Source organism: Lysinibacillus sp. C5.1 (assembly GCF_016350185.1).
Classification (GTDB): Bacteria; Bacillota; Bacilli; order Bacillales_A; family Planococcaceae; genus Lysinibacillus; species Lysinibacillus sphaericus.
Genome location: NZ_CP066226.1, coordinates 2,200,900 through 2,316,242, shown reverse-complemented (window position 1 = coordinate 2,316,242; position 115,343 = coordinate 2,200,900). Strand labels below are relative to the sequence as shown.

123 protein-coding genes, 2 pseudogenes and 2 riboswitches (1 of these 127 running past the window's edge) are annotated in these 115,343 nt (G+C 35.6%); of the genes and pseudogenes, 30 read left to right on the top strand and 95 right to left on the bottom strand.

The window, feature by feature from the left end:
- Positions 1-251 precede the first annotated feature (251 nt).
- On the top strand, positions 252-800 hold the full coding sequence (locus I5435_RS11210) for a GNAT family N-acetyltransferase (RefSeq protein ID WP_024361631.1): 549 nt from the start codon (positions 252-254) through the stop codon (positions 798-800).
- A gap of 54 nt (positions 801-854) precedes the next feature.
- Here the strand turns inward: I5435_RS11210 and I5435_RS11205 are convergent, their stop codons facing one another.
- Positions 855-1,931, bottom strand: a complete 1,077-nt coding sequence (locus I5435_RS11205) for an undecaprenyldiphospho-muramoylpentapeptide beta-N-acetylglucosaminyltransferase (RefSeq protein ID WP_337983832.1) — start codon at positions 1,929-1,931, stop codon at positions 855-857.
- A 172-nt stretch (positions 1,932-2,103) separates the two neighbouring features.
- On the opposite strand from I5435_RS11205, the gene I5435_RS11200 reads away from it, so the two are divergent.
- Positions 2,104-3,450, top strand: coding sequence for an MATE family efflux transporter (locus I5435_RS11200; RefSeq protein ID WP_337983831.1), 1,347 nt, complete (start codon positions 2,104-2,106; stop codon positions 3,448-3,450).
- Positions 3,451-3,528: 78 nt separating this feature from the next.
- On the opposite strand, the gene I5435_RS11195 is transcribed toward I5435_RS11200, so the two are convergent.
- The 7 genes from I5435_RS11195 to I5435_RS11165 form a co-directional block, all read right to left on the bottom strand.
- Positions 3,529-4,608 carry a Ger(x)C family spore germination protein gene (locus I5435_RS11195; RefSeq protein WP_337983830.1) on the bottom strand — a complete coding sequence of 360 codons (1,080 nt, stop codon included), beginning with the start codon at positions 4,606-4,608 and terminating at the stop codon, positions 3,529-3,531.
- Positions 4,590-5,627 carry a GerAB/ArcD/ProY family transporter gene (locus I5435_RS11190; protein WP_024361627.1) on the bottom strand — a complete coding sequence of 346 codons (1,038 nt, stop codon included), beginning with the start codon at positions 5,625-5,627 and terminating at the stop codon, positions 4,590-4,592. Before I5435_RS11190 ends, I5435_RS11195 begins: the two co-directional genes overlap by 19 nt.
- A complete protein-coding gene (locus I5435_RS11185) occupies positions 5,624-7,057 on the bottom strand; it encodes a spore germination protein (RefSeq protein WP_337983829.1) in 1,434 nt (477 codons plus the stop codon). Before I5435_RS11185 ends, I5435_RS11190 begins: the two co-directional genes overlap by 4 nt.
- A gap of 190 nt (positions 7,058-7,247) precedes the next feature.
- Positions 7,248-7,919, bottom strand: a complete 672-nt coding sequence (locus tag I5435_RS11180; RefSeq protein WP_024361625.1) for a CAP domain-containing protein — start codon at positions 7,917-7,919, stop codon at positions 7,248-7,250.
- Between the two features lie 394 nt (positions 7,920-8,313).
- Positions 8,314-9,216 carry a CobW family GTP-binding protein gene (locus I5435_RS11175; protein ID WP_024361624.1) on the bottom strand — a complete coding sequence of 301 codons (903 nt, stop codon included), beginning with the start codon at positions 9,214-9,216 and terminating at the stop codon, positions 8,314-8,316.
- Between the two features lie 68 nt (positions 9,217-9,284).
- The gene (locus I5435_RS11170) at positions 9,285-10,802 is read right to left on the bottom strand and encodes a lmo1851 family serine protease (RefSeq protein ID WP_024361623.1); all 1,518 of its coding nucleotides are present in this window, start codon (positions 10,800-10,802) and stop codon (positions 9,285-9,287) included.
- Between the two features lie 364 nt (positions 10,803-11,166).
- Positions 11,167-11,907 (bottom strand): N-acetylmuramoyl-L-alanine amidase, encoded by a 741-nt coding sequence (locus tag I5435_RS11165; RefSeq protein ID WP_024361622.1) that lies wholly within the window; start codon positions 11,905-11,907, stop codon positions 11,167-11,169.
- Between the two features lie 855 nt (positions 11,908-12,762).
- Between I5435_RS11165 and I5435_RS11160 the strand changes: the two genes are divergently transcribed.
- Together I5435_RS11160 and I5435_RS11155 are read left to right on the top strand one after the other, a co-directional pair.
- Positions 12,763-13,056: a hypothetical protein gene (locus tag I5435_RS11160; RefSeq protein WP_024361620.1), complete on the top strand. Its 294-nt coding sequence runs from the start codon at positions 12,763-12,765 to the stop codon at positions 13,054-13,056.
- 466 nt (positions 13,057-13,522) lie between these two features.
- Complete coding sequence (locus I5435_RS11155; protein ID WP_337983828.1) at positions 13,523-14,704, top strand: M20 metallopeptidase family protein; 1,182 nt, start codon at positions 13,523-13,525, stop codon at positions 14,702-14,704.
- Between the two features lie 137 nt (positions 14,705-14,841).
- On the opposite strand, the gene opp4C is transcribed toward I5435_RS11155, so the two are convergent.
- The 21 genes from opp4C to I5435_RS11050 form a co-directional block, all read right to left on the bottom strand.
- The gene (gene opp4C, locus I5435_RS11150; protein WP_108030298.1) at positions 14,842-15,765 is read right to left on the bottom strand and encodes an oligopeptide ABC transporter permease; all 924 of its coding nucleotides are present in this window, start codon (positions 15,763-15,765) and stop codon (positions 14,842-14,844) included.
- Positions 15,762-16,736: an ABC transporter permease gene (locus I5435_RS11145; protein ID WP_229386717.1), complete on the bottom strand. Its 975-nt coding sequence runs from the start codon at positions 16,734-16,736 to the stop codon at positions 15,762-15,764. The genes opp4C and I5435_RS11145 overlap by 4 nt, the downstream gene beginning before the upstream one ends.
- Positions 16,733-17,584, bottom strand: a complete 852-nt coding sequence (locus I5435_RS11140) for an ABC transporter ATP-binding protein (protein ID WP_024361614.1) — start codon at positions 17,582-17,584, stop codon at positions 16,733-16,735. The genes I5435_RS11145 and I5435_RS11140 overlap by 4 nt, the downstream gene beginning before the upstream one ends.
- Positions 17,568-18,572, bottom strand: a complete 1,005-nt coding sequence (locus I5435_RS11135) for an ABC transporter ATP-binding protein (RefSeq protein WP_337983827.1) — start codon at positions 18,570-18,572, stop codon at positions 17,568-17,570. The genes I5435_RS11140 and I5435_RS11135 overlap by 17 nt, the downstream gene beginning before the upstream one ends.
- A gap of 21 nt (positions 18,573-18,593) precedes the next feature.
- A complete protein-coding gene (locus I5435_RS11130) occupies positions 18,594-20,204 on the bottom strand; it encodes an ABC transporter substrate-binding protein (protein ID WP_337983826.1) in 1,611 nt (536 codons plus the stop codon).
- Between the two features lie 36 nt (positions 20,205-20,240).
- Positions 20,241-21,026, bottom strand: coding sequence for a DUF1684 domain-containing protein (locus I5435_RS11125; RefSeq protein WP_337983825.1), 786 nt, complete (start codon positions 21,024-21,026; stop codon positions 20,241-20,243).
- Between the two features lie 7 nt (positions 21,027-21,033).
- A complete protein-coding gene (locus I5435_RS11120) occupies positions 21,034-21,891 on the bottom strand; it encodes an alpha/beta fold hydrolase (RefSeq protein WP_337983824.1) in 858 nt (285 codons plus the stop codon).
- A 641-nt stretch (positions 21,892-22,532) separates the two neighbouring features.
- Entirely contained in the window at positions 22,533-22,943 is a 411-nt protein-coding gene (locus tag I5435_RS11115; RefSeq protein WP_025219573.1) for a cupin domain-containing protein, read from the bottom strand.
- Between the two features lie 47 nt (positions 22,944-22,990).
- Positions 22,991-23,926: a carbamate kinase gene (gene arcC, locus I5435_RS11110; protein WP_024364808.1), complete on the bottom strand. Its 936-nt coding sequence runs from the start codon at positions 23,924-23,926 to the stop codon at positions 22,991-22,993.
- Positions 23,919-25,352, bottom strand: coding sequence for a YlbE family protein (locus I5435_RS11105; protein ID WP_337983823.1), 1,434 nt, complete (start codon positions 25,350-25,352; stop codon positions 23,919-23,921). Before I5435_RS11105 ends, arcC begins: the two co-directional genes overlap by 8 nt.
- A 1-nt stretch (position 25,353) precedes the next feature.
- Complete coding sequence (fdrA, locus tag I5435_RS11100; protein WP_337983822.1) at positions 25,354-26,907, bottom strand: acyl-CoA synthetase FdrA; 1,554 nt, start codon at positions 26,905-26,907, stop codon at positions 25,354-25,356.
- Between the two features lie 2 nt (positions 26,908-26,909).
- Positions 26,910-27,839: an oxamate carbamoyltransferase subunit AllH family protein gene (locus I5435_RS11095; RefSeq protein ID WP_337983821.1), complete on the bottom strand. Its 930-nt coding sequence runs from the start codon at positions 27,837-27,839 to the stop codon at positions 26,910-26,912.
- A gap of 141 nt (positions 27,840-27,980) precedes the next feature.
- Positions 27,981-28,658, bottom strand: a complete 678-nt coding sequence (locus I5435_RS11090; protein ID WP_025219576.1) for a cysteine hydrolase family protein — start codon at positions 28,656-28,658, stop codon at positions 27,981-27,983.
- A gap of 191 nt (positions 28,659-28,849) precedes the next feature.
- Positions 28,850-29,011 (bottom strand): XapX domain-containing protein, encoded by a 162-nt coding sequence (locus tag I5435_RS11085; protein ID WP_024364803.1) that lies wholly within the window; start codon positions 29,009-29,011, stop codon positions 28,850-28,852.
- Positions 29,012-29,082: 71 nt separating this feature from the next.
- A complete protein-coding gene (locus I5435_RS11080) occupies positions 29,083-29,268 on the bottom strand; it encodes a XapX domain-containing protein (RefSeq protein ID WP_024364802.1) in 186 nt (61 codons plus the stop codon).
- A gap of 260 nt (positions 29,269-29,528) precedes the next feature.
- The gene (locus I5435_RS11075; protein ID WP_337983820.1) at positions 29,529-31,157 is read right to left on the bottom strand and encodes a PucR family transcriptional regulator; all 1,629 of its coding nucleotides are present in this window, start codon (positions 31,155-31,157) and stop codon (positions 29,529-29,531) included.
- A 422-nt stretch (positions 31,158-31,579) separates the two neighbouring features.
- A complete protein-coding gene (locus I5435_RS11070) occupies positions 31,580-31,993 on the bottom strand; it encodes a magnesium transporter (protein WP_337983819.1) in 414 nt (137 codons plus the stop codon).
- 99 nt (positions 31,994-32,092) lie between these two features.
- Positions 32,093-32,359 carry a CPCC family cysteine-rich protein gene (locus I5435_RS11065; protein ID WP_108030294.1) on the bottom strand — a complete coding sequence of 89 codons (267 nt, stop codon included), beginning with the start codon at positions 32,357-32,359 and terminating at the stop codon, positions 32,093-32,095.
- Between the two features lie 26 nt (positions 32,360-32,385).
- Positions 32,386-33,399: a S66 family peptidase gene (locus I5435_RS11060; RefSeq protein WP_337983818.1), complete on the bottom strand. Its 1,014-nt coding sequence runs from the start codon at positions 33,397-33,399 to the stop codon at positions 32,386-32,388.
- 179 nt (positions 33,400-33,578) lie between these two features.
- Positions 33,579-33,971, bottom strand: coding sequence for a YidH family protein (locus I5435_RS11055; RefSeq protein WP_337983817.1), 393 nt, complete (start codon positions 33,969-33,971; stop codon positions 33,579-33,581).
- Positions 33,972-34,514: 543 nt separating this feature from the next.
- Positions 34,515-34,973, bottom strand: coding sequence for a DUF2231 domain-containing protein (locus I5435_RS11050; protein WP_024364154.1), 459 nt, complete (start codon positions 34,971-34,973; stop codon positions 34,515-34,517).
- A gap of 492 nt (positions 34,974-35,465) precedes the next feature.
- On the opposite strand from I5435_RS11050, the gene I5435_RS11045 reads away from it, so the two are divergent.
- Together I5435_RS11045 and I5435_RS11040 are read left to right on the top strand one after the other, a co-directional pair.
- Positions 35,466-35,735 carry a hypothetical protein gene (locus I5435_RS11045; RefSeq protein ID WP_024364153.1) on the top strand — a complete coding sequence of 90 codons (270 nt, stop codon included), beginning with the start codon at positions 35,466-35,468 and terminating at the stop codon, positions 35,733-35,735.
- 53 nt (positions 35,736-35,788) lie between these two features.
- Entirely contained in the window at positions 35,789-36,211 is a 423-nt protein-coding gene (locus I5435_RS11040; protein WP_024364152.1) for a ferritin family protein, read from the top strand.
- A 312-nt stretch (positions 36,212-36,523) separates the two neighbouring features.
- On the opposite strand, the gene I5435_RS11035 is transcribed toward I5435_RS11040, so the two are convergent.
- The 11 genes from I5435_RS11035 to I5435_RS10985 form a co-directional block, all read right to left on the bottom strand.
- A complete protein-coding gene (locus I5435_RS11035) occupies positions 36,524-37,591 on the bottom strand; it encodes a DUF4085 family protein (RefSeq protein WP_337983816.1) in 1,068 nt (355 codons plus the stop codon).
- A gap of 298 nt (positions 37,592-37,889) precedes the next feature.
- Positions 37,890-38,120, bottom strand: a complete 231-nt coding sequence (locus tag I5435_RS11030; RefSeq protein ID WP_108030291.1) for a hypothetical protein — start codon at positions 38,118-38,120, stop codon at positions 37,890-37,892.
- A gap of 310 nt (positions 38,121-38,430) precedes the next feature.
- Positions 38,431-39,417 (bottom strand): sensor histidine kinase, encoded by a 987-nt coding sequence (locus I5435_RS11025; protein WP_108030290.1) that lies wholly within the window; start codon positions 39,415-39,417, stop codon positions 38,431-38,433.
- Positions 39,417-40,082 carry a response regulator transcription factor gene (locus I5435_RS11020; protein WP_337983864.1) on the bottom strand — a complete coding sequence of 222 codons (666 nt, stop codon included), beginning with the start codon at positions 40,080-40,082 and terminating at the stop codon, positions 39,417-39,419. The genes I5435_RS11025 and I5435_RS11020 overlap by 1 nt, the downstream gene beginning before the upstream one ends.
- Positions 40,083-40,098: 16 nt before the next feature.
- Complete coding sequence (locus tag I5435_RS11015) at positions 40,099-41,070, bottom strand: alpha/beta fold hydrolase (protein ID WP_337983815.1); 972 nt, start codon at positions 41,068-41,070, stop codon at positions 40,099-40,101.
- Between the two features lie 253 nt (positions 41,071-41,323).
- A complete protein-coding gene (locus tag I5435_RS11010) occupies positions 41,324-41,533 on the bottom strand; it encodes a DUF3955 domain-containing protein (RefSeq protein WP_024364146.1) in 210 nt (69 codons plus the stop codon).
- A gap of 20 nt (positions 41,534-41,553) precedes the next feature.
- The gene (locus tag I5435_RS11005) at positions 41,554-41,769 is read right to left on the bottom strand and encodes a DUF3955 domain-containing protein (RefSeq protein WP_025219586.1); all 216 of its coding nucleotides are present in this window, start codon (positions 41,767-41,769) and stop codon (positions 41,554-41,556) included.
- Positions 41,770-41,775: 6 nt separating this feature from the next.
- Positions 41,776-41,988 (bottom strand): helix-turn-helix domain-containing protein, encoded by a 213-nt coding sequence (locus tag I5435_RS11000; RefSeq protein ID WP_024364144.1) that lies wholly within the window; start codon positions 41,986-41,988, stop codon positions 41,776-41,778.
- A gap of 10 nt (positions 41,989-41,998) precedes the next feature.
- Positions 41,999-42,442, bottom strand: a complete 444-nt coding sequence (locus tag I5435_RS10995; protein ID WP_024364143.1) for a DUF2975 domain-containing protein — start codon at positions 42,440-42,442, stop codon at positions 41,999-42,001.
- A gap of 14 nt (positions 42,443-42,456) precedes the next feature.
- Complete coding sequence (locus I5435_RS10990; protein ID WP_337983814.1) at positions 42,457-43,233, bottom strand: ABC transporter permease; 777 nt, start codon at positions 43,231-43,233, stop codon at positions 42,457-42,459.
- Entirely contained in the window at positions 43,230-44,129 is a 900-nt protein-coding gene (locus I5435_RS10985; RefSeq protein ID WP_025219588.1) for an ABC transporter ATP-binding protein, read from the bottom strand. Before I5435_RS10985 ends, I5435_RS10990 begins: the two co-directional genes overlap by 4 nt.
- Before the next feature lie 276 nt (positions 44,130-44,405).
- Here I5435_RS10985 and I5435_RS10980 point away from each other — a divergent pair, with 276 nt between their 5' ends.
- The gene (locus I5435_RS10980; RefSeq protein WP_024364140.1) at positions 44,406-45,293 is read left to right on the top strand and encodes a multicopper oxidase family protein; all 888 of its coding nucleotides are present in this window, start codon (positions 44,406-44,408) and stop codon (positions 45,291-45,293) included.
- Between the two features lie 413 nt (positions 45,294-45,706).
- Positions 45,707-46,666, top strand: coding sequence for a hypothetical protein (locus I5435_RS10975; RefSeq protein WP_024364139.1), 960 nt, complete (start codon positions 45,707-45,709; stop codon positions 46,664-46,666).
- Between the two features lie 357 nt (positions 46,667-47,023).
- On the opposite strand, the gene I5435_RS10970 is transcribed toward I5435_RS10975, so the two are convergent.
- From I5435_RS10970 to I5435_RS10960, 3 genes are all read right to left on the bottom strand, one after another.
- Entirely contained in the window at positions 47,024-47,950 is a 927-nt protein-coding gene (locus tag I5435_RS10970) for a DNA/RNA non-specific endonuclease (RefSeq protein ID WP_337983813.1), read from the bottom strand.
- 297 nt (positions 47,951-48,247) lie between these two features.
- Positions 48,248-49,021 (bottom strand): hypothetical protein, encoded by a 774-nt coding sequence (locus tag I5435_RS10965; protein WP_337983812.1) that lies wholly within the window; start codon positions 49,019-49,021, stop codon positions 48,248-48,250.
- Between the two features lie 358 nt (positions 49,022-49,379).
- Entirely contained in the window at positions 49,380-49,835 is a 456-nt protein-coding gene (locus I5435_RS10960; protein WP_337983811.1) for a GNAT family N-acetyltransferase, read from the bottom strand.
- Between the two features lie 495 nt (positions 49,836-50,330).
- Here I5435_RS10960 and I5435_RS10955 point away from each other — a divergent pair, with 495 nt between their 5' ends.
- The gene (locus I5435_RS10955; protein WP_025219591.1) at positions 50,331-50,585 is read left to right on the top strand and encodes a hypothetical protein; all 255 of its coding nucleotides are present in this window, start codon (positions 50,331-50,333) and stop codon (positions 50,583-50,585) included.
- A gap of 922 nt (positions 50,586-51,507) precedes the next feature.
- On the opposite strand, the gene I5435_RS10950 is transcribed toward I5435_RS10955, so the two are convergent.
- Complete coding sequence (locus I5435_RS10950) at positions 51,508-52,056, bottom strand: hypothetical protein (protein ID WP_337983810.1); 549 nt, start codon at positions 52,054-52,056, stop codon at positions 51,508-51,510.
- A gap of 207 nt (positions 52,057-52,263) precedes the next feature.
- Here I5435_RS10950 and I5435_RS10945 point away from each other — a divergent pair, with 207 nt between their 5' ends.
- Positions 52,264-52,458, top strand: coding sequence for a hypothetical protein (locus I5435_RS10945; protein ID WP_024364133.1), 195 nt, complete (start codon positions 52,264-52,266; stop codon positions 52,456-52,458).
- 279 nt (positions 52,459-52,737) lie between these two features.
- Here I5435_RS10945 and I5435_RS10940 read toward each other — a convergent pair whose 3' ends face one another.
- From I5435_RS10940 to I5435_RS10920, 5 genes are all read right to left on the bottom strand, one after another.
- A complete protein-coding gene (locus I5435_RS10940) occupies positions 52,738-53,790 on the bottom strand; it encodes an HNH endonuclease domain-containing protein (protein ID WP_024364132.1) in 1,053 nt (350 codons plus the stop codon).
- A gap of 23 nt (positions 53,791-53,813) precedes the next feature.
- Positions 53,814-54,140, bottom strand: coding sequence for a pyrophosphohydrolase domain-containing protein (locus tag I5435_RS10935; protein WP_337983809.1), 327 nt, complete (start codon positions 54,138-54,140; stop codon positions 53,814-53,816).
- Positions 54,141-54,991: 851 nt separating this feature from the next.
- Positions 54,992-55,375, bottom strand: coding sequence for a YkvA family protein (locus tag I5435_RS10930; RefSeq protein ID WP_443136947.1), 384 nt, complete (start codon positions 55,373-55,375; stop codon positions 54,992-54,994).
- 1,086 nt (positions 55,376-56,461) lie between these two features.
- Positions 56,462-57,223 carry a hypothetical protein gene (locus tag I5435_RS10925; protein ID WP_337983808.1) on the bottom strand — a complete coding sequence of 254 codons (762 nt, stop codon included), beginning with the start codon at positions 57,221-57,223 and terminating at the stop codon, positions 56,462-56,464.
- 236 nt (positions 57,224-57,459) lie between these two features.
- Entirely contained in the window at positions 57,460-57,996 is a 537-nt protein-coding gene (locus tag I5435_RS10920; protein WP_337983807.1) for a helix-turn-helix domain-containing protein, read from the bottom strand.
- Between the two features lie 72 nt (positions 57,997-58,068).
- On the opposite strand from I5435_RS10920, the gene I5435_RS10915 reads away from it, so the two are divergent.
- Complete coding sequence (locus I5435_RS10915) at positions 58,069-58,308, top strand: MerR family transcriptional regulator (protein WP_024364127.1); 240 nt, start codon at positions 58,069-58,071, stop codon at positions 58,306-58,308.
- Positions 58,309-58,614: 306 nt separating this feature from the next.
- Here the strand turns inward: I5435_RS10915 and I5435_RS10910 are convergent, their stop codons facing one another.
- A complete protein-coding gene (locus I5435_RS10910) occupies positions 58,615-58,770 on the bottom strand; it encodes a hypothetical protein (RefSeq protein WP_229386743.1) in 156 nt (51 codons plus the stop codon).
- A 279-nt stretch (positions 58,771-59,049) separates the two neighbouring features.
- Here I5435_RS10910 and I5435_RS10905 point away from each other — a divergent pair, with 279 nt between their 5' ends.
- Positions 59,050-59,349: a hypothetical protein gene (locus tag I5435_RS10905; RefSeq protein WP_337983806.1), complete on the top strand. Its 300-nt coding sequence runs from the start codon at positions 59,050-59,052 to the stop codon at positions 59,347-59,349.
- 35 nt (positions 59,350-59,384) lie between these two features.
- Positions 59,385-60,215: a tyrosine-type recombinase/integrase gene (locus I5435_RS10900; protein ID WP_337983805.1), complete on the top strand. Its 831-nt coding sequence runs from the start codon at positions 59,385-59,387 to the stop codon at positions 60,213-60,215.
- A 70-nt stretch (positions 60,216-60,285) separates the two neighbouring features.
- Here I5435_RS10900 and deoD read toward each other — a convergent pair whose 3' ends face one another.
- Together deoD and I5435_RS10890 are read right to left on the bottom strand one after the other, a co-directional pair.
- Positions 60,286-60,993 carry a purine-nucleoside phosphorylase gene (gene deoD, locus I5435_RS10895; RefSeq protein WP_024364125.1) on the bottom strand — a complete coding sequence of 236 codons (708 nt, stop codon included), beginning with the start codon at positions 60,991-60,993 and terminating at the stop codon, positions 60,286-60,288.
- 118 nt (positions 60,994-61,111) lie between these two features.
- Positions 61,112-61,333: a YozE family protein gene (locus I5435_RS10890; RefSeq protein WP_024364124.1), complete on the bottom strand. Its 222-nt coding sequence runs from the start codon at positions 61,331-61,333 to the stop codon at positions 61,112-61,114.
- 266 nt (positions 61,334-61,599) lie between these two features.
- Between I5435_RS10890 and I5435_RS10885 the strand changes: the two genes are divergently transcribed.
- On the top strand, positions 61,600-63,447 hold the full coding sequence (locus I5435_RS10885; RefSeq protein WP_420798347.1) for a methyl-accepting chemotaxis protein: 1,848 nt from the start codon (positions 61,600-61,602) through the stop codon (positions 63,445-63,447).
- A gap of 151 nt (positions 63,448-63,598) precedes the next feature.
- Here I5435_RS10885 and msrB read toward each other — a convergent pair whose 3' ends face one another.
- The 5 genes from msrB to I5435_RS10860 all read right to left on the bottom strand — a co-directional run bounded on the left by msrB (position 63,599) and on the right by I5435_RS10860 (position 67,113).
- Positions 63,599-64,027 carry a peptide-methionine (R)-S-oxide reductase MsrB gene (msrB, locus tag I5435_RS10880; protein ID WP_025219593.1) on the bottom strand — a complete coding sequence of 143 codons (429 nt, stop codon included), beginning with the start codon at positions 64,025-64,027 and terminating at the stop codon, positions 63,599-63,601.
- The gene (gene msrA, locus I5435_RS10875) at positions 64,024-64,554 is read right to left on the bottom strand and encodes a peptide-methionine (S)-S-oxide reductase MsrA (protein WP_024364121.1); all 531 of its coding nucleotides are present in this window, start codon (positions 64,552-64,554) and stop codon (positions 64,024-64,026) included. The genes msrB and msrA overlap by 4 nt, the downstream gene beginning before the upstream one ends.
- Before the next feature lie 13 nt (positions 64,555-64,567).
- Positions 64,568-65,149 (bottom strand): YpmS family protein, encoded by a 582-nt coding sequence (locus I5435_RS10870; protein WP_024364120.1) that lies wholly within the window; start codon positions 65,147-65,149, stop codon positions 64,568-64,570.
- A gap of 4 nt (positions 65,150-65,153) precedes the next feature.
- The gene (locus tag I5435_RS10865; RefSeq protein ID WP_229386789.1) at positions 65,154-66,083 is read right to left on the bottom strand and encodes a GDSL-type esterase/lipase family protein; all 930 of its coding nucleotides are present in this window, start codon (positions 66,081-66,083) and stop codon (positions 65,154-65,156) included.
- 187 nt (positions 66,084-66,270) lie between these two features.
- On the bottom strand, positions 66,271-67,113 hold the full coding sequence (locus tag I5435_RS10860; RefSeq protein ID WP_025219595.1) for a DegV family protein: 843 nt from the start codon (positions 67,111-67,113) through the stop codon (positions 66,271-66,273).
- Between the two features lie 265 nt (positions 67,114-67,378).
- Here I5435_RS10860 and trhA point away from each other — a divergent pair, with 265 nt between their 5' ends.
- The gene (gene trhA / locus I5435_RS10855; RefSeq protein ID WP_024364117.1) at positions 67,379-68,014 is read left to right on the top strand and encodes a PAQR family membrane homeostasis protein TrhA; all 636 of its coding nucleotides are present in this window, start codon (positions 67,379-67,381) and stop codon (positions 68,012-68,014) included.
- Positions 68,015-68,291: 277 nt separating this feature from the next.
- The gene (locus I5435_RS10850; protein WP_337983804.1) at positions 68,292-68,438 is read left to right on the top strand and encodes a MerR family transcriptional regulator; all 147 of its coding nucleotides are present in this window, start codon (positions 68,292-68,294) and stop codon (positions 68,436-68,438) included.
- A 665-nt stretch (positions 68,439-69,103) separates the two neighbouring features.
- On the opposite strand, the gene I5435_RS10845 is transcribed toward I5435_RS10850, so the two are convergent.
- A complete protein-coding gene (locus I5435_RS10845; protein WP_337983803.1) occupies positions 69,104-69,847 on the bottom strand; it encodes a YwqG family protein in 744 nt (247 codons plus the stop codon).
- Positions 69,848-70,361: 514 nt separating this feature from the next.
- Positions 70,362-70,841 (bottom strand): dihydrofolate reductase, encoded by a 480-nt coding sequence (locus I5435_RS10840; protein WP_337983802.1) that lies wholly within the window; start codon positions 70,839-70,841, stop codon positions 70,362-70,364.
- 173 nt (positions 70,842-71,014) lie between these two features.
- Between I5435_RS10840 and I5435_RS10835 the strand changes: the two genes are divergently transcribed.
- Both I5435_RS10835 and I5435_RS10830 read left to right on the top strand, forming a co-directional pair.
- Positions 71,015-71,932, top strand: a complete 918-nt coding sequence (locus I5435_RS10835; protein WP_337983801.1) for an alpha/beta hydrolase — start codon at positions 71,015-71,017, stop codon at positions 71,930-71,932.
- Between the two features lie 62 nt (positions 71,933-71,994).
- Positions 71,995-73,191, top strand: coding sequence for a class I SAM-dependent rRNA methyltransferase (locus I5435_RS10830; protein ID WP_108030284.1), 1,197 nt, complete (start codon positions 71,995-71,997; stop codon positions 73,189-73,191).
- A gap of 337 nt (positions 73,192-73,528) precedes the next feature.
- Here the strand turns inward: I5435_RS10830 and I5435_RS10825 are convergent, their stop codons facing one another.
- From I5435_RS10825 to I5435_RS10805, 5 genes are all read right to left on the bottom strand, one after another.
- Complete coding sequence (locus I5435_RS10825; RefSeq protein ID WP_025219604.1) at positions 73,529-74,344, bottom strand: cytochrome c oxidase assembly protein; 816 nt, start codon at positions 74,342-74,344, stop codon at positions 73,529-73,531.
- Between the two features lie 22 nt (positions 74,345-74,366).
- Positions 74,367-74,882 carry a DUF2243 domain-containing protein gene (locus I5435_RS10820; protein ID WP_337983862.1) on the bottom strand — a complete coding sequence of 172 codons (516 nt, stop codon included), beginning with the start codon at positions 74,880-74,882 and terminating at the stop codon, positions 74,367-74,369.
- 546 nt (positions 74,883-75,428) lie between these two features.
- A complete protein-coding gene (locus I5435_RS10815) occupies positions 75,429-75,632 on the bottom strand; it encodes a hypothetical protein (RefSeq protein WP_024364109.1) in 204 nt (67 codons plus the stop codon).
- A gap of 236 nt (positions 75,633-75,868) precedes the next feature.
- A complete protein-coding gene (locus tag I5435_RS10810; RefSeq protein ID WP_337983800.1) occupies positions 75,869-76,543 on the bottom strand; it encodes a precorrin-3B methylase in 675 nt (224 codons plus the stop codon).
- A gap of 50 nt (positions 76,544-76,593) precedes the next feature.
- Positions 76,594-77,589: an ABC transporter substrate-binding protein gene (locus I5435_RS10805; protein WP_025219607.1), complete on the bottom strand. Its 996-nt coding sequence runs from the start codon at positions 77,587-77,589 to the stop codon at positions 76,594-76,596.
- A 163-nt stretch (positions 77,590-77,752) separates the two neighbouring features.
- A riboswitch (cobalamin riboswitch) is annotated at positions 77,753-77,938 on the bottom strand.
- A gap of 178 nt (positions 77,939-78,116) precedes the next feature.
- Here I5435_RS10805 and I5435_RS10800 point away from each other — a divergent pair.
- Positions 78,117-80,054, top strand: coding sequence for a GTP-binding protein (locus I5435_RS10800; protein ID WP_337983799.1), 1,938 nt, complete (start codon positions 78,117-78,119; stop codon positions 80,052-80,054).
- An 85-nt stretch (positions 80,055-80,139) separates the two neighbouring features.
- Here I5435_RS10800 and I5435_RS10795 read toward each other — a convergent pair whose 3' ends face one another.
- The 6 genes from I5435_RS10795 to I5435_RS10770 form a co-directional block, all read right to left on the bottom strand.
- Entirely contained in the window at positions 80,140-80,913 is a 774-nt protein-coding gene (locus I5435_RS10795; protein WP_337983798.1) for a hypothetical protein, read from the bottom strand.
- 272 nt (positions 80,914-81,185) lie between these two features.
- Positions 81,186-81,373: riboswitch (cobalamin riboswitch) on the bottom strand.
- A 147-nt stretch (positions 81,374-81,520) separates the two neighbouring features.
- On the bottom strand, positions 81,521-82,765 hold the full coding sequence (locus I5435_RS10790) for a methyl-accepting chemotaxis protein (RefSeq protein ID WP_337983797.1): 1,245 nt from the start codon (positions 82,763-82,765) through the stop codon (positions 81,521-81,523).
- Positions 82,766-83,206: 441 nt separating this feature from the next.
- A complete protein-coding gene (aspA, locus tag I5435_RS10785; protein ID WP_024364103.1) occupies positions 83,207-84,625 on the bottom strand; it encodes an aspartate ammonia-lyase in 1,419 nt (472 codons plus the stop codon).
- A gap of 152 nt (positions 84,626-84,777) precedes the next feature.
- Positions 84,778-85,407: an NAD(P)-dependent oxidoreductase gene (locus I5435_RS10780; protein ID WP_337983796.1), complete on the bottom strand. Its 630-nt coding sequence runs from the start codon at positions 85,405-85,407 to the stop codon at positions 84,778-84,780.
- A gap of 74 nt (positions 85,408-85,481) precedes the next feature.
- Entirely contained in the window at positions 85,482-85,892 is a 411-nt protein-coding gene (locus I5435_RS10775) for an Rrf2 family transcriptional regulator (protein ID WP_337983795.1), read from the bottom strand.
- 110 nt (positions 85,893-86,002) lie between these two features.
- Positions 86,003-86,209 (bottom strand): hypothetical protein, encoded by a 207-nt coding sequence (locus I5435_RS10770; RefSeq protein WP_025219612.1) that lies wholly within the window; start codon positions 86,207-86,209, stop codon positions 86,003-86,005.
- A 180-nt stretch (positions 86,210-86,389) separates the two neighbouring features.
- Between I5435_RS10770 and I5435_RS10765 the strand changes: the two genes are divergently transcribed.
- Positions 86,390-86,926, top strand: a complete 537-nt coding sequence (locus I5435_RS10765; RefSeq protein ID WP_337983794.1) for a hypothetical protein — start codon at positions 86,390-86,392, stop codon at positions 86,924-86,926.
- A 37-nt stretch (positions 86,927-86,963) separates the two neighbouring features.
- On the opposite strand, the gene I5435_RS10760 is transcribed toward I5435_RS10765, so the two are convergent.
- From I5435_RS10760 to I5435_RS10750, 3 genes are all read right to left on the bottom strand, one after another.
- Positions 86,964-87,158, bottom strand: coding sequence for a hypothetical protein (locus tag I5435_RS10760; protein ID WP_337983793.1), 195 nt, complete (start codon positions 87,156-87,158; stop codon positions 86,964-86,966).
- 176 nt (positions 87,159-87,334) lie between these two features.
- Positions 87,335-88,348 (bottom strand): thymidylate synthase, encoded by a 1,014-nt coding sequence (locus tag I5435_RS10755; protein ID WP_337983792.1) that lies wholly within the window; start codon positions 88,346-88,348, stop codon positions 87,335-87,337.
- Between the two features lie 99 nt (positions 88,349-88,447).
- Complete coding sequence (locus I5435_RS10750) at positions 88,448-89,371, bottom strand: hypothetical protein (RefSeq protein ID WP_024364096.1); 924 nt, start codon at positions 89,369-89,371, stop codon at positions 88,448-88,450.
- Between the two features lie 214 nt (positions 89,372-89,585).
- Between I5435_RS10750 and I5435_RS10745 the strand changes: the two genes are divergently transcribed.
- The 3 genes from I5435_RS10745 to I5435_RS10735 all read left to right on the top strand — a co-directional run bounded on the left by I5435_RS10745 (position 89,586) and on the right by I5435_RS10735 (position 92,991).
- Complete coding sequence (locus I5435_RS10745; RefSeq protein ID WP_337983791.1) at positions 89,586-91,781, top strand: sensor histidine kinase; 2,196 nt, start codon at positions 89,586-89,588, stop codon at positions 91,779-91,781.
- Positions 91,778-92,404 (top strand): response regulator transcription factor, encoded by a 627-nt coding sequence (locus tag I5435_RS10740; RefSeq protein ID WP_024364094.1) that lies wholly within the window; start codon positions 91,778-91,780, stop codon positions 92,402-92,404. The genes I5435_RS10745 and I5435_RS10740 overlap by 4 nt, the downstream gene beginning before the upstream one ends.
- Before the next feature lie 386 nt (positions 92,405-92,790).
- The gene (locus tag I5435_RS10735; protein ID WP_010859201.1) at positions 92,791-92,991 is read left to right on the top strand and encodes a cold-shock protein; all 201 of its coding nucleotides are present in this window, start codon (positions 92,791-92,793) and stop codon (positions 92,989-92,991) included.
- 74 nt (positions 92,992-93,065) lie between these two features.
- Here the strand turns inward: I5435_RS10735 and ccsB are convergent, their stop codons facing one another.
- From ccsB to I5435_RS10720, 3 genes and pseudogenes are all read right to left on the bottom strand, one after another.
- Complete coding sequence (gene ccsB / locus I5435_RS10730) at positions 93,066-94,235, bottom strand: c-type cytochrome biogenesis protein CcsB (RefSeq protein ID WP_229386815.1); 1,170 nt, start codon at positions 94,233-94,235, stop codon at positions 93,066-93,068.
- A 199-nt stretch (positions 94,236-94,434) separates the two neighbouring features.
- Positions 94,435-94,857, bottom strand: coding sequence for a GNAT family N-acetyltransferase (locus I5435_RS10725; protein WP_231784431.1), 423 nt, complete (start codon positions 94,855-94,857; stop codon positions 94,435-94,437).
- 11 nt (positions 94,858-94,868) lie between these two features.
- Positions 94,869-95,347: pseudogene (locus I5435_RS10720) on the bottom strand (GNAT family N-acetyltransferase).
- A gap of 275 nt (positions 95,348-95,622) precedes the next feature.
- On the opposite strand from I5435_RS10720, the gene I5435_RS10715 reads away from it, so the two are divergent.
- From I5435_RS10715 to I5435_RS10705, 3 genes are all read left to right on the top strand, one after another.
- Complete coding sequence (locus I5435_RS10715; RefSeq protein WP_024364090.1) at positions 95,623-96,177, top strand: GNAT family N-acetyltransferase; 555 nt, start codon at positions 95,623-95,625, stop codon at positions 96,175-96,177.
- A gap of 542 nt (positions 96,178-96,719) precedes the next feature.
- Positions 96,720-96,884, top strand: coding sequence for an aspartyl-phosphate phosphatase Spo0E family protein (locus I5435_RS10710; protein WP_024364089.1), 165 nt, complete (start codon positions 96,720-96,722; stop codon positions 96,882-96,884).
- Between the two features lie 219 nt (positions 96,885-97,103).
- Complete coding sequence (locus I5435_RS10705) at positions 97,104-97,586, top strand: hypothetical protein (protein WP_337983790.1); 483 nt, start codon at positions 97,104-97,106, stop codon at positions 97,584-97,586.
- Positions 97,587-97,771: 185 nt separating this feature from the next.
- On the opposite strand, the gene thrS is transcribed toward I5435_RS10705, so the two are convergent.
- The 6 genes from thrS to I5435_RS10675 all read right to left on the bottom strand — a co-directional run bounded on the left by thrS (position 97,772) and on the right by I5435_RS10675 (position 102,696).
- Positions 97,772-99,694: a threonine--tRNA ligase gene (gene thrS, locus I5435_RS10700; protein ID WP_337983789.1), complete on the bottom strand. Its 1,923-nt coding sequence runs from the start codon at positions 99,692-99,694 to the stop codon at positions 97,772-97,774.
- Between the two features lie 493 nt (positions 99,695-100,187).
- A complete protein-coding gene (locus tag I5435_RS10695; protein ID WP_024364086.1) occupies positions 100,188-100,697 on the bottom strand; it encodes a hypothetical protein in 510 nt (169 codons plus the stop codon).
- A 183-nt stretch (positions 100,698-100,880) separates the two neighbouring features.
- Positions 100,881-101,345 carry a hypothetical protein gene (locus I5435_RS10690; RefSeq protein WP_337983788.1) on the bottom strand — a complete coding sequence of 155 codons (465 nt, stop codon included), beginning with the start codon at positions 101,343-101,345 and terminating at the stop codon, positions 100,881-100,883.
- A 104-nt stretch (positions 101,346-101,449) separates the two neighbouring features.
- Positions 101,450-101,935 carry a GNAT family N-acetyltransferase gene (locus I5435_RS10685; RefSeq protein WP_108030275.1) on the bottom strand — a complete coding sequence of 162 codons (486 nt, stop codon included), beginning with the start codon at positions 101,933-101,935 and terminating at the stop codon, positions 101,450-101,452.
- A gap of 15 nt (positions 101,936-101,950) precedes the next feature.
- Positions 101,951-102,298: a DUF3147 family protein gene (locus I5435_RS10680; protein ID WP_024364083.1), complete on the bottom strand. Its 348-nt coding sequence runs from the start codon at positions 102,296-102,298 to the stop codon at positions 101,951-101,953.
- The gene (locus I5435_RS10675) at positions 102,298-102,696 is read right to left on the bottom strand and encodes a MarR family winged helix-turn-helix transcriptional regulator (RefSeq protein ID WP_024364082.1); all 399 of its coding nucleotides are present in this window, start codon (positions 102,694-102,696) and stop codon (positions 102,298-102,300) included. The genes I5435_RS10680 and I5435_RS10675 overlap by 1 nt, the downstream gene beginning before the upstream one ends.
- Positions 102,697-103,187: 491 nt before the next feature.
- Between I5435_RS10675 and I5435_RS10670 the strand changes: the two genes are divergently transcribed.
- Complete coding sequence (locus tag I5435_RS10670; RefSeq protein WP_337983787.1) at positions 103,188-103,484, top strand: hypothetical protein; 297 nt, start codon at positions 103,188-103,190, stop codon at positions 103,482-103,484.
- 308 nt (positions 103,485-103,792) lie between these two features.
- Positions 103,793-104,440 (top strand): FusB/FusC family EF-G-binding protein, encoded by a 648-nt coding sequence (locus I5435_RS10665; RefSeq protein WP_025219626.1) that lies wholly within the window; start codon positions 103,793-103,795, stop codon positions 104,438-104,440.
- A 118-nt stretch (positions 104,441-104,558) separates the two neighbouring features.
- Here I5435_RS10665 and I5435_RS10660 read toward each other — a convergent pair whose 3' ends face one another.
- The 10 genes and pseudogenes from I5435_RS10660 to I5435_RS10615 all read right to left on the bottom strand — a co-directional run bounded on the left by I5435_RS10660 (position 104,559) and on the right by I5435_RS10615 (position 112,967).
- Complete coding sequence (locus I5435_RS10660) at positions 104,559-105,839, bottom strand: oligosaccharide repeat unit polymerase (RefSeq protein WP_337983786.1); 1,281 nt, start codon at positions 105,837-105,839, stop codon at positions 104,559-104,561.
- Positions 105,840-106,053: 214 nt separating this feature from the next.
- Positions 106,054-108,369, bottom strand: coding sequence for an InlB B-repeat-containing protein (locus I5435_RS10655; protein ID WP_337983785.1), 2,316 nt, complete (start codon positions 108,367-108,369; stop codon positions 106,054-106,056).
- 288 nt (positions 108,370-108,657) lie between these two features.
- Positions 108,658-109,106: pseudogene (locus I5435_RS10650) on the bottom strand (SDR family NAD(P)-dependent oxidoreductase); the annotation flags it as partial.
- A 157-nt stretch (positions 109,107-109,263) separates the two neighbouring features.
- Complete coding sequence (locus I5435_RS10645; protein WP_025219630.1) at positions 109,264-110,028, bottom strand: hypothetical protein; 765 nt, start codon at positions 110,026-110,028, stop codon at positions 109,264-109,266.
- Between the two features lie 722 nt (positions 110,029-110,750).
- Positions 110,751-111,092 (bottom strand): type II toxin-antitoxin system HicB family antitoxin, encoded by a 342-nt coding sequence (locus tag I5435_RS10640; protein ID WP_337983784.1) that lies wholly within the window; start codon positions 111,090-111,092, stop codon positions 110,751-110,753.
- A 41-nt stretch (positions 111,093-111,133) separates the two neighbouring features.
- Complete coding sequence (locus tag I5435_RS10635) at positions 111,134-111,292, bottom strand: type II toxin-antitoxin system HicA family toxin (protein WP_231786321.1); 159 nt, start codon at positions 111,290-111,292, stop codon at positions 111,134-111,136.
- Between the two features lie 137 nt (positions 111,293-111,429).
- Positions 111,430-111,651: a hypothetical protein gene (locus tag I5435_RS10630; protein WP_024364074.1), complete on the bottom strand. Its 222-nt coding sequence runs from the start codon at positions 111,649-111,651 to the stop codon at positions 111,430-111,432.
- Between the two features lie 113 nt (positions 111,652-111,764).
- Entirely contained in the window at positions 111,765-111,953 is a 189-nt protein-coding gene (locus tag I5435_RS10625) for a hypothetical protein (protein ID WP_024364073.1), read from the bottom strand.
- Positions 111,954-112,039: 86 nt separating this feature from the next.
- Positions 112,040-112,261, bottom strand: a complete 222-nt coding sequence (locus tag I5435_RS10620; protein WP_025219632.1) for a hypothetical protein — start codon at positions 112,259-112,261, stop codon at positions 112,040-112,042.
- A 391-nt stretch (positions 112,262-112,652) separates the two neighbouring features.
- Positions 112,653-112,967, bottom strand: a complete 315-nt coding sequence (locus I5435_RS10615) for a hypothetical protein (RefSeq protein WP_038509687.1) — start codon at positions 112,965-112,967, stop codon at positions 112,653-112,655.
- Between the two features lie 164 nt (positions 112,968-113,131).
- On the opposite strand from I5435_RS10615, the gene I5435_RS10610 reads away from it, so the two are divergent.
- Together I5435_RS10610 and I5435_RS10605 are read left to right on the top strand one after the other, a co-directional pair.
- Complete coding sequence (locus tag I5435_RS10610; protein ID WP_337983783.1) at positions 113,132-113,455, top strand: hypothetical protein; 324 nt, start codon at positions 113,132-113,134, stop codon at positions 113,453-113,455.
- A gap of 484 nt (positions 113,456-113,939) precedes the next feature.
- Positions 113,940-114,269, top strand: a complete 330-nt coding sequence (locus I5435_RS10605) for a hypothetical protein (RefSeq protein ID WP_024364069.1) — start codon at positions 113,940-113,942, stop codon at positions 114,267-114,269.
- Between the two features lie 101 nt (positions 114,270-114,370).
- On the opposite strand, the gene I5435_RS10600 is transcribed toward I5435_RS10605, so the two are convergent.
- The 3 genes from I5435_RS10600 to I5435_RS10590 all read right to left on the bottom strand — a co-directional run.
- Positions 114,371-114,562 carry a hypothetical protein gene (locus I5435_RS10600; RefSeq protein ID WP_025219635.1) on the bottom strand — a complete coding sequence of 64 codons (192 nt, stop codon included), beginning with the start codon at positions 114,560-114,562 and terminating at the stop codon, positions 114,371-114,373.
- Between the two features lie 77 nt (positions 114,563-114,639).
- The gene (locus I5435_RS10595) at positions 114,640-114,912 is read right to left on the bottom strand and encodes a hypothetical protein (RefSeq protein ID WP_108030268.1); all 273 of its coding nucleotides are present in this window, start codon (positions 114,910-114,912) and stop codon (positions 114,640-114,642) included.
- Positions 114,913-115,120: 208 nt separating this feature from the next.
- Positions 115,121-115,343: the end of an IS1182 family transposase gene (locus I5435_RS10590; RefSeq protein ID WP_337983782.1), read on the bottom strand. Its footprint extends 1,067 nt past the window's final position; only the last 223 of its 1,290 coding nucleotides appear in the window; its start codon lies beyond the right edge, outside the window; the stop codon is at positions 115,121-115,123.

The following is a 115,343-nucleotide window of genomic DNA, read 5'->3' as shown; positions in this document are numbered from 1 at the left end:
ACTGACAATTAAACTTAATTTTCGTTTAAAAGAGCAAAAAGATTGCACCAAGCAGTAGACTTGTTATATTATATTAATAAAACTAGCCATTTTTCGGTATGGTCGCAAAATCAGTAAGACAGCGGGAGATTATGGATTTCATAGTTATAACGTCTAGTTCTTTGGGTTTTTAATTCCAGTACGAATTTTAGTTTTATTCTTTATGCTTTAACGGAATTGTTTTAACTACCCTTGCAAAGGAGGCGTTTCGTATGCTTAAACATCGAGACCTACATGAATGTACAGAGCTTTATGAGCTATTATCGCATCCATCTGTTTTTCCCTTCGTTCGCCAAAAGGCACAATCTGCGGACGAATACTGGTTTATGACCAAGCAACTAATCGAAGAAGAAGCGAGAGGGCTCGCTATCTCCAGGACAATAACTGATGATTGGGGTCAACCGATTGGCACCATTAGCATTCATGATGTGGAAGACGGTGCTGGCTTCCTCGGAACGTGGATAGGACTCCCCTATCAAGGGCAAGGTTACAACCAAAAAGCAAAAATGCTCTTCTTAAATGAATTATTTTTTGATTATAATTTCCATACGGTTTTCCTCCGTATACGAGTAGAAAATAGTAAATCACAGCGTGCCGCTTTAAAGTTGCCTTATGTTGTAAGTGCAAATGATAGTCACCCAACATTACTAGCACAAGTTAACAGCGGAGAAGCACAATTTAATCTATATAAAATACCACGTGACTTGTTCTATCTAACAACTGCCAATCAAACGCAAGAAGGCGAAGAACAAGCAATGTAATAACCAACAAAAAAAGCTATGTGCACTGTTTATTATAACAGTACACATAGCTTTTTATTTTTTATATTGCAATATTAACCTCGCCATTTCGTTTGGCGTTTTAGGTCTTTGCGTCTTTTCCATTGCTGGCATGATTTCTGATTTACGCGCTGTTAACGTATAAACTGATTTCATAAATGTTTCTTTTGTTAGTTCTTCCTCTTGTAAAACTTCAGCGTACCCTTGCTTTTTAAATAACTTTGCATTTAAAATTTGATCGCCACGACTTTTTTGTGCAGATAGAGGAATTAATAGCATTGGCTTATGCAGGGCTAAAAATTCAAATATAGAGTTAGACCCTGCACGAGAAACAACAAAATCTGCTGCATGCAGTAAATCCGGTAATTCCGTCGTAACATAGTCAAACTGTTTATAGCCTTTCATTGACTCTAAGCTGTCGTCTTTATTTCCTTTTCCACATAGATGTATTACTTGAAATGTTTGAAGTAGTTCAGGTAAATTATGGCGTAATGCATCATTTAACACAACCGAACCAAGACTTCCCCCCATCACTAAAAGAACAGGTTTTGACGCCGTAAAGCCACAGAAAGCAAGGCCTTTTGCTTTATTCCCATTAAATAATTCTTGACGAATAATGGAACCTGTACAAGTAGCCTTTTCCTTTGGCAAGTGCTGAAGCGTCTCTTCAAAAATAGTGAAGATATGCGAAGCAAATGGAAGTGCAATTTTATTAGCTAATCCGGGCGTTACATCGGATTCATGTATGACAACCGGTACGCCTGCCACTTTTGCTGCCATCACGACAGGTACAGAGACAAAACCACCTTTTGAAAAAATAACCTCTGGCTTTACTTTCTTTATAATGCGAAATGCTTGCATAATGCCAGCAAGTACTTTAAAAGGATCCGTAAAGTTTTTCATAGAGAAATAACGACGCAATTTCCCGCTAGCAATCCCATAGAACGGGACGTCAGGAAATGCCTCGCCAATTAATTCTTTTTCAATACCTTGCTCTGAACCAATATAGTGGACATCGTAACCTAGTTCAAGTAAAGAAGGTAATATCGCTTGATTAAGTGATACATGGCCTGCTGTCCCACCACCGGTTAAAATGATTGTTTGTTGTTTCACGTAAATTCTCCTATTCCTTAAAAGCCATTGTAGCAAACGCCACTTTTGTTTACAGTCTTTTATTTTACTATATGCGAAAGAAAAGATATAGATGAAGCTTTAATTTTTCATCATATGATGTTTACTATATGCTATACTAATTCATCATGCTTATAAAAGGAAGTTACTCACTATGTATAAAACGACAACGTTAAAGCAAAAGTATTCACTCATTTTAAAAATCATTGTACCTATTCTAATTACCCAAGTAGCCATTTATCTCATTTCTTTTTTCGACATTTTAATGTCTAGCCGCTACGGTACTTCTGATTTGGCAGGAGTCTCCATTGGGTCATCCATTTGGATGCCTATCTATACTGGGCTTTCAGGTATATTATTAGCAATAACACCGATTGTCTCCCAGCTTGTTGGCGCAAAGAAAGAACAATTAGCAAAACAAGCAGTGCAGCAAGGCTTATATGTCGCACTTGTACTTTCTGCATGTATTTTTATCATATTATTTATCGGGCTCGATTGGATACTGGGAAATATGCAATTAGACGCCGCTGTACATAACATTGCTAAATCTTATATTCATGCAATGTGCGCTGGTCTTATTCCACTCTTTTTATTTTTTGTTCTACGTTGTTTTATCGATGCGTTAGGTCAAACACGAGTAACCATGATTATTACACTGCTAGGAGCACCTATTAATATTTTCTTAAATTATATTTTCATTTTCGGAAAGTTCGGTGCACCTGAGCTTGGTGGTGTTGGTGCAGGTGTTGCAACAGCCATTACATATTGGCTAATTTTCTTTATTACGGTTTGGATTATTGCTAAACGCGTGCCTTTTGAACACTTTACTATTTTCCGTGAATGGCCAAAGTTACAATGGCTTAGCTGGAAAGAAATCTTAGTTATTGGTGTGCCAATCGGTATTTCCTTATTTGCGGAAACGAGTATTTTTTCTGCCGTCACAATGATGATGAGTAGCTTTAGCACAGAAATCATCGCTGCCCATCAAATCGCCATTAACTTTACGTCGTTGTTATATATGGTTCCTCTAAGTATTTCAATGGGTGTAACGATTTTAGTAGGTTTTGAAATTGGTGCGGGACGTTTACGTGATGCAAAAATCTATAGCTATTTATGCGTAGGTACAGCAATACTATTTAGTTTTTTCTCAGCTTGCATTCTCTACTTACTTCGCGAACAAATCGCTACAATGTATTCAAGCGATGAGCTAGTTTTAAAAAATGCGCAAGTCTTTTTAGTGTATGCTGCCATTTTCCAACTATCTGATTCTATTCAAGCACCTGTGCAAGGCGCATTACGAGGATACAAGGATGTGACCATCACATTTATCATGGCTATTATCTCGTATTGGATTATTGGATTGCCTACAGGTTATGTACTAGCTAACTATACTGATTTGGGTCCAGTTGGTTATTGGTTAGGGCTTGTAGCTGGTCTATCTGCAGGCGCTATTACCTTATTAATCCGTTTATTACGCGTACAAAGAAAATTTGCCCTATAATGAAAAAAGCGCAAAAATGGTGATTCAACATCAACATTTTTGCGTTTTGTTAGTTAAACAATAGATGCAAGCTCCTTATTAACGGAGTATGCCTGTACGAATAATCGTTACTTTCACTTTTGGTTCAATCGTAAGTGAAGCATATTGCTCGCGCCAGTCTTCCTCGAAGAATTTGGGATGATAGGCGCGAATATAACGTCCTATCCCTAACGTGTCGGACTTCTGTTCTTGCAGTATTTTTATTACTTCCTCAAAATCAGCTTGTATTCTTTGTTGGAACATCTCCTCTATCGTTTTAAACGTCTCCTCTTTATACAAATGATCTTTTGAAAACTCTTCTATTTCTACGTCAATTTTAAAATCCATTGTTATTTTTTTCATTTCTTCATTGATGATCCATTTTCTTTTTAAATGGATTACCTCCCCAGTGACAGGTACATCCTCGTTATTGAGCTTGAGCATATATTGTATACGTGCATGTTGACTCGCTTTATCCATTAATAAAAGCATATAAAAGGATTGCTTAGGATCCAAAATTTTCCCAGTAAACACTTGCCCAGAAAACAATGCCACTCCTGCAGCTTCCGCGCTATGTTCTTCTTCATCCATTTTAATATAAGGGATGGCAATATCTTTGGCATTATCAAACAATGTCGATCCGATCATTTGTAAATTCAGTTTAGGGTAAATTGTATTTTTTTCTGTACTTTCAATAAAGCGTTGATAATAACCTCCTGCATTATCCGTTACTTCTTTTGTTAACTCAACAAAAGGTTTTACACTCCCCTCAGTCAATGCCACTTTAATAGAAATTGGATTTTGAGGATCACGAAAATAAATATCTAATAGGTCATATAAAGGTTCTTTTACCGTTTCAATTGAAATAAGCAATGTTGAAAGTTCAGACAAGTCAAGTGTTTGTTCAACCTTCAAATCGGCATTATTTCGTACATCACGTGGAGAAATACCTTTTGCTTCAATTAACATAATCTGACTTTGCTTATTAATTGTTTTCGGATAAGCATAATATCCTTTATATTCGCCCATTGTCCCTTCTATACCAGCAAGGGATACGACTGATGAATTTTTATATAAGCGTTCGTCCCAACAACCCGCAAGTAGTACAACTGACAGAACGATTATTGCTTTTCGATACACGTTTTCCCCCTCCATTTATTCCATAAAATGATGAGAATCGGTAAGAGAAAAGTGAAAATTAATATTATATAATGGAAGGAATTTTTCATTAATTCAATCACCTTAAACTTAACTAAAAAAATTGGCACAATCGCAAGCAATAGATGATAAAAAACGGTTGTCTTTTTAGTTCCTTTCTTACCTATTCCAAAATGGACGACCCTTATCGTTAAATTAAAAATTAATACTGTGATGATGGACCAGGATAACCAAATATAAACAAAGAAAATATCTAGTCGCTTTACAAATGTAACTTCTTGAGATTTTAAAATATAGATAATTGGCTCTGGCACTAACTTAATCTCTTCGATAGTAAAAAACATTTGGGAAAACATAACGGAAATCAAATAAAAGACAAAAATGATGAGCTGATACATCAATATTTGCTTGCTTTTTAAAGTCAATTCCTTTTGTAAAAAAGGACGATAAATCAGATACATTTCCGCTCCCATAAATGCAAAAACACTATGAATAATGCCTTGAATTATTTCCTTATAATTATTAAATTCGAGCGGTAATAAGTTTGTCCATGTAAGATCTGGAACCGCAAGCATTAAAAAAATGATAAAAATAAATATAAGCGGAATAAACATAACACCAATATTAATAACGGTTTCTGGTCGACTTACATTACCGTATAACGACAGTGCTACAATGAAAACGATGATTATCCACTCGGGCGTTTGAGGCAAAACCCATGATGCTAAAACATACACCATATAGGCTAAAAATGTCGCTATCATTAAAAACCAATACACCTTATACACCCATTGAAAAAATGTATTCAAGTAAAAATATCGATAATACCGCTCAAAAAATAGTAATACTAAATAATGTAATGTGGTTGCTACGATAAATAGCACCCAGGCCTTATTTTTACTTTCGCTTATTAAAGGCGTCTGAAAGGAAATATAAATAATTCCTGTTTCAATGAAAAACATTAGTAAAAAAAATTGCCCTTTGGATAAGGAAAAATTCAAGGTGTATCACCATTCTTTACACTGTCATCTTTCGGTGAACTAAAAGATGTCACTTGGACAGTAGGTTTAAAGAACGGTCCTCGCACGAACACTTTATAGATTTCTTTTGGTTGGAACGGCACAATTGGAGCAAAGTATGGCTGTTTTAAAGAGCTTAAATTAATAAGGTGAATTAACAATACCACTACACCAATAACTATGCCGAAAAAGCCAAATAGTGAGGCTAGTACCATAAATGGAAATCGTAATATACGGATAGAGGTGTTAAGCTCTACTGACGGTACAACATAGCTAGAAATTGCAGTTAAAGCGACGACAATTACCATTAAGTTCGACACTAATCCAGCACTTACTATGGCATCACCTATAACTAATCCTCCGACAATCCCTATGGTCTGCCCCACTGATTGAGGCAATCGAATACTAGATTCCCGTATAAGCTCCATAATAATTTCTAATATTAGCGCCTCTATTAATGGCCGATAAGGGATTTCATTCACATCATTTTTCACCTGATTACTCAACTCTAATGGCAATACTTCAAAATGAAAACTGATAATTGCAATGTAAAATGCCGGCAAAAAAACAGCAGCAAAAAATGAAAATAACCGCACCATGCGATAAAAAGAACCTACCAATACTCGACCATTATAATCGTCAGGCGATTGATAAAAAGAAAAAAACGTAACAGGTGCAATCAATGCTGTTGGAGAGATATTCGTTATCAACACCACTTTACCTTCAACTAAATTAGCAACAACCCGGTCAGGACGCTCCGTATTAAGCAATTGAGGAAAAGGCGACCATACGGAATCTTCTAACTCATCACTTAGTTGACCAACACTATAAAAATAATCGATGTTAATGCCATCGATACGCTTTTCAATTTCAGCTAACGTTTCTGCTTTAATGACTCCGTCAATGTAAAGATAATAAGCTTTTGTATTTGTCTCTTTGCCAATTGAAAAGGATTTTACGACCAGCGAAGGATTATGAATTCGTTTGCGTAATAAGGCTAAATTGGTTTCAACGCTTTCTACTAGTCCTTCATGTGATCCGCGCAGAACATGTTCATTATTCGGCTCTTCAGGATTGCGGTGTACTTGATTGACAATCGTAAGTGAAAGCATTTCACCTGTATCAGGAATAATGATTAGCGTTTCACCATTACAAATATGTTCGATGGCTTGTGGTAACGAAAATGGCTTCAGAGTCGTCATTATCGTTTCACTCCAGAACGGCTTGTTTGTATCTAAACGTGCATAAATTGTATCGAGTAATTTTTGCGCTTCTTTTGCATCTACAAGCGAGGAATAAAAGCATAAAATAGCAGACGTTCCTTCTCGCCAGTCTACTTGTCTTACTGTAAAATCGGATGATTGATTAAATGCTTTTTGTAAGCTTTTCATCATTAATTCCACTTTATTCATAAAACGCCTCCTATACTTGGAAGTATAGGCAAAAATGGCTTATTTCAAACGGCAATGCCTTTGGATTATCCTGTTTTCTTCATTGTTTATAATTTTTTTACCTTAAAAAATAAAAAGACATCCAAATAAGCCTTGAAGACTTATTGGACATCCTATTTAAATACGTTGTTTCTATTAAATTTTCACAATATTACTTTTGGATAAACTGTTGCGTCCAGTAGTTACCTGACTTCACATACCCTACACCAATATGTGTATAATTAGCATTTAAAATATTGGCACGGTGACCCGGTGAATCCATCCAAGCTTGTACAACTTCTTGTGGAGAACGTTGACCTTGGGCGATATTTTCACCCGCACTCTTATAAGTGATGCCTAGCGCTTTCATACGATCAAATGGTGAACCAAATGTTGGGCTCGTATGTGAAAAATATTTCTTTGATTGCATGTCTTGAGATTTTTCTCGTGCTGCAGCCATCAGTTTATCATCTGTTTGTAGAGCCTTTAATCCTGCTTTCGTACGCTCAGCATTCGTTAATTTCACTACCTCTTGTTCAAAAGCATTCACATCCGATGTTGTTGTAGTCGGATTAGATGTAGTTGGTGGTGTTGTCGTTGTCGTATTTTGTTGATTTGTTGGTTTATTTGTTTGTTGATTTGTTTGCGTATCTTTTGACGGTGCAGTTGTATTTGGTTTAGTTACAACCCACTTGTGATTTGACCAATTATTATAATAGTAAACTTTACAGTTCGTTGTCTGATTTGCTGTGTTCCCTTCTGTAGTATTAGAAGCAGCAGAAGCCAATTGAATTGGAGCTGCTAAAAGAAATGTTGCACAAATTGCAGTAAGTGTTTTTTTCATTTTGCAATTCCTCCTATCTGCAACCTATCGTAAAGTATGATTCTATAAAAAATCTTCCCAACATCTGCTAGCATGTCCAATAGAAAAGTAGTTTCCGTTAAACAGGGGTTTTTTTGTTATATTTTTTAGCAAGTTTCACCAACCTATGAAATACTTACGTTTTAAATAGGGTTGACAGTATTCAATTTTTGTTCGTATTTTGACTACGATTTTAATAGAATAGCACACTGGCCAATCACTAAAATTGCCTGTCGAAAATAAAAAGTGAGCAAAATCATTTTTTGGCTATGCCTATAAAAAAATCTGCTCGGCTCCACTGAATGACTTAAATCTTCAGAAAGAACACGGGCAGATGAAGTTTATTCTCTAAAGTAAAGCATGGTACACTAATTGTTTAATCAATACCTATGACATGAACATGACCAATGTTTTCACCTATTAAAACAAGCTTTGCAGGCATTTTAATGAATTCTGGCAGCCATTGTACCATTCCATAGGCATACTGAAACAGCATTGGATTTTTAACGCCTTCTATTGGAACGTAGCCTTTCATTCGGTACACCGTATCTGGTAAACCACGTACCCACTCTTCAATTTGCTCTTGTGTAAAGTGAACACCTTCAAATTCAACTAAACGAGAGCCTAAATGCATGGAGGCTATCGGGGCTTTCACAATATGTTGCTTATCGATTTTAACGGTGGCAGATAAATTTTCTAGTAAATGGTACGGTACACGCCCATTTGTTGTTTGCAAAATAAATGCCTGGGGATTAAAACCTTGTAGCTCATAAACGACTTGCGCTTGCTCCGCCTCTGTTAATAAATCGGTTTTATTGGCTAGTAATAAATGCGCGTGACGAATTTGTTCCATAAACAATGTACGCACTTGCGGTGTTAATGTATCACGATGTAACCAAAGCTTCGAGTCCGCAACTGTAACAATCCCCTTGACATTTAACTGCTCAGCAAAGATAGGGGAATAGACAGCATCCAATGCTTCTACAGGGTGAGCCGCTCCAGTTGTTTCAATAATTAGAACGTCAAATTCACTATCTAATAGAAGAGACTGAATTTGAGCTTCTGTTTTTTCAGCTCCTGAACAACAAATACAGCCTTCTAGCATCTCTTTGAGCGGCACGTCCTCTTCTACAGCTTGAGAATCAAATGGTAGCTTGCCAAGTTCATTCATAATTACAGCCGGCTTTAACCCTTTTTCTTTTAGTTGTCGTATAACATCAGTCAGCATAGATGTCTTACCACTTCCAAGAAATCCACTAAATAAATATACATCCTTCACAATTCATTCCTCCTAAAGAAAAAGCTGTCGCATTGCCGTACGAGACGACTTCTGCGACAGCTACAGTGTTAGTTTGTTGTTCCCTCTGTTTGTTCTTTTACACCAGAGACAAGCTCTTTTGCTTTTAACAGTTGCGGATCTTCTGATTTCATTTTTTCACGTAACGCATCCATCAATGCGTAAGTTGTTTCGTTCGTTATAATGCCTGTTTCTTCAAGCTTATTATCAGCTTGCAATTTTTTCACAGCTCGTTCTGTATATTGGTCAAAGATACCGTCAGCTTTTCCAGGTTCATAACCTAGCACTTCTAACATTTCTTCAGCCACTTTGACAGAGTCTGACTGCAAGCCCTCTTTCATTTCAATCGTCGGGTCTAAAATTGGTAAAGAAGCATAAGCTGGATACGCTACTTTTACATCCGGTTCAATGCCTTTTTCATTAATCCAGTTACCATTTGGTGTTAACCATTTACCAGTTGTGAATTTTAAATTAGAACCATCCTTTAAAGGTGTAACATTTTGTACAGTTCCTTTACCGAACGATGTTTCACCAACAATTTTAGCACCTACAGATTCTTTTAAAGCACCTGCTAAAATTTCCGATGCCGATGCACTGCCATTATCCACTAGAACGGTTACAGGTACATTATATTTTTTCCCTGCGACAGCTTTTGTAATAACTGGCTCCTCGTCTTTTTGCTGCACTTGTACAATCGCTTTACCTTCTGGTACAAATAAATTTGAAATTTCAACCGCAGCATCTAAGTATCCACCTGGATTTTGGCGTAAATCAAGGACAATCCCTTTCATGCCTTTTCCTTCGTACTCAACAAGGATTTTCTCTAGCTCTTTTGCTGTTTCTTCATTAAATGATGTAATTTGGATATGTGCAATATCTCCATCTAGCATTTCACCATAAACCGTTTCAACAGGAATTTCATCGCGAATAATCGTCATTTGAATAGGTTCAGCATTTTCGCCACGTTTCACTGTAAGCTTTACAGGTGTACCCTTTTCGCCACGAATAAGTGCTACTGCTTCTGAAGCGCTAAAACCTTGAATGCTTTTACCATCTACTGTTAAAATAATATCTTTTGGTAATAACCCTGCTTTTTCAGCGGGTGAATTTTTAATAGGTGACACAACAGTAATAAAACCATTACGTTCTTGAATTTCAGCACCGATACCCTGGAAGCTTGAAGATAATCCCGAGTTAAATTTTTCTGCTTCATCCCTTACCATAAAATCAGAATAAGGATCTCCTAATGCATCAAACATGCCGTTAATGGCGCCATCCACTACTTTTTCATCATCGATATCTTTGTAATACTTGCCTTTAAGCATATCAAATGCTTCGTATAGTTTTGTAAATTCCGCACGTTCAATTGGGACTTTTACTTCTACCACTTTCTTTTCACCGAAAGTTAACGCAAAAATGGTTAAGCCCGCGGTAATTAAGATTGTAAAGAACATCAGCATAATAAACTTAAACGGCTTCATCTGAATAAATTGGCCTGCAGGTTTTACCTCTACTTGTTGTATTTGCTCTTGCTGTTGTTCCAAACCATCTTTTTTCTGTTCATCCATCTTGATTGTCACCACTCTCATATACACTAACTTGTTGTCACACTATTACCATCTTAACAGGTTATAGAGGAGACGAAAAGAAAAAGAGTGTCAAAATTTCATGACAGCTCTTGTCCCCCCTACTAACTTCATAAAATTGTACATTAATAAGCTACTTTTTTAGATTCCATACGCTCGCTATTAATAGCACAATGGTCTAAAAAACTTCCTATTTTACAATTTTCCATGAAAATGTGCCTCAGATACCTTCTGAGGCACTGCCCTTAGCTGCTAAGTTTCAAGTATATAATAGTACTGCCTTTCTATTTTACTCATTTCCTAAAAGCAGTCAACTAAAATACTCATATTATTAGCTGATGAGCCATTATGCATCGATAATGTATGTCAGTTGCGCTAATTTAGCAGCCTTTATTTTATTTTCTGCACTTTTAGCAGCACTAATGCCTGTAAAAGTCCCTGTTTTCACTCGAAACTTAGACCCTTCCTGCTCAATATAAGCAACCCAGCCAAAACGTTTTCTCATCACATCTAACACGCTTATTGCTGCGTTTCGTGTACTATATGTTCCTGTAATAATTCGATACTTCGATAACTCGGTAGGTGGTTTTTCAGGCTTTGGCGTATCATTGCTTGTTACCATTTGCAAAAAATTAGTCCATGAGATTTTCCCTGCACGCATATTTCTAGGACAGTTTTTGCCACTAAAATAATGGTGTTGCACGACATTTTCGATAGCTATATTTTCATCATTCATTATTTTTGCTATTAAACTCGCCGCATTTTTTACTGCCTTATTATAATCTCCATCGCTATTAACACATATTTCAACTTGAATGCCTTGTGTATTGCCTATATACGTTCCAGCTCCCCAGCATTCCCAATAATGTTCAAAAGATTGTATGGCCTCTTGATCATCGACTTGCCAATGCCAACTAGCATTTCTACTATTACCGTTTATTTGGAGTCGAGCATGGGCATCTGCATCTGCACCAACGCTTGTATTGTCTGTTTCATGAACAACAATATATTTTTTTGCATTGTTTTTGCCATTTGTAATTTTTGCAGCTTGAGTCGCAGCGACTAATTTTTGACGTATTGATACCACGCGATTTCCCCCTTCCAAAAGTAGATTCGTTTTCGCTTTCTAAAATGACGTATTTATTGTAGTGTTACTTTCCTTAAATAGAGTGTATAGACTATCGTGCTTTCTTTTATAGTATGTGTTCGCACTCATTTTGTTTGTGTTTTTATATACTCTCATTTACAAAACTACAAGACTTTCGTTATGCTAATTGGAGTGATTATGTGCTTCAATAAAAATATTAGTAGATTGTGGAGAAAGCTTAAAATAGTAGATTTAATTTTCGGTTGCCAAAGAATGCAAAGGACAAGGACAGCATCCACATTGGCAATCCAATTCAAAAAACTTATATTAGTATTTAGTGGAGACGCGTGAAATATTTGAAACCATTTACATAACGTATATACAACAAAATGGATTGGAGGAGGACAAAGTGGAGACTTGGTCTATCTGACGTGGGGAAACGTAAAGTCCAATGCCATCATATGGACACTATCACATAAAATCACACTAATAGATTTAGCTAAAGTTTGAAAAAGTGAAAAAGAAATGATTTGGAGGGAATCACATTGTTAAAAATATTTCGTATATTATTTTCAATAGTGGGCATATGTTTGGCATTGTATGGCTTCATTACAAACTATAAGTTTCAAGCATTTTACAGGTTGGTTATTAATCATCATATGTCTTTTTTCTTTTTTTGTAGCTATTCAAAGTTTTACTTTACTTTGATAACCGTTTTTTATAAAAAGATATTGTCACTATATAATATGAAGTCGTTTTCATTAGCCTCCTGTTTTTAACCATTAACTACCAATAAAAACGGTGCTATGTTACAATTATTTGAAAATAATTGCTAGCAAAGGAGGTGAAATTGGTATGGCTTATCTAAACGATTTACAATATTATTTAGATAGTAGTTCTATTGGTTTGTTATTAGAACTTATTTTAGTTACTACTTGCATTTCCACAATTATTTTCTTCACCACGAAAAACAAATATATTTCCTATTTAGCATCGGCACCTATATTTTATTTTATGTCACAATGGTTTTATCAAAATACCCATTTATTATTCATCATCATAGCAATGACGGTACAAGCCTTTGTTATTGTATGTATTCAGAAGAAGCAAATTAGTCAGGATGCAAGTTTAAAGAGCGAAACACTTTAATTATGATTCTACGAATTAGGACTTATGCCATTTACATTAAGTGTAATCGGCTAAGTCCTTTTGTTTAAGCATCAAAACAGTAGAATAGTGATTGGAGGTATATAAGTGATTTTGAAAATGCTGAACTCTATTATTGGAATATTGATAATATTTATTGGGTCTATTTTCATAAATATAACCGTCTATAATGAAACAATGAAAACAATGACTTATAAAGGTTTTGGCTTTTTCATGATGATTGTTGGTATTTTATATCTCAAAAACTTCGCAAAAATGGGAAAGCAATAAATAACTCAAAAGGATTGCACTAATGGTCATTTACACACACCAGATAAATGCATTTAATTTTCAGAATTTTTTCCGTGCCTGTCACTCCCAGTTTCCCAGGTTAAATCTTTATATCATACTTGACAACTTGGTTTAATAACCGTATTATCAACTTCATATATTAGTTAGAGGTGATCTGGTGAATTTTCAAAATCAAGTAGCACAATTACATACACTTTTCGATGAAATTGTAGCAAATCGTCGTTATATGCATATGCATCCTGAATTATCATTTGAAGAAGACAATACAGCCATTTTTATTGCCGATACTTTAAAAGCATATGGTATCTCATTCCGCGAACGAGTTGGTAAAAAAGGAATCGTCGCTAGCATTGATGGCGCATTACCAGGAAAAACAATCGCGTTCCGTGCCGATTTCGATGCTCTTCCAATCAATGATGAAAAGGACGTGCCCTATAAATCCACTGTACCTGGCGTTATGCACGCATGTGGACATGATGGACACACCGCTGCACTACTTGCATTCGCTAAAATCGTGCAACAAAATAAAGAGCAATTAAAGGGCTCTATTCGTTTAATTTTCCAACCTGCGGAAGAAAAACCACCAGGTGGCGCAAAATTTATGATAGAGGATGGCGCACTTGATGGTGTGGATTATGTATTTGGCGCTCATTTAGCGTCGGACTTACCTTTAGGAAAACTTTCAACTGCCGCTGGTCCAATTATGGCCTCTGTTGACGCATTTACGATTAAATTATTCGGGAAAGGTGGACATGGAGCCTATCCACATACAACGAAGGACTCAATCATCGCAGCGACTCAGCTTATTCAAAACTTCCAGCAAATTGTTAGCCGCCGAGTAAATCCAACTGAGGCTGCAGTTGTCACTGTTGGTAGTTTACACGCAGGAAATGCATTTAATGTTATTGCAGATACTGCTACATTAGAAGGTACTGTTCGTACATTAAATCAAAATGTACGTGACCAGATTGAAAAAGAGATTTTCGCTATTTTAGAAGGCTTAAAAGTTTCAAATTATGTAGACTATGAAATCGATTATTTAAAAGGCTATCCAGTGTTAATTAATACAGAAGAAGAATCTGTAGTAGTGGAACAATTAATAAAAGAGCACTTTACAGCAGAAGCGTTTGAAATGAAAACACCCGTATTAGGAGCGGAAGATTTCGCCTATTACTTACAACATGTACCTGGAAACTTTATTCACGTCGGCTCTGCGAATGAACAGGCAACTACACAATTCCCTCACCACCATCCGAAATTCGATTTTGATGAGCGGGCATTGTTAAATATCGCGACAATATTCTTAAAAATTGTTGATTATTACGGTAAAGTCGAATAAAAAACGAAACGGATTTGAAGAATTAAATTTTCAAATCCGTTTTTTCGTTTGCAGAGGGGAAAAATGTAAGCGGAAAATGCTAAATGCAAAAAGGGACAAATCCGAAAACTAATGACTTTTACGGATTTGTCCCTTTACTACTTTGAATTATGTGGGTCCAGTGCATCTCGCAATGCATCCCCGATATAGTTAATGGCTAACACTGTCAATAATATGAAAGTACCTGGTGGAATCCAAAGCCACGGTTGATCCGTTAAAATCGAAATCGACTGGGCATTAGACAGCATATTTCCCCAGCTTGCATCTGGTGGCTGTACACCTAAGCCTAGAAAGCTTAATGCTGCTTCATCTAATATTGCCCCTGCAACGCCAGATGTTGCATAAATCAAAATTGGTGCAACCGTATTCGGTAAAATATGCTTAAACAAAATACGTGGCGTACTATATCCTAATGCAATACTCGCTTTCACATAGTCTGATTGCTTAATCGCTAAGACATTTCCGCGCACAAGTCGAGCAATACCAGGCCAACCTAATACCCCTAAAATTAAAATGATATTCGTTAACCCAGGCCCTACAATACTTGCTACAACTAAAATAAACAAAATATATGGAAATGACATAAACATATCTGTAATACGCATTACAACCCCATCTATCATGCCACCAAAATACCCAGAAATTAAACCTAACACCGTACCGATAATCGCAGAAATTGCCACAGCTCCGATACCTACAGCTAGCGAAACACGTGCTGCATAAATAACTCGACTCAACACGTCTCGTCCCACTTGATCAGTTCCTAGTAAGTGCTGCAAAGAAGGTGGTGCACTAAATTCACCAGTAATTTCAGCAGGGTCAAATGGAGCAAAAATCGGCGCAAGAATGGCTGCCATCGTTACAATCGCTAAAAACCAAAGTCCCATTACAGCTAATTTGTGCCGTTTGAATCGTTTCCAAAACATGCCCTTCGTATTCGATATAGCAGAATCTTCACGCCAAGTGACCGTTTGCTCTGTATCATATTGTTTTTTATTAAAATATCGCTTAAATATACTCATCGTTTGCCACCCCCAACATAGCTTTTACGAATACGTGGGTCGACAAATGCGTATACAATATCCGTTAAAATATTGGCAGCTATTACGACGAAAGCTGCAACGAGGTTTAATCCCATAATCGTTGAGTAATCTCGACTCATAATGGATGAAAGTGTAAGCTGACCAATTCCTGGCCAAGAGAAAATTTGTTCGATGACAACTGCCCCACCAAATAAAATCGAAACCTCTAAACCGACAATTGTGACAATTGGAATTAAAGCATTTCGCAACGCATGTTTATTCACGACAAAAAATTCCTTCACACCTTTTGCACGAGCCGTACGCAAAAAGTCTTGTCCCATAATTTCAAGCATACCCGAGCGCACATAACGAATGTTCCGCCCAGCAACGTTTGCGACAAGCACCGTCACTGGTAAAATCATATGCCATATAAGTGAGCCAAGGCTTCCTTCAGAACCTAATTCTTTCATACCGCCTGAAGGCAACCAGTTTAATTGAATCGAGAAAATATAAACTAATAATAAAGCGAAAAAGAAATTTGGTATGGAAATCCCTAAAAATGAACCCGTTACAAATGTATAATCAAGCTTTGAATATTGCTTCGTCGCACTATAAATGCCAATTGGAATCGCAATCATTAACCCTAATACTAAAGCTGTTCCCATTAAAATAACGGTCGGACCCATGCGGCTGGCAATTAACTCTGTTACGGGCTCATACGTAATCATCGAATAGCCTAAATCGCCATTTAACACTAAGTTTTTTAACCAATGCCAATATTGAATGTAGGCTGGGTCATTAAGCCCTAATTCTATCATTTTAGCCTCTCTTGCCGCATCTGGTAGCTTGGGGCTTACAAGCATATCAACAGGATTACCTGGTGCCATTCGCATAATGATGAAGTTAATAACCGATACACCAAATAGCACGGGGATGGCGATTAATAATCGTCTTAAAATATAGCCTATCATGCATCTATCCCCTTTTCACGCTGAATAATACTTCGTTTCGTCGGATCTGGCTTTGGATAAGCACTTAATAATTTTTTTGTATAGTCATGTTGTGGGTTTAAGAAAATTTGCTCTGTCGTACCCATCTCCACAATTTTGCCTGCATACATTACAGCTATTCGATCACTAATATATTTCATTGCACCTAAACCGTGCGCAATAAATAAATACGTTAAGCCCAATTCATCTTGAAGCTGTTTAAACAAATTTAAAATTTGCGCTTGAATCGATACATCTAATGCAGATACAGGTTCATCACAAATTAATAATCTAGGTCTTACAGCTAATGCCCGAGCAATGCCGACACGTTGGCGTTGACCACCAGAAAACTCATGTGGGTACCGTCCCTTGGTCGTCGCTGGAAGCCCCACTAACGCAAGTAATCGCTCTACTTCCTGTTGTATTTCATGCGTGGGGACAATTTTATGTACGCGTAGCGGTTCTGCAAGTAATGATCCGATTGTTTGTCTTGGATTTAGTGAAGAATAGGGATCTTGGAAAACAATCTGAATTTGTTGACTTAGACTTACGCGACCTGTTCGATAATCCATTTGTTGACCATCAAATAAAATTCGGCCACCTGTTTTCGGTTCTAGGCCAATAATTGTTCGCCCTAATGTTGATTTTCCACAGCCTGATTCTCCTACAAGCCCAACTGTTTCACCTTCATAGATTTCGAATGAAACACCATCTACTGCTTTTACATAATCGGTTTTTAAATTCATAAACCCCGTTTTATATGGATAGTAAGTTTTAACATCTTCTAATACAAGTAACGGAGAGTTATTTCGTTCAGCTTTGATTGTCATGACTACTCTCCTCCTTGTGCAATACCTTTTGCCATTCGAAGCATCTCGTTTTATGGCCACTATCGACTTCAATTAATGGTGGTTGTTGTTTTTTACATTGCGCTGTTGCAAAAGCGCAACGATTTGCAAAACGACAACCTACAATATTTTGGTACCGTCCCGGTATCGTCCCTGGTATTGCCTTCAATTGTTTACCGTCAAAATCCATGGATGGAATAGAATCCATTAGGCCCAGTGTATACGGGTGTAATGGTCGCTCAAATAATGTAAAAACATCAGCTTCTTCAACAACTTGCCCTGCATACATAACGATGACACGATCTGCCATTTCTGCAACAACACCTAAATCATGGGTAATAAGTAAGACAGCTGTTTGTAACTCCGTACATAAATCATTCATTACGCGCATAATTTGCGCTTGTACCGTGACATCAAGTGCTGTTGTTGGTTCATCCGCAATTAATAGTTTTGGTTTACATACTAAGGCGATGGCAATCATGACACGTTGACGCATTCCACCTGATAATGAAAATGGGAATTGCTTCATCACACGTGTAGCATTAGGAATACCCACTTTATCTAACATATTTTGCGCAATTGCTTTTGCTTCCTTTTTATCGACATCTGTATGGAGTAAGATGGTCTCTACTAGCTGATGACCAATTGTAAAAACAGGATTTAAGGCGGTCATTGGCTCTTGGAAAATCATTGAAACTTCATTCCCACGTAACGGTTGAAATTCTTTATCAGAAAGTGCTGTTAAGTTTTTACCTTCTAAATTCATTTCACCTTGCACAATTGAACCGCGCTTCCCTAATAGACGCATAATAGAAAGTGCCGTTACGCTCTTCCCGCTTCCCGACTCTCCTACAATCGCCAATGTTTCGCCTTTTTTCACATCAAAGCTTACATCGTCGACACTGACTACTTTTCCATATTCAGTTTCGAAAGCCGTTTTCAGCTGTTTTACGCTCAGCAAACTCTCCATATAAACACGTCCTATCTCTCTCTATTTAACAGTCCACTCATGTACGTTAATAAACATACCGAAGTCGCTTGGTGTAGCGCCTTTAACACGTTTATTTACTGCTCCTAATGCTGTTGTTGCATAAATGGAAGGCATTGGTACTTCTTGTTGTGTTATTTCTTGTAATTCACCATACAACGCTTTTATTTTCACTTCATCTACTTCAGTCGCTAATGCAGCTAAAATTTCATTCACACGTGCATTGTGATAAGCGTTTGGATTGCCTTCCCCTAAGAAGTAAGAAATATCAGGAAGTGGATTAATCGGTGTAATAGATACTGTTAAAATCGCTAAATCATATTTCTGACTTACAATTTCATCAATAATCGTTCCGAAATCCATCATTTGGATTTCAGCTGTAATACCTGCTTCACGTAAGTTTTCTACGATGATGTTTGCAGCCTGCTCTAATGTTGCATCACCTGATAACACAGCTAATTTCAACTTTTTGCTTGAATCCCATCCAGACTCCGCTAATAATTGTTTGGCTTTTTCTAAATCATACTTAACGGGTTTAACATCTTCATTTAAGTATGGGCTGTTGCTTGGGAAGAAGCCATCTGTTACTTCACCCGCACCTTTTAATAGATTATCAATAATTAATTGACGGTTCATCGCATATGAAATGGCTTGACGTTGCTTGGCATCCGCTACAACATTTTCATTAATATACATATATTGTGTAGCTAATGGTTCACCATAAGCCGTTGTTAATGTATTTAAACCTTGCACATTTGCATAATCTGATACCGGAATAACACCTGCAGACGGTATGTTCATATCAATTTCACCGCTTTTTAATTGAGCAGCAATTTGATTTCCTTGTAATACCTTAAAGTTTAATTGATCTAAAGAAGAAGCACCTTTGAAGTAATTTTTATTGGGTACCATTTCTACATAATGTGAACGATCCATTTTTGAAATGATGAATGGACCAGATGTAACGGTTGGATTTTGCATAAAATCACTTGCATTTAGCTCTTCCACTGCAATTTTTTCAAGTTGTGCCTTTGGTAATGTTAATAAATAACGCCCTACTGTATCTTGGAAAATCGATAACGTTGTTGGTTTTTTTGTTTTAATTTGAATTGTATCTCCATCTACTTTTGTCACGCCAGAAATAGAACTCGAACCTTGTGGTAAATAACCGCTATCATCTAAACCTTCCACAATAGCAAACATGTACGCATAATTTGACGCTACGACAGGGTTTGCCATTAATTGCAATGTGTAAATTACGTCATCTGTTGTAATATCTGTACCATCTGTCCATTTTGCTTCTTTGTTTAAGTTAATTGTAAATGTTTGATTATCTTGTGTTGTAATGGAATCAGCTAACATTGGCTGATAGTTTAATTTTGAATCTAAATCAACTAATGGTAAAAATAATAGATTTGAAACATAAGTAGAAACTAATCCACTTGGTTGTAATGGATTAATGTTACTAGCTGGGTACGTAACACCGATATTGACAACATTTTTATCACTGCTTTTTCCCTTAGAAGAAGGTTCATCGTTACCACATGCTGCTAAAACCACTAGTACTGCCATTGTTAATAACGCTAACATAAAATTTTTCGAGTTTTTGAACATTGTTATTTCTCCTATTTCTCTAAATTAGGTGCATCATTATGAATGTAATGAAATGATTTGCTTTTCGCCCGCTTCAATCTTACTTTGTATACGATTACTTAAAGGAGGCATCGGACAGTTAAAAGAAGATGAAAATGCGCATGGCGGTAAAAAGGCTTTATTAAAATCAAGAAGTACCGTATCATCGTCTAATTGTTCGATGATTAACATACGACCCATACTATATGTTTCGTTACCGCTTGTTGCATCTCGGAAAATAATAATTGAATATCGCCCAGATTGAAATGGTCGAAGCCTATAATGTACTCCGCCAATTTCCACTTCAATGACCCCTGTTGATACATGACTACGCGCTGCATGATGAGCATCACCCGTATGAGAAAATTCAATCATCGCATCATCTTTTATAAGCTTTCCGTTATAAATTGCTTGTTTGTTCATTTCGTATGCAGCAATATGGCTAAACGTTTGCAGTGCAGGGCTGTTTTCATCCCAAATGGCTAATAAATGCATAGAGCCAGGCTGACTAGTTGCCATTGCAGAGATGCCATTCCGCGTTTGCACGATTGTTTCATCCGCAATTATATGCACCTCACCTTCCACTAGCACGCCGTTAATGAATAATTGGTCTTCAGCAGTTGCCGTTAATGTAAGCCCTAGTTCGGATGGACTAGTCGGCTTCCAGCTTCCAGCAATTTGTTTCACTGTTGTTTCACTTTCACTCGTTAACTCATGCATTGCGATTAAAGTTAAATCACCTTGTGCACCCGTCACGTCTATATGGCGTTGCTTATGCCAGGCTTGTAATTGTTCGGTATACATATTTGCCTCAGTCCTTTAATAAAAATTCACGTACAACGTTTAAGAAGTCTTTATGCTCTTCGATAAATGGCATATGACCACTCTTTTCAAATACAGCCAACCGTGAATTTTTAATTAATGAATGCATTACTTCTGACTGTGTTAATGGCGTAATCCAATCGTGACGACCTGCTACAATCAAAGTAGGTATTTCAAGATTAGCAATTTGTGCGCGCACATCGTATTGTGGCATTAAATATTTGAATGTATAATTTGTAATTTCTAAAGATCCAATTGGACGGCTTCCTGTATCACCACCTAGTTCTTCTTGATAATCGTACCAATATAAATCCCAGCAAATATCCCACCATTGGATTAAATGATTGTCATCACGAATGTTTCCTTCAAATAACTCTGGAATAGTTTGAACTTGTTGTTCCGTTCCAATACGTTGCGCAAACGCTTTAGCTTCTTTATAGAAATCATAGCTTGGTGCAGTGTTAACTAGTAATAACTTACTTACCGATTGTGGGTAGCGCGTAGCATATACTTGGGCAATCATTCCACCAAAAGAATGTCCTAGTACAGCAATTTTATCTAAGCCTAAATAATTACGTAACGCTTCAATATCATCCGCTAACTGTTCGAATGTTGCTGTCGTCACATCGATACGCTCTGATTGACCGTTGCATCGTTGATCTAAATAAACAATCTGGTAGTATTCGGCTAGTGGCGTTAACCACGGCTTAAAATCGGAGTGATCACTCCCTGGACCACCATGTACTGCAATAAGTACCGGTTTTTTTACCATCTTTGGTCCTAGTGGAATATACCCTGAACCTTCTACATCAAAATAAATTTTCGTTCCATTAATCGCTGCAAACATTATGTTCCTCACTTTATCAGATTAATTTTATTTATATAATAATTAAAACTACTTAGTTATTATCTTAATTCCTATTTGTTTAGTCAAGTTTTTTCGCAATAGAATTACTAGAGTGAAAGTTGAGTAAAATTATATTATAAAGTTATTTTTTCATAAATAAATACTGTTTTCGCGCAAATAACATTTTTTACACTAAAATTAGTCCTTCAGTGTGAAAAACAGCAATTTCTAGTATATTGGGTCAATTAATCCGGACATAACTAAGTTCTTTGTTTTTCTAATATTACAAAAATTAGAATTAAGTAGGACTCCATGGACAACCATAACACTATCAATCCCATGGAATGAACATCGCTAAAAAAACAGCTTGCCATGTACAATCTATTATTGTATTTCGCACAATACCAAAAACTGCTTAAAAGCAAAAATTCTTTAAATAGGGCTTCAACTATTTCTCCTCTAAATCAAATATTTAAACTATAAACTACTTGCTATGATTTATCAATTTCTTTTATTGTGTTGCGAGAGTGCTAAACAATTTAATTTTCCGTTTAGCGTTCCCCCTTCATGCTTCATGCCCGTCACAATAAAAAGAGCAATCCGTTCATATTTCGGATTGCTCTTTCGTATTTATTCACATGCTACTCTGCGTCCACCATATGGGATGCAAAATTTTCGTTATGGATTTCTTCATGAACAGGGATGAAGATGCTAACCTGCTCAGTAGGTTCGACATCGTCATTGGCAACCGAGTGAACGACCCCTTTTGGTACAAGGAAAGTGTCCCCTTCTTGATAGGATTTCCACTCCCCATTTTGCAGAAGTTTTACTTTTCCTTTTGTAATATGAATTACTTCTGCCACGTCGTGATAATGGGGCAATACGGCTCCACCTACTTCTATGCGTTCTCTTAAGACCGAACTAACACTGACGCCGAGTTCATTTGCCTCTTTGGCACTTAGAAGTTCGCGGTGATAGACTTTACGGTGCTCTGTAAATACATTCCACTTTAATGCTTCGCCAATTTTTACTTTCGTTTTGTTTTCGTTCATTTCCAATTCTCCTTACTATACATTTTCATTTACTTGTAACAGCTGATTCAGTTGAAAATAACGGTGCCTGTCTTACCAAGAATGGCATCCTTTGCTTTCTCTAGCGAAGTGATGATTGATTTGCGACCTTGCTTCCCCTTGACGAATGATATGGCTGCCTGAATTTTTGGAAGCATACTGCCTGGTGCAAAATGCCCTTCTTTCATCAACCTTTCTGCCTCTTCGATCGATAACTGATTCAGGTTTTGCTGATTTGGTTTCCCAAAGTTAATTGCGACTTTTTCGACAGCTGTCAATATGAACAGAAAATCTACATTCAACTCATCCGCTAAACATTTACTTGCTAAATCTTTGTCAATAACCGCTTCTACGCCGATTAAAGCATGATTCTTTTCCTCCACTACAGGTATACCCCCACCACCAACAGCGATGACAATACGCCCTGCATTGACTAAGTCTTGGATAATATCTTTTTCAACGACTTTAACCGGAGCAGGCGATGGAATAACCCGACGGTAGCCACGTCCTGAATCTTCTATATAATGGTCACCCGTTTCAGCCATTAATCTTTCAGCCTCTTCTTTTGAATAAAAAGGACCAATTGGCTTTGTTGGATTTTGAAAGGCGTGATCGTTCTTATCAACTACTACCTGACTGACAACTGTTGCAACTGATTTGTTAATTGAGCGTTTTAACAGTTCCTCATGGAGTGCATTTTGCAAATGGTAGCCAATATACCCTTGGCTCATTGCCCCACATTCAGCAAATGGCATACTAGGAATATTTGCATGTTCCTTTGAGCCCTTTTCGAATGCCAAATTGATAGAACCGACTTGCGGCCCGTTACCATGGGCAATCACTACTTCATGACCTTGTTCAATTAAATCAACAATTGGCTTGGCTGAATCGTGTACTAATTGTAGTTGCTCTTCAGGAGTAGAACCGAGTGCATTTCCTCCAAGCGCTATTAATATTCTACTCATTTGCCTCTTCCTCTCCATATAGTTTATAGAAACGAAGCAATCCTTTTTCGAAGCATTCCTTTGGAGGATGGACAATGCCTGCGCCAATCTGCCCGATTCCTGCTACTTTATGTGCCATGCCGGTATTAATAACAGGAAGAATGCTTGTTTCAATTACTTTTCGAACATCAATTCCAAAGGCAGCTCCGCGGAAATTTAGCGTTGGTATAGCATAATTGCTATTTTCACTTACTGTAATGTCATACATTTGTTCGCTATATTGAATAGCATCTTCTACCTCTCCTCCAACAAATTGAACAATTGCAGGCGAACCGCCCATCGCAAACCCACCAATTCCCATTGTTTCCGTAATGGCACTATCACCTAAATCCCTAGTTGCATCCTGCTCTGAATAGCCTGGGAAATATAAGCCTTTAATAAAGTTTGCCGGTGCAGTAAACCATTCCTTGTCACCTAGCCCGCTAATGCGAATACCAAATTCAACCCCATTCCTCGCCATTGTCGTAACAACCGTGGAATATGGAACGCCGTGTCCTGCATCAAGCGAAGCTTTACATGCTGGCATGGACAGGTTCAAGAAATAGTGTTCATTGTTTTGAATAAAGCGCAAGACCTCTCGCAATGTGTCCGTCTTGCAATCTGTTTGCATAAAATAGTCAGTCATTTCCCTATAGAAAAGGCTTGTTGCTGCCTTATTGCGGTTGTGGCACTCATCTCCCATATGAAGAGCCTGCGCGATGATGGCTTTTAAATCTATGCCATCTGTTAGGACAAGTGCCTTTTTCAAAGCCGGAGCAAAAACATCGCGCAGCCACTTTAGCCGATCAATTACATCGCTAGAAAAAGCTCCAAAACGTAGCACTTTGCCTAGACCTTCATTAATCGTACAATAAGCACGGTTTCCATGTGTTCGATTTTCGATGATATGCACTGGCATGGAAGGAGAGACGATGCCCGCCATTGGTCCCACTGTTGAATGCTCATTGCATGAGCCAAATTCAATTGCTCCAGCCTCAATCAATGCTCTTGCTTGTTCCTCATCCGCTGCCATCCCTTCAAAAATAAGTGCGCCAATCACTGCCCCCTGCATCGGACCCGCCATGTTTTCCCATGCAATAGGAGGGCCAGCATGTAGTATTTTTTTGCTGTGCATTCCAGGTATGACATCAATAGCTAGTCCAATATCAATTAAAAAAGGATGTGCATCTTTTATGCGTTGTATCGATTCTTGATTCGCCTTTTCCACTTTTTCATTTTCCTGAAAGAAATCTAATGCTTCGAGCAATTGTAGATTGCCCCCTGCAGGCGGTTGCCAGTCCACTTGGATGGTTTCAACGCCTTGCAGCTCCAAATCTTCTTTAAATTTGGATGTGCCGATATTAATTACTTGTAATGGCTGATTAAAAAGCTCATTCGCTGTACTCAATTTAATTGACCTCCTTTTGTACAAGCATCGCGGCAATTCTTGTTGCCATTTCATTGCTATCAGCAACAAAAGCGCCTATAGATTGAAGTTTCTTTAGTTGCTGCTGATAATCTTGTTTATCTTTAGAAGTGCCGCAAATATAAGTAACGATTGGCAAGTGCCTTCCTGCCTGTGTAGCCTCGTCTCTTGCTAATTGAAGCGTCTCTAGTGTTACACCTACCGGATCTTCATGGGCACCATATCCCAATTCAAAGTCTAATAACAGAACAGCAGTTTGAGGGTCTCGTGCTTCTTGAAGAATCCGCTCATTTCTAAGTGAAGGCTCTATCATCGGATGTGGTTTACCTTTTGTAAATTCATCATCGCCCATATCAAGCAACGTATGACCTACACTCTGAGTAATGTCGTTAAGTTTCTCTTCCTCTTTTTTAGCGACATTACTTTTGACGCTTTTTCCTGAAGAACGGAGAATGGATAATGCTTCTGCTGTCAGCGTACCACCGCAGAATAATCCACGAATGTCTTGCTGAACATCTGCTAATTTTGCTTTTTCTTCAGCAATCCATCGTTGAACGCTCTTTGCAATGTCCGTTTCGATTACGGCTTGCGTATCAAGTAATTGAACAGATTTGCGGGCAGCATCAATTAATGTAGGAGAAAAGTTAGCTCCTGCTGCCTCAACTGCTTTTGCATCACCATCTAAAAAGCAGACTACAACGGGTTTTCGGCATTTTTTCACTTCTGCAAGAATTTTGTCCTGAACATTTCGCGCAGGGGGTTTAGAAATTAATGTGATGACCTTTGTATTGTCATCGTTCTCCAATGCTTGAAGCCCTTGAAGCATCATAATTCCGCCAATTGATTCATGGAGATCGCGACCTCCCGTACCAATTGCCTGTGTAATACCGTAACCAAGTCGATCAATTTGTACCGTCACTTCCTGTAGCCCTGTTCCGGAGGCTGCCACTAGTCCAATGCCTCCTTCGCTTACTTTATTGGCAAAGCACAGTCCACTGCGATTGATAATTGCTGTCCCGCAGTCTGGCCCCATTACGAATAAACCGTTGTCTCTCCCTATTTCCTTCAAAACTTTTTCATCTTCCATACTTACATTGTCACTGAACAGCATAACGTGCATGCCTTTTTTTAAAGCTTGACTCGCTTCGCGCGCTGCATATTTCCCTGGAACAGAGATAATCGCCATATTAGCATTCGGTAAGAGATGCAATGCAGAAGTCAGCGTTTTCGCTGTATGATAATTGTCTTTTCCTTTCTTTACCTTTTTGGAAGTTAATTCTGTGTGGATAAGTGTTATCACTTCCTCTGCTCGCTCATCTGTATCTGTAATCAAGGCAATAATTAAATCATTTCCCGTAGCTACTTTCGCCTCATCCGTTAGCAGACCAATGTTTTCTAGCAACTCTTTGTTCATTTCGGTTGCCATCGAAACAACGGCCTGCTCGACGCCATCCATACGATTTATTTTGCTTGATAGTGACATTAATGTTACCGAGTCATGATAGGCGTTACTTTCTATCAATACTTTAGATGTCATAATTATTTTTCCTCCTTTAGGTCGATAAGCTGTTGATATGCTACGCTAACACCAGTCAGCATATCTGTCCCAGAGGTCGATCCCATTTCTAAAATACGCTGTAAATGAGGGATTGGATTACCATCTATGTTGTCCAATACATTAAGTAAAGCTTCGTTGACCTGTCCCTCCAGGCATTGCTTTAGCATAAAATAGCTTACCGTAGTCGTTCTACCTTTCAATCTCTGCAACCATTTTGCGCTACAGCTTTCCATTTTTTTATATAGTGGGGATTCAAAATACTGCCAGGTAGCTAATAACCCTGTTAGAAAATCATCGCCAGACGGTGTTAACCCCATGCCAAGTCCCGCAAAGTTATCAAAAAACCTGTCAAACTTATCTGCCTTCATATCATCTTTTAGCTGCTCTAACCCTTCAAGAAACGGGGAGAAATAGATATTTTTTCGTGTAGCCATAGGAACTTCCCAGTCTGGATACGTGAAGCTTTTCCACGCCGCGTAGATTCCTCCTGTTGCTCCGTGTTGTAGGATAAAATTGTTTAATAGCCGCAAGCGGGATACAGTTGGCTTTAGCTTTGCTTGACAGTGCGGCTTAATATTCCTATTCCAAATGGCCGCATTTGAAAAATCCCATTGCCAATCGTTGATTTTCAATAAATTATAATCAATTAAACAAATAGATTTAGTCAACATTATGGTCGAACACATCTTAGAAAAATAGTCATTCTGACAGGTTTTCATCATGCTAGGTGATTGAATCACCTCGTTCTTTGCTAAAGAAAAGAGCATTGTACCGTCATCAGTTGTGAAATTTACTACATTATCGAAAACACTGTGGACTACTCCAATTGGTTCACCAATTGATTGTTGGCGCATCCATTCAAGTAGACGACCGTCCATCTGATTGATTTTACATGTATATGTTGGAATCATAGATATCACCATATTCTCATGATAGCTAGTAGAATTACGGATACGGGCATGCATTGGACATGTGAATGTAGCATGCCCTCAACTGTTTATTCTCTTAAATGAAAACGCTTTAGTAAATACTTCGTGCAAATGCTTTCTTCGTTAATCTTCAAGTGCAACAAGCAAATTTTTCGATGGAGCTGTCCACCCAAAGATGCCACCTTGCTGGTTAATCATGTGAATGGAGTCTTCATGGTCTTTTGGATCAAATGCTGCTGAGCAATCTTCAAGTAGTAAACAGTCAAATCCACGGTCATTCGCTTCACGAATTGTCGTTTGAACACAGACATGAGTCGTTACCCCTGCAACAAGCAAATGTGTAATACCTTTATTGTTTAAAATCACTTCAAGATCTGTTTGATAAAAAGAACCTTTTCCAGGTTTATCAATAATAACTTCGCCTTCAACAGGCTTTAGCTCGTCCACAATATCATGACCATACTCACCGCGGATAAGAATTCTTCCCATTGGACCTTCATCACCAATGCCTGCTCCTTGCTTGCTGCCGCGTTTTAATTTACTTGGCGGGCAATCTGATAAATCTAGGCGATGCCCTTCACGAGTGTAAATAACCATCATGCCCTTTTCACGTGCAACTTCCAAAACCGTCTTAATAGTAGGAATAATAGAGCGTGTTAACGTAATATCATTCCCTAGCTTTTCACCAAAGCCACCCGGTGCACAAAAGTCACGCTGCATATCAATAATAATTAACGCTGTTGTTTCTAACTCAAATTCAAAACTATAAGGTTTCGCTTCTATTGTATATACTTGATTCATGTAAATCTCCCTCTCGAATGGTATTCAAAACATCTAGCTTTAGAAAACTGACCGCAATGATTTTTTTGATGAAACGGAAAATAATACAGGAAAAACTTGAGTCCATTATATGGAGATAGGCAACTTAACTCAAACGTTTATAATCCGACGTTATAAGTTAGCCTAATGAAGGAAGAAGATTTTATGTCTTTTTAGAAAAGACGCAGGACAGCGTTTACTAGCTCAGCACCTAGAAAGATTCCTACTACCCCAACAATACCAATAAGAGGGGGAGCCGGCACTGGCAGCTTGATGAATTTGAATAAAATGCCTACAAGTAAACCTCCTATGAATGACAAGATAATCTGCAACATCTTACATTCTCCTTTTTTAGTGGGATGTATTCATTAAAAACCGCATAACCAAACATTTTCTGGTGGTTCGTTTACGTACTCACATTTCTCTTTTCTTTGAGAGAATTGAAAAGAGAATCCATTAGTACACCTCCTAAAAATATACCTACCATTCCAAATATACCTACCAAAGGAGGGGCAGGTAACGGTAACTTAACTAAAGAAAATAATATCCCTACAATCAAACCACCGGCTAAAGACAAAAGATAGTCACGCATTTCCAACACTCCTTGTATTCCAAAGTGTAATTCAGAAACTAAATACCTAAATCGTCTATGATGACTGCTGTTTATTGAAACCTCCCTCCTTCAATACCTACATGATAGCATTTGAAAGCGTTTTAATCATTGTAAGAAGTTGATATTTATTTCACTTTTAATTGGCAACTTTCTACAAAGCATAACGCCTTTTTTACAAAAAAAAGACATTGTCGAGAAGACAATGTCCAACGTAAAGTCGTCGCTAGGGTTCTTCACCCTCACCCTTTTTTCAGTTGTAAGTATTGATGCAATTGGTAGGCTAATGAAATTTCTGTTAATTCGAAGCCGTCCTCACCGTCGATGCCAAGTTCTTTCAGCTTATTGATTCGGTAACGCATCGTATTATAATGAACAAACATATCCTCTGCCGTTTTTTGCACATTTGTATTATTTTTAATGTAGTACTTAAGCGTTTCTAAAAGATTTGTATTTTTCTTTTTATCATATTCGAACACTTTCCCTAATTTTTCGGTTACGAAATCTTCCAGCATGTAAAGATTATCAACATAATGAAAAAGTCGGAACAAGCCGATATCGCCATAAAAATGAACGTAGGACTGTTTTTGTAAAAGTTCTTTATAAACTTGAAACACTAATGTTGAATTGTCATAGTACTCTTTCATTTGGTTAAAATGATGGACTGTATCGGATATACTAACCCCAAGATGCCCATTTTTCTCAAACAGCGTGACTATCGTGTCCCCTAGATTTTGGAGTTTTTTCCGAACATTCTTTTCAGACACCAGACTAATAAAACATACTAAAGAGTCATTAATATAAAGAACTTTGCAATTTTCTATCGGAACATCCACCATTTTAGAAGCCGAGCCCTCAATTAGACCTGAATCAAGCATTTTGTGAAATATCGCCAATTTTTTTTCGCTATCTTTCTCATTTGTTTTGATGCTTACTAGAACAAGCGGAAATTGCAAGTTCCATCTAAACACTTTCGCTTTTTCAATCATTTCCGTTTGGGAAGTATATTGATTATGAAAAATGTCTCGGACAAAACTGCTTAAATGATTTCTTTCTTTTTGAAGCAATGTTTGCTCTGTTTGAAATAAAAAAGCGATTATAAAGGAGGCTTGTTCAATAGCAATAATTAAATCCTCTGTTAGATTTTTTTCTTTTTCTAACAATATGACCAAAAAGCCATAGTCATTGCCTCCTGCAAAAATGCACTGAATAAACAAATCATTTTTGTCATAAACGGTATCATCGACTTGCACAGAAAATGTGCTTTTGCTCGCATCTGAATTGTACGCCTTGTGTTGGATTGAAATTTTATGTTCGTTGTGAAGTGAAGACCCGACATATTCAAAATCATTGTTAAGAAGCAAGACTGGGGCATTAACAAGACTAGCAATCGAATGAACGAACTTGTTGACATCTGTGCCCTCCAATAATAACTCCAGTAATTGCTGATGCATCTTATTTCGAAATTCCAACAGCGATGTCTTTACGTCTAAAAACTTTGTCAGTACTTGGTTAGTCAGTGTAGATAAGTTTGCACCATCTGGTAGCTTCATTAGCGGAATACCAAGTTCATTTGCTTGCTCCACCATAATGGTTGGAATTTCAGCGACATATCTTCCTGGCTTAATGGCAATTCCTGCAAGATTCAATTCAGCTAATTTTGGAATTAGTGTTTCAATATGCTCTGGTTTATCAGCAACAGGATACAAGGTAGTGAGTAGCAATCCGTTTTGATCGATATATGCGTAAATATCCGGAACTTCCATAAAATAGACATTTTCAACTCTACGGCTCAATCCAGTCTCTCCTGCAAGGACTTCTACATCTTCAAATCCCTCCATGTTCAAAACATCACTTATTGTAATAAACATATTATCACTCCAGACGAGAAAAAAAGTTCCCTTATTTTCGTTTATTAGACCGCATGCATTATTACGTGACAGCTTCATTATGAAAGGTTGTGGTGTTACCAAAGAAAAAACACACCGACAACCCATTTACTTTCAATGGATACTTCGTCAAACAAGATGTTTTTATTATAACACGAATAGCGACCACCCTTTGGTCCTCGACAATCAAAAGACAGTATTTTTATTCAAACATATGTATTTTCATAAAAAGAGAATAGTGGAAATAAAAAAGACTAAGCTACCAGCAATAAGCTTTCTTAGTCACGGATGATGCTGTTCATTTTGTTGCAACGTCATGAAGCAGTCGCACTATTTTTCACCCTTTTTTTGTAATATTCATTAATTTATCTTTCCATTACTATACAATATTGTTCTTTAAATTTTTAATGGTTCGGATTGTACATTTGTACGAGATTATCGAGGGATAGCTCTTCGTAATTAACGCTAACATACGGTATATGTAGGTCATTCTCGTCATGACCAATCCACACCCTCCATAATTCCACTATTTGCTCTTCTCTAATATTTTCCTTTAGGTACGCCAGTAATTGCTTTGCCCTCAATTCCGAATACATAAAAGTAACTTCATAAATGAATGAATAACTTGTATATCCACTGACATCATAGTAAGCATCCTTTTTAATGACCAACTCATTTAAGTCCTCTTTATTTTCAACTACTACTATTTGGGCACTAGGGTCCATCTTCTCCCAAGGTACCAACTCATGTGGTTTGATTGCTAATTCCATAGCTTCCCTAACAGTAATCGTCTTCGCTTTTGTTTCCACTTCTGGCATTACATAATTTGTTGCGATAAATGAACAATAACTCAGTTCAACTTCCTCCTAAATTCGACCCTTATTAAACAATCGCTATATTAGCACATTAACTCTCTTCTAAATTAACTGTTTCCAATTAAGATCTTTTTCATCTTTATCATTTGGTTTTCTGACAAACTCCATACACCTTTCTTCACAAGCCCCAAATACCATAAAGTTTATTTGTGCTTGCCTTAAAGATGGAAGATTAGCTCCTCCTTCACAATCAGGGTCATCAAATTGAACGCCATCATCTTCCCAAAAACAAATTGTACATATGTCATAAGTTCCTGGGGGTTCTTCGTCTAATGTTTTATATCCACAACAAGGACAAGTATATTTCATAGCATCTCGCCTCCCTTTCTCTGACTTTACTTAAAGATTTGCAAAACAATTCCTTTGCCCTCTACTACCTCTACTTCAGCATAAGCACCATTGATAAAAGTTATTTGTGGAGGAACATGACCACAATCTACATCATAAATAATAGGTATCCCAAGCTCATCTGACAGCTCTTTATAAACATCTTCCACTGTGTAATTATTTACAGGCGTATTCGCATCACTTCGACCGAACATAATCCCTGCACATTGCTCAAACCAACCAGCAAGCTTCATTTGAACTAATGACCTTTTTAAATCTGGTGTGTTTAATTCACAATTCTCTAAATACCATAACACAGGCTCCCCACTGATATGTTGTTTTCTAAAGGTTTGGACATCACCATAAGCTGTCCCAATCAAATGTCTAATCACGTCTATACATCCGCCAAGTAAACGGCCTTGTATCTGTACTTGTTGATTGGACACAGTTTTCCAATAAGTTTGTTCTGTTAAATGAAAAACACATGGCGTGGGAGCATTGTGTTGCCATTCCTTTTGATATTTAGATGATGAATATTGTAGGATAGATTCCCCACCATTAGTCGATAATACAGCCTGCCACATGGCAGTAGTGTCATCTGAATATTCGCCTCTTAAATCTACAAGATTAGTACCATGAGCAGTAGCTATACCTGTTTTTAATGTAATTGCTAATAATAATGCACTGATATCTGAATATCCTACTACCCATTTGTTTTTTATCTGTTCAAAATCAATTTTATCTAGTATTTCAATTAACAGTTCCCCACCCCATGGAGGAATGATGATATTTATATGATCGGCACTCATCATTTCATTAAACTCATCCGCCCGTTTTTCGGCAGAAGCTGATTTAGCTTTTTCTTGAGTCCAAACCGTATCACCACAAATAATATGAAAACCTTTCGATTTCAGACGCTCACAGGATTGTTTAAACATCTCATGTAGCCCCTCCGGAACCCCTGATGAAGGTGCCGTGACTCCGATTGTTGCATCTTTTTCTAAGCGCGGGTATTTAATCATATTTATCTCTCCTGATTTTTTTCATTATTTTACCAAATAGCTGTAAAACGAACAATGACTAAATTGGTTAATACATACCAAAAAGCCACAAAACGTTAATTGAATAACATTTGTGGCTTTTTTATGTGTTTTCAAACCTATAAGGTCAGGTTTGGTGAAAAAAGAGGATAGACTTTGATCTACGATAAACTAATCATCAAAAAGTAAATAATCACCAATAATATTAAGATAATTAAAAAATAAGAAATCCACATGATATGTCTATTTGATGGAACAAATTCTTCATTCACTATCTGTTTTCTTTTTGCAGAATAATTAAATGTAGCTGTAAAGATAATTAAAACCCCAAATAAACAAGCTAACAAGCCAATTATTGCTGATAAAAAATCTACCCAAAAATTCCGAACCGTTCCTATAGCAAAGTGCAAACTCGTTGCCAAGAAAGCAACCCCTAAAATGGAAATGGCCGTTCGAATCCATGCTAAATATGTTCTTTCATTTGCCAAATGTTGCTGGGCATATTTTAATTGCTTCATTTCTATTTCTGCCTGATTTAAAGGGTGATTCTCCATCTAATTAACACCTACTCTTTGGTTAGAATATTTTCAATTATTCTATTTTAATATATCGTATTGTAGAAAAAATAAAAGAGGATGATTGTTTTTTCATTTAATGTATGTTGAGAAATGATGTAAAACCATTTCTTTTAATCTTTTGTTCTACATATTACTATGTAATGGGAAAATAAAAATGATTAATGACACACGCCACCGTCAGAATTCACTTGAAAATAACACGTTAAAATAGAAAAATAAGGGCATCCCTCTCCCCCTAAGAGAGGGATTATTTTCAAGTGTTTCATTGTAGAGCATGTATTATTTAGAGGTAGTAATGAACATTTAAGGCACAAGGAGCTATGAACTTGCACAACTTTCAATACCCTAAGTAGGTGAAGGTGAAAAAAGTAGAAAATTCAAGTATCAATGCTTTTATTATGATCATTTGAGAAATGTTACTCAACTTTAACGATCTAACAAATATTCACAAAATAACATTACTTGCTATAAGAAATTGGCAAAACTAGCATTTACAGATAGGGAATACACGCTAATTTTTTAATCACGATCTGGCAATTCGTAATTGTTTGTATTACTTAATTTTTCACTTTCATACACCATCTTACCTCCCAGATGACCGGTATATGCTAATGTAGAAGAACCTATGATACCTAAAATCACTACTAAAGTTACAATCCATTTTGTATTAATTTTCAGTTTCTGCCCAAATAATTTTAATATTGAAATTGCACCAAACAATATTAAAGATAATAAAGCCATATTTTCATGTAATTCAACTGTCGATTCGATAACTTCTCCCCATTTTTGTTCCGCAAATTCTTCTGCTGCATCACCTGTCATAAAAGAAACCAAACCGGTTACAAAACCTGTTACAAACAAAATTGTACTTGTCTTAAATAAATACTCTTTCTTTAAAAACAAATTGATGACTTCAATTACTGTTGCTGTTAATAATAATGCAATTGGAAAATGCACAATGGACGGGTGTAGTGGCACGTAATTGCCTCCTTCTTTAAAAAAATTTACACAATAGATCAAAACAAACATCAAGAAAATTTATTCAACGTTTATTTCACTTGTTATAAAATAGTCTATCCACTATCAATGAAATTTAACTGAAAATATTAATATAATGAAACAAAAATTGAACTGTTATCATGATGAATGAAATCTTTATCTATTTAATTGAATTTTCTGAATTAAAGAGACCTCAGGGGAGTACACAATTCTTAACTAGCCATCAGGGCAGCGTGCTTCTCCGTTTACCAGTTGTGTCACTATGCCACTAGCTCTTGGCATTCCTAAATTATCATAATTAGCAACCATTGTCGTATAGACGCTCTAAATCCGTTTCCAGAGTACATTCATTTGACTTATTCTTTACAACAATGTTCCTGCAAAAAATTTAGGTCGTCACCTTTCTTTTCCTTAATACATAGGATACGGTTAAGATTATTTTCCACTATAAAAGTAAAGGGGGATATAGTAATGAATAGACATAAAAAAAATCCACAACAAAATCTAGAAACGACGGAAATTGAAATAGCAAGATTAGCATATATCGGAGCATCCATCGCAACATTGGGTGACGGTCTTTCTGCAGTTGCAGCAGGTCTAGCACTAAATGCTTTAGAAAAATCAAATAATCAGGATCCTCAAAACCAAAATAGTGATAAATCGAAAGAAGTAGATAATTTGCAAAAACAGATAGACCAAATAATCATTGAACTAAAACAAGTAAAAAAAATGATGCAATAATTACATGTTACTGCCAGTTACTTTTAAAGCTTATTAAAAAGGAGTGTGAACGATTGCAATACGGCGTACAACCAACTTCAAATAATCAATTTCTTGTCGATCTTGTTAAAGCCATTAATGGCGAATATAATGCTATACGATTTTATGAGCACTTGGCTCAGCTTGCTCCAAATGAGGATGTTAAAAAACGTATTCTAGAGATAAGAAAAGATGAAATGCGACATTACCAAGGTTTTGCTTATATGTATACCTCCCTTACTGGTCAGCACCCTTCTCCACAAATAACAGAGCCATTGCCATTAAATTTTAAAAGCGGAATTTTAACTGCATTTAAAGACGAACAAGAAGCGGTCGAATTTTATCATCGTGTGGCTCGACAATATACAATACCTTATATTAGCAACCAATTTAGTTCAAATGCTTCAGACGAACAAAATCACGCAGTTTGGTTTTTATTCTTTATAAACCAATATTGACAATGCTCTTACCGACTATAAGTCGGTTTTTTATTTATAAATCTCCTTTTACGATCAATATCATTTTGACCCGAACCTCTTACCGTACTAGATGTTGCTACGCTGGTATTATGTCTTCATATATTTTGCACACTGTGATTTATATCTTTTTATAAACTTCATAAAACAATCCGCTTTTAACAAATCTCTTAAATCATCCTAGGGTATTTCCCTATAATACATATTGATAATATGTTGAAACAACTTTAAGGTGGTTTATATATAGCCTATAAATTAGATGATTACGCCATCGTTCCATAAACTTTACTCTTGTTATTCCTTAAGCCATTTCAGTTTTACATCATCCTCTAAACAACCGAGTTGATCGAAATGACTTGCTATAATGCCAAAATACATATTTTCATCTGTATTTACATCGACTTTACGTAGCGTATCATTAACGATATTTGCAGCATCCTCTCCTAGTGCATAAATTGTGTTGAAAGCACGAACGCGTATATTTTGGTCTAAATCAAACATAGCCAATGACAACTCATCAGTCGGAATAGGCTCACTAAAATGAGCATACGGATTTTCGTAAGTAGCACAATAAATTCGCTCTCTTGCTTCCTCAAAGGTATGCCCTAGTAATACCCCTTCAGCATAAATCGCATTATCTTTTTGCGAAAGATTAGCTAAATCAATTTCTACAAAGTGCATATCTTTTACAATATAGTATTTGTCATCTGCATTTAGCGCCAGCACATAATCATCCCATGTAGCAATTTCTCCTGGTTCAATATAAACTGCAGGACGATACAAGTAGTTTGCTGTCACATCTTTAAAGAAAATTGTCCATTCAGCATAAGGGCTACCAAAACTAGATAACACTCGTAATGCAAATCTATCCTCTTGTTTTATTAATTCGTCATATACGTAATATCCTTCAAGTTGACCTTCTGTTTGTGCATGTTGAAACTCTAACTGTACAATTGATTCGACTGTAAACCCGCCACTCATATCTAGGAGAAGTGTAAATTTAGTTCCTTGTTGCTCAGCATTCAAAATTTTACCATCATGAAATGACTGTGAAAAAACGGTTTGTGCGGACGGATTAAAATGTTCAACAAGTGCTTCACGCTTTTCATAAATAGCATGGCTCTTAGCTGTGAACTGCTCAATTGTCACATTGCACCATTCTTCAAATTCTTCCATTAGCGTATCCTTTCGAAATAAAGTTCGTTCAATAATTTCCTGCTGAAACTTTTTTGGTAAGATCCCTACATACTCGCTTAAATGCTCATACAAATGTTTTTCAAATTTAGCATCGATCTCTTCCTCAAATGGATATGTCTGTGCTGCGTTGAATACTTCCTGTCGTTCACGTGTTAAGAAAAACATCATTCCACTCCTTAATTAATTGTATAGTGAAAAATTATGAATAACTATAATAGACTAGCTTTATAGGACTTAAACTTTATATCTCTCTTATTAATTTATCCTGAATAGATAGCGTTGAAAAACTACAAGAATAGTTCCTTTTTTAATTACAGAATCGTGTCCGATTGTGGCAGATTGACCTTCATTTCGATACAGATAATAAATATTAGGTACGATATTATTCAAAAATAGACATTTCAGTAATACTTATTCCGTGTTTACATAAGTACCTGTTTTTTAGCACATTTGAAGCCAACAATTATCCGAAGCGATTATGAAAACACCAAACAATAAGAAATATACTCACTATCCCCCAAGCAGCAGTGCTCCATATCCACCAAATTACAGATTTAGCTTTTGATGAATTTTCTTCGTCGTCCATATTTGCTTTTATATACTCGACCTTACTTTCCATTTCTTTTTTCATAGAAGTGAGAACAACAATTCCAATTATGATGAAAGCAATCGTTATCCAGAGTAATAGGTCCACCTTTACACCCCTTTATATAAATGGATTTCACTGCAATGTAGCGTAAACAAAGATAATAAGCAACCTTGTGTTAATGCAAGTGCGTTACTGTTGCAATCTAAAATTCTTAAAGCGTCGTTTAGGTCAAAAGAAGCTTAATAAATTATTATTCTATAATATGACCTTTAGCAAAAGAAGGCACAATTCTTGTATGAATAGCTTCCGATTGTTGTATATGGGTGACAGCAGTTATACATGTTGAACGTAATAAGCTGTTTTAATACGATTTTGACCAGCTTTTAATTTCGAACCGTTGCCTTTACTGAAAGTATTAATATTGCGCATAGCATATGGTCACTTGAGTACCGTTTTCATTGGATTGGATTGTACTCTGTAGTTCAAGCACTCGACAAATATCTTCGATGATACGTAAACCAGTACCCTTTTCCTCCACATTAAACCCAATCCCATTATCCTTAAAGTTAATTGCGTTTGTTTGCAAAGTGATTTCCAATGTATCACACGCTGCATGACGCACTATATTTTGGAAGATATTATCAAATAATCGGTGCAACCAAATTTCATTACTGCGCCATTGGCAGTTAGTTGCGCAATTGTTTAACACAATAGAGATTTGGTTGACTTTAAATAAAAAATTCCACTTTAAAATAATTGTATTTAGAAGTTTTAGAACATCTACTTTTTCCATGATTACATACGAATTATCAACACGAGATAAGCGTTCAAAGTCATATTCATTGGATAACTTTGAAATATAGTTTATTTGTTCGTTTAAAGAATTGAAAATATCCTGATGTTGTGAAAAATCATGTTCGATTGTGTACAGTTGTAAGCGCATCGCTGTTAAAGGCGTATTAATATCATGGCGCAACTGAGTTAAAAGTTCTTGTTTCATTCGCTCCTGTTGCTGTATTTCAATTTCCTTTGATATCGTCCGGTCAATAAGGAGGTTTACTGCATTGGTTAAATCACCTAATTCATCATTTCTAGCGTAAGGAATCTTTTGAAGCCTCTTCTTGTCGTCACTTGCCAACTCCATAATTGTTTTGTTTAATACATTGATCCGTTTAATCAATGTATTAATAGATTTAGAGAATAGAATAGCCAAAGCAAAGAAACTGACGATAAATAATCCTAGCATAATTGGGTAAGCTTTTGACTCATAAAACTGGGTTTGTGCATCATTTGAAAAATGATTGTAAATGATCGTTACGATAACACTAATCACGACAACAGAAAGTGGAACACTGCCTATAACCGTCAATAGCAATAGTTGATATTTCTTTTTTAGTTTCATTATTTCATATGAGTATTCATACGATACCCTTCTCCATATACATTTTGAATAATAACACCATCTCGATCGTCAATTTTGCTGCGTAACTTTTTGATATATACGTTAATTAAATTTAAATTGCGATCCTCTAGCGGCCAAAGGTATTCCATGAATTGTTCTTTAGATAAAATAAAATTTGCGTTTTCGTAGAGATAAAAGAATATTTTCTTTTCAATCGCTGTCAATTCGACTTCTTTATGATGTTGATGATTAACAACACGCATATGCGAAACATCAATTGATAAATGTTGTATTTGTTTGTGAATACCGTAAGTAGCAACTAATTTATTTTTTATTCGTATTAATAATTCCCTCGGATCAAATGGCTTTACCATATAATCTTCGCCAATTTCAAGCCCTCTTAATTTACTCTCAATATCACTTCTAGCAGTTAAAAATATGATAGGGATATTATGCCCTAGCTGATTAATTCGCATGGAAATTTGATACCCATCCTCCCCCGGTAGCATAATATCCATAATGACAATGTCGACTTGCTTAATAACGGTATATAATGAAGCTCCATTTTCTAACCAGATTACGTTATACCCTTCTTTTTGTAATATATTCTCTAATAAACTTCCAATCATTTTATCATCTTCTACCAGTAAAATTGTAAACAACATTTTCGTCCTTTCCTCACTATTGTTCAACCATCTCCTGCAAGAATTTTTGGGTTTCTTCATAGATTTCAGTAGAATGGTACAAGTAAATACTGTGCTTGCTTTTTATTTGAATTACAGTTGAAACGTCTAACTGCTTTGCAAAATCCTGATAGTCTTTTAGTGATGCTTTAGCAGCTTTAGAATTTTTATCAAGGTAAGCATCAATAAATAAAATTGGGGTTGTTTTGGGAATAGGTAATGCGGCAGACTTTTTACTATTATTTACGACATGTAGCATTTCTTGTTCCATATCGTTGTTGATGCCCTGTTTATTTGAAATCGCCTTAAATATTTCTTTTTCTTTTGAAGTCAGAAAATCTTTCTCTAAGACGGCATCGTTATATGCTAAATTCGGAAACACTCTTTGGAATCCTAATTCACTTAAAGCATTCCCTATTTTCATAAAAGTCTTTTCTGCGAAACCTACGGGATGTTTTATATATTGAGATGGTAAACCAATATCTAACGCCACAATGGCTTTTACTTCTTTCGGATATTTCTGCGCCCAATAGATGGCTTCGATTCCTGAAATAGAGTGTGGTACTAAAATATAAGGGGGCTTATTCCCACTTTTCATTAGTGCCTCCCTCGTTTGTTCTAGTATTACATCTATATCCCGATTGTCGTTAAATACATCACTATACCCATATCCCGCTCTTTCCACAACGGCAATTTTATCTTCTTTTGAAAAATGACGATACAAGCTTTTTAATTCATACATCGGTGCTGCTACTGCTGAGCCAGCCATAAATACAAATGTATCATTGTCCTGACCTTCAGAATAAACATTCATCTTCTTTCCGTTAAAATCGATTAGTTTGCCCGTATTATTCTCTAATAACAAACTTTCTTTATTTTCTTTGAACTTATGGAAGCTAAAGACAGAGACGCTAAGCACAAGCAATAACATACAGAAACTTACTGAAAACCACTTCATAATTTTTTTCATTTTCTAGTTGCCCCTTTCAATTATAGATACAAGGTTAAAGTAAAAAAATATAATTCTTATAAACTTTTGATGATTTTTTGAATTTAAACAGTCAATAAACTAAATTTGGGCACACATCAAAAAGTCACGAATGTTTTTAAATTAACGCTTCGTGACTTTACTAATAAACTATATAGTTAAACAAACTTAGCTTTTGTGTGAATAAAAAATAGACAAGCATGATGAAATATCAGCTTGTCTATTAGCATTTATTTTATTGTGATGCTTTTTTGGCGTTTGAAATAATCGTAATAATTAATGCCACGACACCCACGAAAATCAGCAACGCACCTACTGGCGTTAAGAAGAAGTATGGCTCGTCTATCATGCCATTTTCCTGTACTGTGACAGGCGCAAACTTTGATGCGATTAATAATATAATCCCTAACACAAGGGGTACAACAGCAAAAATCATTTTTTTCATAAATACTTTCTCCTCTACTTTTATCGGTTTTTTATGTTTTTCTTAATCGTTGTAATAGCCATAATCATCAATGCAATGACACCGATAAAGATGAATAGCACACTTACTGGCACTAAGAAGAAGTACGGCTCATACAGCATGCCATCTTCCTGTACACTGGAAGGTGCGAACGCTGACGCAATCATCAATATTACGCCTAGTATTAGTGGAACAGATGCGACGATTATTTTTTTCATATGACATCATTCCTCCCCTTTTTCATAAGCTAAAAGATCACCAGGCTGACAATCTAACACTTCACAAATTTTATTTAACGTTGAAAATTTTACTGCTTTTGCTTTTCCCGTTTTTAAAATCGACACATTAGCCATCGTAATGTCAAGTGCTTCTGATAATGCTGTCACCGACATTTTTCGTTTTGCTAACATGACATCGAGATTGACGATGATTGCTATAACTCCCACCTCAAATCGTTAATTTCGCTTCTTCCTCTAGCTGTATCGCCTGTTGAAATACATTCGCTAATACACGTAAAAATACGGTTAATGTTACTGCCATTCCAAAAAATAATAAACAAAATGAGAAGATAATTGTCGTAGCTTGCTCACTAATAATGATGTAAACAATGCCAATTGCATACAGCACAATCTCACTCATTGCTAAATAACTCATGTATGTAAAATGTTTAACATACTGTTCACTAAAGAGCTTTTTAGTAATTCCTGAGCAAATTTTCCAAGCAAACAATAACGCTAGATAAAAAGGGATGGCAGTTACCCACATAAATAGCATAATCGGCATACCTTCAATTTTAATTGCCATTTGGGGCACAACTAAGAAACAAAATAATATACCCGAAAATGCAACCATTATAATCAGAAACTTTAACCACATTGCTAACTTCTTCATATTGCCAACTCCTTTTACAGTATGTCGCGCTTTTTAAACACCACACTTGCTATGACTAACATGACAAGCAGATGTATAACTACATAAAGAAAGGACGTTGTTAACGTAAAGTGCTCTGATAGCATATTCGTTTTGTTTCCAATTAGCGGGTTAGCATCCAAATCTCTTAAACTTAAATGCTTAAACACAACAACATCCGAATATTTCTTCAACACAATTGTCATAATGTTAACGATATTACCCTGTAATAAAAATATAAGCATTGTAATTGTTACAGGTAGTATTGTTGTGGTAAACAAACTCGCAAGCATAAGTGCTAACGTAATATAGAAGACGATGGGCATAAACTCGTACATGATAATTTTAAGCAGTATGGCGAGTGTAAAATCATCTGCCATCCAACCGAAACGTAAGCCTCCTACAAGCATCGAAACCAGTAGTGCCGTAACTATAAACAGAACAACGGTAATCAGGATTGCAAAATACTTGGATAGCAAAATAGCTACCCGCGTCTTTGGACGAATTAATAATTGCTTAATCGTACCTTGCTGAAACTCATCAGCAATCGACTTTACCATTAACGAAATGCTAAATATCGTGACAAGCATCGCTGTAATCGTAAAGTTGAAATGAGAAAATGTTACATAGCTTGAAAACCTCTCCGCTGGTGGTAGCCAATTTTTAATAATAAAGGCAGTCGCTACCTGCAACGTAAGAAGTACCGTTAAAAACACGCTCACATTCTTTTTTACGAAAATTTTCATTAACTCATTTTTGATTAAATTAATCATGAAGTTGCCCCCTTGGTAATTTCTAAAAATTCATCTTCGAGTGTTTTTTGCTTGGGAATAACCTCATAAATCGCAATATTGTGTGACACGAGCTTTGCAATAATGGCGGCAACCTCTACTTCATCTGCTGTTACCTCAAATGATGTGTCACTTATAATGCGGCAGTCTATTAGCTCATCAATGCCCTCTGTTTGTGTCGTTTTAATCTGCACACGATGCTCGCCCGCCTGTTTTTCATGTAAATTGTGCTCTTTAATAAAGGTGCCCTTATTAATAATGAGCACACGGTCACACATTAGCTCAATCTCACTTAATAGGTGGCTTGATACAATGACCGCTATTTTTTCCTTCTGTGCAAGCTCGCGTAAATACTCCCGAATTTTGCGAATACCGGCAGGATCTAAGCCATTTGTTGGCTCATCTAAAATTAAAACTTTTGGTTGATGTAACAAGGCTTGTGCAATCCCTAAGCGCTGCTTCATACCAAGCGAGTAGTTTTTCACAAGCGCGTGTATAGATTCTCCTAAATCTACGAGCTGAACTATTTCATCAATGCGCGCCTTCGAAACTTTATGATTCGCCATATTGGCAAAGTGCATTAGGTTTTGTCTACCTGTCATATATCCATATAATTCAGGGTTCTCTACAATTGCACCAATATTCATGAGCGCTTTTTCTCGCTCTGTAGCAATGCTATGGCCACAAATTTGAATATCTCCTCGCGTCATACTAATTAGCCCTGTAATCATTCTGATTGTCGTTGTTTTTCCACTGCCATTCGGTCCTAAAAAGCCATAAATCTCGCCCTCTTTTACCTCGAAAGTTAAGCCATGGACAATTTTTTTATCGCCGATGCTTTTTTGCACGTCGGTTAATTTCAATACGGTTTTCCCCATCTGTCAACCACTCCTTTTGATGTTTTTTATCGTAATATAAAACAAATTACATTGCAACAAAAATATATCGTAAATCAATAAATTTATATTCCTTTGCAACAAAGTAATATGACAGAAAATTATATTTACTTGTTGGAATCAAAGAATGGTTTCATTTTTCTTTAAATTTGACTACCGTATTTTTAGGCGTAACAGGTTGTATTAAATCAATATATTTTTGAATATAATGTAGCGTTCTTTATTGTTTACAAATCAAAAATTTAAAGAGGTGTTTTTATGGTCATAACACCGGATATTTCTACTCTAGAATATACGATGAAAAATGGTATTAAATATTTCGAATTAGTGGCAGAACCTGTAAATCAAGAAATACTGCCGGGTGTTTTTATTAAAGGTTGGGGATACAACGGTAGTATTCCAGGACCGACCATTCAAGTTTATCCAGGGGACTATATCAGTATAAGAGTAATAAACCAACTCCCTGAAGCTACCAGTATTCATTGGCACGGGCTGAACGTTCCTAACGTCATGGATGGTGTCCCAGAGGTAGAACCTTCTCCTAGAATTGAACCAGGGCATTATTTTGATTATCACTTTCACATAAATAACCCTCCTGGAACCCATATGTATCATTCTCATGTGAATGTTGCAAAGCAAGATATGCTGGGATTACTAGGGGGGTTCGTTATTCTGGATCCACATGAAATAAATGTGAATAAGGACTATCTATTACTTATGCAGGAGTGGAGTCTTAGTGGATTGCAAAAGGGGGAAAAAGTCAAAACTGGTCAATATCATCTTAATCCATTTGCGATGGAATTTAACATGTTTACGATTAACGGAAAGAGTTTTCCATCTACCACACCTATGGCAATAGAATATGGTGATATTGTTCGTTTAAGGTTAGGAGCCATACAGATTAATCATCATCCTATGCATATTCATGGCCATCAATTTTTAATCGAAAAATCTGATGGTAACTCTATAGTTAATAATAGAATATTTAAAAACACTATTTTAGTGGCTACTGGTGAAACTTGGGATGTGATATTTAAAGCCAATAATCCAGGTATATGGCCATTTCACTGCCATATCGCACATCATGTTTCTAATAACTTTACGGATGGAACAGGTGGGATGTTCACTACCTTAGTATACAAATAGTAAAAAATATTTATAGACAAGCCCATTTTTTTAATGATATCTCTCTTTCAATTAAAGCCTTCATCATCTCAATATTTTCTAATCCCCCCTTCTCGTGGCGCCCAGCAAGTCGCCCACGAGCTTTTGTCACTCCTCGCCCCACCATTCTTCAACCAAATGCCGCAAATGCTTTAAATTTCATCTTAGATTTATTTTACAATCTTCTGTCTTTCTATAGTTATACATCCTCCACCTACTAAGTTGAACGTTTACTAGCTTTGATTTTTCAATTGTTTCAGGTGATTAGCATATAGACAAAACTACCATTCCTAACTAATTAAACAAATAATAGACTACTAACTACACGTTACTCTTCTTATTTCATATCCTATAGTATCCTGGCAAATAAACTTAACTTACCAGGTGAATCTGATATGAAGGGAGGTAAAAAAATGGGATATTTAAACAAAGATAATGGCAATCAAAATTTTAACAACTCGCTTAAACATTGCAATTGTCAGAATCATTCTAACTGCTCTAACCGTTGTTCAAAAAAATGCTGTCACCAATGCCAGCCTTGTCAATGTTCATGTTGCGGAAATGTAGGCGGAGGAGGTCCTATAGAAATAAATATTTTCGGATTTAATACGTCTGGTTTTACCTATGTCCTTAGCCAAGGCGGAAAAAGTATAGAACGTGCTGTATCATTTAGTGTCTTTGGGATTGATTTCAACTCTGACGGGATACTTCCGCACCCTCGTACAATTTCTGGAATAGTCAGAAGAGATGGAACTATTCCCTCAGGATCAGTCGGTTTCACTGTCTCTCACGCCCCAAATACGGGGACATACAGAGTTATTTTCACTAAACCTTTTTCCATCGTCTCTCCTGATCAAGAACCTACTTTAGAAATAATACCTGATCCAGTAAACGTACAAGTAGGTAGGCCTGGATTCGGGACAGGAGAAGGTGTTACAGATGTTATTTCAGGAATAATCAGCAGTGAAGGGGCTATTTTGGATGGAACAACACTTGAATGTAGTCAAGAGTATGCGTTTACAGTAGAAAAAAATGATTGTCAACCAGGCTTTTATAGAGTTAGGTTCAAACCTGAGTTACAAGTAAGGACGCTGCTTAGAGGTGGGATTGAAATTAGCATTATAGATTTGCAAGTTCAATCACCTGGATGTTGTGCGAATAACTGTTCATGTAACCGTAAATGCACATGTCGCTCTTCTTCTAGTACTGGCGAAGTATATAGTCAAGGGATTGATCTGCCTTTTGTTGATAGAAGTGGTTTTATTTATAGACCTTATGAAATCACAGATGTTGGAAAGGTATATGTCGATTTACCGGTTTCCTTCTCTGCTCTACTAATAAGAGAAGAATCTTAACCGTATTTACTCTTAAAACGTATAGAAACCTTGTTAAAGATGATATTAAAAACATCATTTAAATAGGTTACAGTGAACCCTTTTATATTTCAATTTTTGGAAAACACTAATACTGGAAGTAAATCAATATAAAATACAAGATGTCTGGTTCCTAAAAAATACAGAGGTATTTTAGAACCAGACATTTCAATCTATTCATATACTACCTACATAGTCGCTTTGACAACTTCAACATTCAGCTAGACGAACTCAAAAATCATTGAGTTTGTCTATAGCCTGATTAGCGCTCATTATTGAGCACTATTTTTATAAATCGTCCAAGGACAAGCATGTTTTTTATCCTCAAGTTCAAAAAGCTTATTCACCTACCAAACCGTCGTTATCACGGTCTTGCATATATTTGTACAACCAGTGTTCACGAGTTATTGGCATGCTATAACCTGCTGCTTTTGCTTCTTTAATCGTCACTTGTCCATTTCCATCTGTATCAACACTCGAAATATCTTCAGTGCCACTCGAAGCATTGGACTTATTCGAACTTGTTGAGTTAGTAGATTTAGTTGATTTACTTTCAGTTAATCCGAGAGATTTATTTATTTCATCAGGGTTACCGTTAGCAAACTCATCTACAATTTTATTCCCTTTTAAAGTGTAAGTGTACTTGTAATGAGAAGGAATCTGCGTTTCCTTATTAGGATATGTAATAATAGCTTCAAAATTAGTAGCTCCACCAGCTTTACGAATAGCGTCTTCCATATATGCTTGATCACCATGTCGATTAAGGGTGCTATTTTGTGGCGTAATATTATAAGCGTTTGATACCCCACCAAGGGAATCTGCAATAATATGTCCTTCATCTAAATCTGCTCTTTCTACACCAGGAACTTTTGCTTCATCCGCGTAGTATCTGCCAGCTGATGTTACGGGTTCGGTACGGTCATCTTGTAGAACGATTTCGTCAGCAATGACACGAACCAATTGCCCTGCCTCATTCGTAAATGCATAGTAATGGCGGTCCCCAAAGCCAATGTCAACGACGACGTTAGGTTCGCGATGTCCTGACAAATCGCCACCATCCACTTCAATCAGTTTGTACCCTTTGAACAGTTCATCTTTTGTTTGAGTTGCTGTATTTTCTGATGCTGTTTTTTCTGTTACCGAAGTTGTTGTTAATTCTTGTGAATCTGTTTCTTTCACTGTAACGGATGCATCTTCTACGTTCGTACAACCAACAATAAAAATGGCAGTTACAAGTAAGATTAAATAGTTTATTCTCTTTTTCATTATGGGACTCCTTACAATTGTTTTTTCTGAACATTCTAGAACTCTATTAACATTGTTAACCTATTTATAATAGCATATTACAATATTCATTTTATTACAGTAGATACAATTTCAATTTAAGAAAGTAGTGCACCCCGATGGTTTTTATTTTAACTCAAGGAAAATTTACTCTTTTTCCCTAGAAAAAAACACCTCCAAATTGAAATTAAGATAGTTACACCCAAATTTCAATTGAAAATGCTTTTTTGTCTATCCCTATTTTCGAGTCAATTCCCATTGAGTGGTCTTTTTTCTAGTCTATTCTTCAACTGGCTTCAATAGATTGGCTGGAATAAAACCAAAGTTCACATCTCCCACCATCAAATAACCATTGATCTCAATTCCTGGTGAATAAAAGACTGTTCCCTTCAACTCTTTACCATAGTATCTTGTTATCATCGGACCATTATATTGTTCTGTATCTTCTGTTAATATATACGAGCCTTTATTTCTTGTTTTCTTTTCAAAAATTCGAATATCAGTGCTATCGAGAATACCTGTACTGCTTACATCTCCACCTTCAATGTCTCCAATACAATAATGGTAATTGAATTTACCATTGTCAATAGATACTAATGATACTTGTGGTCTACAAACCTCTTCTCGATTTCCAACTCTAAAAAGTGTGCCATATTCAATGAAAGTATCCATACCATTCGTTTTCACACCCTGATGATTAATCATGACATAAGCTGGATTATTATAGAATGATGAACGTATATCGATCGGTACTTCTTTGAAAACTACCAAATCCGTTGCTTGTACCCGATATTGCCCCATTTGATAGAATGTTTTGCCATCATATTTTTCAATATCATACGTTTTAAAAAAGTTATTTCGCTTAACCAATAAAGAATCAAACGTACCATTTGGATTTTTCTTATATACTTTTATGTCTTTTTTAAAGGTCATTTTTCCTGTTTGCCCTTTTACAACTTCTGCTCCATCATACATCACTTTTGCTTCTGATTTTGTAGGATTTACTATCACAAATACACATACTACTAGTAACAAAATAAATATTTTTTTCATCATTCTCCCCTAACTGTTTTATTTCAAACAAACATAATATCTCATTATTGTATACCAGTAATCTAATATCTACCAATGGATGTTAATAGCCCAACAAAAGTTGCGTGTTTTTACCTAACTTATTTTATCCATAATCATTCAAGCCTATTAAAATACCTATGCTATTTGTTTTTGTTTAAAAAATGACTTGCTAAATTGCTCGTAAAACATCCTTCCTTAGATACTTTTCTTTACTATACCATGTGCTACTTTTCTTCATTTCGCTATTTTTGATATCCCCTTGCCAATAAACAACCTGGCTCTTTAATGAAAAAAGCACTTTCCTTATTCCAGGAGAGTACTTAACTGCTTAATAAAACTATATTAGATCTTTTTTAAAAGAAGTTATGGATAGGCGTTCTGTTATACTTATTTCCTCTGTTTTTGAAAATCCATTTTTCAAATAGAAAGTCACTGCTGGTGTATTCTTGGATCCAGTGGATACTATTATTGTTTCCAATCCTTCATTGTCGTTTTCAATAAAATCCAATAATATCTTGGCAATTCCTTTTTTGAAATGTTTAGGATGTACCATTAACCGATGTATATCGATTATACCATTCTCTACTTTTATAGAAATGACGCCGCATAATTCTTCTTTTACGTAATAACCAAAAAATGTCTCACCACATTGTTGTAACGTGTAAACTGTATCTTTCAATGGCGGTATATCATAAAAGTCTATTATTTCCGCTTCCACTTTATATGAAGGTATTTGAATGTTTAAAACTTCTTCAGCAAGTTTAAGATTAGTTATATCGATTTTTTTAATCAAATTTATCCCCCTTTAACTTTTTCTACTTTAATTCTAATAGCACCGGAGTTTAAGTAAAAGTCTTTTGAACCATCTAGAAATGGTCGATTGAAAAGAAATAGCACATTGGCTACTTCATAATCTGACTCAAAATATTTCTTACTCTATAAATTGTCGCACTAGATAATAGATAATCTCACACGCTTCCCAATTGCACGCATACTATCCCCTTCTAACAATCTATGAAGGACTCCAACCTCTCTATTCCCTTCTCAATAATTTTCAATCCACTGAAGTAAATACTCTTTCGTTACTTTAAATTGCCCTTGTTTGTGACAACGCTGTGGCTTTTTTAATGTATAAATAACCTTAATTTGAACAAATTATTATTGAGTGTATCGCACGCACTTATTAGGTTGTGGCGTTGGTTGACCGTCACGACCTCCCTTCTTTACATAAAAGTTTCTAGGGATAAGTAAACCTCTTCTGAACAAACTAATTTGAGGAGGTGAAAATATGTCAAAAAATCGAAACAAGAACCAAACTATTGACCAAATTAGACAAAAAATCCAGCAAGCTGAAGCTAACAAAAATCAAGCTTCTGGTCGTTTTTTTAATCAAAATTTTATGAATACAACGAACAACGTAGAATTCGGAACTGAGACTGATGCAAAACAAGTACGACAACAAGTCCAAAATGCGGAAGCAGACTACATCCAAGGAGCTTCTGGCCCTAAAGCAAATTATGGATTTGGAAATAACTTAAATTAATTGTTTATCCGGCAGATTTTCCCTGTCGGTTTTTGATTTAATTTCCCCAATTTTTGTGGACTATTCAATAGTCACCTCTGCTCTTGAATTATCCGAATACATTTACGAACAAATAACGCAGTTACTTGGCTATCGTCATGCCATATAACCTTACTAAGACCGTCTTTCCCCCTTTAATGACTACTTCTTTTTCCATTATTCCGGGTATACCTATGAGAAAAGGTGCTGTTTACCTACATGTCTATAATCAAAATCCATATTGTCTGATTTTAACTCGAAATTTTCAATATATTGTAAGGGCGAAGTTTAGATTTAAAAGTGAAACAAACATCACTATACGTATCATAAATTGTAATTATATGGTTCCTCAAGCTTCCTTTAGGCACATCTCAAGGAAAGTCTATTTATATGTTACAGCCATTCAGAACAAGTGGAACGAACAGTCCTTCTTTAAAATAATTTCTCACAGTGTCTAGTACTGTTTTCTATAAAAAAAAGCGACAAACACTGACTTAGCAGTATTTGTCGCTGTTTTAAGTGTTACCAAGCTTACATTTGGGACCATTTATTTCATTGAGTCTGAATAGGTATGCATCTGATTTTTGATTGTTATTTTTTATTTATAAACCTTCATAATGAAAAAATAACTAAAACATCAGAGATATTCTAAAATAAAGAAAACCTGTTCTTAAAGGATAGGTTAATGCAAGTTCTTTTTAAAGTTCTAATAGCTCTTGTTTCCTTATAGAATCGAAATCTTGAAAAGGTATAGGAATCGTTTGTCTAGCGAAAAAGCTTCCCATTTCATACATTGTTTCAGATTTAGCTCCATCTTATGGAGTTCTTTCCCCACCGGCATCATTGTTAAATCCAAATGTTCCCCGGCTCCTTGTCCACACTTAAATATGACTTACTAAAAAAATCATTCTTCAAAAAAATCTGTTGAAAAAAATGGTTCTATTCCAACTTCTCTAAATAAAAATTTTATTGGATGTCCACCATGAGCCAAATTGCTGTTAGGAATTAAAATCTTCTCCCGAAGTTTTTTAAAAATATCTGAATTGATTTCAGGAAACCATTCTTCATAGCTTAAACCTTTATCTTTTTCAATTAAGATTAAATATACTACAATATATTCATACATATAAGGAAAGTCTTTTTCAATATGTTGATAACAATCTAATAGCGAAGATAAATAAGACTCTAAATTGTAAAAATCAGTATCTATTCCATCATCATATTTTAAACGCTCTTTCTGTGGTTTAAAAGCAAAAGACGATTTACTATACCAGTTACCTAACATAGATGTAAAAAGTAATATCGCATATTTATCATTAATTAGGAGGTTTCCAATGAATACTTTTGTTTTTGGAGCTCTTGCATTAGCGGCAGCTGCGTTTGCTTTTGCTGCATCAGCTGATGCTAGGATTAAAAATTTAGAAAAACGTATAGAAGAGCTTGAAAATAACAAGTAATTTCTTTAATACATAATAGATTTATAGAGCGAGTTTTTGTCGCTCTATTTTCGTTTAATTCTCATATTGTTCATTAGTTTACTGGAGGATATGAGGACATTACAGAGTATCAGATAGAATATTTTTACATATAACCCCATATATGTTACCCTTGAATAAGTTCTATTATTTCAAAAGAATATACATAAAAAGGAGACATACTCGTGTCAAAAATTCCGATTTCATTAAAATTGATGATTGGTATTGGTATCATTATTATGCTTACTTCACTGTACTTTTTACAGGACCATCCGTATTATCAATGGATAAGATGGACAGGTAACATTTTATTTATCGCAGGAATTGTATTAATTCCATTTGCTAAAGAACCCAATAAAAGTAATGTTAAAACTAGATAAATTTATAAACAGGCTGGCTATGTGCAGTCTGTTTTATCTTTGCATAATATTCCCTCCTTCCTTACTGAACAATATCTTTCAATTACTCACCTAGCCCACCTACGCTAATCTGCTCAAGCTCTTTCTCAATGCCTTAGTTCTCTATAATCCTTGCATCCTTTGCATTTGAAAAATAATGTGGTTCTGCTGATTGATTAGCCTAATAATAAGATACCTTATCTCAATATCAGAAACTATGCCCCTGTCGTTAATACAATCACCGCATAAAAAATTATATGCTTAAAATCCAACATCATATTCAAATTTAGGTTGCCACTTAGCTCTACTTAGAGACTTCGCAAAACCATATATAGTATTTAAAAAGTTTGCTCTTTGCTGCGGGTTTTTCCCTGTTCGCATTATTATCGTTTCTTTTAGCGGATGATTACTTTCGATAAGATACTCATTACGCTTGTACAATCGTTGTAAAAGTTGGTCTTCAGGTAGTCTAGCAAACTTCCCATTAGCTTCGCCTCTATTGCAATCCTGACAGCTTAGAACTAGATTCCATACACCATTTAGATCTAAATCATGGGTACTGTTGAACTGTGTTGAGAGTGGCACGAAATGGTCTATGTCACAAGTATTCAATTGGTTACTTTCAATTGAAATCGGTCTATAGCAATAGAAGCATTTTCCCTTTTGATACCCGTTTAACGGCTTTCTAGCAGAAGTTAGATTGATTCTTTCATGAGACAACATGAACTGCTGTGGTGTCATAGGCTTTATAAAGAAAAACTGCTCAAGGTCTGTATCAAACTGAACTTCTAGTTTTGGATTTCGTTCAGTCCATGCGTTTTCAACTAAATTCCATCTACCTTCAATTTCACTGAATATATTTTCTTTTTGGGAGCTTTCATTCAACAAATAGATGCTATCGGTCAACGTAATTCCTAAAGTCTTTCCTTGGATGGACTTCTCATAAAATCTTTTATCAAGCTCACCATTAGGAATATTATGAAAGGCATCTATTACATTGTTAAACCCTACTTTTTCAGTAACTTCAAGTAACTGTTCCCACGTAATTTGGTTTTGATAAAACAAATCCAAAGCACTAATAAACTTAGATGACTGACTTGTTATTTGTCTTTTCCCATTTCTAATATGCTCTAACATATACTTTGCAAATATAGGGGATAATTCTTCTAAGCTCACAAAACTTTTGTTACTCTCGCCTAATTCAAGTAATGTTTTAGCGAAAGCAAATTTATAAGTTGCAACATTCCTACCAAACAAGTAAATCGAGCGAAAATTCGATTCTAAGGTATTATCATTTTCTAAGTAATTATTCATCTAAACACTCCATTGAAGATAGGTTACTTATCCTCTACATCAATTAAATAAATTGCCTTTTCAAATCCACCACGTTTGGCTTTCTTCTGCGCACGAATCGCTTCTAGTTCTTCATAACTTACACCTAAAGCATTTATAGCTGTATGTACTAGCTCTAAAATATCTGCTAATTCTTCAACACTCTCCTGAACGTTTGCTGCCCCATGAAACTCTTTGGCTTCTTCAATCATTTTTGCTTTTACTTCTATTAGAAGCTCCTGCGGTTCTAAAACTCTTGCATTATACTTTAATCCATCTGATTCAATAATCTCTAAAATCTTATCTCTTACCAACTTATTGTAAATAGGCATTGTCATTCTCCTTTATTGTGGAATATTTACTTACTCTCATTCTACTATATTACAAATTAATTCGTAGCTCTTTTCAAAAGCTACCACTAAAAAAGAACTTACTTGAACCTCTCAGTAAGTACCTAACCTTTTTTATCAATAAATGCTTTGGTCAAAACTACTGATTTCATCGTATATCAATTGGTTATCAAATGAAATCGTTTCGTAAGGAACTACATTCCCGTGTGATCTTACCCTAAAGAAACTATAGGGTATGTGCTTCCACGATGCAAAATATTATTATTTATCAGCTTTATCTCAACTAGGGAGTATTACATACTATACGAACTTGGTTGGAAGATCTACTATGTATATACTTTATTGTTTTGAAAAAACACAGGACTCTCTTCCTTTTCCTCTACTTCACCTATTGTATACCATATTTCCCCAAACCATTTACTATCAATTGATGACCATTTTAGGATTAACAGTCCCTTCTTCTCTCTCAACTTTATCCTAAATCAAACAAAACTCTAGTAATAAAATCTAACATGCTGATTAGTTCATCTATTGTTACTGTTTAATTATAAATTCATTGTCAGCAAACTTATAATTAATTAGTTCTATTAATCTAGTTATCTCTTTATCTGTTACTTATTTATAGTCCATCTCAATTTTAGAAATCATTAAATCTAACTCTTTTTGCTCAGTCATAACAGCACCCCTTTAATGTACAATTTTTATATAATCATACATTTGATATCATAAAAAAACGATATAAATTAAATTTATATCGTTCATAAGTAAAAGAATGATTGTACAATTTTAGAACAAAAAGGGAGCCTTTATAGCTCTCAATTCCAAAATTACGATCATAATTTATCATCTATATCAGATGTATCAACATCATCTCCAAACCAATCTTTTAATTTATCTTTTGCTTGATTTTTTATATCTTCATCAATGTACATAGCCACTTGAATCAATGCTGCCATAACAAGAGTTAAATCATCTACATAACCTACTCCTAAAGCAACATCTGGAATTAAATCTATTGGTAGTATAAAGTATCCTAATGCCCCCGCTATTGTAGCTTTTACTTTCAAAGGTACTTCGGGTTTCTGCAATGTAAAATAAAGAATTAGAACTGCATATATAACTGAGGAGCCAGCTCTCTTAGAGAACTTTCGAATTTTTTCCCATAACTTTTCATCTGAATAGTACTTTCCATGTTTTCCGATATCTTCCACTTCTATATTTTCTGCTTCTACCTTTAATTCTTCTACTTGTTCATCTTCAAAATTTACATAATCTACTTCCTCAAAATTCCCCCCTTTTATTACCTCCCCCTGTTTAACATCCAATTCATCGTTTTGCTTCTTTTTTCTAAACATCTCAAACAATGTATATCTCTCCTCCATCAATATTCTATATTCAAATACTAATGTATTTTTTTCTTCTCAATGAATATACCATATTAAACGAATGAAAATTCTTACTTTTCATACAATTGCGCAAAAAAAGATATAAACATATAGTTTATATAGCTTCTTTTAAAGAATTCGCTTAGGTATGCTTCAACTTAAGAGAAAATTCTTTGATTAATTTGCTGTTTTTCTAATTATTGATTCCGATATCAATCATCATCAAAATATAGGGAAAGCCAATACCGAACCTTCCCTTGTAGCGATTGATAGCTCTTTGACAAGCTTCTGACCTCTACTGACCAAAATGTACCGACTCGACCTCTAGAAGTGAGCCACTAAGCCCAAGAGCAATTAGGACATGCTATACATGAAACACTTAATACGTACTCTCTGTTGGTCAAGACCAAATGAAAGGAGCTACGGTGCTTTTTAACGCTTTAAAAATAAAAAACCCAGCAGGCTCTCATTTATCGAGTCACCCATTGAGGATTAAAAATCTAATTAATTTTTAGTGTAGTCCATTTGACATTTATTCCAAACTTTAAATTCCTGTTATGACTATTCTTGAATAGCGGCCTCTAACGCAACAACGATCATGTCATTGAATGACCTGAACTTTCTTAGAAAATCACTAATACTCAAAAGACCTCTATATCAGTATCTTGCTGTTTATGAACTGTATTTAGAAATCAATTATAGTAATAGAAAATCTTTAATTATCTTATTTTGGTCGGTTTTTAGTCGGTTCAGTCGAGCATTTTTATAGTAATATGACCACCCATTTCGGAGTGGTCTTTTAATAGTTTTTTAGCTAAACCCAAGACATCGATAGACATCCTATCCGCATGTCAATCAACCATAAAAAATAGCCCCCTTATCAAATAAATAAGAGGGCTTTATATAATTCTTAATCTATTACTTATCTCCAACTGGCTTTAATAAATTCACTGGAAGCCAAAAATATTGTTCGCCATTTCCTCCTAAGCCATTATCCACATATAGATAACCATTAACTTCAACACCTAGCGATGTAAAAATGCTTCCTTTTGCATGCATTGTTAAAGGTTTAGCTTCATTTAGTGGCGTGTTTTTCCCACCAGCATCTTTTGTTAACTCAAAACGTACATTGCTTGCTCTCGATATTTCCTCAGCGATTTTAAGATCTGTACCAGGATATTTATCATACCATAATCCTTCACCGCCATAGCTCTCGGAAAACTTCAGCAGTTGTCCACTATCTGTATCCAAGAAAGAAATACTACCAATACCACCATCTTTGAAGAATTTCCCATAATACCCCATATTATAAACACCATCACGATTGATAACAATATACACTGGATTACTATAGAAAGATGAACGAATTTTTATTGGTACTTCTTTGAAAACTACCAAATCCGTTGCTTGTACGCGGTATTGCCCCATTTGATAGAATATTTTTTTATCATACTTTTCAATATCATACGTTCTAAAGAAGTTATTTCGCTTAACCACTAAAGAATCAAACGTACCATCTGGATTTTTCTTGTACACCTTGATGTCTTTTTTAAAGGTCATTTTTCCTGTTTGCCCTTTGACAACTTCTGCTCCATCATACATCACTTTCGCTTCTGATTTTGTTGGATTTACTACTGCAAATACGAATGCTGCTAGTAACACAGTAAATATTTTTTTCATTATTCTCCCCCTACACTGTTTCATTTTAAAGACATAATATCTTAGTATTATATACTAGTAATCTTATACTCTACCAACAGATGTTAAAAACCCAACAAAAGTAGAGTGTCTTCCCACATCATTATCTCATTCATCTACCATTCTACCCAATTCTCTAAATACATGGACTATTACTAATAGATTGTGGAAGGCTATCACGTTCTTTTAACCAGTTATAGAAAGGTACAGGACGTTCTTTATATGGAGTTTCTTCTATAGAAGATGATTTTATATAGCTTATTTTTTGAACGCTCCACAGCCTTGCTATACGCCCCTACAAATACAGCTCTTAATGTACTTGCTACAGTTAACGTACCTTCTTTAATATCCATAGCAATTTTGAATAGTACGTTTTTAGCTTTAATAAAGTCCTCCACAGAACTTATTTGTGCTGCCAATACAACCTTGTGCATTTCATCTTTCAAGTTATCTGCTAATGGCAAGCTATTCATGAAGTCGAACAGCATAACTTGATACTCGTTCATATACTCTTTTTTCTTTTCAGCTTGCAAAGCCAATTCATTACCAAGACTCATAATATTATTTGCTTGTTTAGAACTTAAAAGATTAAAAGAATTAGATGGTTGGTTTTCAGATTGCGGACGACAAACCGCGTCATTACTAGCTTCATCGGCTTTCATTCGTTGGGACATGCTCGATGGGACATAAGGTAAAATGCGATAAATACTAGCCCCTTCAAAGTCCATCAACAATTGATTATGTATTATTAGCACTTTATGGAACAACTGTTTTAATTCACTTCATAAGGCTAATAATATTTATGTTACCAAAGGAAAGGTGATTGCATGAAATATGAATTTTCCACAACTGAAGAACTACTTGAATTTTTAAATACTGAATTACTATCCGCAGCCGAAGCAGCAGAGGTATTGGAAATATCGAAAGTTCGTCTAGGGCAATTAATGAAAGACGGAAAGTTAAAAGCAGCTAAAGACCAGCCTAAAATGTTTTTAAAAAGTGTACTGCTTGAGAAAAAAGATGAGCTTGAATCGCTTCGAAAAAAATATAGACCTTATGATGAATAAACAAAAAAGCCCAGGCTCAAAATTAATTGAGTACCTGGGCTTCGTCATTGATATATGCGTGTTCTTTTGTTTGTTTACAATGACATTAAAAGATTACTACAATGTTCTGAACAAACACTGAACAATACTACTTGTTTCGTCGTTGTTGAATTGTAATGTATAAACCAATCAAACGATCCGTTATCATCGCACCACTTTGTAAATCCTTCAAGTGTGATGCTTAAATAATACATTCTTCGAAGTTACAACCCAAACTAGTGATTAATAACTCCGCAGCTCGATATACAATATTCATATTCGTTCCTCCTACACTCCGATATTTTTCATTGCTATTAAAACTTCTGTATTTAGTAACGTCTTTGCCTGCATTTCTTCAACTGTTGGTGTAGGTTTAATTGGTATTGGATTGGATATAACTGGCGATGTAAATTCGCCTGTTTGTCTATTATAAGAATTATACAAGCTCATAACTTACATATAACAAACCACTTTGAACTAGCTGACTACCTTGATGTTACCGGGGATTTTTTAGAAGCTGCTCTTGATTGGTATAAAAGTAAATACGGTTTATATGTATTAATAGACAACTTTACAATTTGCTTTGAACCTTTAGGTGTAATAGAAATGTTTGATTGGATTGAAATGCCTAAAAAATTTTACCCTTAAACAGAACAAACATTCTCACTAAAGGAGGTGATGATGAAGTTTTGGTTCGAAGTATTAAAAGAAAGGAGAATAATTATGGCAAGTTATAGAGAATTAAAACCTAATAAAAATGGAAAGCCACGTATAGAAATTACGGTTGAACTAGGTTATGACGACAAAGGAAAGCGTATTAGAAAATACAAAACTGTTACTTTAAATAACCTAACTGAACGAGCAATAAAAAAAGCAATAACAGAAATGGAAATCCAAGTAGCTAATGAATCAACAATTAGTTTAGAAAAAATCACATTTGCACAATTTACAGAACGTTGGATGAACATGTATGTAAAAGTAGATCTTACAGTAAAAAGCAGAAATTCGTATGAATCTTTTTAAAAAATGGGATATTAGAAAGTCTTGGTTCATTACAGATGGATAAAATTAAAACATTTCATATCGTGCAATTTTTCACAAAACAAAAGAAAGAGAATAAAAAATCACTTCCAGGTAAATACATGGTGTTAAAGAGTATTTTTAGCACAGCTGTAAAGTGGCAAGTAATCGAAACTAATCCAATGAATGGTGTTGAAAGACCTTCTCGCTCTAAAAGGTATAAGGAAATTGAATTTTACGACGAGGAACAATTGAAATTACTCTTAAAAAAGACAAAAGAAATGTATCCAAAGCATGCATTGCAAATAAAATTAGCTGCATTAGCAGGCTTACGAATGTCTGAAATCGCAGGAATTAGACACGAATGCTTAAATTTCGTTAACAATACTATACTCATTGATTCGACTCTTCAATATGACAAAGAAGATAAAAACTTTTTCTTAGGTCCTACAAAAACCAAAAGACCACGAACTGTCAATGTACCAGCAGAGTTAATGAGAGAAATAAAACAATATGTAAAAGATCATAAGAAGTTACAGTTAGCATCAGGTGAAGCTTGGAAACCTATGAAGGATGATAAAGGCACACCAATAAATTTACTATTTACAAAAACAAACGGATTCCCTTCACATCCTGACAGTATGTCTGGAAGATGGCGCGAAATAGTAGAAAGACACAATCTACCTAAACTCACTTTCCATGGTTTAAGACATACCTATGCATCATTTATGGTTAGTAAAAATGTTAATTTTAAAATTATCCAAGAACAACTTGGACATGTTAATATTCAAGAGACTGTTAATACCTATAGCCACCTAACCATGAAAGATAAAGAAAAAGCAACCGACTTCTTCGATTCCATTTTATAAAATGGTCGGTTTTAGGTCGGTTGCTCTTATTCTTATAACTTTAAACTTGTTATAAACCTTGCTATATCAACTACTCTTGAATAGCAGCCTCTAACGCAACAACGATCATGTCGTTGAATGTAGTTTGGCGCTCTTCTGATGTTGTGACTTCACCAGTAATAATGTGGTCACTTACTGTTAAAATAGAAAGTGCTTGGCGGCCAAATTTCGCTGCTAATGTGTAAAGTGCTGCTGATTCCATTTCTACAGCTAGTACACCGTATTTAGCTAGCTTTTCATTTTGGTGCTCGTCTGAGTAAAATAGATCTGCTGTGAAAATATTACCTACTTGCAGACTTAAGCCTGCATCTTTACCTGCATTGTAAGCTTTTAATAATAAGTCAAAATTAGCGATTGGTGCAAAGTCAATGTTGTTGCCCCAAATAATTTGATTCATACGTGAATCCGTTGTTGCTCCTTGTGCTAAAATAACATCACGAACTTTAACATCTTTTTGAATTGCACCACAAGTACCTACACGAATTAACTTTTGTACATCATATTCTTGCATTAATTCTGTTACATAAATGGAAATGGAAGGCACGCCCATACCAGTACCTTGTACAGAAATACGTTTACCTTTATACGTACCAGTATAACCAAACATATTGCGGACTTCGTTATAGCATGTAACATCTTCTAAAAACGTTTCAGCAATGTATTTAGCACGTAGTGGGTCTCCCGGAAGTAAAATAGTGTCAGCGATTTCGCCTTTTTTTGCATTAATATGAATACTCATACTGCAATCCCTCTTTTCTGTCAGTTATCACTATAAATAATACTTTGTTTCACGTATTTACGCAATGCTAGACGTCTAGCAACTATAAAAGTACAAATAATGAAAGTATTGCGAATCATTATCGTCCTTGTTCACTGTATAAATCCCATAACTCATCAAACACTTCAGTTGTTAAATTTTCTGTTGCAAACGTTTCGATATATGTAGATAACTCATCAAAATCCATGCTTTGTTTAGGAAAGTTATGTTCATGAAAAACTTCTTCAGCAAATCGAACTTTTGCATCTGACCACTCTCCCCCTCTGAATGTTAATACATATAAATAAAAGCTCTTTTTCATTATTGAAAAATGCCTCCCCTTTTCATTTTTACTTTCCGCTAGTTTATCAAAAAAAATACATTTCGTCATAAAATGTATCATTTTTTTCTTTAAGTATTTTTTACTAGTAAAGAAAAATCGAATAGCCTTTTCACCTTATAGACTTTTGTCATGCAAAAATATTACGCCTTTTTATCTGAAAAATGAAAATTTTGTGAAATTAGGATAGAATTTTTTAGTATAATACGATAGAATTGAAGTCAATCAATGCAAAAATTAGGAAGGTGATGGCGATGAAAAACAAGAGTCAGGCTAGTAAACCTATGAGAAACCGCCCGTCTCTCTTAGATTCTAACTTTTTTAGAAAAAAGAAAGTTATAGATTCTAAAGCTAGTAGGCACAATCTCCCTCCTACTACAGAAAAACGACAACGTTTTTATCATTTAATTCGAGGAAAAGTACTTATCATTTTTACTTTGCTTATTTTCATTAATGCAACAATGGGTATATTGTCTTATATCAATATTACAAATCTTCAACAACAAATGGAGGATTTCACTGAGAAGAATGTACAAGAACAGCTTACAGTAAATCAGCTTGCCTATGAAATTGCTAGATTAACCAACCTCGAACAAGCTTACCTAATTACCGGTAATGGTAGTTATTCCACTTCTTACAAAATGAAAATTGATTCTATTAATAAAAAAATAGCTGCCTTACAAGAAAAATTTGCAGACCGCGAAGTGGAACTTGGTCATATACAAGCAATTAGCCAGTATTATAAAAACTACCTTGAATACTCAAAAAAGGTCATGACAATGCGAGATGATCTTGGTCTTGAACAAGCAAGGAAGCTTATGATTGAAGGCACTGGCGAAACAATGAAATTACATATTGATAATAATATTGACGCCATCAATATAGTAATGGATGAATCGAACAAAACAAAACTTAATAAATTGAACAAACAGGTAACTGTATCCAATACTTATTTCTTTATTTTTTCGATTATCAGTCTTATTGCCATTATCATTTTTGGTTATATGTTATTTAATTCATTAAAAAATAATACGCGTGCGATTAACCATTCCATTTTAGATATTGCTCAAGCGGGTGGTGATTTAACAAGGCGTGTCCGTGTACGTAACCATGATGAATTTTCTACAATTGCTAACTCGACGAATACACTTATTTTGTCTATTTCAAACCTTATTAAACGCGTCAGTGAACTTGCAGATCATGTATCAAATAGTAGCCGAGAGCTTATGACGCTAGCTGATGAAAATGCACGCACAATTCAAAATATTGCAGATGCAAGTGCAGATATCGCAAGTGATAGTGAGAATACAATCAATAGCATGAATAGTGCTCAACAAAAAATGAGTGATTTAGACCATTCTATGCATCAGTTGAATGAACAAGCCAATGCTGTACAACGAGCTTCAATCGCCATGCAACAAGCAGCAGATGAAGGAAGTCGTTCTGTCCTACAATCTACCTTAGTCATGCAGTCAATTGAAGAAACAATTGCTTCTACCTCTACAACTGTTGAGGCACTCGGCCGCAAATCTGCCGATATAACCTCTATAATCAGTACGATTACTGCAATCTCTGAGCAAACAAATTTACTTGCATTAAATGCGGCGATTGAAGCAGCCCGTGCTGGAGAGCATGGTCGTGGCTTTGCTGTTGTAGCAGATGAAGTACGCAAGCTTGCTGAGCAATCACAAACTGCGGCTAAAGAAGTCACAGTTATTGTAAATTCCATACAAGAGGAAGTGGCATCAATTATTACACAAAATCAAGAAGGTGTTACAACGGTTATTCGAGGCGTTGAGGTGACAAATGAAACTAACCAGTCATTGTCCAATATTTTAACGCAAACGCAAGAAACGACTGCGATTATTACCACAATGGTTGATAAAATAGCCCATACGCTTGATTATAGTAATGCTGTAGCAAGTGATTTTGTGCATATAAATGCTTATGCTGAACAAACAGCTTCCAATACGGTGATGTCTGCTGCTGCTGCTACCCAAGGTTCTGCGTCCATGCAAGAAATTAATGCAGCGGCAACTGAACTGGCGCATCAAGCAGATAGTTTACGTAGTGTTGTAGGTACGTTTAAAATTTAAGACAAGAGGAGCAGGCAAAGTGAAAAAGTGTTAGATTGATTGCAGTTCAATCTAACACTTTTTTGCTATATCGTTCTAGTTATACCCCACCCTCTTTTTGTTTTCCCCAAAAAAAACGCCTGCACGAGAAGCGTACTAGGCGTTTTGCTTATTACTTAAATAAGGCGCTATATTCAGCGTAGCCTTCTTGTTCTAAATCCGCTTTTGGAATAAAACGAAGTGATGCAGAATTGATACAATAACGCAAACCACCTAACTCTTGAGGACCGTCTGGGAAGACATGTCCTAGATGAGAATCAGCTTCCTTACTTCTTACCTCTACACGACGCATTCCATGAGAAGTATCAAAATGCTCCGTCACATGCTCTTGTGCAATTGGTTTTGCGAATGCTGGCCATCCACAACCAGAATTGAATTTATCATGGGAGCTAAAGAGTGGCTTTCCTGAAACAATATCTACATAAATTCCTTCTTCAAAATGTTGATCATATTCATTACGAAACGGTGGCTCAGTCCCATTTTCCTGCGTTACATAGTATTGCATATCTGTCAGTTCTTTTAAACGTTGCTCTTTATTCATTTTTTATGCCCCCAATGTTGTTCCTGAAATGCCTTGCGACCAGAACCTACTGCATAACGTTCGTAGTGCATTGGATTTTTTTTATAATAATATTGATGGTAGTCCTCCGCAGCATAAAATGTGCTTGCAGGCAAAATTTTTACAGCAATCGGCTTATCAAACTTACGAGAAGCTTCTAAATCTGCCTTTGAACGTTCAGCTAATTCACGCTGCTCTTCATCATGGTAAAAAATGGCCGTTGTATAGGATTGTCCACGATCAAAAAATTGCCCACCAGCATCCGTTGGGTCAATTAATGTCCAAAATGTAGCTAATAATTGCTCGTATGAATAGATGTCATCATCAAATGTAATTTGAACCGCTTCTACATGACCTGTTGTTTCCGAACAGACTTGTTCATAGCTTGGATTTTCAACATGTCCACCAGTGTAACCAGAAACGACAGCTTTAATGCCCGGTGTTTCATCGAATGGCTTGACCATACACCAAAAACAGCCGCCTGCAAATGTCGCATATTGTATTGCCATTTATTTTCACTCCTTATTTTCCTGGGACGATAATTTCCAATAAAATCTTATCGTTCGGTAAGTCTAATTCCTTCGCACGAACCCTCGAACCTGAAGCAATATTTACTCGCGATAAATCAATATAAATTTCAGCTTTATTTGGATTCACCGTAATCCATGAAGGGAAATCCACCGAATCTCGCATAATTTTCATGGTCGTCTCCGGCGGAATGTTTAAAAGCCCTACATTCATCCCTGTTTGCTTTAAAATAATATTGCCTTTTTCATCAACGATCGGGTCAAAATTCATTGAAATCGGAATTTCTGTATAAAAAACAGTTAATTTACTTCGTAATTCAATATCATCTCCAATGGTAAAATCCAATGGCAATGGTGAGCCTTTAGCTGTGTCCTTTAAATATTTTTTGGTAATTGACTCCAACTCTTTCGTAGTCGTTTGTACTACAAGAACATTACCTGTTACGTTTTCTTCACTGTCTGCACTCTTCGCTAATTCAAATCCTTCAACTGGCTTCGTTGCTAAATAAACGACGAGGAGAATTGAAAAAATAACCATACCTGCTAACGCAAAAAATGCGAATTTCCATTTATTCATTTTTTCACTCCCCGAAGCCTATTTCCTTATTAATTTTTTGTTCCATTTTACATTGCTCCATTGCTGCTAAAATTCGCTCCGTCATTTTATCATACCCCTTTGCATTGGGGTGAAAAAAATCCGTGTGATAGACCAGTTCTTCATTTGAATCAAACAAGTCTTCTACAGAGACATAACAAGCGTTTGAATCCTTACTTGCTATTTCTTTGATAACGCTATTCCATTCTGTAATAATCGTATCAAATTCATTGGCCTCATTGGTGACAATTGAAAAGGGATTATAAAACCCGATAAGTAATAACGGTACAGTTGGATTTTTTGCACGTATATTGTCAATTATTTTACTGTAACGATTCTCATAGGTTAATAATTCCTTATCAAAGGCATCTCTTTTTAAGTTAAACAAGTCCTTTTTGACGACTTTCATTACATCATTGCCACCCATTGTTAATGAAATAAGCTGTGCTTGTTGTAACTCTTCATCATAATGCCCTTTTTTTAATAATTTTAATAGCTGATCGCTACGTCTTCCTCTTTTTCCCCGATTCTCAACCTTAACTTCTGATATCGAAGTCCAAGCTAACATTGAATCTGCTAATCTTCCAACATAACCGTCTTGACTATACTCATCCCCGACACCGTCTGTTAATGAATCTCCAAGTGCCAAGTAATGTAGTTGTTTTGCGTTGTCATCATCAATTTGCCGTAAATCCTCTGGTGTAGGCTCAAAAAAATGTTCAAAAATTTGCGTCAATACATTACTAGAGTGCTTTGTCTCTTCCTCTGCTTGTTGCTCATCCTGTCTCATATCTTGCTCCGTCCCTGACTGTTCATGTTCATCGTCAGCCTGCGGACTCGGTTCATCTATTGATATTGCACAACCACTTAGTATTAAGACGGTCAAACATGACAAAATAATTCGCCAGATGCCCATTTGACCACCTTCCATCATTTGCTGTTAGTTCTATTATAGATAGTTGTCACGACAAAGAAAAGTGACGATGCTCCAATTTATCAAGAAAAATCTAAGCATATTCATCTCAATACTTGTTAACCATCTTCCAAGCTGACTAAGAACAGTAAAAAGCTACTACAATTACTTATGTAGCAGCTCTTATCAATTATTCGGCAAAATAAATAAAACCAATTGCACCTGGACCGGTATGTGTAGAAATAATGGGAGAGGTAAAGGCAATTTCTACCTCATCAAAGCCTGTTCCTTCTACTAATTCTTTTAAGGGACCACCCATTGTTGTTAAACCGTCAGCATGTGAAATTCCCACAGCTTTTACTGATTTACCAGCAGTATCAGCTTGGAATTGCTTAAATAAGTAATTGACAACCTGTTTGTGACTACGAACTTTTGACACAGGATTATATGCGCCACCTTCTAAGTTCGCAATTACTTTTATGTTGAGCAAAGAACCGATAAAGCCTGTTCCTTTACCAATTCGACCGCCCTTAATTAAATTTTCAAGTGTATCAACAATCACATATAAATGTGTATTTTCACGTACTTTGTCTAAACGTGCGACGATTTCTTGCACAGTCGCTCCTGCATCGCGCATTTTAATGGCCTCTCGTAATTGTATCGCAAGCCCAATTGCAATAAAGCGAGAATCAATGACAGTTACATTTGCATCTGTCATTTGTGCCGCCTGTCGAGCTGATTCGACTGTTCCACTCATGCCACCTGTCATATGAATGGAAAGTATTTGATCTCCATCTTTTCCAAGCTCGTCGTACAATTCTTTAAATTTCCCTGGTGCAGGTTGAGAACTTTTCGGCAAATCTTTCGCATTTTTCATTAAACCTAAAAAAGTTTGTGGCTCTAAATCCACTCCATCTATATACGTTTTCCCATCAATTTGAATGGTTAACGGCACAATATGTATACCGTGTTGCATTACTTCTTCTTTTGTTAAATCACAAGTTGAGTCCGTTACAATATGAATTCGTCCCACTTCGACACATCCTTTTACTTCATTGAAATTATTATATAGACTAATGTTTCCATATGTAAACATGACATTTGTCATCTGACTTGTCTATTTCAAGTCTTTTCATTTACGCTACCTTGGATACTATAGCCTTTTTTCATTAAATTTGTCTAACATTTTCCTCTATAAATCGACATGACATTTTAGATAAGTAAATATATGACAAACATACATAGGAATAGTCCACTGAATAGGCTATTGTAAATATAGAACGAAGGAAGGGTGTACAATGATGAATTCATTTGACTATAAAACACGGAAGGAAGAATTGTGGAATGCCATTACTCACGGGGTAGGGTTGCTCGCAAGTATTCCAGCACTTGTAATGTTACTATTAACGGCCGTTCACAACGGGCGAGCACTGTATATTACAACTTTTAGTATTTTCGGTGCGTCTGTCATTATCTTGTTTATGATGTCAACCTTACTCCATAGTCTGCCTGAAAAATATAAATATTTTTTTGCTATCCTCGACCATTCCGCTATTTATATTTTAATTGCTGGGACCTACACACCATTTTTATTAATCGCACTTGGAGATACATTGGGCATAACACTATTATGTATCATATGGTCGCTAGCCTTACTTGGGGTGTTATTTAAATGCTTTTTTATTCATCGTTTTAATATCCTATCTCTTGTTTTCTACATTGTTATGGGTTGGCTAATTATTTTTGCCATAAAGCCAATCTATCTGTTCTTAGGGAGTGATGGCTTTGCTTATTTATTAGCTGGTGGTTTGTTCTATACAATTGGTGCTATCTTTTACGCGTGGCGCTCACTTCCTTATAATCATACAATTTGGCATCTGTTTGTGTTAGCAGGGTGTGGTTCAATGTATGCTTGTGTGTATCTGTATTTATAAATTTATGCATCCACATCGAATATAAAAGACAACGCACGGTGTTACTCGATAAAATTTAAACAGTAATATCAAGAGGTTGTCTTTAATGTCACACATTATATTAAATAATTAGTACATCACTCATAATCTAGTGGTGTACTTTTTTGTTTGCTAGACCTCTAAAGACCCCGTTTATCACCACCTCTACCCATTATAAGTAAATATTTATATTAATTAAATGTTGTGGTAAAACAGAACGAATATTAACGAAACATACATTCTGTTTGGAGGCAATAGCTTGAAAGAATATAAAGTAAAAGAAGTGGCTGACTTATTAGATAAGCACGAAGAAACTATTAAACGTTGGATACGGTCAGGCAATTCCCTAACGCATATAGAAATAGCGATAAAGAAGGTTGGAGAATTATTGAATCTGATTTATTGAAACTTAATTAATGATTCCAGTTAGTGAGTTTGAACAGAAAAGTACTATAAAACCTAAAGTCAACACGCTCGTACTGAACTGAAAGAAATTGTGTTGATTGAACAGTGACCCCACCATTCAATTCAAAAAATAAACGGCCTTGGCTAACCGAAAATCATAAAAGACTTAGTGACTGGGCGATACGAATAGGCAAAGAAACAATTGATTGGTTAATAAACAAGGGTATACCTGTCTCTTTTGCCAATGTTGCTCAATGGTCTAAAGAAGGCGATACCGAAGTTAAGGGATTCACGAAAATACAATACGGTCAAATGAAGAGTTGTATGAATATTACAAGCAACATAGTAAAACCTTTAAACAGAGAGAAAATAACAAAGGAATTAAAACAAACAACTTGAATCTGGACGTTAGTTTCCAAATGCTTAAACCCAATCGTAATCTTGACAATCTTCATAGGAAGTATATGAAACTATCAAAGCAAGAACTTGCACAAAGACTAATTCTTGCTGAACAGTATATTTCAGAAAACGAAAATAAATGGGTTAAAGCTCATTTTGAATCATTTAAGGAGTAAAAAGAGACAGCGATTGCTGTCTCTTCTTCAACTAAAGCACCCCGTTACACTAAGTGAAATGTTTCATAAATCTCTTTTTCCTAATTGCTCTTTAGCCTGCATCTGACTTTAGCTTACTAAAGTCCAAGTTTTTCAGTCGTTCTATTTCAATAAATATCATTAATTTATCGCCGTCATGCCAACACCACTCAAGACTCTCATCCGAATCAACGGTTAAAAGTGAGATCCATTCTGCTCCAGGCGTTGGATCATATGCTAGTGTAGAATGCGAAGGGTAGCCTAGAAGATAGTCCGAACTTTTATGTAGAGAATCCCGGATTTCGGTGTATATGTCGCTCTGTGCATCATCGAAAGGCCAGTCCTTCAACTGGTATTCGTCATAAGGAATATCAATAGTCGGGAGAAACTCAATCACTGTGGTCTTGCCAATATCTGAATGGGGTGGCATCATCGTCTCAAGATTCGTTGTTTCGGGAATATAGATACCATGAATATATCCGTCCTCAAACGCCTCTAGATAACTATCATCTTCATTATCATAATCATCTGCTACAAAGAGACCTAGGAGTCCTTTCGATGGCAGACCTCTTTCAGTTGAAGTGATTTCTGCGAAATTGATCTGGCCAAGGAAGCGATAAGGCTTTTTCTCATACGTTGGCCATTCGCTACCAATTGGTAAATCAGGTGCTCCTCCAAAACGACTACAGCCCAATTGTGGTTCGGCATCTGTATGCCTAAGTATATCAATTGCTGGCCTCAATACTTGAGATAAATACTCTTTATGATTTGCAATATTTGACTGTTCAATCATCTCTAGAAATTTATTCTTAATCATTATATCCTCCCTGCGTATGTTTTTCTTTAAATGCGGTTTGAATTTCCCACATATTAAATTGTACTTCATCGTATTTGCGAAACCAACAATAATACCAATAATGGAAAAATATAGACAAGTTGTTATGTGAGAGTTAACAACACTATTCAACTAACCTGCATCGTTAGTTGAATAGCAACAATCTTTTAGAAAACAACCTATATTATGACATAGAAGTTTAAGAATTAGGCTTTACTGTACAATTAATAATTGATATAAGCTCCTTTTAAATTACTGCAACATTAGATTGATTTAATGTTGTAGTAAATTGGGGCATCTGTGTTAAAAAAGAGGATAGATAGAGCCAATTTATGTAAGCTCTTCTATCCCTTTAATTTCTATATATAATGTGTGATATTAAATTAGAATTCACTATTAATAATAGTTTCAGCTTCTAACTTGACTTCTAATAAAAAAGCTCACACTGTGCGTTTTTTACAAGTAGGACAACTATTATTTGCTGCTAAATCCTATGTCATTGTCTGCGTTCAAAAATTTGATATTGAAATGTGTAACCTTCAGGTGCTGTTTCTGGTTCTTGTGACGCAACTAAAACAAACTCTTCTTCATATGCTGGAAAAAAAGTATCCCCTTTAAAAGAATGATTAATTTTTGTAATGTATATGCGATCCGTTAGCTCCATAGATAGTCTAAAAATTTGTTCACCGCCAATAATCATGATTTCCGGCACGTCCCCTGCTAACGCAAGAGCTTCCTCAATACTTGTCGCCGTTTCTATTCCATCCGCACGATAATTTGCATCACGTGTAACGACAATATTTCGTCGTCCTGGTAGCGGTCGTCCAATCGATTCAAATGTTTTACGTCCCATAATCATAGGCTTACCCATCGTTTTTACCTTAAAATATTGTAAATCTCCCGGTAAATGCCACGGCATACCGTTTTCATAGCCAATAACATGGTTATGATCATGTGCTACTATTAATGAAATCATGCTTACCCTCCAAGTTATATCCTTCATTCTATTATAAACATATTTTTACTTTACTATCGGAATATTTCTGCTCATTATTAAAATAATTTTCTTAATTGATACTAAAACCTAGTAAAATTATAAGAATAGTTTATAATAAGAATTAATACTTAAACGATTAAAGGATGATGATCATGACACGTTTAACAAAAGAGGCTATTCGCTATATTCAAGAAACAGCTAGAATACCCCATTATTATGAAATGACACCACAGGAAGCAAGAAACTCACGTACAGTTCCACCATGGCAATCTAGCCATTCACCACAACTTGCTTCTATAGAAAATAAAAAAATTAGCGTGCGTGATGGCCAAGAAATAAATATTCGTATTTACATTCCGGAACAGGCAGAAAAATTACCCGTAATTATTTATTATCACGGTGGTGGCTGGGTATTCGGCAATTTAGAATCCGCTGATGCAGGTTGTCGGCTACTTGCAGACAAAGCCCATGCCATTGTCGTATCTATCGATTATCGCTTAGCACCAGAATACCCATTCCCAATACCTTTACACGATGCCTATGATGGTTTACTGTGGGTTTTTGATAACATTGCAACTTTTGGTGGTGATAATAGCCAATTATCAGTAGCTGGTGATAGTGCAGGAGGAAACTTAGCAACTGTTGTTAGCTATTTAGCTGCTACATTTAATGGCCCTAAAATCACTGCGCAAGCATTGATTTACCCTGTTGTAAATCTTGATTTTACGACGGATTCTTATAATGCTTATGGCGAACACTTTGGTTTAGATAAACAAGGGATGCAATGGTTTGCAGGGCAATATACGGAGACAAACTACTTTACGAATCCACTTGTCTCCCCTTTGCACATTGAAAACTTGAGCGTTCTTCCCAAAACAATGATTATTGCGGCAGAAGCAGATGTACTCTACGATGAAGGACTTGCATATGCTCAAAAATTAGCTAGGGCGGGTGTTTATGTAGAACATATCCCTATGGCTGGTTTGATTCATAGTTACTTCAGTAAAATGGCGTTTTTTGAAGCAGCCACAATTGAAACAGTTGAAAAAATTGCGACATTCGTGAAATAAGTTTGTGTAATGCTACTAAACAATGCGATAATAGAGCAAAATGTTTTTTAAAGGATGACAACATGACACAAACTATTGCTTTACAAATTAACAATCAATTTGCAGGACCATTAAAAAAGGGTTATCCGCTTATTTTAAAAGATGCCGTTGATACACGTAAATTACCTTCTGAAGAAGGTGCCTTACTTCGTCTATTAGATATTCATAACCGGTTTATTGGGACTGGCTATTATGGTATCCAAAATAAAGGCATTGGCTGGCTGTTAACAACCGATGCCGATGAAGAAATTGACAAGACCTTTTTTGCAAAAAAAATTAAAAAAGCCGTTCAAAATCGTGAATTATTCTTTAACAATCCTAATACGACTGCTTTTCGTGTCTTTAATGGCGAAGGTGATGGCATCGGTGGTATAACAATTGACTTCTTCGATGGCTATTATATGGTGAGTTGGTATAGTGCCGGCATTTATTCATTTAAAGAGGTCATTTATGAGGCACTTTCAGAAACCGTAAACTATAAAGCGATATATGAGAAAAAGCGTTTTGATAGTAAAGGGCAATATATCGAACAAGACGATTTTGTAATGGGCACGCCTGGTGAGTTTCCACTAATCGTGAAGGAAAATGGCATGAATTACGCTGTCCATTTAAATGATGGTGCTATGACAGGCATTTTCCTCGACCAGCGTGAAGTACGACTTGCTATTCGTGAACGCTATTCAAAAGCTAAAACTGTGTTAAATACATTTTCGTATACAGGTGCGTTTTCTGTAGCAGCAGCTCTAGGTGGAGCTATAAAAACGACAAGTGTCGATGTAGCCAAACGTAGTTTAGCCAAAACAATTGAGCAATTTAGTGTCAATGATATTGACTATGAAGCACAGGATATTAAAGTAATGGATGTATTCCATTATTTCAAATATGCACAACGCCATCAGTTGAAATTTGACCTCGTTGTATTAGATCCTCCTAGCTTTGCTCGAACAAAACAAATTACGTTTTCAACTGCTAAAGACTATCCTAAGCTATTAAAGGATGCAATCGCAATAACTGAAAAAAATGGTATTATTGTGGCTTCTACGAATAATGCAAGCTTTGGTATGAAAAAATTTAAAGGATTTATCGAGCAAGCATTTAATGACACGCATACTCGTTATAAAATTGTGGAGGAATACGGTTTACCAAAGGATTTCCGTGTGCCACGTGAGCATCCTGAATTCAACTACTTAAAAGTTGTTTTTATTCAAAAGCTAAACTAAAAAGTGTGACTTAAGTAAAGTCACTCACAAAGCTAGTAGACAAAGTCGAGTTTTTCAACTTTGTCTACTAGTTTTTCTTAAATCAAGCTTCCATTAAGTTCTTTATCTGACATAGCAAAAGCTTTGACTCAACATCTAAAAGCGAGAGTGAAAGTAAAAGCTTTATTCCCTTTTTATGACTACCAATCCATAAAAAAACAAAAGTGTTAGACCACCTTCCTTCAGTCAACCTAACACTTTTTTTGAGCGTATTGACGCCAAATTTATAATCATTCCCCATTTCGTTATCAACAATTTTTACGCGAATGCGCTGAAAACATATTCAGTAAAAATGGTGCTAGACAGAATCAATTTGTCGATTTTCTAAACTATCGCTTTTTTGCATCGGTTCTACTATTCGCGGTCTTACTGCTTTGTACCATTGTAAGCAAAGCATGAAAATGATCATCGCATCAATTACATCTCCACCATAATACATAACCTTACTTCCGATTTCTGCTTGTGCTATTGGCACACCTTCAGGCGGATGCGCATAAATATATTTTGATAAAATTCCATGTCCGGCCAATGCTATAATTAAAACGATTGCTCTGTAAATAAAGGATTTTCTGTAAGGTACGGGGTCTACATAAAGAATAGAGATTGTAAATACATACCCCGCTAGAAATACATGTAAATGGACAACTACATGTAAGTAACTATTGTCATGCATAAGTGCATATAGGTTAGTCGTGTATAATAACCAAAGCCCTCCGATATTCAGTAAAGTCGCAACTATTGGATGTGTAAGTATACGAAGAGGCCAGCTTTTTAGTATTTTGGTAAGTGCACGTGCTAATGAAGTACTCAAAGTTCTTAGTAAAAGTGTCATAGGCGCTGCCATCACAATAAGCAATGGCGCTAACATGCCTAAAAGTAAATGACTCACCATATGTGCCGTAAAATCCATCGTTGCACGATTTGCTAAAGGCCCAGCAACCGCTATAACCGCTAATACTATCCCTAAAACAAAACATACAATGCGATAAAGGGGCCACGTTTTATAATGACGATTTGAAATAACAATAGCACTAATATACATGATTAATAAAATACTAAATAACAATAAAAAAAATAGTTGTGCATAATCGTGTAGAAAGCCGTCCTGATTCATCTGAGCAATATGATTACTATGTTTAGCGCTCATAAGATGTAGCCTCTTGTATGTGATAAGCGTTTTTAGTACGGATAGTAAGATAAATCCCTATAATGAGTAGTATTGCAGCAAGGATATTCCAAATTAAATCGTATGTTATTACATTTTCTACATACCTTATCTGATGTATCCGCATTAACTTATGTTGAATAATACCATCATATAATTGAAACCCTCCTGCTCCTAAAAATACACCACCTAGCCATCTTGCTAACCTTAGTCCATTTTTGCGACGTAAATCTGCAAATAAAAATAAACCTGCAATTGTCGCAAACCAACTAAATGCGTGGAAAAAACCATCCGATATTAAACCAATATCAGTTGTCGATTTATCGTAAAAATGATGCCAGCGTAATAGTTGATGAAAAAAGGTTTCATCTATAAATGCAACTAATCCTATACCAAAAAGAAACCCTGACCATACATTTTGCTTTGCATAAGGATGTCCATTTTTTAGCATTGAACGATTATTCTCTTCATGGGTTTTTATAATCATTCCTTCTTTCTCTAAGTTTGTGTTATTATTCCCTAATGTCACAGCGATTACACCTTCAATTAAATAGTACAAATGAAGTTAATAATTGGCACTAATAAAAGCCCCTAAAATCTTCAATCTTTAGGGACCTATCACTTCATTCTTATAATTTTTAGTGTGGGCAATGTGAACGAAATCATTCACAAAATTTTCGCAGTGCCGCACTCAATTCTTCACTAACCATTAGTACACCATGAGCAGTGATCATTACATGAGGCTTTAATGCTGCTAACTTTTGGCATGCCATCAAGCAATACAAATTCTTTCTTATGCGGATTCCCGTATAGCACTAGATTGACAAAACTGTATACATATATACCTTATCTAATACTTCTAGTAACAGTTACATTCAGTCAAAAATAGTTTGTCAAAATCTTTAATTATGTCTATGCATTATTTAAAGTATAGAATGACAATAAAAAGACAAAATATAAGTTCGTAGTGTTTCACTACTTATAGGGCTGCTGAGAGAAATCAAAGCAGCTTTTTGTTATTTTTCCCTATATTTTAAGTCATCAATTTTTCCATAATAGCCCAAACTTTATTGTACGATGAATGGGGTTGCTTTTTCTCATTTTGAATCCCGCGTCTTACTAAACGAAATCCTCTTGCTTCAAGATCTGCAATAGCAACATCTAACTCTTTATTATTTTTGCGCTGTATTGGCGGTAATCGAAACACACCATTTTGTGCTGATAAACGATTAAACATTTCTACATCCCCTTAAAATGTAATCGACTTAGCGTGAGCACATGACATATGATTTATTCAACTAAACTGCCGGTATATATGTCCAATTTAAGAAAAAGAAAAAGTGTTAAATTGACATTAGTCAATCTAACACTTGAGTACAAGTTGCTTCCCGTTCTTCGCTCCATAGGGTCTATCTATCATTTTGGATAACGATACTGTCATCGTACATAAACAACGAAAAGGATAACTTTACTTTATTTTACATTATGCATTATTTGCCAATATTCAGCAGTATTCGTTCTGCGATAAAATTTATAGAACGGCTCATTTGGCCGTGCATGTTGTTGATATACCCCAATTATACGCTGTAAAAAGCTGGCTATTTCTTGCGCGGAAACGCCTTTAGCAAATAGTGTACCCGCCTGTGCTTTTGCCCCCATTGGAATAGCACCTAAATAAACATCGAAGCTATCTTTTTGATAGACAAGTCCAATATCATCATAGACGGCATTATAGCAAGCGGACGCACAGCCATTGACATTTAAACGCAGTCTGGAAGGCACCGTTTGTCCCTGCAACTCAATGTATAATTGTTCTGTTATCTCCGCCGCTTCCATCCTCTCTCCATCACAAAAATCACAAGCCTTGAACGCAACGATGGAGCCTGATGGTGTCATATATAAGCCCGCTTCTTGCAGTTCACTTATAACGTCTTGAACTGTTTGCGTAGGGATAGACAACAATAGATTATAGTATGCTGAATATTTAATGGCCCCACTGTCCCCTACGACTTCTGCAATTTTTTGAAATTGCGCGGGTGTATAATGTTTATTGATAATACCAGGACTTACTGCTAGACGAGTAAATTGACCATCTATATTTAATTTTTCAAATGTACATTCTGGTATATTTGAACGAAATGCATTCATTTTTTATTCTCCTTAAAAAAAGCTAGCATATAGCTAGCTCTCTGAAGTTATTAAAAATTTTCTGGATAGAATCCTTTAGCCAAAATGTTGATAGCCTCTGCCGCACGAACCCCTTCTGAAGCAGCTGAAAGTGGTAATATGACAAAACGCTCATTGTGCACAGCATCTGTTTCCTTTAATGCAGGATCATTTTTCAGGAAATGTATTTTGTCTTCAGCACTTTGAGAACCATAATCAATCACGACAATTACTTCCGGATTGCGTTCTACTGTTTCTTCTTTTGAGACAGTTGTCCATCCAGATTCAACTTCACCAAAAATGTTTTTACCACCAGCGACAGTGACAAGCTCATTCATAAAATTTTGAGCAGCAGTAAAGACTTCCTTATCTCCACTATCATAGACAAGCACACGTAGCTCCTTTTCCCCTTGCGGTAACTTTGCACGTACTGCATCAACTTCTTTTGTCATTTGATCGACTAATGCTTCTCCTCGATCTTCAACACGGAAAATTTTTGCGATATTGCGAATATCCCTAAAAATATCATCTAGCGTTGGTTTCGTTATACTTGAAGATTGATGTAAATATGTGTGGATACCAAGTGTCTCTAATTCTTCTGGTGTACCAACACCCTTTTCACTAAAGCCACTTTTCCATCCAGCGTATAAAAAATCGGCTTCACTATCTATCACTTGTTCTTTTGTTGGATACTGCTCTGCTATTACTGGTACTTTTTCGTAGGCAGCTTGTAAAGGTTCATAAATTTTATCATCCAAATAGGCTGTACCAACCATTGAATCTTCTAAGCCTAAAGCTAACATAATTTCCGTTACATGCTGATTTAAACTAATCGCCTTTTTAGGTGCTTCTGTATAAACTTGTGTAGTACCATTATTGTCAATGGTTACTTCTGTCGTCTCGCTTTGAGCAGGCTCGATATGCTCACTTTGTGCAGCACTTTGCGAATTGTCTTTCGCACTACAAGCGCCTAAAATGCTTATAATCGCAATGGCAACAACTAGCCACATGCCTTTCCATTTGTTCATGGTTCCATTTCTCCTTTAGTTATGTATTTGGATTTGTATAGGAAGAAATCAATGATTTCCTTGCTACTAGCACATAAAAAAAACCCCTTGTTTCCAAGAGGGTGTCATAGTGATAAATACATTGGGTATTTAAACAATCACTATCACCATCCTCGTGGTGTTAAGTAAAAAATACATATTGGCAGGTATCCTGGCTTAGGTTCATCGCTTATACGTCTTCCCATAGTTCAACTACAGTGACTATTGTATAAACTCCCCATTTACAGTTGCGGGACAGCATCGGAATTTCACCGATTTCCCTTTTAAGCAAATGACTAAAGCCATTTGCACCAATATATAGCAGTTTTTAGTTATAAAAATAGACTAGCAGAAGGTATTTTTGATTTCAATCGCACAAAAAAATCCATAAATGATACTTGTTAATAAACTATCACTATTTAAACACGAATGCGAACTATTTGTCACGAAATGTTTGAGCGATCATTCTGGTACAATGAGAAGAGACTACATTAGAAATGAGGATTTTTATGTATAAAACGATTGGTGTGCTCGCACATGTCGATGCAGGAAAAACAACTTTTTGTGAGCAATTATTATTTCACACAAATAGTATCCAATCTCGTGGAAGAGTCGATCATCAAGATACATTTTTAGATAATCATGCAATTGAACAAGCCCGAGGAATTACCATTTTTGCGGAACAAGGACGGATGCAAATAGAAAATGATACATATACGCTGATTGACACACCCGGGCATGTAGACTTTTCACCTGAGATGGAGCGTGCTATACGTGTAATGGATTATGCCATCATTATTGTCAGTGCAGTAGAGGGTGTACAAGGTCATACAGAAACGGTTTGGCAATTGCTCCGTCAATACCATATACCAACCTTTTTCTTTATAAATAAAATCGACCGCGAAGGGGCAGATATCAATGCGGTGATGAACCAATTACAAAAAGACTGTTCCGACAACATCCTATTAATCGATTCCCCATTACGCAAAGATTTTATACAAAGCTATATTGCAGAGTGGCTAGCCGAGCGCGATGAACAACTACTCGAGGCCTTTTTAACAGATACACTCGATGCCTCAACGTGCCTGTCACAATTACAAAAGATGATTAACGAAGAGCGAGCATTTCCCTGCTTTGTTGGTGCTGCTTTAAAAGATATTGGGATCAAGGAATTTGTATCACAGCTTCCTCTCCTGACAGAGACACACTTCGACCATCAAGCACCCTTTCAAGGGGAAGTATTTAAAATTCGCCATGATGGCACACAACGCTTAACTTTTATAAAAGCTTTACAAGGAACATTGCATACTCGTGATGACTTTGCATTTGGCGATGTTACCGAAAAAATAACTGAAATTAGGCTGTATAATGGGCGTCGTTTTCAGACAACCCAAGCCGTACAAGCAGGAGACATTTTTGCAGTGAAAGGGCTTAGCCTGGCGAAGATAGGAGACATTTTAGGAAGTACACTACTCCCAAAACCTTATGAACTTGTGCCTACATTACAAGCAAAAGTACTGTATGAAGGGCAACAGCATATAAAGGAAATTTTACAGATTTTTCGTTTACTGGAAGCCGAGGAGCCATCGTTACGCGTCGTTTGGCAAGAAAAATTCCAAGAAATTCATGTACATATTATGGGTGTCATACAACTTGAAGTACTTGCTGAAGTATTAAAAAATCGTTTTTCACTTGTTATTACCTTTGATAAACCTCAAATTTTGTATATGGAAACTATTGCAACGACTGTAACAGGCTACGGACATTTCGAACCGCTCAAGCATTATGCCGAGGTACACTTATTCATGGAGCCGAACATCCGCGGAACTGGGAATACGTTTGTTAATGCCTGTCATGCTGATGATTTATCAGTAGGTCACCAACGCCTTATCGAAAAACATTTATTTGAACGCGAGCATCACGGTTTATTAACTGGTTCTCCTGTTACTGATATTCGCTTTACACTGTTGACAGGACGAGCTCATATCAAGCATACCGAAGGAGGAGATTTTCGGGAAGCTACTTTCCGTGCATTAAGACAAGGGCTAGAACAAGCCGAAAATATCTTACTTGAGCCCTATTACCGCTTCAAAATGAAAGCATCCAATGATTTTATCGGCAGAATGATGAACGATATCCAACAAGCAGACGGTACTTTTGACTCACCGATCTTGTCAGAGGAGCAAGTCATTTTAACAGGACGTGTACCAGTTGCAACATTTATGCACTATAGTACTACTTTTGCTACTTACACAAACGGCAAAGGCTCTTTATCTTTACAATTCGATGGCTATGATATATGTCATAATAGCGAGGCAATAATCGAACAAATTAATTATAATAAACAGGCTGATCCTGACTATACGTCGTCAAGTATTTTTTGTGCAAAAGGAAAAGGCTATGCAGTTCCATGGTATGAGGCAAAAGCAGCCATGCATTGTCTATAAAATAAAAAGGCATCGAAATTTCTCGATGCCTTTCAGAAAAAAATCGAATATTGCATAGTATGCATATCGATACAGATATAAAAATTTACAACGCTTTTTTCGTTTTCCTTTTCAAAGAATTCGCTGACTCCACAATCACATACCCATGATGATTTGAGAAATCCACAAGAACCGACCCAGGTTTACTTTTTAAAATCTGTAATTGCTCAATGCGTTGCAGCAACAATTGATGACCATTGCCACGCGGATGCCAATTTAAATGATAATCATTTAATTCTTTTACACTTTGTAAAAACTGAGCATATTCACCCTCTACATAGTCTATTAAATGTTGTATTTTACTATAATCTTGATTTTCCTGAATTGATAACGATAAGTCTTGCAAATACGTTTGATAAAAACGCATTACCATCGAACATAGTAAATCATTGACTCTTGCAGCACTTAAAATAGGTTTGGGCTCTACATTCAGGCGATCCAAATTGGGTTTAGCTCGAATTGAATCGATGCGTGTAATTAAATGATAGGCCTCTTCATTTACTTCATAAACAATCGGATTGGTCGGCATATACATCATAAAACCATTCTTTTTTGTTTTCAATTCATCAGCCACACTTGCTTTTGCAAATAGGTATCCTTCATAGACATCATTTTGAATCCAAATAATGTCTTTATTATAAAAAATGCAGTCAAACAATCGATCGTGCGGAATAAGCCCTGTGGCTAAAAACTGATCAACTAGCGCCTCAATGACCATTCTCGTTTTTCGTTGCTTGGCAACTTCCATGCGCGGTTGCTTACAAATCTTCATATCAACATTTTTCTTTTCTCGTGTTGAACATACCTGAATTTTTGTCATACTTGCACCTCTTCTCGTACATATTTTCAAAACAAAGGTATCGATTACATAAAAAATACGGATTTCCTACAAATGTAGAGGAAATCCGTGATTATGGCTATCGTACTTAAAAAATATCATTCATCCGATAACATCAAACAGTGCACCAATGGAAGCGATTTGGCTTGATGCCGTATCCCTTTACATCCTTTGGTGTTGGTTGTTTGACGTACTGTGACGAACAGATTATTCTGTTTTGTCAACATGCCACCTCCTATTCCTCGTAGGTTTATGGTGTGTACTCGTAACAGGCAGGTCTCCTGACTTATGGTCATCGCTTCTTTTCACCTTCCCGTCGTTTGACAGTGGTCATAATTTGAAAAGACGCTCACATTCACAGTTGCGGGACAGCGTCGGATTTTCACCGACTTCCCTTTTAAGTAAATTGCATGCAATTTACACCTCTTACTACACGCTATTCAGTTGTTAAGGAATTTATTGGAAAATTCCTACTAAACTATTACATTATATTGTAAAGTAGTCGTATTTTAAAGTCAAACAGCAGCCTAAATGTATGTGCACTTGCTAAAATGACTATCTATCACCTAAATAACTATCCGTTGTTAATTTATACATGAATTTGATTTGTAATCTTTTGTAAATCATCAGCCTGTATCGTTAATTCCTGTGAAACTTGATTGACTGCTTGCATGGAAGCCGTTTGCTCATCCATTGACTGTAGCACAGCTTCTGTATAGCTGGACAATTGATCCATACCCCCTGCAATTGTTGACACGAGATTAGCTACCTCATTTGCACGATTTGACAAGTAATTTACAGTTGTCGAAATGCCTTCGAGTTGGTCAGTCATTTGGCTCACGTGCTGCGAAATATTGCCAAAAGATTTTGTTGCTTCATCAATGACATAGACCCCCTGTTGAACATTTTTCAAGTCTTCTTCCACAGCCACAGAAACTTGTTTCGTATCATTTTCAATACCTACTACAAGGTCCACAATTTGAATAGCAGAATGCTTGGATTGCTCTGCTAAATGACGAACTTCTTCCGCAACGACCGCAAAACCTTTCCCATGTTCTCCAGCACGTGCCGCTTCAATCGCAGCATTTAGAGCAAGTAAATTCGTTTGATCTGTAATCGTTGTAATCATTTCTGTCATTTTTTTAATATCTGTCATTTTATTTGATAAGTGTTTTATTAAGGTACTCGTTTTATCTGTTGACGATGAAATAAACTCCATCTGGTTTTTCGCAACATGCAAAATTTCTGCACCATTACCTGCGATATCATTCGCTTCTTTCGCGTGGTTGAAAACATCCTGTGTGGCAATCGAAATACGCTCAATGCCATCTACTGTTTCCTGCATTGCAACAGCACTATTGTTTGCCGATTGTGCGGCTTGTTTAAGGCCATTTGACGTTTTTTCCATTTGATGGTCAACTTCTTCCACAGCCATTGTAATTTCATTTGTACTTGCAGACAACTCTTCGATACTGGCAGATAAATCTGTCGAACTGTTGGCAATTGTTAGTGTCATCGTACGCAATTGCTCTTTCATCTCTATAAAAGCTTTTGCTAATTCTGAAATCTCACTATTGTCTTGTACAGTAATGACATCAGAGTCAAAGTTACCTACTGAAATTGCTTTCGCAGCATTAGATAATTGGTTAATAGGTTGAATCACTTTATATTTAACATAGAAGATATAGGATAAAGTAATGGAGATACCAATAATCGTTAATATTGTAGATAGCCATGCTAATGCTGTTAAATTAGCAAGATCTATAATTAATACTACAATCATTATTAAATTTAATAATGAAAACCCAAAAATACTTTTTTTTCGTAAAGTCATACCAAAATCCCCTAACTATAATATTACTATAATACCATTATTATAGTTTATTTATCCTAAGATTGATAGAAATACGCCCATCTTTTATATGTATATTGGTATACTAAAAAAAGATAAAGGTTAGGACAAAACTAAAATAATTTAAGGAACAGAGGAAAGGTGTTCATAAATTTTTCTACATGGAGAACTTAGCTATTCTTGCTTTTGCAATAAATAAAAAATTAGAAGAGTTCACTAGTTGTTAGTAGCGGAGGCGGTGACTCCTGCTCAGAACGCACACAGTGTAAGACGCGGGCATTCCGCGCGTTAGCGAGGGTTGGACTTACGTGTGTGCCCGCGCAAAGCACCGCCGAAGCGAACAACATCGTCGCAACAAAAAGGTGTTAGATTGACTGCCATCAATCTAACACCTTTTCTCTTTTGTCCCAGCCTCTTTAGAAATTATTTTAATTTCATCATACTAGAACCAGCGATACCTGGATGTGTCATTTCATATGGATCTAAAATTAAATCCAATTGCTCTTTCGTTAAGACACCTGCTTCAATACAAAGTTCACGAATTGAACGACCTGTAAGAATTGCTTCACGTGCAAGACGAGCAGCTACTTCATAACCGATATGTGGATTGACTGCTGTTAAGACACCCACACTTTTCTCTACATATTCCTTCATACGTTCTTCATTTGCTTCGATATCTTTTAAACAGTTTTCTGTAAATGCACGGAAAACGTTATTCATTATGCTAATTGATTGAATTAAGTTGAATACAAGCACTGGTTCCATTACGTTTAATTCTAATTGACCCGCTTCAGATGCTAAAGAAATTGTATGGTCATTCCCAATTACTTGGAATGCAACTTGGTTTAGCACTTCTGGCATTACAGGATTTACTTTACCAGGCATAATAGATGAACCAGGTTGACGTGCTGGTAAAATAATTTCTCCTAAACCTGCACGAGGACCAGATGCCATTAAACGAAGGTCATTCGCAATTTTAGACATATTAATCATACAAATTTTTAGTGCCCCTGACACTTCCGTATAAGCGTCTGTATTTTGCGTAGCGTCTACCAAATGTGTAGCACCTTTTAATGGTAAGCCAGAAATTTCAGCTAGATGTTGGTCTACAGATTTAATATAGTCTGGGAAAGCGTTAAGCCCAGTACCGACAGCTGTTGCCCCCATATTGACATCATATAAGTTTGGACGTGTTTGACGGATACGAACAATATCACGGTTAATTACGCGACAATAAGCCTCAAACTCTTGTCCTAAGCGAATTGGTACAGCATCTTGTAAGTGCGTACGTCCCATTTTAATAACATGTGCAAATTGCTCTGCTTTTTGATGGAATACGGCTTGCATATTTTCCATCGTCACCAGAAGCTCATCGATTAAATTTAATACAGCAATATGAATCGCTGTAGGGAAGGCATCGTTTGTTGATTGTGACATATTAACATGACTGTTCGGGCTAATCGTTTGATAGTCCCCTTTTGCTTTACCCAAAATTTCAAGAGCACGGTTCGCAATAACTTCATTCGCATTCATATTAATAGAAGTGCCTGCACCACCTTGGATTGGGTCTACTAGAAATTCAGCATCCCATTTACCATCGATGACTTCTTGTGCAGCCTCGACAATAGCCTCTCCAATTTCTTTTGATAATAGGTGTACTTCCATATTACCTAATGCTGCTGCTTTTTTTACAATACCCATTGCTTTAATTAGGGCTGGGTGAATTTTATAGCCTGTAATTGGGAAGTTTTCTGTTGCACGAAGCGTTTGAATCCCGTAATAAGCATCTGCTGGTAATACTCTTTCACCTAAAAAATCTTTTTCTATACGTTGTGTGGACATTATTGTCGTCTCCTTTGAACTAATACTCACACTGATAGTAGCTAATAAATGCCGTCTTGTAAACAGTCATTTATCAGTAAAATGAAAGTTTTTTTCGTAAACGACGAGAAATAGCGAGAAACCGAGCATATTTCATACGCTCGGCAGTAGGATTATTTAGTTGAAGAAACAGTAAAACGTCTATTTAAATAATGTGGATTTTCAATTTCATCTAACACAGCAATCGCATAATCACTATAGCTGATATAACTTTCACCTGAAGCATTCACTAACAAATGATCTATTCCTGTTGTATAGCTACCTGAACGTGGCCCCTCTGGATCAAATAGGGCAGAAGGACTTAAAAATGTCCACGAAATATTTGATGCTTGCAAGTCTTGCAAGTTTTCACATTGATTTTTTGCAGTTGCCAAAAACATTTCCGGAAAATCAGGCGTCTCCATAACACGAATCTTTTTTTCTGGGTCTACAAATAGGCTGCCTGCTCCCCCCACTACGAATAGTTTTGTGGCAATGCCGTTAAAGATAGCGATTAAATGACGACCTACAGCAACATGTAATGTTTCTTGTCCAAGTGGTGCACCAAACGCATTCACAACAACATCAAAACCCTTTACATCTTCTTGTGTTAAATCCAATACATCTTTCTCCATCACTGTAATGTTCTCTTTTACTTTAGAAGCTGAACGAACAATGGCTGTAACGTTATGACCACGTTGTAATGCTTCCTCCACTATTTTTTGCCCTGCTTTTCCTGTTGCTCCAATAACGCCTATTTTCATTATAAATTCCTCCTATAATTAGTTGTAACTGTTTTAGTTACAGGTTGAATACAGTAAGACCGACCTCGTTACGTTTAACGAAGTTGATCTAGCACATCTTGTAATGTTTGTGCTTGTAACTGTTTTTCCATTGCATGCCAAACATCTATATAAACGGTTTCCAACGTATGCTGTATTTTTCGGCCGACAGCACATGCAGGATTCGGTTCATCATGTATTGCAAATAGTTGCTCTGGACCATCAATCGCACGGTAAATGCTCAACAATGACAAATCCTTTGGTTCAATAACAAGGCCATAACCGGCAAGTCCTGACTGAGAAGTTAACAAGCCTGCTTTTTTCAATTTCCCAATCATTCGTCGTACGACTACGGGATTCGTATTGACACTACCTGCAATATAATCAGATGTAAGCTGACTTTTATCAGATGTTGTAGCAATGAGCGAAAGTATATGGATAGCGACTGAAAATCGACTATTGACCATACGAATCACCACCTGTTGTAACTATTATAGTTACAGGTTGAGATAATCGCAAGTCATATGCTCATATCTTAACCTGTTCATTATTCACAAAAATACACCCGCTATCGAATTTAAATTTTTGTCATATAAATAACGAGCTCTTGTTGGATTTGACCATTTTCTTCATAGAAATCTAGATTGTGAAATTCATATTTATAATGACCAACGGGGAACGTTACACTTTCTCCTTGAGCCGCAGCTAGTATGCCAGCCACATCATGTGATACCATCTGTAAAAGCTCTGTCCCTGTCATTGTTTCTATAAAAATTACGTTCATCTAAAAACACCTCCTTCGCCATTATAGCTTAGAAGGCGCTTGAATTTATAGTGATGATTTCTTACTACACAAGTTAGAAATCATCATCAAAATATAATCGATAGACGAGTAAAAGTAAAAATCGATATAATTGAATAAAGATTAAATGTGAAAACTTTTATTGACAGGAGGATATTTAGCATGAAAATCAAATTAATATTAATTGTAATATGCTCATTTTCACCATTACTATTATTAGGACTTTTCATTTACGGAAATGCTTATTATAACGACTATCATCTAAAATCATCCGAAACAACAGTGAAAGAATTTTTAGAAGAATTTATCGACAGTAGCATACAAATCATGCATTTTGAACGAATAGAAGAAACAAATATGTGGTTAGTCCAGCTGAAAATAAACGATAGTCAGTATGGTCATGCCCGTTTTAATAAAGGGTGGAATGGCAAACTTAAATTTATTTATTTAGCAACAGATCCCTCAGAAACCTATCGACAATATAAAACCAATAAAGGCAACTATGGCACACTATATGTACACGAATTAGACAGCAATGTTGCCAAAATACAATTGACAAACTTGATGAATTTTGAAAAAGAAGTCGAAGTTGATACTTCTGCGCCATTTATGAAAACATTTAAACTACCTCCTGATGCAGAAGATACGTTTCCTGCCATATTTACTTTTTATGATACAACCGGACAAGAGTTAAGGTAATTAGCGTTGTCTTTATTTATCGAAGGCGCTTACATTTTTATTTAGTACCATTCACACGGATTTCCTCAATAATTTGCATCATTTTTACTAATTGTTCTTGTGTTAATGTAGTGGTAATAGCTGGACTATCCTGTTGAGGCTGCTGATTTTTTGGGAACGAGGACTCCCCATTTTCGTGCAATCGAAGAATCTTTGCTTTTGTTGTCGTTTGTAGCACTATTCTTTCTCTCAACCTAGCCACCCCTAAAGCTTTTATTAGAAAATATACCTTATAATACCATAAATACTATAATAGAACGCCCCCTATCGAAACATCCACCAACTTGCCTATTTATCAAAATAGATTATTTGGACCTAGTCCATGCCATCAAAAAAGCAGCCACCAAAATGGCTGCTGCTTACTTTTGACTAAACCGCAATCGGTGCTTTAATTGCTGGATGTGGATTATAGCCCTCGATGGATAGATCCTCAAGTTCTATGTCAAAAATCGACGTTTTATTCGGATTTATTTTCAAGGTTGGTAGTTCCCGCGGCTCACGTGAAAGCTGTTCTTTTACTTGCTCCACATGATTTGCATAAATATGTGCATCGCCAATACTATGAATAAATTCGCCGACTTCAAGCCCACATTCATGCGCAATTAAATGTGTTAATAATGCATAAGAGGCAATATTGAATGGACAGCCAAGCAATGTATCTAGACTACGTTGCATTAATTGGCAGCTTAATTTGCCCTCTGCCACATAAAATTGAAACATAACATGGCAAGGTGGTAAAGCCGCTTTGCTTCCTTTTGCCCCTGCATTAATGACATCTTCAGGGTTCCATGCATTGACAATAATACGACGTGAGTCTGGATTATGCTTAATTTGAAGAATAACATCTTGTAGTTGATCAAGACTTTCCCCGTTTGACGTTGTCCAATTGCGCCATTGCTTGCCATAGACATTCCCAAGATCGCCGTACTTTCTTGCAAAATCATCATCCGTTAAAATACGGTCGCAAAATGATGCCAGCTCAGCTTGGTAAACAATATTAAACGCTTCGTCCGTTAAGCATCGACGACCAAAATCCGTCATATCAGGTCCATTATATTCATCGGATTCAATCCATTTTTTAAACGCCCACTCATCCCATATATGATTATTATGTTGTAATAAGTAGCGGATATTTGTATCTCCTTTAATAAACCAAAGAAGCTCACTAGCTACAAGTTTAAATGGTACGCGTTTAGTTGTTAAAAGCGGAAAGCCTTGACTTAAGTCATAACGCATTTGATGGCCAAAGATGCTATACGTACCTGTCCCCGTACGGTCCTCTTTTTTTATCCCATTTTCTAATATATGTTGTAGTAAATTTAAATACGCAGTCTCTGGATGCGTCAATTTGTCACCAGCTCCTTCAAATATGCTGTTGACCATTATACCATCTTATATTGAGGAGTGAACGTCGAATTACAAAAACAAACTACTTTCCAACAGCTACATCGCATTTTATTGTATTAATTACAAACAGGGATACTATTCTAAGTGTGAATCCATTTTATTATGTTGTAATTCTTTTGCAATTTCATTTTCTGTCGGAACAAAAAACATCGGCAACAATATAATTGTAAAAAGAATTGGCCCAATAATAAACAACAAATCAATGCCAGGACTAAAGTAAAGGCCAAATGCTGTTAGCAGACCAGACATCACTAAATATATAATCTGCACAATAACAATAAATAAAGGAATGATTTGGTACATATAATTTAGTTTTCTAAATTGATGCATTTCTTCAGGGTGCTGAATGATTCGTTTTTTCAAACGTCTGGATAATAGTAAACACGCAAAAATTTGAACAATAATAAAACTAAAATACATAACACTGCGTAACAACATTTGACGCTTAGCGATCGCCCCATCAAAATGGGCAACTCGTTGTTGCAACAATTCGTTAACAGCCCCATTGTAGACATATTCACTTTCACTCAAAAAAGTCAGTGGCTGAACAAATCCTAGTGACGCCCATTCTTTTGCGTTTACTTGCCAATTCATTAATTTACTCGCCATAATGCGCAATTGAATTGCTTCATCTTCACGAAACATGCCTACTAAAGTGCGATATGGTATAGATAACTTCAAATGACCATCTTGTTTTTCTTGAAATAAATCCTCGATAAAAAAAGTATACGCTACATTCGAATGATTTGTTTCAACATGACCCCCTTGCACTTTCCAATGGCTAGCTAAGGAAGCTTCGATATCATTTTGCATTTCAAAATAAGGCGTATCATTATGTAACTGTTTTGGAATCTTATAGACAAAATGATTGTCGCTTCCAATGATACAAATATCTACTTCTATTGCATCTTTATTAAAAGTTTGAGCAAATGTCGTTTTGGGATACGCCACTATGGCGACTAGGAAAATTAGGATGAGTGACAGCACACTCCATTTCACACAGTGCTCCCCCTTTCCGTCACTTAGGCTAGATTCACATTATCACAGCTTATACCGAAAAGACTATTTCGTTATTCCGAAAAAATGTTAGTGGTTTTCCGAAACACTTTATTTCGGTATTCCAAAAAAATTAAAAATTATGGATAATATAGTAGATACTTCATGATGAAACGGAGCACTATACTATGATTATAATATTTAAAGAGCGTCTTTTATGAGCAAATTAACTTTTAGTATTTTTTTAACATATTTACTTCTTGGCATTTATGTTCTGGTTGTTGCCATTCGTGGTCCTTATATTAATATTTTAGTCGATACATCGAATACACTACCTGTTATTATTCATCCTTATTACTCAGAATGGGCTCAACAAAAAAAGATTGAGCAAGGTGATATGATCCTATCAATCGATCAAAAGCCCGCTAAAGGTTTTGGCACTTCTCAAGCAGATATTTATATTACAACGGCGAAAGAGCTAACACTACTAAAACCAGATGGTACTGTTCAAACAGTCCAAATTAAACATAGGGATTTACCTGAAGAGTTATATTTACATATTGTTTTTCCGATGTTTTATTTCATCCTTTGTTTAAGTGTTGCCATCTATTTATGGAAGCGAAATAACCATACTTTAATTACGAAATTACTAATGCTATTTTTATTAACCTGCTCTTTAGCTTATACAAGTGTAGGGGCTTCAAGTAGAGGAAACATCATTGGCATGATTGTAAACGGTATTTGTTTAGTTTTGTGCTTAGTGCTTATCATTCATTTCCTACAACAATATTATCGTTTTTTACACATAAAATGGAAGTATATAGATGTAAAGTGGCTCTATTTGCTCCCGTTTGTTATTGTATGTTGCTTTATCATTGAAATGCTATTTCCACAATTTAGGGTTATTACCCCGATTGTAACGCTCAGTCTATTTGCGGTATTGGTACTCTATGCAATCTATATATTATTAACGAGCTATTTACAAACCCGATTAGCTAAAATACGCTTAATCGCTATTTCTTGTATCGTCCCATTTTTGCCATTTCTATTGTTGTTTGTTGTACCCGAAATTTTAGGGTATAACGCGATAATACGACCTGAAATTAGTGTTTTATTTATTTTGTTTATACCTTTTTCCTTTATTTTTATTCAAGTGAACGAACGCTTATTTGATATTGAATACCAATTATCTCGTTTTCGCTATTATTCATCACTCGCTTTTTTCAGTTCATTTATTTTATCGTCTTTATTAGCCATCCTATTTTTGGACTATCTTTCAATTGAATTGATGATTATTGTCTTTCTTATTATTTTTATTGGTTTTATAGCCAGTTTTTATGTCAAAGAGCAACTTGACTTTAAACATCGAAAAATTATATTTTCATCATCTGGTGATTATGTCCATAATTTATATGCAGCCGTTAAACGTATTAGTAAAGCTAAAAGCCAACAGGAATTACTTTCAAGTCTCAAATATGAAATTACCGAAAAACTCGGGACAACTGCATTTACGCTTGAAACAATCATGGAAGATGTCCCATTTTCTCGTGGTGAAATTCAAGTAGAGAGCCAACTGACACAACTTCTGATCCATGATACAGTAGATGAAAAGATTCTTATACGAATTAGACACACTTTACAAAAAGAAGAACTTCTATGGTTGGAGTTACTAGCATTATACGTCTCTATGTTTATTGATAATTTAAAACTAATTGAAGATTTAGTACGAGATATTCAGCACATGAAAGACACCCATAACACCCAACTTCCTTGGCTTGATAAATTATTATGGAATATTATTGAGAAAGAAAAGAGTATTTTAGCACAGGAATTACATGACACTATTTTACAGGAGCAATTACATTTAGCGAGAGAATTAGATGTTATCGCTAGCTCTCCGATTATTGAGGAAAAGAAAGTATTAGATATTCGGGAACAACTGTTAAATGCCTCGAAAGATTTACGGGAGTATTGCGAAAATCTGAGCCCTCCTTTACTTGATACTTTTGGTTTAGAAATGGCATTAAAAAAACTCGTACAAAAAGTGAAAATACGTGCAAACTTTCTATTAAATACACAAATCGATCGAGTTCAGTTCCAAGATCCAACTTTACATTTAGTTGTCTATCGTCTAGTTCAAGAAATGCTAAATAACGCTATTAAACATGCCGATGCATCTAAAGTTTCACTTAAACTACTTGCTATAAACCACGGTTTTGTTCTCCAATACGACGATAATGGTATCGGCTGTGATATTGAAGATTTAATGCAATCCTCCGCTTCTATGGGCATTAACGGCATTCGAGAACGTGTTCGAGCCTTTAACGGAGATATGACCATTACCTCCAAACCCAATGATGGCATGCATATTTATATTCAAATTCAAGAGGAATGTGAGGAACCCTACAAATGATTGAAATATTGATAATAGATGATCATCCTGTCGTTTTAGACGGAACAAAAACATTATTACAAGATCTAGAAAATGTCCATATTGAAACAGAACAAGAAAGTGCCAATGTACTGGCTAGAATGGAATCACACCCCTTTCAGCTCTATTTAATTGATATTAATATGAAACCGTTAAACGGCATTCAACTAGCTGAAATGATTAAGAAACAACAGCCTGAAGCGCTAATTATTCTTTATACAGGCTACGAATTATCCGATTATTACGAGCTTCTTGTAGAAAAAAAAGTAGATGGGCTTTTATCGAAGCTCGCTACAAAAGAACAGGTAATTCAAACAATCCAAGCCACTTTGCGAGGGGAAATTTTATTATCAGCAGATTTTTTAGACTTTGTCCAACAGCACTCGAATCGTTCCAATGCTAAGCAGGAAGTATTACTAAGTCATAAAGAACAGGAAATTTTGCAGCTGGTTGCACAAGGATGTACCAATAAAGCCATTGCCTCTGCAATAGGCGTTACTCAGCGTACAGTGGAAAATTATTTATCAAAACTTTTTGTCAGATTACATGTGGAATCACGTGCTGAAGCAGTCATTGTTGCCAAAGAAAAAGCATGGATTGACTAATTGAGCGGTGACAGTCACTCGGATTTTCCCAATAACTTCTACATGTCGTTTATAAAGTTATATCGAAAATCAAATAAATGGTAATATAAAACGATTTTTAGTGTTTTTTTAGTATACCAAGCACTTTATACCTTTGTTTTTTAGCATTTTTTATTATCATTATAGTTAAAAATGATATTATGTAATTTTTTCTTACTAAAAAACGGCATTTGCTGGATAAATGTATGAATCTGTTATATAATGAAAGTAATAATTAAATTGCTTCATCGTAAACAATGAAACCACGTATTCAATAGTAACGTGTTCTAGCGAGCTTCTGATTATGGTATTATTTTATACTGATTGAAGGAATATGATTGTTGAATTTATTTTTGGAGGTTTTTTAAATGACTCAAGGTACAGTAAAATGGTTTAACGCAGAAAAAGGTTTTGGCTTCATCGAAGTAGAAGGTGGAAACGATGTATTCGTACACTTCTCTGCTATCCAATCTGAAGGTTTCAAAACACTTGAAGAAGGACAAAAAGTAGAATTCGGCGTTGAAGAAGGTAACCGTGGCCCTCAAGCTACAAACGTTGTAAAACTTTAATTCTCGTTCAAGAATTAACAGTTCAAAGTCCAAGAGACATCCTTTACGGATGTCTCTTTTCATTTCCTTATTTTTTATGCGTAAGAATGCAGACCAGCAATGACTAAATTGACGAAAACTTGATTAAATACAATGATGCCAAAGCCAACAATAGATAGCCAGGCTGTTTTCTCCCCTTCCCATCCTTTTGACAGACGAAGATGCAGAAATGCCGCATAAAATAAAAACGTAATGAGCGCCCAGACTTCTTTTGGGTCCCACCCCCAATACCTTCCCCATGCAATCTGTGCCCAAATCATAGCAAATAATAAACCGCCTAAAGCAAACAATGGGAAGCCAATCACTACCGCCCGATATGAAATTTCGTCCATTAAAGCTGGTTGTACACGGCTTGTTAATGGTTTTAATAGCACGATGAGTGGCTTTCTCAAGAGCAGTCGGATGGCACCATACAAGATGGTTCCTACCATAAATGCCCATACGATAGAATTTAACTTTTTGGCATCAATTGATGGCGTAATCTTCAACCAGCCGATTGTCTCTCCACTTTCTGTGACCGCTCCTTCATTAACAATAAGTGGTGTCATCGTATAGACTGCCTTTTCCTTCATACCTTGCGCATTTTCAAATTGAATGTGTACTTCTTCCGTCGTTACACTAAATACCGTTGCTGTAGCACTAAATCCAATTACCACAATCAAACAGTACATAACAAACTCTAACGCAACGGTACTACCCGTCCTTTTATGAACATCCAAAGATTTCAGTAAATAGATAATACCAGTTGCAAATGATATCGATAAAATAGCACTTGAAAACGCTACTGTCATAACATGAATTGTTAACCAGTTACTTTGCAGCGAAGGTACAAGAGGTCTCACCTCATTTGTAAAAACACTTCCATAGCCCAAAATAATTAGTACTACTGGAATTACAAATAACCCTACGACAATTTGTTTATATAAGTAATGAATAATAAGAAAGCTAGCTGTTAGCATAATGCCAAAAAACGTCATAAACTCATACATATTACTAACAGGTGCATGCTCGACTGCAATCCATCTTAAAATAAAATACACTAATTGCAAGATGAAAGCTGAATATGTAAGTATAAGACCTAGTCTCCTAAACGAACGCCTTGCAGATTTTACTGCTAATCCTAACGGTAAAATCGCAATTAACAGCAAGATAAAAGCAAAAAATAACGAATACCCACTTAAGCTTATTAAATTTTCAGTACTCAACACAACGACCTCCAACATCCTTTTTTTGTAGAAGCTGTAAATTGCTTCTCCATTATAGAACGTCATGCCAAACATTAAGTGCCCTTTTTGAAGCTCATCCTTCCTAATTAATAGATAATGTTACAAAATTATGACAGAGAAAAAGGGAGCAAATTACGCTAGTCCCCCCTCCTGTCCATGAATAAGAATACGAAGATTGCTATTTTAATGTAAAGTAAATAATTTCTGGATCATCGTCATCTAAGTTTTCTATATAGCCACTTCTTTTAAATCCTGTAGCGTTAAATATGTTTTGCATCTTTGTATTGGAACGATTCGTTGACGTGAAAATTTTGGCAGTGGGTGCTCTTTCAATAAAATCTACTAATAGTGCGGTAGCAACACCTTTTCTACGTTCAGACGGTTTGACTATAACTAATGAAATAAAACTACAATCAAAGAAATCCGTTGTAAAAATTAAAAATCCTGCAATACAACTTTGTATTTTGTAAATCATGCATCGTCTTTCTACTATTGCATGCTTAATGCGATCACTTCTTGAATAGTCACCTATTACTTCTTTATCCAATGCACAGAGAAAAGTGAAGTGTTCCATACTTGCTTCTATTATGTACATCTGCATTCCTCCTCACTTCAATGATCACTTTGTAAATAATAGCTCATCACTTTCAACTCGCTTTTGATGCCTACTGCACATATGCCTTCATCGACAAAGCCACATTTTTTATAGAGCGCCTGAGCTGCTGTATTCGGAAAATTAACACCTAACACTAATTCATTGATTGTAGGAAAATGCAGTCGTACAAATGTAGGCAATAATTGTAATGCTTCTTTGGCATACCCTTTTCCTTGTTCATGCATATCTGTTGAAAATCCACGAATTAAAATGGCTTGGTTATTTTCTGAATAAGGTTTTACTCCTTCATTTTCGTGAAGAACAAAAAAAGTGACAAGCTTCTCACCTTTCATTGCTAAAATGGCATGCCGATTGATATCGGTTTCGGAGAGTTTAAGACTTGCCATTGGGGACATTGTATAGAGAAGTTGCTCTGTGATAACATATATTGTTCAATTAATGAATAATCTGTTTGATCATAAAACTTTAACCGCATTATACCCCTTCTTCCAACTAGTACATTTTTTATTATTAAATTCTAACCTATTTTAGGAATTACTAGCAAAACCCAACCATCATTTGACAAAGTTTGATTGCATTTTATTTTTTCATGTAATTACTTAAAATTCCAAACTATGCTATTATTATACTATTCAAATTAAAGGAGCTGTGAATATGATTGTAATTAACGCAGTAGAAACGTTGTTTGAAAAAAACTAATTTTCAAAGGGATAGTACACAAACTGCACCCTTAGATAAGGGAGATTTTATATGGAACAATATTTTAAAGATTTTCTAAATGGACAATCAATTATATTAAAACAAATGGCATCCTCTGATTTAGAAGAGTATATACAAATAGAGAATGAAAAGCCTACTTTATTACTTGCTAATGATGAGATACCATTCCCACATACAGTTGAAGACCATTCTTCATTCTTTCGAAATATTAGTGGAAAAAAAGAAGAATTTTTCTTCGGCATTTTTGAAAAGACGACGCAACAGCTTATTGGATCATGTGGTGTATTTTCTATCAATTGGACCAACAGCACTTGCTTAGTAGGCATATCAGTAAGTGAAAAATGGCAAGGTAAAGGATTAGGAACAGATGCAATGCAAACACTTATCACCTTCATATTCGATTACATTGCAATCAACAAAATTAAACTACAAGTGTTCAGCTTTAATGTAGGAGCCATTCGCTCTTATGAAAAATGTGGCTTTACAAAAGAAGGGATACTACGGAATGAAATTTTCCGCTTTGGCAAATTTCACGATATTCTCTTATTTGGCCTATTACGTGAAGAATGGCCCCCACGTAGCTAAAAAAGCGCACACATTCAAAATAATGAATGTGTGCGTTACTCATTTGCTACTTACTTGTATTTTGAGCATTTCGATTCCCAAAACCATCACATTATGAACAGTTGTTTATAAACTGTTCAGTTCAATATTTTAAAAAAGAAAAATCCCTAATAATTAAACAGCAAATAATAGGATTTGATAAATTGCGACAATATATGAATGAATGTAACTATTAGCAATTTCTTTTCTAGGTAGGAAGAATAATTCATCTAGTAAAAAAGACATATATCATACGCGTTAAGTTCTTAACGATTTCTTAAAGAAAATCTCGTTATACGCGCTAATTATGTAACATAAAAGCTGAAAATAAGGAGAAATGAAACTAGTCTATTATTTATTAGTATGATCCATACATAGACTTATATGTGACTAAATTACGAATTTCATTTCCTATACACAATGTGACAATTTTTTTGTTTTAACTGATATACAATGAAAAAGCTGAATCGAAGCCATGAGAATTTTAAATCAAGAATATGTAGAAAAATTAGGAGGAGAAAAAGTTGGTAAATTTATTGTTTAAACAATTCTTGAAGTTTGAAATCGAGATTAAAAGGAGAATTATGTATAAAAAGGCAAAAGATTTAGGATTTACACACCCTGCTGTAGTTGACTATAGCCAAGAGCTAGATGTGTTGCTAAACAGATATTTTAAACAAGCTTCCTAAAAAGGAGGGGTCATTATCAATACATTTTATAAAAAACGCGCATTTTGGATAAAACCAGTCAAAAAGAGTATTTTCTTGGCTGGTTTTTCATTCAATTTCTTCACTCGTTAAAAAGCTATATCGCCTTTTCCCAGAATTCTGTATGTTATTGTCATGAAACGTATATATAACAAGAAATTGGGAAATCTACCTATAACGCTAATTATAGGAGGCCAAATTATGCAAGTACTTCTTTTAACCTTGGTCGTTTTTTCTAATCTATTTTCACACTCACAGTCTATACCAAAAGAGTCGACTGCTACTATTTGTGAACCAATCACAACAACAAACACTACGCTAAAATACCCTAGTAATCACTTTCAAACTTTTCTTGTAGAAGACGAATTTTATAAGCAATTAGATAAATCACTCTATGAAGAATATCATGGTGCAACATTCAGCATGCGTGAAAAAATATTATTTAAAGACGTGCCAGAAACTCGTGAATTTTTTTATACGAAAACAGATACTGTCAGTCAAGAAATGGATCTCTCTAATCACACAATGATTCATCCAAACAGACAAGTGTATTTCTTGGCTTCCTATCGCCAACATGCACAAGAAGAATTTCATAAATATGCAGTGATTGATGCAGAAACAAAAAATTTACTTATAGGGGGTAGTACCTACTCACCAATAATAAAATCTGCCAATACTCTATAATAATAAATGAAATAATCTTCTATCTACACTATATAATATGCATGAAAAAACATATCTAGAAGTAACGATTATACTTTTGTATCTATACGAAAATTCTTACTTTAATACATGTGCATACTAAATCATTTTATTAAAAATAATAAAAGCCTGATTGAACATCTTATCAGGCTTTTATTTTATTGCATTTAATTATCAGGCAATGCTTTTTCGCTAATTTCGAGCTTAATTTCTTCAATAAATTGCTGTAATGGTTTTTCATTCAACACTTGTTGACCATAGTTCCGCACTGTTACACTTTGATTGTTGCATTCATGATCGCCCAATACGAGAATATACGGTATTTTTTTCAATTGAGCTTCTCTGATTTTTTTCCCTAACTTTTCTTGGCGGTTATCTTCACGCACCCGTATATGTTCTTTTTCAAGAGCTTGTACTACTTGCTGAACATATTTTTGGTGTATCTTAGCCACCCCTATCACAATAACTTGTTGTGGTGCTAACCACGTCGGAAAGGCTCCACCAAAATGTTCAATTAAAATACCTAAAAAGCGGTCAATCGAACCGAAAACAGCGCGATGAATTACAACAGGTCTTACTTTTTCGTTTTGTTCGTTTAAATATGTTAAATCGAATTTCTCAGGCAGTTGGAAATCCAGTTGAATCGTTGCACATTGATGACTTCGTTTAATAGCATCCTTTATATGAATATCAATTTTAGGGCCGTAAAACGCTCCGTCTCCTTCATTTATTTTATATGAATAACCCGCATTTTTCAGGACATTTTCCAATGCCGATTCCGCTTCATCCCAGAGCTGAATATGCCCCATAAAATCAGCAGGGCGCGTCGACAATTCAATTTCGTATTGGAAACCAAATACTTGATACATATGATCGATGATTCGCAGCGCTAAATTGATTTCATCTTCTATTTGCTGTGGTGTGGCAATAATATGGGCATCATCTTGGCAAAAAGTTCGCACTCGTAGCAGTCCATTTAATGCTCCGCTAAACTCATGTCGATGCACTTGTCCAAATTCCGCCATACGAATCGGTAAATCTCTGTATGAGTGTCTTGCATTTTTAAATATCAGCATATGTCCTGGACAGTTCATAGGTTTCAACGCAAAGCTTTGGGCATCTACTTGTGTAAAGTACATATTCTCTTTATAGTGCTCCCAATGTCCTGATTGTTCCCATAAACGCTGGTTCAGCATAAATGGTGTACGAACCTCTTGATAATCATATTTTGTTTGTAAATTGCGTAAAAAAGATTCTAATTCATTTCGAAGTATTTGGCCATTAGCTAGGTAAAAAGGCATACCTGGCGCTTCTTCTGAAAACATGAATAATTCGAGTTCTTTTCCTAATGTACGATGATTGCGTTTATCTGCTTCTTGTAAAAAGATAAAATAATCATTTAATTCTTCTTTTGTAGCAAATGCAACACCATAAATTCGCTGAAGCATTTGATTTTGGCTATCGCCGCGCCAGTATGCCCCTGATACATGCATTAATTGAAAGTGCTGTAATTTACCTGTTGAGGATACATGCGGGCCACGACATAAATCATAAAAATCACCTTGCTCATAAAGCGTTATGAAATCATCTTCTGGAATATCAGCTAGTAATGCTAATTTCAGTTTATCATGTTGAAACAACCGGATTGCCTCTTCACGTGTTAGTTCTTTTCGTTGTATTTGAATGTTTTCTTGCACAATACGATGCATCATTTTTTCTATTTTTTGTAAATCCTTTGGCACAAGAGAATGTGATAATTCAATATCATAATAAAAACCGTTTTCGATTACTGGTCCTACGCCAAATTGGGCTTCTGGATATAAGCGTTTAATCGCTTGTGCTACTAAATGCGCTGTGGAATGACGAATTACCTCAATTCCTTCGTGTGTGCTAGCATCAAATAGGTTGATTTGGGCATCTGCCAAAATAGGGCGCGTCAAATCAGTAATGGTTCCGTTGACACTTCCTACAATTGCTTTTTTGCGCAGTGCTGGACTAATCGCCTGTGCAATGTCGGTTAGTGCAACACCTTTTGTAAATACTTGTTGCTTTCCATCTGGAAACTGAATATTGATAACTTGATTTGACATGATCTTTTCTCCTTTACTGAAAAATTAAAAAAAACACATATCCGTCCCTAAAATAGGGACGAGTATGTGTCATTTACCCGTGGTTCCACCCAAATTCCCACTAGATGCACTAGCGGCTCATTGTCTTTGCAGTAACGTTGCAAATAACGGTGCAAGTTTCCTAGCACTGCTCAAAGGTAGTAAGAATTGACGTTGCATTAGGAAGTTTTCAGCCTAGTCTCCCCTCTCTGTAAATCGTTCATCAAAACTCTCGTCCTTATCATAGCTGTTTTCATGGTTTCATGAAATTGGTATTCACTATATCGGACATCTCAAAAGTTGTCAATAATTGAAAAAAATTTTTTCCATTCTCGAAATCCCTGAAATATGAGCGTACCAACATGTAAAACGCATACATTTTTTTGAAAAAATTTTTTATCGCCTTGCCATTACCCATTTTGTTAAACAAAAAAGCTACTCATAAGTTTTAATCCTTACGAATAGCTTTTCTAATTTAAATATGGTTCACTATTACTTCATTATGCCAACTAATAGAATCTGATAATTGATAGGATACTAAGTTAGCTGTTATGACTAACATCACACCAGCTCTTGATAGCATGGTCTGTGTCGGTTTCTCTAACACTAAAACGACGTAACCCTCACCGCTCCCTTGGTCATCTATCGCATTTGTCGCATCTATTTCAAAAGTAGTGTACTTATCTTCTGTCAAAGTAAGGATACGTTCTTCTCGATAGCTGCCATGTTCTTTCAAATTGTAGCTAACAGGCATCCAGCCTTCTGACCAATCAATACTACCGATAATTTCTTTACTTCTGCTAGCTAGTTTACCAATCGAAAATGTAAAGTAGATTCTCATTATTGCTTGATCTAATTCATTTTTTCCTTCACATATCGCTTCCACTTGTAGCCTTATATCACCTTTGGACTGTTTCCGAACAATTATGAAGATGGACACTAAAATACTAATAACAGCTATGATGCCAACAATGACTAAACCCATTAGACCCCTCCTTCATTCCAATAACTATTACGATTAGATTACCACAATTTAGGAATAACAGGTTTTTTTCATCAAACAATCTTATGAAAAGACAAGCGCCTAATAGATATGACAAAATTTGAGAAAAAAACAATTGGATGAACCCATTGAAAGATGCCGATTTCGATATGTCACCGTTCTTTGTTAGGTATTTGATTGAAGCTCTGCCGTTAATGTAAATGGTATGTTTAAATATTTGTATTGAATCGTAATCTTTTGAATTGCTGTAGCATGTACTTGTAATGCGTAATGTTGCGCTTGATTACCAATTGCCTGACGATCTATGTATTGACTAGGAAAAATACTCACTTGTGTTAGTTTATGAAATGTCATATTAGGATTGTTCTCAATTTTTGCGCCAACTTCAAACGGTTCTGATTTACTAATGACTAGCTTGGCATTGTCTGGCAACTTTTCATCGACAAGTATCGATTGTAGTTGTAGCTCTCTTAGCCCTTTATTCTCAATTTCTATTAATCGAATAGACGGATTTCCATCAGCGTTTGTATAACCATTGACAACAAGTGGTGGATTGCTTTTCAAATAGATGATAAAAGCCGCTCCCACTACTAACACACTAAAAAATAGGATAAATATTATTTTTTTCATTAGATTCCTCACTTTCAAGCTTCACCATTAGTATAAACGACAAATACCGTAGCGGAACAGAATTTTTACTAATACAATCGTGAACTATAAAAAAAACATCTGCCTTATATGGAGACAGATGTTTTTTGCAACCGTATTTCATCGCGAATGGGGATACCGTCATGGCCAATCAAAGGAATCTCCGGTTTCAATGCTCTTGCTCGCTCTACCGCATTTGGTAGAACTTCTACGAGAGAATAGCCTCGTTTTTGATAAAATTTTAGTGCATGTAAATTATCATTCGTAGTGATGAGTGAAACAACAGTACAGTGATGCTGACGTGCTTGTTCTTCCACGGCTTTTACAAGGCATGAGCCGATTCCTTTCCCTTCTTCCATACTATCAAGGGAAATAATTTCACATTCAGCTCCCCGAATTTCATAGGTTATTAGACCTACTATTGTTTGATTGTCATTTACAAATACAAAACCTTCTAATGTACTACAATCATAAATACCACTGGAAATAACCATTTCCGTACTTCCCCAATGTGTTTGAAAAAACGCTTGAACATCCTTTTTTGAAACTTGTGAACGATGGATGATTGGCATAATAATCTACCTACTTTATATTGAAATATGAAATACACCAGCGATGGCTTTTTGAATACCTAAACATATTACCCATGACATTACTCCTAGCCCTATAGCAAAAACAATATGAATAGACGATTTCATTGCCAAATACATAACAAATAGCATAACCATTGTTGCAGGAAGTCCAACTATCACACCAACCGTAAATCGCTGTATATGCTCATTTGGTTCACTTTGAACGGTTAGCCAAATAATACTTAAAATACTGACAAGTGGCAGTGCGGCTATCATACCACCATATGTAGGAAATCTTCTAGCAACTTCTGTAACAACTGCAATAATCGCAGCAGAACATATAATTTTTACAACTGTATAAATCATTTCGACACCTCGCTTAATAGCTGAAATGCTTCTAAAACACTTTGTTGTTCTTTTTCTGATAAAAGAAGTAGCGCCTGCTTTAGTTTGTTATCATCTAATTCCGTATTTTTCTTTACAATCTGTAATCCATCCGCTGTAAGAAAAAGCTTCACTTTACGTTGATCATTGGCTGCTCGAATCTTCTCAACCCAGCCATGTCGTTCTAGCTTTTTTACATGCTCTGAAGCAGTATTTTGCGAGATATTTAATAATTTTGCAATATCTCGAACCGTCACTTCATCTTCCTTTTGAATCATCTGTAAAATACGCACACTTTGATGGGAAATATTATCTTCATGTGTTGTATGGAGATGATAGAAAATATTTGTAAAATAATAGTTTATATCTTGTATCATACTTTTTACTCCTTTAATATATCGTCACTCACGATTATATCGTATATAACGATATATTAAAAGAGATTTCTATTAAAGAAATGAAATTTTTAATACTTGCAATTGTTCACATATTTTGCACAGGATTAGAATTTAACACAACCCTTTCCTCTCCCATTAAATCATTGTCTTTTTCTGTTTACTACTGATCTTTTCATTACTGCGCTGACAATACGAACCCTCGCCATATTCGTGTTTGGATGAACTGTTTTTAATCTGCATCAAACCTATATTATGGTATACACTCTTGCATTTGCTACCATCCTACTACAGAATTTCGCTATTAATTTCAAATCAACATCTATTTTTGCTAACTTTTTGCTACTTACATTCGGAGTACCTTGTAAGCAGGAGTTATGTGCAGTATTATTACACTACTAATCTTGAAGAGAATAAGAAACTGAGGGTTACAATTGCTATATTTGATTTATTTTATTGTTGGTGGAACTATTATGGTTTTAGCCTTACTTTTAAGCCAATCTAAGTATTTATTTTTATCGGGCATTATTACGGCGTTGCCAATTCTTACGCTTATTAACATGGGTATGCAAATGAAGCATATGAAAGCTGACACCTTTCACAATGTTTTACAAAATACGGTCTTTGGTGCAGTAGGCATGTTACTTTTCACTGTGCTCGCTTTCCTATTAACAAACTGGTATAAGCCTGGCATTGCCGTACTAAGCGCTTTACTTGTCTATGCAATATTTATGCTATGTGGAAAATTTATTATGTCATTGCTGACATAAGTTGTAGCTCTTTTTATATGAGCCAATTTTTTTGCCTTCTTGTTGTAAAAACTTGAATGCACAAGTTTATCTCCCCTTACATAGCATGTTATTTCTTCCCCCACCGCTCTTTCTTTATTTCGTTCCCTTTTAATGTTAAAATATTTATAGTTTGCTTTACAAGGAGGAATCGAAATGGTCGCATTCTTTTGTAATGCCTGCTCTAGACCCATTAATTATCAGGTCGAAGAGGTCTAGGTTAACCCCACAAATGGATGATCTCTTTAGGCCTAAAATAAAAAAAGCCTAATTTACAGGAGTGAATTCACATGGAAGAACAAGCAATTCAGCCGTTTTTAACGGTGGCTAACTATCATTTACTTGAGCAACAAATGAATAAAATTTTACAAACACTTGCTACTACACAAGATAAAAACGTCATTCTGACTGTGCGTGGTCTTGTACAAACAGAAATTACTGAAAAAGTTGTCATGACGCCTGCGCAAGCGCAACTCATTGAGCCTATTTTATCTGTAACAGAACGTGGAACAGGTGAAGCCTATTTAAATGATTTAAAATCGTATGTTATCCCATTTAAACCAATTACGGCAAGCACAATCAAAAGCCTGTTTAAAAAAGAAAAGAAGCTAAAATTGCCGAATCTTGAACAAATGGATTTTCAACAAATTTGCTATTTCGCTTGGGATGATTATGGTACCAATCGAAAATATGTCATTATAGAGCAAGACGATAAATTAAAGGCAATCAAAGGCACTTTCGCCCATCATACAATTCGTGGTATATGCGCAATCTGTAATCGTCACGCTGAAATTGGACTATTTACTACATCCATTAAAGGAAATATCGTCGGCACTTATACAAATCACAGCAATTACATTTGTGCAGACAGCGATTCGTGTAATCAACATGTGACAGATATGGATAAGACCATTACATTTTTTGAGCGCATTACTTGATTATTAATAAGCCTTCTCCGCTTTGGAGAAGGCCATTTTTGTTTTAAGCGAACCGCGCACAAAAAAACTATCCTAAAAAAGTTATTACCATTAACTTTAGCGGATAGTTTTATTTATTTTAATTATTCAGCTTTTGCCTATTAGATGGCAAAATAGATGATGCAATAATAACGAACCCAAGCATCAGAACAAAGATTAAATCCAGTAAACCGGTGTGCATGGATACTGTAAAAACAGTAATTGTGAATGCGTAAGCGACAGTATGGAAACTACGTATGCCATTTTGTTTTACTTTATTATAAATTAGAGAAATTAATACGCCATACAATAGGAAGCCAATTGCTACTAATAAATAACCTCCGTCTAAAAACAATTGACCAATAAAAGTTGGCGTTGTTGTTCGCTGTTCACGTGTGACCAATATACCTCTTTCGACCGTAATTGAATTAACGACCTCGGTAACTTTCATACGTGGTGAGATTTGCTCGCCAGGTAAAATTGTACTAAAAATGCCTTGATGGATTTGACCTTTTAAGTAATCTTCTTCTTTTGTGTATTCGATAATGGTACTTAACACGATATGACTTGTGACAGCTTCAGCATTTAATGCACGCACCCATTTCGGTGTTAAGTTTACTTTTTGTTCAGCCGTTAATAGGTTTTTTTCTTCCTCCGCAGTTAATTCTACATCGGGTTGCGTACGATCATTGAATGCCTTTGTCGTATCCTCTGTCATCACACGTATAAAGCCAAACAACGAAAATCCGATACCAATTACGAATAATGCTGTTAAAAACCATGTTAGCTTCACTCTTTTCACAACATAATGGAAAACAATAATCCCAGTAAATAACATAATAATAAGCGGTGTACGGTAGCCCATTAATAGAAATAGAAACATAATAACTGCAAAAATCGAACCGTATCCGATTGCTTTTTTCCAGGTCATCTTCTTTTCCAAAATCATTTTATAAGATAACAGCAATAAAACCCCAAACCATAATAATTGGCTAAAGAAGTTTAACTTTGGATCTAAGTTTCGGCGATTGGCTTCGTCCGTTATCCCTAGACTCCCACTAAAAATCATCATTAAATAGGAACCTAATCCAAGCAACGTTAAAACAACTATAAAATGAATGATATATTTCCCTAAGAATGACAGTCCGAATGTGGGAATTGTCCATTGCAGTTTATCGATTAAAAATACACCTATGTAATAACAAATAACGGCTAAAATTACAGCCGGCCAAATAGATACATGAATACCGAATTGTTCAAATTTATGCCAATCAAATAAGCTAATAAAAAAATATAGCAGTAAAATAAATGGCAAAAAGAAATACGGTGAAAACATATCGATTTTATTTAATTTCCCAAAAACCTTTTTCAATTCGCTCATACATATCACACCAAATAGATGTTATTTCCCCCTTTTTCTTTTTTTGTAAAACAAAATAAGTATAACACATTTATTGTAAATTATATATATAGCTTCCATTTTATATTTAAACTCTAACCTATTATTACAAGTAAAGCGAAAACTCGTATTTTGATAAAACTTTAATCAAAATACGAGTTTCATTTATTTCATTAGTCGATGAATTTAATAGATTCTAACGAAGATTCAATGCTCTGTATAGAATGGCTACAAACTGTGCTCGCGTAACGGGTTCATCTGGCTTAAATTTACCGTTATCGCCAATTACAATTTCAAGTTCTGCTAATGCAGCGATATACCCATAGCTCCAATGCGTTGGAGGAACATCTTGGAATGTGCTAGAGCCTCCTAATTCTATCTTTAGCGCAAGCGTCACGACTTTTGCCAACTGTGCACGCGTCATTAAAGCATTAGGATTAAATTTCCCCTGTGAACCATCGACTATTCCTGCTTGTTGTAATGTCGTAATGGCTTCATAGTATGGATGGTTTGCAGTTACATCCGAAAATGTAAGCGCATTGCGTGTCGGCTCGAACTCAAAAGCACGGTAAAATAACAATGCTACATGCTGTCGTTGAATAAATTCGTTCGGACGAAACGAACCGTCTGAATACCCTGTGATAATCCCTTGACTAGCTATTTCTTCTATCATTTCTTTTGCCCAATGGCCCGCAATATCATGAAAGGACACTTTTGGTAAGTCAGGTTCAGGTGTTGTTTGTTCCGGACTTGGTTCTGGGGTAGGCTTTGGCGCTATGTTTGCAATCCATTTCGCATACAACTTGGTCTCTTTCGTCACACGGTCTTTTGTCAAATCCCACTCATTGATTAAAGCAGCTTCTTTATACCAGCCGCCAAACGTATAACCTTCCTTTTTAGGAATCGGTAACGTTGCAATCTTTGTGTCATACGCTACAGACAAGTGACCTAATACGCTCCCGCCATTTGTTTCAAAATATACTGTAACATTTTGCGGTGATGAATCACTACTATTATTACTACTATCTGGAGAACTATTAACAAACCACTTTGCAAAAAGCGTTGTCTTACCTGTTATCGTATCTTTCTTAAAATCCCACCCATTTGTCAATGTTGCTTCTTTATACCATCCACCAAATGTATAACCTTGTTTTATTGGGATAGTGGGTTCATTTATCTTCATGTTAATATCGACCATCTGTGAAGGGATTCCACTGCCCCCATTCGTATTAAACGTCACTTCATATTGTACGACTTTCCATTTGGCAAATAATGTTGTTGCACTCGTTACTACATCATTTGTCAAATCCCATTGGTTGATAAGTGCTGCCTCTTTATACCAACCAGCAAATATATAACCTTGTTTCGTTGGAACAGATGGCCCTATCAGTACTGTGTTGTCATCAACTAGTTGTGATGGCATTGCACTTCCTCCACCTGTATTAAACGTCACTTCATGTTGAACGACTTTCCACTTCGCATACAAAGTAATTGGACTGCTTACTACATCATTCATAAAATCCCACTTGTTTGTTAGTGCTGCCTCTTTATACCAACCCTCAAATGTATGCCCTTGTTTTGTTGGAGCAGGTGGTTCCACCACTAATGTTTGATCGTTCACGAATTGAGGTGGAATTATACTCCCTCCATCCGTGTTAAACGTTACATGTTGCTGTGGCAACCAAATAGCATAAAGTGTTAAATCTCCTGTCATTGTTTTTACTTCATCTACATGATAATCAGTGCCGCTACCATCCCGCTCTGTATTCCATCCCGTAAAAACGTAACCATCTTTCTTTAATGATTCCTGTTTTTTCACAGTAAATGATTGTGTTGTCTTATCTATATAATCTGCTGCAACACTGCCACTTGTATGGCCATTTCCATCGTAGGTAATTGTAAATCCTAAATACTCAAATGGATTTCCATTTTGATCAGCATACTCCTTTGCCTTTGATGGAATTGTTCCCAAAATCTTCGTTTGTTTAGGTATAGCATTTGGTAATACAATTGTATTCCGACTTAAAATCGTTATTGTCTGTAAATCATTATTAACAAATGCACCCTGGCCGATTCTTTTTACAGTATCAGGTATTGTTATACTGGATAGCTTATTATTCGCAAAAGCAAAATCTCCAATCCATTCAAGCTGATTGGGGAGTACTACTGAAGTTAGTAAATTATTATCAAATGCATTGTAACCTATTAACTTTACATTATTTGACAGAATCAAGGAGGTCAGTTGTTTATTATTAAATGATTCATACCATATATTTGTGACAGGCTTACCACCAAGCGTATCTGGAATGACCAAATCTTTTCGACTGGGATTATTATCTCCGTAAATTGTTACCCCACCTGGATAATACATTTCTGGTACTATACCCGTTATATTATCATTATAAATAAAACCATCTTCTGTAAAATTATTTGCTAAAACTTTATTCTCATTGAAAAGTAATACAAATAAAAATAACGTGACAGGTACCACGAATAAAAACTTCTTACGCATCTTTCTTTAATTCTCCTTTACATCGTTCAGTAAATAGCCTATATAACGCTTTCATAAATTTTTTATATAAAATACCCCCCTTTATTTTCAATAATAGAGTTTTAGATTACAGTTGCACATTGAGGAATGTTAATAGTTCAACCATTAACATTAAAAATTTATTCAGATGCGTCATGATGAAGGAATTAAAACAAAAAAAATAACACTCGTATGGTAAACGAGTGTTGATTTATTAAGAGGAGAACAATTTGAGGTGGCTTTACCTTTCAATCTTAATCATTAAACACTTCAAGCATTTAAGTCCGTTATGGAAGGGATGTTTATTTCCTTTACACAAAATACGGGTGATAAATTAATCACACATTGGACTATTGATACAATATCTTGTAAAGGGATACGTGTTCCTTCATATAAATGAATGGCTTTTTCCAAGGAACTTCTGCAGCAAGTTCCCCTGGAATTATACAATTTATCTTCTCTCAAATGTTCATGTCAAACATTTGTAATACCGCGTAAATCGAATTTAGAGTGATACTTGCGCATTGTTCGTTACGATCTAACCCTGCCGTCGAACCAATTAAAATAACTTTTCCATTCTCCGCTTGTCTTAAGTTTGGCAAAAGCGCTTGCATATACGTAATAGTAGATGTCAGGTTGATATTGATTAAGGTTGAAATATCTTGAACTTCATCCTTATCAAAACTATAGTCATCCTCACAACCATGCTTCTCCCATACATATGATGGGATTACAAGGCAAACCAAAGTTACGAGTGTTTTTGTGGAAAAAACCCTTGCCAAAAAGATAAACACCTACCGAAGTAAGTGTTTTTCTATAGAGCAAAATTTCATACTCATCACATGGAGTGGTCTATTCATCTAAGCCTAAAATCTATTACTCAGCTTTAACGGGCTTTAGTAAGTTCTTTTGGAGCCAAACAGCATCATCCAGTCTTCCTTCTAAGTCATCAGCTACATATATATAACCATTTATTTCAAGATAAAACCTTGAAAAAACAGTACTTCCCTTTTTCATCATTCTTTCAGTTTTAGATTCTTTTAATGGTACGCCTTTCCCTTCCGCATCTTTTATTACCTCATAACGTACGCCACTATCCGTCCATATTTTCTCAACGATTTTAAGATCTGTACCAGGGTATTCATAACAAGATTCGTCTTTTTCATATTCACTGTTGCAATACTTAAGTAGTTGTCCATTCTTTGTATTTTTGAAATCAATAAACCATGTTTCTTGATTTCTGATAAAGTGTCCATAATTTTTGCTAGCATTAATACCATCACGAGTACTAACAATATAGATTGGGGATTTATAGAAAGACGAACGAATTTCTATTGGTACTTCTTTGAAAACTACTAAATCCGTTGCTTGTACCCGATATTGCCCCATTTGGTAAAATATTTTGCCATCATATTTTTCAATATCATACGTTCTAAAGAATTTATTTCGCTTAACCACTAAAGAATCAAACGTACCATTTGGATTTTTCTTGTATACTTTGATATCTTTTTTAAAGGTCATTTTTCCGGTTTGTTCTTTTACAACCTCTGCTCCATCATACATTACCTTTGCTTCTGACTTTATTGGATTTACTACTGCAAACACAAATACTGTTAGTAACACAATAAATAGTTTTTTCATTATTCTCCTCCTACTCACTTTCAAAAACATAATATCTCAGTATTATATACCAGTAATATTATATTCTACCAATGAATATTAAAAATCCAGCCAAAGTAGAGCGTTTTTCCATATCATTATTTGATCCATCTACCATTCTATCCAATTATCTAAATTTTATGGACTACCACTCATTGATTGGAAGGCTGCCCAGTGTCACCTACACTTCTACACACACTAGATGAAGATTTCGATTTCAATTCCCGGTACTCTTTTTAAGAAATCATTATATATTCTTCAGGCATTTCAACAGAAAAAGTTAAATTAATGTTTTGTTTCAAAATAACCACCTATCCTTTTACATTATAAGTCCTTAACGTTAAATGGGTCTGTTAAATCCTTACCAGCATTCCTAATCATAAAATTTTCAAGTTCAATAGTTGATACTTTCATTCGACCAAGTTTTAACCCTACAAGTTGACCAGTTTTAATAAGATCATAAACCTTATTTCTATTCATCTAAGTCTTTTCGCAATTTCTGCGACTTCTAATAGTTCGTTCATAAAAGACCTCCTTCTATAAATGTCACCATTTCAGAAGGATTATTATACATTAGATTTGCCTTTCCATCTGTATCAGCCCTCCACAATTTATAGTTCTACTCACAAAGTCCATCCGATCCATCCATCGGGCTTCATGGCATAATAAAAAGCCACGCTCAAATGAACGTGACTTCTCATTTATTATCTTGAAAGTTTATACACCACATACTGATTTAACGATACGCCCTCGGCTTCCGCATCCAATGCTAATTGTTTGTGCAATGATTTAGGAACACGCACATTGAACTTTCCGCTGTAATCTTGGTCAACTGGCTCAGGTATCGGATCGCCGAATTCTAGTTTGGTTTCAATAGTCATTTGTAAAACTTTCTCTAAATCTCGATAGGCTTCTTCGATACTGTCCGCTGGCGTGTGACATCCATCTATTTCTTTGATGTTAGCCCAATAACCTGACGCTGTTTTACGCACTTGAAATGTATACGGCAACGACAAATAATAATCTAAGTCTTTTTGATTTTTCATGTGATATGGCTTAAGATAGAAAGGGAAAACAGAAGGAGAATTTACTCCCCTATTCTGTTGAGTGCATCCTTCACAGCTTGAATGTCTACTGGATTTTCACGCTTGATGGTTGTTAGAAGTCCTTGTCCATTTCGGAACTGGTGATGTGAGCCCGCAACTCTTACTACCTTGTATCCGTTATGTTCTAGGACTTTTTTTATTTCTGCGAAGGTTATGCCCAGGTTGGACTTTCATCTTATCGATGATCTTCTCTATCTTTGCCATGTTTCACCTCCCACTATTATAGTACCGTTTTACAAGTGTTTAGTGGAAATATTTATAATAAAAAAGAGCCTATTTAGGCATGACCTTCATTTCTCTTAATGAACTGTTTAGTTTTCCAATGTACTACAAAACTTATAATTGATACTACAATAGCTACTGCATATAATGTTGTTGTTAAAAACCCAACTTGTTCAAACCCATCTCTTAGAACAGCCTTTATATAAAAGAATGTTGATAATAACATACCAATTACTGTAACTATATTAAGATATTTTACTTTGTTTTTTACACTCATATATTTCACCGCCTTTTACACTAATCATAAACTGGAAAGGATTAACTGTGTGATAGAATTTTGATGCATAATAAAAAGCCGCAACTCGTAGTTAGTGCGACTTTATGTATTCTTTATTTTAGTAAAAATCTTTTAATATCTTCTTTATCTGTTTCGTCCAAGGCAAGCTGTTCAACCTGTGCCTCAGCTCTCTGTTTAAGTTCATCACGCGTTGTTAACCCTTTAGCTACTAGAACTTCTTCCATAGCGATAATTCGAGCACCCAAAGCAAGTCGCATTGCACTATCCATTGTGATTGTCATACAATTACCTCCTTTCATATTAATCATAATACAAATAGAAATGATTGTAATCATTATATTTCGATATAACAAAAAGCCACACCTTGTTAAATGTGACTTTGACTTCTTTTGATTATTTGGTTAGTTCTCCATTGATAGAACCAGCTAAAGATTGTAATACCAACAGATAACACATACATAGCTGTATATAAGAAACCAACTTGAGTTATTCCATCTCTTAAAACAAGTCTTATATAGGAAAAAGTCATAAATACAATTAATGCTACACTAATAATATTGCGTATTTTCAATTTCTTTTCTATATCCATTATAGACACCTCCATCTACCTATATCATAGGATAAATGGAACGTATTGTCATTATAAGAAATTTGATTCATAATTAAAAATTATAAGTAATAGGAGTGGTATCATGCAATTTATTCGAACCAAAATTATTGTCCCAATCATTGTAATCATTTTAGGATTTGCATTTTTATATGCTGTTGCATACATAGGAGATACATTATTCTCATAAAAAAGAGACTACCAAATTAGTAGCCTCTCCGTAGTGTTGACGACTCCGCAATCGTCTTATTAAGTCGAATGCTAGTTTTCACCATCTCGTACCAGCGAACGTACTCCGGAAGTAAGTGTTTCTCTATAGAGCAAAATGTACAGACCACCCATCGCGGAGTGATCTTTTTCATTTCATTAAAATTTAAAGGCCTAAATTTTCAATAATTCTATCTAATACCCTTGTATTGTTATTAATCTCATTAAGTACTACGCTTTTAAAATCCCTAATCTCTTGAATAACATCATCGATATTTGCTTCAATACTTTCTTCTGAAGCATCACCAACATTCCCATCATCGTTAAATTCTATGTGACCATAGTATAAATTTATTTCTCCAGAAAGTATCTTATTATTATCTAGATAAACTTTTATATCTAAAATATCTTCTCCACCATCGTAAGGATTAACTTCTCCTTCGGTTTCAATTTTATAATAAGCCCCTTTAAAATCATACATTTCACATAAGACTTCATTAACCTCGAACTGATCTTTATACCTTAACATATCATCTATATCAATATCTTCAATATTAAAACAGAATTGAAGTATATATGAATATATTTTATATATAACTTCTTCTGACGCGAAAAAAAGCAATTATTAGGAATATAGGTGATGAAATGGCTAAAAAGCAAGAAATATTGAATACAACTGCTGACATTACAAAAGATATATTAATCCCTATCATATTAGGAGGACCAACTCCGTTAAAATCCAAAAATATAGATGATTGCCTTCTAATACTTCAAGATAAAATGAAAAACTCTATTTTGGATGGACAACTCCCTGATTTAGAACCTGGAGACAATAATTTGATACTTTCTATATTTGAGGAAATGCAAGATACTTATACAGAAGTTAAACGAGATTGTATAACAACTTTTGTTACAAATATGCTTTATGAAAAAAGTACGGGACCTTTCAACTTTATACTTATCAAGTGATTTTTGACCAATTAAAACAAATGTATGACCCCTAAATATTGCTATTCAAAGAGATTTATGCGAATAACGAGAAATTAACATGCTATAAAAGTAACGATGCACAACATCTACTACAGAATTACTTAAATTAAATGAATATAGCAGCTATAGATTAAAAAAATTAGAAAACTTAGCATTTCTGGAGAATATCACAGGTTTTATTGCCGTTGACACTAATGGCGAATTTAATTATAACAAAACTTATTTTAATACTTTTTACAATAAAGTTTGCTCGTTACTGTATGAAACACAAAAAGCCCAGGCTCAAAATTAATTGAGTACCTGGGCTTCGTCATTGGTATCTGCAACTGAGATTACTATTACAATCACGTTATATTTTTTTACATTCAACTAACGAAAATATGTATTTTTTAAACATAATTAACATTTATATAGTAAAATACAATTAGTTTCAAAATAAAGTAAATTACTAGGGGGTTTTAAAATGTCAACAACAACAAATACGTTAATTGCAAGTGTTACATCTGAGCAGAATCCTCAAAGTGGACAAAAGCATCGTTCAAGTGGCAACTTCAGTACAGAAGGCCTTCCAGAAGGAACAACAACATTACTTTGGAAGGTTGAAGGTGGAGGAGATTCAAATGCAATCAAATTTAATGTAATGCAAGATAAATCTGCTGCGACAGATCCTGTTATCTTTAAAGGAATATTAAGTGGTAATCGAACAGATGCAAAATCGATTCGCTCTCTGTATATTGCCGATCCAAGTGGAGCAACCTCTTCATTTGTAGTGCATGTGTATGCGGTTAATTAATTTTTAACTTGGAATTATCAAAGACCAGCTCGGCTAAAAATAGCTTTGCTGGTCTTTGATAATTATTTGATTAATTTAAACAGGTACCGTACTGATTTCGGTTACTTTTTATCATTTCTACGTTGCTGGATTGTATTGTATAAACCAATCAAGCGATCCGTTGTCATTGCACCACTTTGTAAATCTTTTAAATGTGAAGCATTAATAATACCATCCTTCACTGCCTGTGTAATAAAGTTTTCTGTTTCAGTTTTCATAGCTGGTGAACCTGGATTCCATGTTGTATTTGCCACTGTAATTTCCTCCTTCTTGTCTTCCACAATTAATTGGACTTTCAATTTGCTGTTACTTGGTACGATTACTTGTCCTTCTAACTTGTAACCTTTAGGCATCTTCCAATTGTTTCGACTGGTGGGATAGGTTCGGGCTCTGGTTCAAGCTCCGGTTCTTCAGACGTCACAAGTTCCCAATAGAACTCCTCTGTAACAGGATTACGACTTAATACATAGCCATTACCGTCTTGTGGATACTCAGGAATATTTGTCGTGATAATTTTGTTTTTAAAAGTTTCTGGAATATACGTACTATCATAAAAAATAGTCCAGCTACCGTCCTCTTGTTGATACAAATACACTAATGTCATATTTAAACCTCCCTAATGCCTTCAATTAATTTAAGTGGTGATAATAAAGCGCCTTCAGATATTCCATATTTCATTATTAATAATGAATGCAGATTGTCGACAAAAGGCATCAAGAAGTTTTAACCTTGATGCCTTTTGTCATTTTTTATAGTAAATAATTAGATTTCACTGCCGAGTTGACCATACTCTTTGAGCATACCTATTCTCCTTAAGCAGCTTGCCATGTCCAAGTAGTAAGCTTTTTCAAGTTCATGGCAGCAAAAGTAAGCATCGCCTGCATGGACAATTTTTTTAGACCCCTTAAGGTTGTCCATCGCATACCATGCTTTTCTTTTGCATCTGCAAAGACACGTTCAATCGTTTCTTTACGCTTTGCATAAATTTGTTTAATAGCATATGAATGGCGCAAATGTTCAGCTTCTTCCATATAT

Coding starts and splice junctions, on each gene's coding strand:
- I5435_RS11210 (WP_024361631.1), top strand. CDS start 252: ATGCTTAAACATCGAGACCTACATGAATGTACAGAGCTTTATGAGCTA.
- I5435_RS11200 (WP_337983831.1), top strand. CDS start 2,104: ATGTATAAAACGACAACGTTAAAGCAAAAGTATTCACTCATTTTAAAA.
- I5435_RS11185 (WP_337983829.1), bottom strand. CDS start 7,057: ATGAATAAAGTGGAATTAATGATGAAAAGCTTACAAAAAGCATTTAAT.
- I5435_RS11180 (WP_024361625.1), bottom strand. CDS start 7,919: ATGAAAAAAACACTTACTGCAATTTGTGCAACATTTCTTTTAGCAGCT.
- I5435_RS11170 (WP_024361623.1), bottom strand. CDS start 10,802: ATGGATGAACAGAAAAAAGATGGTTTGGAACAACAGCAAGAGCAAATA.
- I5435_RS11160 (WP_024361620.1), top strand. CDS start 12,763: ATGGCTTATCTAAACGATTTACAATATTATTTAGATAGTAGTTCTATT.
- opp4C (WP_108030298.1), bottom strand. CDS start 15,765: ATGAGTATATTTAAGCGATATTTTAATAAAAAACAATATGATACAGAG.
- I5435_RS11145 (WP_229386717.1), bottom strand. CDS start 16,736: ATGATAGGCTATATTTTAAGACGATTATTAATCGCCATCCCCGTGCTA.
- I5435_RS11140 (WP_024361614.1), bottom strand. CDS start 17,584: ATGACAATCAAAGCTGAACGAAATAACTCTCCGTTACTTGTATTAGAA.
- I5435_RS11135 (WP_337983827.1), bottom strand. CDS start 18,572: ATGGAGAGTTTGCTGAGCGTAAAACAGCTGAAAACGGCTTTCGAAACT.
- I5435_RS11130 (WP_337983826.1), bottom strand. CDS start 20,204: ATGTTCAAAAACTCGAAAAATTTTATGTTAGCGTTATTAACAATGGCA.
- I5435_RS11125 (WP_337983825.1), bottom strand. CDS start 21,026: ATGTATACCGAACAATTACAAGCCTGGCATAAGCAACGCCATATAGAC.
- I5435_RS11120 (WP_337983824.1), bottom strand. CDS start 21,891: ATGTTTGCAGCGATTAATGGAACGAAAATTTATTTTGATGTAGAAGGT.
- I5435_RS11115 (WP_025219573.1), bottom strand. CDS start 22,943: ATGAACGAAAACAAAACGAAAGTAAAAATTGGCGAAGCATTAAAGTGG.
- arcC (WP_024364808.1), bottom strand. CDS start 23,926: ATGAGTAGAATATTAATAGCGCTTGGAGGAAATGCACTCGGTTCTACT.
- fdrA (WP_337983822.1), bottom strand. CDS start 26,907: ATGACATCTAAAGTATTGATAGAAAGTAACGCCTATCATGACTCGGTA.
- I5435_RS11095 (WP_337983821.1), bottom strand. CDS start 27,839: ATGATTCCAACATATACATGTAAAATCAATCAGATGGACGGTCGTCTA.
- I5435_RS11090 (WP_025219576.1), bottom strand. CDS start 28,658: ATGAATCAAGTATATACAATAGAAGCGAAACCTTATAGTTTTGAATTT.
- I5435_RS11085 (WP_024364803.1), bottom strand. CDS start 29,011: ATGTTGCAGATTATCTTGTCATTCATAGGAGGTTTACTTGTAGGCATT.
- I5435_RS11080 (WP_024364802.1), bottom strand. CDS start 29,268: ATGCGTGACTATCTTTTGTCTTTAGCCGGTGGTTTGATTGTAGGGATA.
- I5435_RS11075 (WP_337983820.1), bottom strand. CDS start 31,157: ATGTTTATTACAATAAGTGATGTTTTGAACATGGAGGGATTTGAAGAT.
- I5435_RS11070 (WP_337983819.1), bottom strand. CDS start 31,993: ATGCCAGAAGTGGAAACAAAAGCGAAGACGATTACTGTTAGGGAAGCT.
- I5435_RS11065 (WP_108030294.1), bottom strand. CDS start 32,359: ATGAAATATACTTGTCCTTGTTGTGGATATAAAACATTAGACGAAGAA.
- I5435_RS11060 (WP_337983818.1), bottom strand. CDS start 33,399: ATGATTAAATACCCGCGCTTAGAAAAAGATGCAACAATCGGAGTCACG.
- I5435_RS11055 (WP_337983817.1), bottom strand. CDS start 33,971: ATGGAGAATCACCCTTTAAATCAGGCAGAAATAGAAATGAAGCAATTA.
- I5435_RS11045 (WP_024364153.1), top strand. CDS start 35,466: ATGAATAGACATAAAAAAAATCCACAACAAAATCTAGAAACGACGGAA.
- I5435_RS11035 (WP_337983816.1), bottom strand. CDS start 37,591: ATGTTTTTCTTAACACGTGAACGACAGGAAGTATTCAACGCAGCACAG.
- I5435_RS11025 (WP_108030290.1), bottom strand. CDS start 39,417: ATGAAACTAAAAAAGAAATATCAACTATTGCTATTGACGGTTATAGGC.
- I5435_RS11020 (WP_337983864.1), bottom strand. CDS start 40,082: ATGTTGTTTACAATTTTACTGGTAGAAGATGATAAAATGATTGGAAGT.
- I5435_RS11015 (WP_337983815.1), bottom strand. CDS start 41,070: ATGAAAAAAATTATGAAGTGGTTTTCAGTAAGTTTCTGTATGTTATTG.
- I5435_RS11010 (WP_024364146.1), bottom strand. CDS start 41,533: ATGAAAAAAATGATTTTTGCTGTTGTACCCCTTGTGTTAGGGATTATA.
- I5435_RS11005 (WP_025219586.1), bottom strand. CDS start 41,769: ATGAAAAAAATAATCGTCGCATCTGTTCCACTAATACTAGGCGTAATA.
- I5435_RS10995 (WP_024364143.1), bottom strand. CDS start 42,442: ATGAAGAAGTTAGCAATGTGGTTAAAGTTTCTGATTATAATGGTTGCA.
- I5435_RS10990 (WP_337983814.1), bottom strand. CDS start 43,233: ATGATTAATTTAATCAAAAATGAGTTAATGAAAATTTTCGTAAAAAAG.
- I5435_RS10985 (WP_025219588.1), bottom strand. CDS start 44,129: ATGGGGAAAACCGTATTGAAATTAACCGACGTGCAAAAAAGCATCGGC.
- I5435_RS10980 (WP_024364140.1), top strand. CDS start 44,406: ATGGTCATAACACCGGATATTTCTACTCTAGAATATACGATGAAAAAT.
- I5435_RS10975 (WP_024364139.1), top strand. CDS start 45,707: ATGAAGGGAGGTAAAAAAATGGGATATTTAAACAAAGATAATGGCAAT.
- I5435_RS10970 (WP_337983813.1), bottom strand. CDS start 47,950: ATGAAAAAGAGAATAAACTATTTAATCTTACTTGTAACTGCCATTTTT.
- I5435_RS10965 (WP_337983812.1), bottom strand. CDS start 49,021: ATGAAAAAAATATTTATTTTGTTACTAGTAGTATGTGTATTTGTGATA.
- I5435_RS10955 (WP_025219591.1), top strand. CDS start 50,331: ATGTCAAAAAATCGAAACAAGAACCAAACTATTGACCAAATTAGACAA.
- I5435_RS10940 (WP_024364132.1), bottom strand. CDS start 53,790: ATGAATAATTACTTAGAAAATGATAATACCTTAGAATCGAATTTTCGC.
- I5435_RS10935 (WP_337983809.1), bottom strand. CDS start 54,140: ATGCCTATTTACAATAAGTTGGTAAGAGATAAGATTTTAGAGATTATT.
- I5435_RS10925 (WP_337983808.1), bottom strand. CDS start 57,223: ATGAAAAAAATATTTACTGTGTTACTAGCAGCATTCGTATTTGCAGTA.
- I5435_RS10915 (WP_024364127.1), top strand. CDS start 58,069: ATGAAATATGAATTTTCCACAACTGAAGAACTACTTGAATTTTTAAAT.
- I5435_RS10905 (WP_337983806.1), top strand. CDS start 59,050: ATGGCAAGTTATAGAGAATTAAAACCTAATAAAAATGGAAAGCCACGT.
- I5435_RS10900 (WP_337983805.1), top strand. CDS start 59,385: ATGGATAAAATTAAAACATTTCATATCGTGCAATTTTTCACAAAACAA.
- deoD (WP_024364125.1), bottom strand. CDS start 60,993: ATGAGTATTCATATTAATGCAAAAAAAGGCGAAATCGCTGACACTATT.
- I5435_RS10890 (WP_024364124.1), bottom strand. CDS start 61,333: ATGAAAAAGAGCTTTTATTTATATGTATTAACATTCAGAGGGGGAGAG.
- I5435_RS10885 (WP_420798347.1), top strand. CDS start 61,600: ATGGCGATGAAAAACAAGAGTCAGGCTAGTAAACCTATGAGAAACCGC.
- msrB (WP_025219593.1), bottom strand. CDS start 64,027: ATGAATAAAGAGCAACGTTTAAAAGAACTGACAGATATGCAATACTAT.
- msrA (WP_024364121.1), bottom strand. CDS start 64,554: ATGGCAATACAATATGCGACATTTGCAGGCGGCTGTTTTTGGTGTATG.
- I5435_RS10870 (WP_024364120.1), bottom strand. CDS start 65,149: ATGAATAAATGGAAATTCGCATTTTTTGCGTTAGCAGGTATGGTTATT.
- I5435_RS10865 (WP_229386789.1), bottom strand. CDS start 66,083: ATGGGCATCTGGCGAATTATTTTGTCATGTTTGACCGTCTTAATACTA.
- trhA (WP_024364117.1), top strand. CDS start 67,379: ATGATGAATTCATTTGACTATAAAACACGGAAGGAAGAATTGTGGAAT.
- I5435_RS10845 (WP_337983803.1), bottom strand. CDS start 69,847: ATGATTAAGAATAAATTTCTAGAGATGATTGAACAGTCAAATATTGCA.
- I5435_RS10840 (WP_337983802.1), bottom strand. CDS start 70,841: ATGATTTCATTAATAGTAGCACATGATCATAACCATGTTATTGGCTAT.
- I5435_RS10835 (WP_337983801.1), top strand. CDS start 71,015: ATGACACGTTTAACAAAAGAGGCTATTCGCTATATTCAAGAAACAGCT.
- I5435_RS10830 (WP_108030284.1), top strand. CDS start 71,995: ATGACACAAACTATTGCTTTACAAATTAACAATCAATTTGCAGGACCA.
- I5435_RS10825 (WP_025219604.1), bottom strand. CDS start 74,344: ATGAATCAGGACGGCTTTCTACACGATTATGCACAACTATTTTTTTTA.
- I5435_RS10820 (WP_337983862.1), bottom strand. CDS start 74,882: ATGATTATAAAAACCCATGAAGAGAATAATCGTTCAATGCTAAAAAAT.
- I5435_RS10815 (WP_024364109.1), bottom strand. CDS start 75,632: ATGTTTAATCGTTTATCAGCACAAAATGGTGTGTTTCGATTACCGCCA.
- I5435_RS10810 (WP_337983800.1), bottom strand. CDS start 76,543: ATGAATGCATTTCGTTCAAATATACCAGAATGTACATTTGAAAAATTA.
- I5435_RS10805 (WP_025219607.1), bottom strand. CDS start 77,589: ATGAACAAATGGAAAGGCATGTGGCTAGTTGTTGCCATTGCGATTATA.
- I5435_RS10800 (WP_337983799.1), top strand. CDS start 78,117: ATGTATAAAACGATTGGTGTGCTCGCACATGTCGATGCAGGAAAAACA.
- I5435_RS10795 (WP_337983798.1), bottom strand. CDS start 80,913: ATGACAAAAATTCAGGTATGTTCAACACGAGAAAAGAAAAATGTTGAT.
- I5435_RS10790 (WP_337983797.1), bottom strand. CDS start 82,765: ATGACTTTACGAAAAAAAAGTATTTTTGGGTTTTCATTATTAAATTTA.
- aspA (WP_024364103.1), bottom strand. CDS start 84,625: ATGTCCACACAACGTATAGAAAAAGATTTTTTAGGTGAAAGAGTATTA.
- I5435_RS10780 (WP_337983796.1), bottom strand. CDS start 85,407: ATGAAAATAGGCGTTATTGGAGCAACAGGAAAAGCAGGGCAAAAAATA.
- I5435_RS10775 (WP_337983795.1), bottom strand. CDS start 85,892: ATGGTCAATAGTCGATTTTCAGTCGCTATCCATATACTTTCGCTCATT.
- I5435_RS10770 (WP_025219612.1), bottom strand. CDS start 86,209: ATGAACGTAATTTTTATAGAAACAATGACAGGGACAGAGCTTTTACAG.
- I5435_RS10765 (WP_337983794.1), top strand. CDS start 86,390: ATGAAAATCAAATTAATATTAATTGTAATATGCTCATTTTCACCATTA.
- I5435_RS10755 (WP_337983792.1), bottom strand. CDS start 88,348: ATGGTCAACAGCATATTTGAAGGAGCTGGTGACAAATTGACGCATCCA.
- I5435_RS10745 (WP_337983791.1), top strand. CDS start 89,586: ATGAGCAAATTAACTTTTAGTATTTTTTTAACATATTTACTTCTTGGC.
- I5435_RS10740 (WP_024364094.1), top strand. CDS start 91,778: ATGATTGAAATATTGATAATAGATGATCATCCTGTCGTTTTAGACGGA.
- I5435_RS10735 (WP_010859201.1), top strand. CDS start 92,791: ATGACTCAAGGTACAGTAAAATGGTTTAACGCAGAAAAAGGTTTTGGC.
- I5435_RS10725 (WP_231784431.1), bottom strand. CDS start 94,857: ATGCAGATGTACATAATAGAAGCAAGTATGGAACACTTCACTTTTCTC.
- I5435_RS10715 (WP_024364090.1), top strand. CDS start 95,623: ATGGAACAATATTTTAAAGATTTTCTAAATGGACAATCAATTATATTA.
- I5435_RS10705 (WP_337983790.1), top strand. CDS start 97,104: ATGCAAGTACTTCTTTTAACCTTGGTCGTTTTTTCTAATCTATTTTCA.
- thrS (WP_337983789.1), bottom strand. CDS start 99,694: ATGTCAAATCAAGTTATCAATATTCAGTTTCCAGATGGAAAGCAACAA.
- I5435_RS10695 (WP_024364086.1), bottom strand. CDS start 100,697: ATGGGTTTAGTCATTGTTGGCATCATAGCTGTTATTAGTATTTTAGTG.
- I5435_RS10690 (WP_337983788.1), bottom strand. CDS start 101,345: ATGAAAAAAATAATATTTATCCTATTTTTTAGTGTGTTAGTAGTGGGA.
- I5435_RS10685 (WP_108030275.1), bottom strand. CDS start 101,935: ATGCCAATCATCCATCGTTCACAAGTTTCAAAAAAGGATGTTCAAGCG.
- I5435_RS10675 (WP_024364082.1), bottom strand. CDS start 102,696: ATGATACAAGATATAAACTATTATTTTACAAATATTTTCTATCATCTC.
- I5435_RS10670 (WP_337983787.1), top strand. CDS start 103,188: ATGGTTTTAGCCTTACTTTTAAGCCAATCTAAGTATTTATTTTTATCG.
- I5435_RS10665 (WP_025219626.1), top strand. CDS start 103,793: ATGGAAGAACAAGCAATTCAGCCGTTTTTAACGGTGGCTAACTATCAT.
- I5435_RS10660 (WP_337983786.1), bottom strand. CDS start 105,839: ATGAGCGAATTGAAAAAGGTTTTTGGGAAATTAAATAAAATCGATATG.
- I5435_RS10655 (WP_337983785.1), bottom strand. CDS start 108,369: ATGCGTAAGAAGTTTTTATTCGTGGTACCTGTCACGTTATTTTTATTT.
- I5435_RS10645 (WP_025219630.1), bottom strand. CDS start 110,028: ATGAAAAAACTATTTATTGTGTTACTAACAGTATTTGTGTTTGCAGTA.
- I5435_RS10640 (WP_337983784.1), bottom strand. CDS start 111,092: ATGAAAAATCAAAAAGACTTAGATTATTATTTGTCGTTGCCGTATACA.
- I5435_RS10630 (WP_024364074.1), bottom strand. CDS start 111,651: ATGAGTGTAAAAAACAAAGTAAAATATCTTAATATAGTTACAGTAATT.
- I5435_RS10625 (WP_024364073.1), bottom strand. CDS start 111,953: ATGACAATCACAATGGATAGTGCAATGCGACTTGCTTTGGGTGCTCGA.
- I5435_RS10620 (WP_025219632.1), bottom strand. CDS start 112,261: ATGGATATAGAAAAGAAATTGAAAATACGCAATATTATTAGTGTAGCA.
- I5435_RS10615 (WP_038509687.1), bottom strand. CDS start 112,967: ATGTATGATTTTAAAGGGGCTTATTATAAAATTGAAACCGAAGGAGAA.
- I5435_RS10610 (WP_337983783.1), top strand. CDS start 113,132: ATGGCTAAAAAGCAAGAAATATTGAATACAACTGCTGACATTACAAAA.
- I5435_RS10605 (WP_024364069.1), top strand. CDS start 113,940: ATGTCAACAACAACAAATACGTTAATTGCAAGTGTTACATCTGAGCAG.
- I5435_RS10595 (WP_108030268.1), bottom strand. CDS start 114,912: ATGACATTAGTGTATTTGTATCAACAAGAGGACGGTAGCTGGACTATT.